At 72.6% G+C, this 110,659-nt stretch carries 102 protein-coding genes and 1 tRNA gene (2 of these 103 running past the window's edge); 51 read left to right on the top strand and 52 right to left on the bottom strand.

What is annotated here, in order from left to right; translation table 11 throughout:
- The 3 genes from rapZ to H4F90_RS08805 form a co-directional block, all read right to left on the bottom strand.
- Positions 1–34: the beginning of an RNase adapter RapZ gene (gene rapZ, locus H4F90_RS08795; protein WP_182663627.1), read on the bottom strand. 920 nt of this gene lie to the left of the window's left edge; the window shows 34 of its 954 coding nt (coding positions 1–34); the start codon lies at positions 32–34; its stop codon lies off the left edge, out of view.
- A gap of 61 nt (positions 35–95) precedes the next feature.
- Positions 96–1,841: a DNA repair protein RecN gene (gene recN, locus H4F90_RS08800; protein ID WP_182663629.1), complete on the bottom strand. Its 1,746-nt coding sequence runs from the start codon at positions 1,839–1,841 to the stop codon at positions 96–98.
- Between the two features lie 84 nt (positions 1,842–1,925).
- Positions 1,926–2,834, bottom strand: coding sequence for an NAD kinase (locus H4F90_RS08805; RefSeq protein WP_182663631.1), 909 nt, complete (start codon positions 2,832–2,834; stop codon positions 1,926–1,928).
- A 147-nt stretch (positions 2,835–2,981) separates the two neighbouring features.
- Between H4F90_RS08805 and hrcA the strand changes: the two genes are divergently transcribed.
- From hrcA to dut, 3 genes are all read left to right on the top strand, one after another.
- Positions 2,982–4,004 carry a heat-inducible transcriptional repressor HrcA gene (gene hrcA / locus H4F90_RS08810; protein ID WP_182663633.1) on the top strand — a complete coding sequence of 341 codons (1,023 nt, stop codon included), beginning with the start codon at positions 2,982–2,984 and terminating at the stop codon, positions 4,002–4,004.
- A 48-nt stretch (positions 4,005–4,052) separates the two neighbouring features.
- Positions 4,053–4,129: transfer RNA gene (locus tag H4F90_RS08815), tRNA-Ile, on the top strand.
- Positions 4,130–4,158: 29 nt separating this feature from the next.
- Entirely contained in the window at positions 4,159–4,635 is a 477-nt protein-coding gene (gene dut, locus H4F90_RS08820; RefSeq protein WP_182663635.1) for a dUTP diphosphatase, read from the top strand.
- Between the two features lie 43 nt (positions 4,636–4,678).
- Here the strand turns inward: dut and H4F90_RS08825 are convergent, their stop codons facing one another.
- The 6 genes from H4F90_RS08825 to H4F90_RS08850 all read right to left on the bottom strand — a co-directional run bounded on the left by H4F90_RS08825 (position 4,679) and on the right by H4F90_RS08850 (position 14,535).
- Positions 4,679–5,878 carry an ammonium transporter gene (locus H4F90_RS08825; RefSeq protein WP_182663637.1) on the bottom strand — a complete coding sequence of 400 codons (1,200 nt, stop codon included), beginning with the start codon at positions 5,876–5,878 and terminating at the stop codon, positions 4,679–4,681.
- A gap of 176 nt (positions 5,879–6,054) precedes the next feature.
- Entirely contained in the window at positions 6,055–9,216 is a 3,162-nt protein-coding gene (locus tag H4F90_RS08830) for an efflux RND transporter permease subunit (RefSeq protein WP_182663639.1), read from the bottom strand.
- Positions 9,216–10,394 (bottom strand): hypothetical protein, encoded by a 1,179-nt coding sequence (locus H4F90_RS08835; RefSeq protein WP_182663641.1) that lies wholly within the window; start codon positions 10,392–10,394, stop codon positions 9,216–9,218. The genes H4F90_RS08830 and H4F90_RS08835 overlap by 1 nt, the downstream gene beginning before the upstream one ends.
- Positions 10,391–11,842 (bottom strand): TolC family protein, encoded by a 1,452-nt coding sequence (locus tag H4F90_RS08840; protein WP_182663643.1) that lies wholly within the window; start codon positions 11,840–11,842, stop codon positions 10,391–10,393. Before H4F90_RS08840 ends, H4F90_RS08835 begins: the two co-directional genes overlap by 4 nt.
- 116 nt (positions 11,843–11,958) lie before the next feature.
- On the bottom strand, positions 11,959–13,002 hold the full coding sequence (locus H4F90_RS08845) for a M48 family metallopeptidase (RefSeq protein WP_235972119.1): 1,044 nt from the start codon (positions 13,000–13,002) through the stop codon (positions 11,959–11,961).
- Positions 13,003–13,008: 6 nt separating this feature from the next.
- Positions 13,009–14,535 carry an MFS transporter gene (locus tag H4F90_RS08850; RefSeq protein ID WP_182663645.1) on the bottom strand — a complete coding sequence of 509 codons (1,527 nt, stop codon included), beginning with the start codon at positions 14,533–14,535 and terminating at the stop codon, positions 13,009–13,011.
- An 86-nt stretch (positions 14,536–14,621) separates the two neighbouring features.
- On the opposite strand from H4F90_RS08850, the gene gstA reads away from it, so the two are divergent.
- The 15 genes from gstA to H4F90_RS08925 all read left to right on the top strand — a co-directional run bounded on the left by gstA (position 14,622) and on the right by H4F90_RS08925 (position 29,070).
- Positions 14,622–15,245, top strand: coding sequence for a glutathione transferase GstA (gstA, locus tag H4F90_RS08855; protein WP_182663647.1), 624 nt, complete (start codon positions 14,622–14,624; stop codon positions 15,243–15,245).
- A 72-nt stretch (positions 15,246–15,317) separates the two neighbouring features.
- Positions 15,318–17,291 carry a sensor domain-containing diguanylate cyclase gene (locus H4F90_RS08860; RefSeq protein ID WP_182663649.1) on the top strand — a complete coding sequence of 658 codons (1,974 nt, stop codon included), beginning with the start codon at positions 15,318–15,320 and terminating at the stop codon, positions 17,289–17,291.
- Positions 17,292–17,469: 178 nt separating this feature from the next.
- Positions 17,470–17,703 carry a TA system antitoxin ParD family protein gene (locus H4F90_RS08865; RefSeq protein ID WP_182663652.1) on the top strand — a complete coding sequence of 78 codons (234 nt, stop codon included), beginning with the start codon at positions 17,470–17,472 and terminating at the stop codon, positions 17,701–17,703.
- Positions 17,704–17,975: 272 nt separating this feature from the next.
- A complete protein-coding gene (locus H4F90_RS08870) occupies positions 17,976–18,140 on the top strand; it encodes a Flp family type IVb pilin (protein ID WP_182663654.1) in 165 nt (54 codons plus the stop codon).
- Positions 18,141–18,162: 22 nt separating this feature from the next.
- On the top strand, positions 18,163–18,609 hold the full coding sequence (locus tag H4F90_RS08875) for a prepilin peptidase (protein ID WP_182663656.1): 447 nt from the start codon (positions 18,163–18,165) through the stop codon (positions 18,607–18,609).
- 11 nt (positions 18,610–18,620) lie between these two features.
- Positions 18,621–19,136, top strand: a complete 516-nt coding sequence (locus H4F90_RS08880) for a TadE/TadG family type IV pilus assembly protein (RefSeq protein WP_182663657.1) — start codon at positions 18,621–18,623, stop codon at positions 19,134–19,136.
- Between the two features lie 39 nt (positions 19,137–19,175).
- A complete protein-coding gene (cpaB, locus tag H4F90_RS08885) occupies positions 19,176–20,174 on the top strand; it encodes a Flp pilus assembly protein CpaB (protein ID WP_182663659.1) in 999 nt (332 codons plus the stop codon).
- 61 nt (positions 20,175–20,235) lie between these two features.
- Positions 20,236–21,684, top strand: a complete 1,449-nt coding sequence (locus H4F90_RS08890) for a type II and III secretion system protein family protein (RefSeq protein WP_182663661.1) — start codon at positions 20,236–20,238, stop codon at positions 21,682–21,684.
- Positions 21,685–21,698: 14 nt separating this feature from the next.
- The gene (locus H4F90_RS08895; RefSeq protein ID WP_182663663.1) at positions 21,699–22,961 is read left to right on the top strand and encodes an AAA family ATPase; all 1,263 of its coding nucleotides are present in this window, start codon (positions 21,699–21,701) and stop codon (positions 22,959–22,961) included.
- An 11-nt stretch (positions 22,962–22,972) separates the two neighbouring features.
- Positions 22,973–24,289: a CpaF family protein gene (locus tag H4F90_RS08900; protein ID WP_182663665.1), complete on the top strand. Its 1,317-nt coding sequence runs from the start codon at positions 22,973–22,975 to the stop codon at positions 24,287–24,289.
- The gene (locus H4F90_RS08905; protein WP_182663666.1) at positions 24,273–25,238 is read left to right on the top strand and encodes a type II secretion system F family protein; all 966 of its coding nucleotides are present in this window, start codon (positions 24,273–24,275) and stop codon (positions 25,236–25,238) included. The genes H4F90_RS08900 and H4F90_RS08905 overlap by 17 nt, the downstream gene beginning before the upstream one ends.
- 1 nt (position 25,239) lies before the next feature.
- Positions 25,240–26,211, top strand: coding sequence for a type II secretion system F family protein (locus tag H4F90_RS08910; protein WP_182663669.1), 972 nt, complete (start codon positions 25,240–25,242; stop codon positions 26,209–26,211).
- Positions 26,212–26,214: 3 nt separating this feature from the next.
- Positions 26,215–27,051: a tetratricopeptide repeat protein gene (locus H4F90_RS08915; RefSeq protein WP_182663671.1), complete on the top strand. Its 837-nt coding sequence runs from the start codon at positions 26,215–26,217 to the stop codon at positions 27,049–27,051.
- Positions 27,048–27,398 (top strand): DUF3613 domain-containing protein, encoded by a 351-nt coding sequence (locus tag H4F90_RS08920; protein WP_182663673.1) that lies wholly within the window; start codon positions 27,048–27,050, stop codon positions 27,396–27,398. Before H4F90_RS08915 ends, H4F90_RS08920 begins: the two co-directional genes overlap by 4 nt.
- Before the next feature lies 1 nt (position 27,399).
- The gene (locus tag H4F90_RS08925; protein ID WP_182663675.1) at positions 27,400–29,070 is read left to right on the top strand and encodes a TadG family pilus assembly protein; all 1,671 of its coding nucleotides are present in this window, start codon (positions 27,400–27,402) and stop codon (positions 29,068–29,070) included.
- Positions 29,071–29,247: 177 nt separating this feature from the next.
- On the opposite strand, the gene H4F90_RS08930 is transcribed toward H4F90_RS08925, so the two are convergent.
- From H4F90_RS08930 to H4F90_RS08940, 3 genes are read right to left on the bottom strand one after another with little or no spacing between them, the layout of a single operon-like run.
- Complete coding sequence (locus H4F90_RS08930) at positions 29,248–30,345, bottom strand: VanZ family protein (protein ID WP_182663677.1); 1,098 nt, start codon at positions 30,343–30,345, stop codon at positions 29,248–29,250.
- A 10-nt stretch (positions 30,346–30,355) separates the two neighbouring features.
- Positions 30,356–30,784, bottom strand: a complete 429-nt coding sequence (locus H4F90_RS08935; RefSeq protein ID WP_182663679.1) for a CopD family protein — start codon at positions 30,782–30,784, stop codon at positions 30,356–30,358.
- Between the two features lie 57 nt (positions 30,785–30,841).
- A complete protein-coding gene (locus H4F90_RS08940; RefSeq protein WP_182663681.1) occupies positions 30,842–31,552 on the bottom strand; it encodes a hypothetical protein in 711 nt (236 codons plus the stop codon).
- Positions 31,553–32,028: 476 nt separating this feature from the next.
- Here H4F90_RS08940 and hemB point away from each other — a divergent pair, with 476 nt between their 5' ends.
- Both hemB and H4F90_RS08950 read left to right on the top strand, forming a co-directional pair.
- Positions 32,029–33,045 carry a porphobilinogen synthase gene (gene hemB, locus H4F90_RS08945; RefSeq protein WP_182663684.1) on the top strand — a complete coding sequence of 339 codons (1,017 nt, stop codon included), beginning with the start codon at positions 32,029–32,031 and terminating at the stop codon, positions 33,043–33,045.
- Between the two features lie 47 nt (positions 33,046–33,092).
- Entirely contained in the window at positions 33,093–34,217 is a 1,125-nt protein-coding gene (locus tag H4F90_RS08950; protein WP_182663686.1) for a magnesium transporter CorA family protein, read from the top strand.
- A gap of 21 nt (positions 34,218–34,238) precedes the next feature.
- On the opposite strand, the gene H4F90_RS08955 is transcribed toward H4F90_RS08950, so the two are convergent.
- From H4F90_RS08955 to tsaB, 3 genes are read right to left on the bottom strand one after another with little or no spacing between them, the layout of a single operon-like run.
- On the bottom strand, positions 34,239–35,141 hold the full coding sequence (locus H4F90_RS08955; RefSeq protein ID WP_328700870.1) for a uracil-DNA glycosylase: 903 nt from the start codon (positions 35,139–35,141) through the stop codon (positions 34,239–34,241).
- Complete coding sequence (gene rimI, locus H4F90_RS08960) at positions 35,134–35,634, bottom strand: ribosomal protein S18-alanine N-acetyltransferase (protein ID WP_182663688.1); 501 nt, start codon at positions 35,632–35,634, stop codon at positions 35,134–35,136. The genes H4F90_RS08955 and rimI overlap by 8 nt, the downstream gene beginning before the upstream one ends.
- A complete protein-coding gene (tsaB, locus tag H4F90_RS08965) occupies positions 35,631–36,386 on the bottom strand; it encodes a tRNA (adenosine(37)-N6)-threonylcarbamoyltransferase complex dimerization subunit type 1 TsaB (protein WP_182663690.1) in 756 nt (251 codons plus the stop codon). The genes rimI and tsaB overlap by 4 nt, the downstream gene beginning before the upstream one ends.
- Before the next feature lie 42 nt (positions 36,387–36,428).
- Here tsaB and H4F90_RS08970 point away from each other — a divergent pair, with 42 nt between their 5' ends.
- The gene (locus H4F90_RS08970) at positions 36,429–38,036 is read left to right on the top strand and encodes a D-alanyl-D-alanine carboxypeptidase/D-alanyl-D-alanine-endopeptidase (protein ID WP_182663692.1); all 1,608 of its coding nucleotides are present in this window, start codon (positions 36,429–36,431) and stop codon (positions 38,034–38,036) included.
- Positions 38,033–38,329, top strand: a complete 297-nt coding sequence (locus H4F90_RS08975) for a SemiSWEET family sugar transporter (protein WP_182663694.1) — start codon at positions 38,033–38,035, stop codon at positions 38,327–38,329. Before H4F90_RS08970 ends, H4F90_RS08975 begins: the two co-directional genes overlap by 4 nt.
- A gap of 23 nt (positions 38,330–38,352) precedes the next feature.
- On the opposite strand, the gene H4F90_RS08980 is transcribed toward H4F90_RS08975, so the two are convergent.
- The 6 genes from H4F90_RS08980 to sucC form a co-directional block, all read right to left on the bottom strand.
- A complete protein-coding gene (locus H4F90_RS08980; protein ID WP_182663696.1) occupies positions 38,353–39,012 on the bottom strand; it encodes an FHA domain-containing protein in 660 nt (219 codons plus the stop codon).
- A 74-nt stretch (positions 39,013–39,086) separates the two neighbouring features.
- Positions 39,087–39,884, bottom strand: a complete 798-nt coding sequence (locus H4F90_RS08985) for a PP2C family protein-serine/threonine phosphatase (RefSeq protein WP_328700871.1) — start codon at positions 39,882–39,884, stop codon at positions 39,087–39,089.
- Between the two features lie 29 nt (positions 39,885–39,913).
- Complete coding sequence (locus tag H4F90_RS08990) at positions 39,914–40,828, bottom strand: serine/threonine-protein kinase (protein WP_182663700.1); 915 nt, start codon at positions 40,826–40,828, stop codon at positions 39,914–39,916.
- A gap of 46 nt (positions 40,829–40,874) precedes the next feature.
- On the bottom strand, positions 40,875–41,591 hold the full coding sequence (locus H4F90_RS08995) for a TerC family protein (protein ID WP_182663702.1): 717 nt from the start codon (positions 41,589–41,591) through the stop codon (positions 40,875–40,877).
- A gap of 202 nt (positions 41,592–41,793) precedes the next feature.
- Positions 41,794–42,687, bottom strand: a complete 894-nt coding sequence (sucD, locus tag H4F90_RS09000) for a succinate--CoA ligase subunit alpha (protein WP_182663703.1) — start codon at positions 42,685–42,687, stop codon at positions 41,794–41,796.
- A 17-nt stretch (positions 42,688–42,704) separates the two neighbouring features.
- A complete protein-coding gene (sucC, locus tag H4F90_RS09005; protein WP_182663705.1) occupies positions 42,705–43,871 on the bottom strand; it encodes an ADP-forming succinate--CoA ligase subunit beta in 1,167 nt (388 codons plus the stop codon).
- A gap of 463 nt (positions 43,872–44,334) precedes the next feature.
- Here sucC and argC point away from each other — a divergent pair, with 463 nt between their 5' ends.
- Positions 44,335–45,276 carry an N-acetyl-gamma-glutamyl-phosphate reductase gene (argC, locus tag H4F90_RS09010; RefSeq protein WP_182663706.1) on the top strand — a complete coding sequence of 314 codons (942 nt, stop codon included), beginning with the start codon at positions 44,335–44,337 and terminating at the stop codon, positions 45,274–45,276.
- 54 nt (positions 45,277–45,330) lie between these two features.
- Here argC and H4F90_RS09015 read toward each other — a convergent pair whose 3' ends face one another.
- Together H4F90_RS09015 and recA are read right to left on the bottom strand one after the other, a co-directional pair.
- Positions 45,331–45,879: a regulatory protein RecX gene (locus tag H4F90_RS09015; RefSeq protein WP_182663708.1), complete on the bottom strand. Its 549-nt coding sequence runs from the start codon at positions 45,877–45,879 to the stop codon at positions 45,331–45,333.
- Between the two features lie 59 nt (positions 45,880–45,938).
- Positions 45,939–47,048 carry a recombinase RecA gene (recA, locus tag H4F90_RS09020; protein ID WP_235972120.1) on the bottom strand — a complete coding sequence of 370 codons (1,110 nt, stop codon included), beginning with the start codon at positions 47,046–47,048 and terminating at the stop codon, positions 45,939–45,941.
- Positions 47,049–47,193: 145 nt separating this feature from the next.
- Between recA and H4F90_RS09025 the strand changes: the two genes are divergently transcribed.
- Positions 47,194–47,865 carry a response regulator gene (locus tag H4F90_RS09025; protein ID WP_182663713.1) on the top strand — a complete coding sequence of 224 codons (672 nt, stop codon included), beginning with the start codon at positions 47,194–47,196 and terminating at the stop codon, positions 47,863–47,865.
- Positions 47,866–47,964: 99 nt separating this feature from the next.
- Here H4F90_RS09025 and H4F90_RS09030 read toward each other — a convergent pair whose 3' ends face one another.
- Entirely contained in the window at positions 47,965–48,561 is a 597-nt protein-coding gene (locus tag H4F90_RS09030; protein ID WP_182663715.1) for a PEP-CTERM sorting domain-containing protein, read from the bottom strand.
- 167 nt (positions 48,562–48,728) lie between these two features.
- On the opposite strand from H4F90_RS09030, the gene H4F90_RS09035 reads away from it, so the two are divergent.
- The gene (locus H4F90_RS09035; RefSeq protein ID WP_182663717.1) at positions 48,729–50,255 is read left to right on the top strand and encodes a sensor histidine kinase; all 1,527 of its coding nucleotides are present in this window, start codon (positions 48,729–48,731) and stop codon (positions 50,253–50,255) included.
- A gap of 34 nt (positions 50,256–50,289) precedes the next feature.
- On the opposite strand, the gene rodA is transcribed toward H4F90_RS09035, so the two are convergent.
- The 5 genes from rodA to H4F90_RS09060 form a co-directional block, all read right to left on the bottom strand.
- Positions 50,290–51,447, bottom strand: a complete 1,158-nt coding sequence (rodA, locus tag H4F90_RS09040; protein WP_182663719.1) for a rod shape-determining protein RodA — start codon at positions 51,445–51,447, stop codon at positions 50,290–50,292.
- Positions 51,444–53,639: a penicillin-binding protein 2 gene (gene mrdA / locus H4F90_RS09045; RefSeq protein WP_182663721.1), complete on the bottom strand. Its 2,196-nt coding sequence runs from the start codon at positions 53,637–53,639 to the stop codon at positions 51,444–51,446. The genes rodA and mrdA overlap by 4 nt, the downstream gene beginning before the upstream one ends.
- A gap of 16 nt (positions 53,640–53,655) precedes the next feature.
- Positions 53,656–54,177 carry a rod shape-determining protein MreD gene (mreD, locus tag H4F90_RS09050; protein ID WP_182663724.1) on the bottom strand — a complete coding sequence of 174 codons (522 nt, stop codon included), beginning with the start codon at positions 54,175–54,177 and terminating at the stop codon, positions 53,656–53,658.
- Positions 54,174–55,139 carry a rod shape-determining protein MreC gene (gene mreC / locus H4F90_RS09055; RefSeq protein ID WP_182663726.1) on the bottom strand — a complete coding sequence of 322 codons (966 nt, stop codon included), beginning with the start codon at positions 55,137–55,139 and terminating at the stop codon, positions 54,174–54,176. The genes mreD and mreC overlap by 4 nt, the downstream gene beginning before the upstream one ends.
- A gap of 63 nt (positions 55,140–55,202) precedes the next feature.
- Entirely contained in the window at positions 55,203–56,246 is a 1,044-nt protein-coding gene (locus H4F90_RS09060; RefSeq protein ID WP_182663728.1) for a rod shape-determining protein, read from the bottom strand.
- A gap of 342 nt (positions 56,247–56,588) precedes the next feature.
- Here H4F90_RS09060 and gatC point away from each other — a divergent pair, with 342 nt between their 5' ends.
- From gatC to gatB, 3 genes are read left to right on the top strand one after another with little or no spacing between them, the layout of a single operon-like run.
- Entirely contained in the window at positions 56,589–56,897 is a 309-nt protein-coding gene (gatC, locus tag H4F90_RS09065; RefSeq protein ID WP_182663730.1) for an Asp-tRNA(Asn)/Glu-tRNA(Gln) amidotransferase subunit GatC, read from the top strand.
- Between the two features lie 16 nt (positions 56,898–56,913).
- A complete protein-coding gene (gene gatA / locus H4F90_RS09070; protein ID WP_182663732.1) occupies positions 56,914–58,446 on the top strand; it encodes an Asp-tRNA(Asn)/Glu-tRNA(Gln) amidotransferase subunit GatA in 1,533 nt (510 codons plus the stop codon).
- Position 58,447: 1 nt separating this feature from the next.
- Entirely contained in the window at positions 58,448–59,938 is a 1,491-nt protein-coding gene (gene gatB / locus H4F90_RS09075; protein ID WP_182663734.1) for an Asp-tRNA(Asn)/Glu-tRNA(Gln) amidotransferase subunit GatB, read from the top strand.
- Positions 59,939–59,979: 41 nt separating this feature from the next.
- On the opposite strand, the gene pyrE is transcribed toward gatB, so the two are convergent.
- Positions 59,980–60,687 (bottom strand): orotate phosphoribosyltransferase, encoded by a 708-nt coding sequence (gene pyrE / locus H4F90_RS09080; RefSeq protein WP_182663736.1) that lies wholly within the window; start codon positions 60,685–60,687, stop codon positions 59,980–59,982.
- Here pyrE and H4F90_RS09085 point away from each other — a divergent pair.
- On the top strand, positions 60,675–61,529 hold the full coding sequence (locus H4F90_RS09085; protein WP_182663738.1) for an exodeoxyribonuclease III: 855 nt from the start codon (positions 60,675–60,677) through the stop codon (positions 61,527–61,529). The genes pyrE and H4F90_RS09085 overlap by 13 nt on opposite strands.
- A gap of 57 nt (positions 61,530–61,586) precedes the next feature.
- On the opposite strand, the gene H4F90_RS09090 is transcribed toward H4F90_RS09085, so the two are convergent.
- The 4 genes from H4F90_RS09090 to rsmD all read right to left on the bottom strand — a co-directional run bounded on the left by H4F90_RS09090 (position 61,587) and on the right by rsmD (position 65,279).
- The gene (locus H4F90_RS09090) at positions 61,587–63,527 is read right to left on the bottom strand and encodes a methyl-accepting chemotaxis protein (RefSeq protein WP_182663739.1); all 1,941 of its coding nucleotides are present in this window, start codon (positions 63,525–63,527) and stop codon (positions 61,587–61,589) included.
- A 139-nt stretch (positions 63,528–63,666) separates the two neighbouring features.
- Complete coding sequence (locus tag H4F90_RS09095; RefSeq protein ID WP_182663741.1) at positions 63,667–63,963, bottom strand: YfhL family 4Fe-4S dicluster ferredoxin; 297 nt, start codon at positions 63,961–63,963, stop codon at positions 63,667–63,669.
- Between the two features lie 130 nt (positions 63,964–64,093).
- On the bottom strand, positions 64,094–64,603 hold the full coding sequence (gene coaD, locus H4F90_RS09100; RefSeq protein ID WP_182663743.1) for a pantetheine-phosphate adenylyltransferase: 510 nt from the start codon (positions 64,601–64,603) through the stop codon (positions 64,094–64,096).
- 19 nt (positions 64,604–64,622) lie between these two features.
- Entirely contained in the window at positions 64,623–65,279 is a 657-nt protein-coding gene (gene rsmD / locus H4F90_RS09105) for a 16S rRNA (guanine(966)-N(2))-methyltransferase RsmD (RefSeq protein ID WP_407926177.1), read from the bottom strand.
- 67 nt (positions 65,280–65,346) lie between these two features.
- Here rsmD and ftsY point away from each other — a divergent pair, with 67 nt between their 5' ends.
- Complete coding sequence (ftsY, locus tag H4F90_RS09110) at positions 65,347–66,432, top strand: signal recognition particle-docking protein FtsY (protein WP_182663745.1); 1,086 nt, start codon at positions 65,347–65,349, stop codon at positions 66,430–66,432.
- A gap of 24 nt (positions 66,433–66,456) precedes the next feature.
- On the opposite strand, the gene H4F90_RS09115 is transcribed toward ftsY, so the two are convergent.
- Entirely contained in the window at positions 66,457–67,095 is a 639-nt protein-coding gene (locus H4F90_RS09115; RefSeq protein ID WP_182663747.1) for an RNA pyrophosphohydrolase, read from the bottom strand.
- Positions 67,096–67,243: 148 nt separating this feature from the next.
- Between H4F90_RS09115 and H4F90_RS09120 the strand changes: the two genes are divergently transcribed.
- Both H4F90_RS09120 and H4F90_RS09125 read left to right on the top strand, forming a co-directional pair.
- On the top strand, positions 67,244–69,001 hold the full coding sequence (locus H4F90_RS09120) for a proline--tRNA ligase (protein ID WP_182663749.1): 1,758 nt from the start codon (positions 67,244–67,246) through the stop codon (positions 68,999–69,001).
- A gap of 53 nt (positions 69,002–69,054) precedes the next feature.
- The gene (locus H4F90_RS09125) at positions 69,055–69,669 is read left to right on the top strand and encodes a transglycosylase SLT domain-containing protein (protein ID WP_235972133.1); all 615 of its coding nucleotides are present in this window, start codon (positions 69,055–69,057) and stop codon (positions 69,667–69,669) included.
- Positions 69,670–69,682: 13 nt separating this feature from the next.
- Here H4F90_RS09125 and H4F90_RS09130 read toward each other — a convergent pair whose 3' ends face one another.
- The 6 genes from H4F90_RS09130 to hemA form a co-directional block, all read right to left on the bottom strand.
- Positions 69,683–70,246, bottom strand: coding sequence for a UbiX family flavin prenyltransferase (locus tag H4F90_RS09130; RefSeq protein WP_182663752.1), 564 nt, complete (start codon positions 70,244–70,246; stop codon positions 69,683–69,685).
- 16 nt (positions 70,247–70,262) lie between these two features.
- The gene (gene grxD / locus H4F90_RS09135; RefSeq protein WP_182663754.1) at positions 70,263–70,574 is read right to left on the bottom strand and encodes a Grx4 family monothiol glutaredoxin; all 312 of its coding nucleotides are present in this window, start codon (positions 70,572–70,574) and stop codon (positions 70,263–70,265) included.
- A 75-nt stretch (positions 70,575–70,649) separates the two neighbouring features.
- The gene (locus H4F90_RS09140) at positions 70,650–71,267 is read right to left on the bottom strand and encodes a hypothetical protein (protein ID WP_182663756.1); all 618 of its coding nucleotides are present in this window, start codon (positions 71,265–71,267) and stop codon (positions 70,650–70,652) included.
- Between the two features lie 111 nt (positions 71,268–71,378).
- Positions 71,379–72,281, bottom strand: coding sequence for a HemK/PrmC family methyltransferase (locus H4F90_RS09145; protein WP_182663758.1), 903 nt, complete (start codon positions 72,279–72,281; stop codon positions 71,379–71,381).
- Positions 72,278–73,375: a peptide chain release factor 1 gene (gene prfA, locus H4F90_RS09150; protein WP_182663760.1), complete on the bottom strand. Its 1,098-nt coding sequence runs from the start codon at positions 73,373–73,375 to the stop codon at positions 72,278–72,280. Before prfA ends, H4F90_RS09145 begins: the two co-directional genes overlap by 4 nt.
- A gap of 206 nt (positions 73,376–73,581) precedes the next feature.
- Positions 73,582–74,892: a glutamyl-tRNA reductase gene (gene hemA / locus H4F90_RS09155; protein WP_182663762.1), complete on the bottom strand. Its 1,311-nt coding sequence runs from the start codon at positions 74,890–74,892 to the stop codon at positions 73,582–73,584.
- A gap of 173 nt (positions 74,893–75,065) precedes the next feature.
- Between hemA and H4F90_RS09160 the strand changes: the two genes are divergently transcribed.
- From H4F90_RS09160 to bioD, 5 genes are all read left to right on the top strand, one after another.
- Positions 75,066–75,344 carry a hypothetical protein gene (locus tag H4F90_RS09160; RefSeq protein WP_182663764.1) on the top strand — a complete coding sequence of 93 codons (279 nt, stop codon included), beginning with the start codon at positions 75,066–75,068 and terminating at the stop codon, positions 75,342–75,344.
- A 30-nt stretch (positions 75,345–75,374) separates the two neighbouring features.
- On the top strand, positions 75,375–76,019 hold the full coding sequence (gene queE / locus H4F90_RS09165) for a 7-carboxy-7-deazaguanine synthase (RefSeq protein WP_182663766.1): 645 nt from the start codon (positions 75,375–75,377) through the stop codon (positions 76,017–76,019).
- A gap of 85 nt (positions 76,020–76,104) precedes the next feature.
- Positions 76,105–76,476: a 6-pyruvoyl trahydropterin synthase family protein gene (locus H4F90_RS09170; protein WP_182663768.1), complete on the top strand. Its 372-nt coding sequence runs from the start codon at positions 76,105–76,107 to the stop codon at positions 76,474–76,476.
- Between the two features lie 26 nt (positions 76,477–76,502).
- A complete protein-coding gene (gene bioA / locus H4F90_RS09175; RefSeq protein ID WP_182663770.1) occupies positions 76,503–77,891 on the top strand; it encodes an adenosylmethionine--8-amino-7-oxononanoate transaminase in 1,389 nt (462 codons plus the stop codon).
- Between the two features lie 6 nt (positions 77,892–77,897).
- Positions 77,898–78,641 (top strand): dethiobiotin synthase, encoded by a 744-nt coding sequence (gene bioD / locus H4F90_RS09180; RefSeq protein WP_182663772.1) that lies wholly within the window; start codon positions 77,898–77,900, stop codon positions 78,639–78,641.
- A gap of 19 nt (positions 78,642–78,660) precedes the next feature.
- Here the strand turns inward: bioD and H4F90_RS09185 are convergent, their stop codons facing one another.
- The gene (locus H4F90_RS09185; RefSeq protein WP_182663774.1) at positions 78,661–81,360 is read right to left on the bottom strand and encodes a serine/threonine-protein kinase; all 2,700 of its coding nucleotides are present in this window, start codon (positions 81,358–81,360) and stop codon (positions 78,661–78,663) included.
- The gene (locus H4F90_RS09190; protein WP_182663776.1) at positions 81,357–81,914 is read right to left on the bottom strand and encodes an ECF-type sigma factor; all 558 of its coding nucleotides are present in this window, start codon (positions 81,912–81,914) and stop codon (positions 81,357–81,359) included. Before H4F90_RS09190 ends, H4F90_RS09185 begins: the two co-directional genes overlap by 4 nt.
- A 145-nt stretch (positions 81,915–82,059) precedes the next feature.
- Between H4F90_RS09190 and H4F90_RS09195 the strand changes: the two genes are divergently transcribed.
- The 5 genes from H4F90_RS09195 (at position 82,060) to H4F90_RS09215 (ending at position 86,487) form a co-directional block, all read left to right on the top strand.
- Positions 82,060–82,896, top strand: coding sequence for a ParA family protein (locus tag H4F90_RS09195; protein WP_182663779.1), 837 nt, complete (start codon positions 82,060–82,062; stop codon positions 82,894–82,896).
- Positions 82,897–82,931: 35 nt separating this feature from the next.
- The gene (locus H4F90_RS09200) at positions 82,932–83,138 is read left to right on the top strand and encodes a hypothetical protein (protein ID WP_182663780.1); all 207 of its coding nucleotides are present in this window, start codon (positions 82,932–82,934) and stop codon (positions 83,136–83,138) included.
- A 169-nt stretch (positions 83,139–83,307) separates the two neighbouring features.
- Entirely contained in the window at positions 83,308–84,039 is a 732-nt protein-coding gene (locus H4F90_RS09205) for a PEP-CTERM sorting domain-containing protein (RefSeq protein ID WP_182663782.1), read from the top strand.
- 128 nt (positions 84,040–84,167) lie between these two features.
- Positions 84,168–85,361, top strand: a complete 1,194-nt coding sequence (gene bioF / locus H4F90_RS09210) for an 8-amino-7-oxononanoate synthase (protein ID WP_182663784.1) — start codon at positions 84,168–84,170, stop codon at positions 85,359–85,361.
- A 13-nt stretch (positions 85,362–85,374) separates the two neighbouring features.
- Complete coding sequence (locus H4F90_RS09215; protein ID WP_182663785.1) at positions 85,375–86,487, top strand: alpha/beta hydrolase family protein; 1,113 nt, start codon at positions 85,375–85,377, stop codon at positions 86,485–86,487.
- Between the two features lie 20 nt (positions 86,488–86,507).
- Here H4F90_RS09215 and H4F90_RS09220 read toward each other — a convergent pair whose 3' ends face one another.
- Entirely contained in the window at positions 86,508–87,536 is a 1,029-nt protein-coding gene (locus tag H4F90_RS09220; protein ID WP_182663787.1) for a nuclease-related domain-containing protein, read from the bottom strand.
- Positions 87,537–87,696: 160 nt separating this feature from the next.
- Here H4F90_RS09220 and H4F90_RS09225 point away from each other — a divergent pair, with 160 nt between their 5' ends.
- Entirely contained in the window at positions 87,697–88,110 is a 414-nt protein-coding gene (locus H4F90_RS09225) for a hypothetical protein (RefSeq protein ID WP_182663789.1), read from the top strand.
- A gap of 31 nt (positions 88,111–88,141) precedes the next feature.
- Here H4F90_RS09225 and H4F90_RS09230 read toward each other — a convergent pair whose 3' ends face one another.
- The 7 genes from H4F90_RS09230 to H4F90_RS09260 form a co-directional block, all read right to left on the bottom strand.
- Entirely contained in the window at positions 88,142–89,737 is a 1,596-nt protein-coding gene (locus H4F90_RS09230; RefSeq protein WP_182663791.1) for a VWA domain-containing protein, read from the bottom strand.
- 32 nt (positions 89,738–89,769) lie between these two features.
- Complete coding sequence (locus tag H4F90_RS09235) at positions 89,770–91,275, bottom strand: AAA family ATPase (protein WP_182663793.1); 1,506 nt, start codon at positions 91,273–91,275, stop codon at positions 89,770–89,772.
- Positions 91,276–91,348: 73 nt separating this feature from the next.
- Positions 91,349–91,924, bottom strand: coding sequence for a YceI family protein (locus tag H4F90_RS09240; RefSeq protein ID WP_182663795.1), 576 nt, complete (start codon positions 91,922–91,924; stop codon positions 91,349–91,351).
- Between the two features lie 77 nt (positions 91,925–92,001).
- Positions 92,002–92,571, bottom strand: a complete 570-nt coding sequence (locus H4F90_RS09245) for a YceI family protein (RefSeq protein WP_182663798.1) — start codon at positions 92,569–92,571, stop codon at positions 92,002–92,004.
- Between the two features lie 92 nt (positions 92,572–92,663).
- Entirely contained in the window at positions 92,664–93,239 is a 576-nt protein-coding gene (locus H4F90_RS09250) for a cytochrome b (protein WP_182663800.1), read from the bottom strand.
- A gap of 121 nt (positions 93,240–93,360) precedes the next feature.
- On the bottom strand, positions 93,361–93,843 hold the full coding sequence (locus H4F90_RS09255) for a cyanophycin metabolism-associated DUF1854 family protein (protein WP_182663802.1): 483 nt from the start codon (positions 93,841–93,843) through the stop codon (positions 93,361–93,363).
- Positions 93,840–96,122 (bottom strand): cyanophycin metabolism-associated ABC transporter, encoded by a 2,283-nt coding sequence (locus H4F90_RS09260; protein WP_182663804.1) that lies wholly within the window; start codon positions 96,120–96,122, stop codon positions 93,840–93,842. The genes H4F90_RS09255 and H4F90_RS09260 overlap by 4 nt, the downstream gene beginning before the upstream one ends.
- A 189-nt stretch (positions 96,123–96,311) precedes the next feature.
- On the opposite strand from H4F90_RS09260, the gene H4F90_RS09265 reads away from it, so the two are divergent.
- The 7 genes from H4F90_RS09265 (at position 96,312) to H4F90_RS09295 (ending at position 109,158) form a co-directional block, all read left to right on the top strand.
- On the top strand, positions 96,312–98,534 hold the full coding sequence (locus H4F90_RS09265) for a cyanophycin synthetase (RefSeq protein WP_182663806.1): 2,223 nt from the start codon (positions 96,312–96,314) through the stop codon (positions 98,532–98,534).
- 99 nt (positions 98,535–98,633) lie between these two features.
- The gene (gene cphA, locus H4F90_RS09270; RefSeq protein WP_182663808.1) at positions 98,634–101,225 is read left to right on the top strand and encodes a cyanophycin synthetase; all 2,592 of its coding nucleotides are present in this window, start codon (positions 98,634–98,636) and stop codon (positions 101,223–101,225) included.
- Between the two features lie 32 nt (positions 101,226–101,257).
- A complete protein-coding gene (locus tag H4F90_RS09275; protein WP_182663810.1) occupies positions 101,258–101,635 on the top strand; it encodes a DUF2946 domain-containing protein in 378 nt (125 codons plus the stop codon).
- Between the two features lie 104 nt (positions 101,636–101,739).
- Complete coding sequence (locus tag H4F90_RS09280; RefSeq protein WP_182663812.1) at positions 101,740–102,324, top strand: YcnI family copper-binding membrane protein; 585 nt, start codon at positions 101,740–101,742, stop codon at positions 102,322–102,324.
- Between the two features lie 102 nt (positions 102,325–102,426).
- Positions 102,427–104,757, top strand: a complete 2,331-nt coding sequence (locus tag H4F90_RS09285; RefSeq protein WP_182663815.1) for a TonB-dependent receptor — start codon at positions 102,427–102,429, stop codon at positions 104,755–104,757.
- 71 nt (positions 104,758–104,828) lie between these two features.
- Entirely contained in the window at positions 104,829–106,865 is a 2,037-nt protein-coding gene (locus H4F90_RS09290) for a DUF1631 family protein (RefSeq protein ID WP_182663817.1), read from the top strand.
- A gap of 142 nt (positions 106,866–107,007) precedes the next feature.
- A complete protein-coding gene (locus H4F90_RS09295; RefSeq protein WP_328700876.1) occupies positions 107,008–109,158 on the top strand; it encodes a patatin-like phospholipase family protein in 2,151 nt (716 codons plus the stop codon).
- 10 nt (positions 109,159–109,168) lie between these two features.
- Here H4F90_RS09295 and yihA read toward each other — a convergent pair whose 3' ends face one another.
- Entirely contained in the window at positions 109,169–109,999 is an 831-nt protein-coding gene (gene yihA / locus H4F90_RS09300; RefSeq protein ID WP_182663821.1) for a ribosome biogenesis GTP-binding protein YihA/YsxC, read from the bottom strand.
- A 115-nt stretch (positions 110,000–110,114) separates the two neighbouring features.
- Here yihA and H4F90_RS09305 point away from each other — a divergent pair, with 115 nt between their 5' ends.
- On the top strand, positions 110,115–110,659 hold the 5' portion of the coding sequence (locus tag H4F90_RS09305) for a c-type cytochrome (RefSeq protein ID WP_182663823.1). The gene runs 70 nt beyond the window's last position; the window shows 545 of its 615 coding nt (coding positions 1–545); the start codon lies at positions 110,115–110,117; its stop codon lies off the right edge, out of view.

The following is a 110,659-nucleotide window of genomic DNA, read 5'->3' on the forward strand; positions in this document are numbered from 1 at the left end:
TCGGCGGCGGCGGGAAAGTCAGGGCATCCGGCATGCGGCGCAGCCTAACAAACCCGCGCCGGCCCCTGCGCACCGCAGGCTGTGCCCTGCGGCCCTCAGCGTGCGGTTTTGAGCGGCGTGACCGGGGCCGGCGGCCGACGGCTGGTCTCGGCGGCCAGCAGGCTGCGCGCATGGGCGCGGCTGGTGGCCGCCTCGCCACCGAGCATGCGGGCGAGCTCGTCCACCCGGGCGGCCTGATCCAGGGCCTCGACGGCGCTGTGCGTGCGGCCGGCCACGGTCTGCTTGCGCACCACGTAGTGATGGTTGGCGGAGGCCGCCACCTGCGGCAGGTGGGTGACGGCGAAGACCTGACGCTCGCGGCCCAGGCGGTGCATCAGCGCGCCCACGGCATCGGCCACCGCGCCGCCGACGCCCGCATCGATCTCGTCGAAGATCAGCGTGTCCACCCCCGGCAGCGGGTCGGTGCCCGGCCGCGGGCTGCTGCAGGTGCTGACGGCGATGGCCAGCGCGATGCGAGACAGCTCGCCGCCCGAGGCCACCCGGGCCAGCGCCCGCGGCGTCGCGCCGGCATGGCCGGCGACGCGGAACTCGATCAGGTCCTGGCCGTGGCGCTGCGGCTCGGGCAGCGGCTCGACCGCCACCTCGAACACGCTGCCGGCCATGCCGAGCTGCTGCAGGGCCGTGCTGACTTCACCGGCCAGGCGCGGCGCGGCCTTCAGCCGTGCGCGCCGCGCGGCCTCGGCCTGGTGGCGGTAGGCCGCCCAGGCCTGGTCGACCGCCGCCTCCAGGGCGGGGAGGTCGCTCTCGGCGTCGAGCCGTGCGCGCTCGGCCTGCCACTGCGCCAGCAGCGTCGGCAGGGCCTCGGGCGGCTGGCGGAAGCGCCGCGCCAGGGCCAGCCAGCTGCCCAGGCGCTCGTCGAGCTCGCCCAGGCGCTGCGGGTCCAGGCCTTCGCCATGCAGGCGATGGGCGAGCTCGCGGCTGCTGTCCTCGATCAGGGCCTGCACCTGGCGCAGGGTGTCGATCGGGCCGCTCAGGCTGTTGTCGTGCACCCAGACGGCTTCCAGCCGGTCCACGGCCGCGTCGACGCAGCCGGCCGCGCCCGGGCCTTCGGCGGCGTCCCCGCCGTTCAGCGCCGCCCCCGCGGCGGCCAGGGCATCGAGGATGGCCTGGGCATGGCTGAGGCGGCGGTGCTCGGCCTCCAGCTCGGCCCATTCACCGTCCGCGGGGTTCAGGCGCTCGACCTCGCCGATCTGCCAGACCAGGCGCTCGCGTTCGGTCTCGCGTTCGGCCTGGCGGCTGCGCGCGGCGTCCAGACGCTCGCGGGCCTGCTTCCAGGTGGCGTGGGCCGCGGCCAGTGCGCCGGTGTCCACGCCGGCCCGGCTGTCGAGCAGTGCGCGCACCGGCTCGGGGCGGGTCAGGCCCTGCCAGGCGTGCTGGCCGTGGATGTCGACCAGCCACTCGCCGAGCTCGCGCAGCTGGCTGACGGTGGCGGGCGCGCCATTGATCCAGGCGCGGCTCTTGCCCTGGCTGTCGACGGTGCGGCGCAGCAGCAGGCTGCCGCCGCCGAGGCCGTCGGGGTCGGCGGCGGAATCGAAGCCCCCGTCGGACAGCCAGCCGGCCAGGCCCTCGGGCGTGTCGAACTCGGCGGCGATCTCCGCCCGTGCCGCGCCCTCGCGCACGACACCGCTGTCGGCCCGCTGGCCCAGGGCCAGTTGCAGGGCATCGATCAGGATGGACTTGCCGGCCCCGGTCTCGCCGGTCAGCGCGGTGTAGCCCGGCCCGAACTCCAGTTCGAGGGCGGGCACGATGACGAAGTCACGCAGGCTCAGTCGGCGCAGCATGGCAAGGGGCTCGGTGGGGGCCGGATCGGAAGCGTGGATTGTGCGCAGGGGCTGCTGACCGTGTGGCGATGGGGCCCGCGGCCCTCAGTCGCCGCTGCCCGGGCCGCTGCTGCCTTCGTTCCAGCGCAGCTTGCGGCGCAGCGTGGCGTAGTAGCTCCAGCCGCGCGGATGCAGGAAGCGCACCCGGTGCGCGCTGCGCCGCACCAGGATGCGGTCGCCGTGCAGCAGGCTGGCCAGGCCCTGGTGGTCGAAATTCAGGCTGCAGTCGCGGCCGGCGACGATCTCGATCGCGACCTCGCCCGAATCCGGCAGCACGATCGGCCGGTTCGACAGCGAGTGTGGCGCGATCGGCACCAACACCCAGCCGGCGATGCCCGGATGCAGCAGCGGCCCGCCGGCCGAGAGCGCATAGGCCGTGGAGCCGGTCGGCGAGGCGATGATCAGGCCGTCGGCGCGGAAGTTGGCGACGAAATCGCCCTGCACCTCCACGCGCATCTCGACCATGCCGGAGATGCCGCCGCGGGTGACGACCACATCGTTGACGGCATGGCCCTCGAAGATGGTGCGGCGCAGGCTGCCGCCTTCATCGCGGGTCACGCAGCCGGCCAGCATGGTGCGCTGCTCTTCCTCGTAGTCGCCGGCGATCATCGGCGCCAGGGTCTCGCGCAGGGCTTCCAGCGGGATGTCGGTGATGAAGCCGAGCCGGCCCTGGTTGATGCCCACCAGCGGCACGTTCTGCGGTGCGAGCTGGCGGGCCACCGCCAGCATCGTGCCGTCGCCCCCGACGACCACGGCCAGGTCGCAGTGACGGCCGATCTGCTCGGGCGGCAGCACCGGGTGCTCGCCCAGTCCGGTGTTCAGCGCGGTGGCCTCGTCCAGCGAGACCTCCAGGCCCTGGCTCAGCAGGAAGTCGGCCACCTGGGCCAACACCCGGCGGCTGCCGGGGGCCTGGTACTTGCCCACGAGGGCCGCATGTTTGAAGCGCGCGGGCATGAGGAATGCAGGAGAGGGTGTCGAAAAATTACACCACAGCCCCCTGCGCCCGCCGGCCGCGGCAGCCTGGGGGGAACCCGCTGCCCGCACGGTCCCGGTGCGCCCCCCGGGGCCAGGGGTCAGGAGCGCCCTCCTAGAATCCGCGCCATGCTGGACGACCGCGCCAAGACCCTGCTGAAGACCCTGGTCGAGCGCTACATCGCCGACGGGCAGCCAGTCGGCTCGCGCACCCTGTCGCGGGCCTCGGGCCTGGAACTGAGCCCCGCGACCATCCGCAACGTGATGGCCGATCTGGAAGATCTCGGCCTGATCGCCAGCCCGCACACCAGCGCCGGCCGCGTGCCCACCGCCCGCGGCTACCGGCTCTTCGTCGACACCATGCTCACCGCGCGGCCGCTCGATGCCGCCCAGGTGCTGCCCCCCGAGGGGGCCGCGCCGCTGGCGCCGGACCAGCCGCAGCGCGTGATCGCCCATGCGGCGCAGATGCTGTCGAGCCTGTCGAGTTTCGTCGGCGTGATCACCGCACCGCGCAAGGCCGGCGTCTTCCACCACATCGAGTTCCTGCGCCTGGGCGAGCGGCGCGTGCTGGTCATCCTGGTCGCGCCGGACGGCGATGTGCAGAACCGCCTGATCGTCACGGCGCAGGACTTCACCGCCGCCCAGCTCATCGAGGCCACCAACTTCATCAACGCGCACTACGCCGGCCTGACGCTGGACGCGGTGCGCGAGAAGCTGCACACCGAGGTGGACGCCCTGCGCGGCGAGATCGCCCAGCTCATGCAGGCCGCCGTGCAGATGGGCAGCGCCGCCGCGGGCGAGCCGGCCGAGCAGCTCGTCGTCAGCGGCGAGCGCAATCTGCTGACCGTGCAGGACTTCTCCAGCGACCTCGGCAGCCTGCGCAAGATGTTCGAGCTCTTCGAGCAGAAGACCCAGCTCATGCGCCTGCTGGAGGTCTCCAGCCGCGCCGAGGGCGTGCGCATCTACATCGGCGGCGAGAGCCAGTTCGTGCCCTACGAGGAGCTGTCGGTCGTCTCCGCGCCCTACACGGTCGACGGCCAGGTCGTCGGCACCCTGGGCGTGATCGGCCCGACCCGCATGGCCTACGAGCGCATGATCCAGATCGTGGACATCACCTCGCGCCTGGTCGGCCAGGCGCTCAGCCAGAAATAGGGCGGGAGGCCGCCCCGGCGCCGCGCCACAATGTGCGGCTTGCCCTGGGGGCCGGAAGCTTAAGCGGTATAAGCAAGCGACTCATAATCGTTCGACAGTGGGTTCGAGTCCCACCCGGCCTACCACCCCTGGCCTTCTGTCGCGACCCGCCCCGATGTCCCTGCCCAACGAGATCGAGATCCGCGTGCTCGATGCACGTCTGAACGACTGGGGTCTGCCGCGCTACCAGACCGCGCTGGCGGCTGGTCTCGACCTGATCGCCTGCCTCGATGCCCCGCTGACGCTGGAGCCGCAGGCCCCGGCCGTGCTCATCCCCAGCGGCCTGGCCCTGCACATGAATGCCGAGGGCCTTTGCGCGATGGTGCTGCCCCGTTCCGGCCTGGGCCACAAGAAGGGCCTGGTGCTGGGCAATGGGGTGGGCCTGATCGATGCGGACTACACCGCCCAGCTCTACATCAGCGCCTGGAACCGCAACCCGGCCGGCAGCGGCTCCGCCCTCACCGTGCAGCCGGGCGAGCGCATCGCGCAGCTGGTCTTCGTGCCGGTGCTGCGGCCGGCGCTGCGGGTGGTCGAGCAGTTCAGCGCCGGCAGCGCGCGCGGCGCGGGCGGCTTCGGCTCGACGGGGGTCTGAGGCCCGCAGGCCGGACAGGCGGCGGGGCCGCCCGCGGCCGGTTTCAGCCTTCGCTCTCGGGCGTGGCGCGGATCTTGTGGATCGCCAGGTCGGCGCCGAGGTATTCCTCCTCCGCATCCAGCCGCAGACCGACCACGGCCTTGATCAGGCCGTAGACCAGGGTGCCGCCCAGCCCGGCGATCAGCACCCCGGCCAGCGTGCCGACCAGTTGTGCGCCGAAGCTCACCCCGCCCAGGCCGCCGAGCGCCGTGCTGCCGAACAGGCCGGCCGCCAGGCCGCCCCAGGCGCCGCACAGGCCGTGCAGCGGCCAGACGCCCAGCACGTCGTCGATCTTCAGCTTGTTCTGCGTGATGACGAACATCTTCACGAACAGCGCGCCGGCCACGCCGCCGGTGATCAGGGCGCCCAGCGGATGCATCAGGTCCGAGCCGGCGCAGACGGCGACCAGGCCGGCCAGCGGGCCGTTGTAGGCAAAGCCCGGGTCGTTGCGGCCCAGGGCCCAGGCGACGAGCGTGCCGCCGACCATGGCCATCAGCGAGTTCACCGCGACCAGGCCGCTGACCTTGTCGACGGTCTGCGCGCTCATCACATTGAAGCCGAACCAGCCGACGGTGAGGATCCAGGCGCCCAGGGCCAGGAAAGGGATGTTCGAGGGCGGGTGCGCGGCGCTGACCCGGCCGTCGCGGCCGTAGCGGCCGCTGCGCGCACCGAGCAGGATGACCGCCGGCAGGGCGATCCAGCCGCCGACCGCATGCACGACGACCGAGCCGGCGAAATCGTGGAAGGGCTGGCCGAACCCGGCCGTCAGCAGCTCCTGCAGGCCGAAGCGGCCGCCCCAGACCATGCCCTCGAACAGCGGGTAGATGCCGCCGACGATCGCGAAGGTCGCGGCCAGCTGCGGATTGAAGCGGGCCCGCTCGGCGATGCCGCCGGAGATGATGGCCGGGATGGCGGCCGCGAAGGTGAGCAGGAAGAAGAACTTCACCAGCTCGAAGCCGTTGCGCGCGCCCAGCTCGGCGGCCGGCACCAGGAAGCCCACGCCGTAGGCCACGCCGTAGCCGATGAAGAAGTACGCCAGGGTCGAGACGGCGAAGTCGACCAGGATCTTCACCAGCGCATTCACCTGGTTCTTGTGCCGGACGGTGCCGAGCTCCAGGAAGGCGAAGCCCGCATGCATCGCCAGCACCATGATGGCGCCAAGAAGGATGAACAGCGTGTCGCTGCCCGCTTTCAGTTCGTCCATGCCGACCTCGTCTGCACTTGATTGGTGTTGTGGGCGCCATTCGGGTGCGCCTTGTCTCGGCTCCGTGCGAGCGCGCGGCCTGGCTTGCAACTCGCGTTCCACATCGGTGCGATGCGCACTGTCAAAAGGCTGAAGCCGCCCCGTCCCGGTTCATTCCGGGGCCGGCATGGGGCGATTCAGGCGCGGGCTGCGGTCGCGGGGGCGCGGAAGCGCCCGAACTTCAGCAGCACCGTCGGCAGCACCAGCAGATTCAGCAGGGTGGAGCTGATCAGACCGCCGACGATCAGGGTGGCCATGGGGCCCTCGATCTCGCGCCCCGGCTCGGCGCTGCCCAGGGCGAGCGGGGCCAGGCCCAGGCCGGTGACCAGGGCGGTCATCAGGATCGAGGGCAGGCGCTCCTGCGCACCGCGCACTGCGGTGGCCAGGGTCCAGGGCAGACCGTCGACCTCCACCAGCTGCTGGTAGTGCGAGACCAGCATGATCGAGTTGCGCAGGGTGATGCCGAACAGCGTGACGAAGCCGACCACCGAGCCCAGGCTCAGCCAGCCGCCGCCGGCCAGCACCGCGGCCACCCCGCCGATCAGCGCGAAGGGCAGGTTGGCGAAGGTCAGGCCCAGGTTGCGCATCGAGCCGAAGGCCATGTAGAGCAGGGCGGCGACGCCCAGTCCCGCCAGCAGCGCGGCGCCCACCAGTTCGCGACGGGCTGCGCGCTGGGCCAGGGCGGCGCCGGTGACCTCGATGTGGTGCCCCGGGGCCAGCTGCACCTGGGTCGCAAGGTCCTCGCGCAGGCGCTCGACGAAGCGCTCGGGGTCGCGTCGCGGGTCGATGTTGGCGATCACCGTCTGCACCCGGCGGCCGCCTTCCCGCAGGATCTTGTAGCGGCCCTGGCCGAGGTCGACGTCGGCCACTTCACCCAGTCGCAGCAGGTGACCGTCGCCGGCGCGCAGCGGCAGCTGGCGGACTTCGCCCAGGTCGTCGCGGGCCTCGGGCGGCAGGGTCAGCACCAGCGGGGTGGGACGGCCACCGAAGCGGTCGCTGCCCGCGACTTCGCCCAGCGTCAGGCCGTCGTAGGCCATCTGCACCGCCTGCATCACTTCGCCGGCCGACAGGCCGTGGCGGGCCAGGGCCTCGGGTCGCAGGCGGATGCCCAGCTCCGGCGTGCCCGGCGGCGCGAGCTGCTGCACGTCGCGCACCCCGCGCTGGGTGGCCAGCACCGCCGCCACGGCCCGGCTGCCGCGGTCCAGCGCGTCCAGGGAGGGGCCGTAGAGCTGCACGACGACATCGGCCGGGTAGCCGCTGACGGTTTCGCCGATCCGCTCGGTCAGGAAGGTGTTCACGCCGAACTGCAGGCCGGGGAAGCCGGTGCTGCCGGCGGCGGCTTCGTCGCCGCGCTCGTCGTCACCATCGTCGCCCGACAGGGTGCGGCGGATGTCGGCCAGGATGCGCGCCTGCTCGGGGCCGGACTTCTGGCCGATCTCGACCTCGATCTCGCTGTAGTGCGGGCCGAAGGTGTCGGCCCCGTCCTGCGCGCGGCCGACCCACTGCGCGACCGACTCGACCCCGTCGATGGCGAGCAGCGCCTGGCTGACCTGCCTGCCCAGGCGCAGCGATTCGCCCAGCGAGGTGCCCGGGATCGCGGCCATGTGCACGATGTAGTGGCCCTCCTTGAGCGGTGGGATGAAGCGCCCGGCCAGCAGCGGCAGCGTGGCCAGGCCCAGCACCATCAGCAGGCCGGTGGCGCCGAGCACCAGCGCGGCATGGCCTTCCACGGCCAGCAGCAGGCGGCCGTAGCGCGGCTTGAGCCAGGCGACCAGCGGCGGGTCGGCCGCCGGCAGCGGCCGGCCGCCCAGCAGCAGCAGCGAGAGCGCCGGGGTCACCGTCAGGGCCACCGCCAGCGAGGCCAGGATGGCCGCGATGTAGGCCAGGCCCAGCGGCGCGAAGAGCTTGCCGGCCACGCCCGACAGCGTCAGCAGCGGCACGAAGACCAGGGCGACGATGAAGGTGGCGTAGACCACCGACGCCCGGACCTCCATCGACGCGTCGTAGACCACCTGCCAGAGCGGCCGGCCGTCGGGGGTGGCGCGGTGCTCGCGCAGGCGGCGGAAGATGTTCTCGCTGTCGATGATCGCGTCGTCGACCACCTCGCCCAGCGCGATCGCCAGCCCGCCGAGCACCATGATGTTCAGGCTCATGCCGGCCCCGGTCAGGGCGGTGATCGCCGCCATCAGCGACAGGGGGATCGCGACCACCGACACGATCGCGGTGCGCACGTTGTAGAGGAAGAGAAAGAGCACCGCGATCACCAGCGCCGAGCCGATCAGCACGTCGCGCTGCACATGCCCGACCGCGGTGGCGATGAAGCGGGCTGGGCGGAACAGGTCCCGGTGCAGCTCCGCGCCCTCGCTGCGCAGGGCCGGCTCGATGCCGGCCAGCGCGGCATCGAGGCGCTCGGTCAGCTGCCGCGTGTTGGCGCCGAGCTGGCCCTGGATCATCAGCAGCACGCCCGACTCGCCATTGATCAGCGCGCCGTTGAAGGGCGGGGCCCCGGCCTCGCGCACGCGGGCCACTTCGCGCACCCGCACCGGCACGCCGCCCTGGTGACCGATCACGGCCGATTCCAGCGCGGCGGCCGTCTCGCCCCCCAGCTGCAGGTTCAGCGGCACGCGCTGATTGGCCGTCTCGATGAAGCCGGCCGGCCGCGTGCCACCGGCCGCGCGCAGCGCCTCGGCCAGGTCGCCCAGGCTGAAGCCCAGCCGCGCCAGCTCGGCCGGATCCACCTGCACCTGCCACTGGCGCTGCAGGCCGCCGAAGACGTTCACATCGGCCACGCCGGACACGGCCAGCAGCTGCGGCCGCAGCACGCCGTCGACCAGGCTGCGCAGCGCGATGCCGTCCAGCGACTTCGAGCTGAGCCCGACCCCCAGCACCGTCGAGGCCGAGGACGTCAGCGGCGTGATGTGCGGCACCACGCCCTCCGGCAGGCCGCGGGCCTGGGCCAGACGCTCGGCCACCTGCTGGCGGTTGCGGTAGAGCTCGCTGCGCTCGTCGAAGATCAGCGTGACCACCGACAGCCCCGGGATGGACTGCGAACGCAGCGACCGCAGGCCGACCAGGCCCGAGACGGCCTGTTCGATCGGCTGCGAGACCCGCGTCTCGACCGCGCCGGTGCCCAGGCCCGGGGCCTCGGTCTGGATCACGACCTGGGCGGGCGCGAACTCGGGGAAGACGTCGAGCCGGGCCTCCCCGAGCTGGGCCAGCGCCAGGCCCAGCAGCGCCAGGGCAAGCGCAACCACCAGGCCCGCGCGGCGGACCGAAAAGCGGACGAGGGCGGCGATCATCAGTCCTCGTTCTCGTTCTTGAGCAGGGCCTTCTGCTCCTCCGACAGCAGCAGCTGAGCCCCCCGCACGACCACCTGCCGGCGGGCGTCGAAACCGGGCAGGAACCAGCGACCGTCGGCCCCGGATTCCCGCTCCGCGCCCGGCAGCGCCTGGCGCCGGAAGGCGTGCAGCGGGCCGGCTCCGGCGGAGGGGGCGGCTTCGTCGGCGGCCTCGGCCGAGGCCGCCGGGTCTTCGGCCAGCGCTTCGACGACATAGACCCAGGGCTGGCCGGCATGCCAGATCAGCGCGCTGGCCGGCACCCAGGCCCCGGCCACCGCGGCCCCGGCCCGCACCAGTCGCCCGCTGAGCTGCTGGTGGACCGACAGGCCGCGGCCCTCGGCCCGGAACAGCAGCGGCCGCAGGCCGGGGGGCGGCGTCCCCACCGCGGCCGCCGGCGCCGCGCCGAGCGCCTCGGCACGGCGCGTCGGGCGGGGCTGCTCGGGCGTGTCCAGTGATACCGGGCCGCGCAGCAGCAGGCTGGCGCCGGCCGGCAGCTCCGCGGCGGCCGGCCAGGCCGCGCGCAGCAGCACGTCGCGGCCGTCGAGCAGCCGCGCCACGGCCTGCGCGCCGGCCTGGCCTTCGGGGGCCACCAGCCAGGCGCCGACCTGGGGCCCCCAGGCCGCCCGCGCGCCTTCGACCGCCGCGCGCAGCGCCGCCTCGGCGGCCTCCAGCCGCAGGGCAGCACGGGCCTGCGCGGCCTGGGCCGCTTCCAGGGCGCGGGTCGAGACCTGCTGCTCGTCCTCGTGCAGGGCCTGCATCCGGGCCGCCTCGCGCTGGGCGGCCGCCTGCTCCAGCAGGGCCTCCGCGCGGGCAGCGCGCGCCTCCCGCCAGGCCTGGCGCGGGCCGAGCAGGCCTTGCGGGTCCAGCACCTGCAGCCGAAGCTCATGCGCGCGCTCCCGGTGGCCGGCCTGCGGCCGGGCCACTTGCAGGTCGACCTGACGCTGCGCGGTCTCGCTCAGCACCACCTGCGGCACGGCGGCGTCGGCATCGCGCAGGTGGTCGGCCGTCGGGATGGCCTCCTCCTCCGCTTCGGTGGCGAGCTGGTACTCGTCGCGGGCGAAATACACGCCCCCCCACAGCACCAGCACGAGCAGCAGGGTCTGGGCGATCAGCAGGCGCTGGGCGAGGCGTGGGCTCATGGGGTGGAGGGCAGGGCGGGGGCGGGTGCCGGCAGGCGTTCCAGGGGCAGCTGCAGCACGTCTTCCAGCGCAGCCCGGGCCTGGGCCTGCTGCTGGCGGGCGGCCAGCAGGCGGCCCCGGGCGTCGAGCTGCAGGACCTGGGCGTCGAGCAGGCTCAGACGGTCGAACTGGCCGGCGGCCAGGCCGGTCCGCACGCGGGCCAGGCTGCGCTCGGCCTGCGCAAGCTCGGTCTCGGCGGCGGTGCGGGCAGCGTCCCCGGCCTCGACCGCCAGCCGGGCCTGGGCCAGCTCGACCAGGGCCTCGGCCTGCAGGCGCAGGCAGGTCGCGGCTGCTTCCTCGCGCTCGGCGCGGGCGCGCGCCAGCGCGGGCAGGTTGCCGGCCGCCGGCGGTCCGGTGACCTTCAGGCCCAGGGTCCAGAGCCGGTCGCCCTGGTCCCAGCTCAGGCCGGGCGCGAAACTGAACTCGGGCCAGCGGCGGGCCAGCTCGACCCGTTGCCGGGCCTCGGCTGCGGCATGTCGGGCCAGTGCGGCACGCAGGTCCAGCCGGTTCAGCAGGGCGGCCGATTGCAGGGCCCCGCGCTCCAGCGCCGGGGGGGTGGGCAGCTGCTCGTCCAGGGGCAACCGCACCGCGAGTTCGGGGGTCAGGCCGGCCGCGGCCCCCAGCGCGAGGCGGGCCTGGGCTTCCGCGCTGCGGGCCGCCGCGCTGGCGGCCCGGGCTGCCGCCGCCTCGCGCTGCGCCAGGCGCAGGGCCGGCCCGTCGGCGGCGCCTTGGGCCTGCTGCCGGCGCAGGGCCTGTTCGCGGGCGCTCGCGAGCGTCAGGCGCTCGGCTTGCAGCGCGGCCTCGGCGCGCCGCGCCCACCAGTCGCGGTGGCGCTCGCGCAGGGTGCGGCGGATCTCCCAGGCGGTCTGGGCGAGGGCGAGTCCGGCTTCATCCACCTGGGCGCGCCGCGCTTCGGTTTCCGCGGCCCGGCGGGCTGCGCCGCTGCGGCCCAGCGGCAGGCTTTCGACGGCGATGCCCAGGCTCCAGGGCGAGTCGCTCGCGCCGCCGGTCTCGCTGTGCGAGGCCAGGTCCAGGGCCAGGCTGGGCCGGGGCCGCGCGACGGTCCGCACGGCTTCGGCGGCCGCCTGCCGCGCGCGGGCCTCGGCCAGCGCCGGCTGGCGGGTCAGGGCCAGCACCGTCAGCGCGGCAAGGTCCCACTGCGGCAGCGGCCAGCGCGCTGGGCTCAGCCCCTGAGCCTCAAGCAGATCGCGCAGGGCGGGGCTGTCCGGCTCCAGGGCCTGCCACTGCGCCTGCTGGGCGGCCAGATCCAGCGGTTCGGCCGGCTGCTGCGGGGCGGCGCAGGCCGCCAGCAGCAGCGCGACCAGGGCCACGATCCGGCCGGCCCGGGCACGGCGGGGCCGGTCCGGAGACGGTCGCGTGCGCAGGATCGGGGGCGGATTCGGGAGCATTTCCCCATCCTAGCGAGCGCCGTCCCCGTTTCCGGCCCGGGATTCGCCGGGTCGACAAGGGCCCGCGGCCCCGGTTCAGCGGGGCTTCAGCGCGGGTTCAGGCCGGGCGCGGCCGGTCAGCGGGCGCTGTCGCGCGCCGGGGCGGCCGGCTTGCTGGCGCTGGCGGCCATGGGCGCAAAGCGCTCGGTGGGCCGCGGTGCGCGGGCGTAGAGGCCCTCGACCTGGGGCAGGCTGCGGCGAATGTCCTCGATGCGGGTGCTGTGCGAGGGGTGGGTCGACAGGAACTGCGGTGGCGCGCCCTTGGAGGCCTGGCCCATCTTCTGCCACAGGCTGATGCCGGCCGCCGGGTCGTAGCCGGAACGGGCGGCCAGCTCCATGCCGATCAGGTCGGCCTCGGTCTCGTCCTCGCGGCCGAACTTCATGGTCAGCAGCTGGGTGCCGAGGTTGGCGGCTGCATCGCCGACCGCGCCCAGGCCGAGCAGCTGCGCGCCCAGCTTCAGGCCCAGGCTGGTCGCCGAGCTCTTGCCCATGCGTTCGCGCGCGTGTTCGCGCAGGGCGTGGGCGACCTCGTGGCCCATGATGGTCGCGACCTCGTCGTCGTCGAGCTGCAGCTGCTGCAGGATGCCGCTGTAGAAGGCGATCTTGCCGCCGGGCATGCAGAAGGCATTGATCTGGTTGGAGCCCAGCAGATTGACCTCCCAGCGCCAGTTCTTCGAGCGCGGGTTCCACTCGCCCGCGAAGGGCACGATGCGCTGGGCGATCGCGCGCAGGCGGCGCGACTGCGGGTGGTCCGGCCCGGCCAGCGCGTTCTTCTGCTTGGCCTGGGCCAGCATCTGCGCGTACTGCTGCGCGGCGGCGGTCTCGACTTCCTCGGCCGGCACCAGGCCAACGGCCCAGCTCTTCTTGCCCACGTCCACGCCTTCGCGTGCCCAGGCCGGCAGGGCCAGCGTCCCCCCGGCCACGGCCAGTGCGGCGGCATGGCGCCGCCGCGCAGGATTGCGCGGGGGCTGCGCCGCCTCGGCCGCCCGCAGCGCGCGGGCCGAGAAGCCGGCGTGGCCGCCGCCGAAGGCGTTCAGCGCGCCGAGGGCGGCACACCAGCCGCAGTGCGCGCGTTCGCCCATCGGGGCGGGGGACGAGGGGGGAAAGGCCGGGTCGCTCATGCCGTCTCAGACAGGGTCGTCGGCCGGGCGTTCCACCATGCGCTTGACTGCCGGCAGCAGCGCATAGGCCGGAAAGGCCAGCCAGAAGGTCAGGAAGAAGTAGGCCGGGTAGCCCATGGCTTCGGCGCCCAGGCCGCCGGCCCAGCCCGCCACCGCGCGGCTGAAGGCGAAGACGCTGGAGAGGATGGCGTATTCCGTGGTCGCCCGTGCCCGGCCGGTGATGCCCATCAGGAAGGCCAGGAAGGCGCCGGTGCCCAGGCCGCCGGTCAGGCTCTCCAGCGCGCTGGCGCTGTAGACCAGGGCCTGCGCCGCCAGATCGGGCGGCAGGGCCGGCTGGGCGGCGCTGCCGGCCGGCACCAGACTGGCGACCAGGGCGTAGCCCAGGTTCGACAGGGCCTGCCACAGGCCCAGCACCCAGAGCCCGCGGAACAGCCCGACGCGGTCCACGTACCAGCCGCCGATCAGGCCGCCGGCGATCGACAGGCCCAGGCCCAGGTTCACGCTGACCAGGCCGATCTGCGCACTGCTGAAGCCGGCATCCACCCAGTAGGGCTTGACCATGAAGCCCATGGCCGCATCGCCGAGCTTGAAGCTGAGGATGAAGAGCAGCACCGCCACCATGCCGGGCCGCGTCAGCAGGCCGATCCAGGCGCCGAAGGCCGGGCCCTGGGCCAGCGCCGCCGCGTCCGGATGGCGGGCGGCGCGCACCAGCAAGGTGGCGCCGGCCAGCATCAGACCGACCGGCAGCGCGCCGCGGAACCAGGCACTGCCGGCCACGGCGGTGATCGCATCCCAGCCCATCGCACGGGCCAGCGGGCCGAGCACCGGCCACAGCAGTCCGGCCAGCACCAGGCCCAGGGCCAGCAGCCAGCGCGGTTGCGCGCGCAGCCGCGCCAGCTCGCGGCGCAGGCCGCCGGTCTGGGGCGGCGGACCGGTGCGCGCGATCTCGCGCGGCGCGGCCAGGGCCATCAGCGCGTTCAGGCCGAAGACGGCCGCGCCGAGCAGCCAGGCCGCCGTCCAGCCCAGCGTGCCCGAGACGACCAGCAGGCCGCCGGCCATCAGCATGCCGGCGCGGTAGAAGCCGATCCGCAGGCCGTTGGCCAGGCCGTAGGTCTTGCGGTCGAGCATCTCGATGGTGTGGCCATCGGTCGCGATGTCGTTGGTGGCCGACAGCAGCGTGAACAGGCCGATCGCGATCCACACCCCGCCGGCCACGCCGCCGCCAGACTCGGCCCCGCCGAACAGGCCGAAGCCCAGCAGCACGGCCGCCATGCCGGCATGGGCCGCGGCGATCCAGCGGCGGTGGTGGCGGGTCCAGTCGATCAGCGGCGCCCAGAGGAACTTGATGGTCCAGGCCAGGCCCAGCAGCGAGAGCAGGCCGATCTCGGCCAGGTTCACGCCCTGCTGGCGGAAGTGGACCGGGAAGAGGTCGTAGAAGACGCCCAGCGGCAGGCCTTCGCCGAAATAGAGCAGCGCGACCCAGAACAGCTTGCGGCGGTGGGCCGGGCGGGGCACGGCGGCATCGGAAGGCATGCGACCGATTCTAGGAAGGGCGACACCGATTCCCGGCGCGCCCGCGCCTGAGGCAGGATGCGGCCTCGTTCTCTGGAGACCCTCTGATGAAGCTCTATTACGCCCCGGGCGCCTGCTCGCTGGCCCCGCATCTCATCGGCCTCGAGCTGGGCCTTGCGCTGGAACTGATCTACGCCAGCCCGCGCAGCAAGAAGCTCAAGGACGGCAGCGATTTCCTGGCGATCAACCCCAAGGGCCAGGTGCCGGTGCTCGAGCGCGACGACGGCGAACGCATCACCGAGGTCGCCGTCATCCTGCAGGTGCTGGCCGATCTTTCGCCGGCCGGCACGCTGCTGGCCCCGCCGGGCACGCTCGCGCGCCTCCGCGCGCTGGAGTGGTTGAACTTCACGGCGACCGAGCTGCACAAGAGCTACGGCCCCCTGTTCAAGCCCGGGGTCGATCCGGCCACCCAGGCTTTCGCGCGCGCCCAGCTGGCGGGCAAGCTGGCCTGGGTCGACGCCGAGATCGCCCGCCGCGACGCCGCCGGCCAGCCCTGGCTGCTGCCGCAGGGCTTCACCGTCGCCGATGCCTACCTCTACAACGTGCTGAGCTGGAATCCGATGGCCGGCGTCGACGACCAGCCCTTCCCGGCCCTGCGGGCCTACGTGGCCCGGGTGCAGGACCGCCCCGCTGTGCGCGCGGCCCGGCGTGCGGAAGGTCTCAAGGACTGAGCCCCGGGTGCCGCTGCGGGCGGCCGGGCTCGCGGATACTGGCTTCACACCCTGTCGCGGCCCCTGCAGTTCATGACGAGCGATCTCTCCCCCGGTCTCTGGATCGGCGCCTTCGGCGCCGGCTTCGGCCTGCTGGCCGGGGTGGGCGCCGGGCTCCTGGGACGGGCGCAGCGGCGCCGGCTCGGGGCGCTGCAGGCCGCGCAGGCCGAGGAACGGGCCCGGCTCGAGGCCCAGCGGGCCGAGGCCCTGCGCCGGCGCGACGAATTGCAGGCCTACGACGAGGTGCTGGCCCTGAACCCCCGGGTCGGCCACTTCCTCTGGAGCCTGGGGCCGGACCGGCTGGAGCTCTCGCCGCACTGGACGCCGATGATCGGCGGCGGGGCCGAGGACCGACCCGCCTCGATGGACGCGCTGCGTCTGCGCATCCACCCGGCCGACCTCGACGGTTTCGACGAGGCCCTCAATGCCCATCTGCAGCACCGCCAGCCGGTCTTCGACCGTGAGCTGCGCCTGCAACACGCGCTCGGCCACTGGCACTGGATGCACTGGCAGGGCAAGGCGGTCACCCCGCCCGGGGCCGAGGTGCCCGACCGCATCGTCGGCCACTTCTACGACCTGCATGCCCAGAAGCTGGCCGAGGAGACCCTGGCTTCCGACCGCCGACTGTTCGACAGCGGCCCGGTCATCGTGGCCAGCCTCGACGCGCAGCCGCCCTACCGGCTGCGCTCGGTCTCGGCCTCGGCGGCCGAGGCCCTGGGCCATCCGCGGGGCAGCAAGCTGGTGGGGCGCCGCCTCGACGAGCTGCTGCTGCCCGAAGACCTGCCGCCGGTGCTCGAGGACCTGGGCGCCGTGCTGGGGCAGCCCGGGGCCAGCTTCCAACGCGAGGTCAGGCTGCGCCTGGCCGACGGCGGCAGCCACTGGCACAGCCTGCATGCCGTCATCGCCGGCTCCGAGGGCCAGACCGTGCGGGCCTACCTGCTCGACGTGGAGCGGCTCAAGCAGGCCGAACGCGAGGCGGCCCGCCAGGCGGGCGAGCTGCAGGTCGCCGTCGAGCACCTCACGCTCAGCCAGGGCTATGCCGAGCGGCTGCGCGAACTCTCCGAGATGATCCAGTTCGCAGCCTCGGAAGCCGAAGCCCACGAGCTGCTCGCGGCCCGCGGGCCGCAGCTGCTGCCCGGCTGGTCGGCCGCCCTGATGCTCGGCGGCCTGGCCGGTCAGGTCGAGCGCCGCGCGGCCTGGGGCCCGGTGCCGGCCGCGGCCGTGCAGGGCAGCGCCGAATGCTGGGCGCTGCGCCTGAGCAAGCCGCATGCAGCCCTGCACGGTGCCGGCGCCTGTGCCCATGTCGAGGGCCGACCCGCGCACAGCCTCTGCCTGCCGATTCCCGGTCTGCAGGGCGGGGCGGGCGTGCTGCAGCTGACGTATGCCGACCCGCTGGACGCCGATCGCCTGCGCCAGGCCGAGGCCCGTGCCGCCGCCCTGGCCGAGACCCTGCGCCTGTCCTTGTCGAACCTGCAGCTGCGCCTGTCCCTGCAGGAGCAAGCCACCCGCGACTGGATGACCGGCCTCTACAACCGCCGGCATTTCGAGGAACTGCTGCCGCGCGAGCTCAACCGCGCGCTGCGCGCGGCCGAGCCCCTGGCGCTGGCCATGCTCGACATCGACCACTTCAAGACCTTCAACGACCGCTTCGGCCACGAGGCCGGCGACGAGGTGATCCGTTGCGTCGCCCGCCATCTGGCCGACTTCGGCCGGCCCTACGACAGCCGTTGCCGGGTCGGTGGCGAGGAGCTTTGCATCCTGATGCCGCGCATCGCGGCCGCGGAGGCCCGCAGCCGGCTGGAGGCGCTGCGCGGCCAGATCGCCGCCAGCCCCGTGCATCACGCCGGGCGCGAGCTGCCGCCGGTCACGGTCTCGATCGGCGTGGCCGAGGCGGCCGACGGCGGCGGCCCGGCCGAGCTGATGCGCCGTGCCGACCTGGCGCTCTACGCGGCCAAGCGTGGCGGCCGCGACCGCATCGTGGTCTGGACGCCGGAGCACGTCGGCTGAGCCTGGGTTCCGGGCCCCGCGAGTCAGGGGTTTGTCAGCTCGTTGCGCCCTGTGTGACGCTCGGGTACCTGGGGCTCCGGTATCGTCTCATAAGCAAATTGTTTCAAAGGTGGGCCCGGGCACCGCGGGATCCACCGTCCTCCCGACCTCACGCCGAGCGTTTTCCGATCCATCCGCCATGAGCTCAGCCCTTCCCAAGCACCGTGGGGTGCCGGTCCGCATCAGTGACGGGCTGTATGCCGACGCGAAAGCCCAGGCCCAGCGCGAGTTCCGCACGATCACCGGCCAGCTTGAATACTGGGCTCGCCTCGGCCAGTTCATCTGCGCCCACCCCGAAGTCTCGACCGCGGAGGCGCTGCGCCGTCTCGGCCTGTCCTGCGCACCCGCCGGCGACGACCCGACGGCCGGCTGAGGCCCCGCTGCGGGGCGCCGGTGCCCCAGGCGCGGGAGCGCCTACCCATTCAGCCTGGCGGCGGATTCACGACGTCACAAAGTCCGTCGGTAAGAGCCGCAGAAGGTGTGCAGTTTTTCGCTTTCCGCCCGGGGTGCAGCCCTTATGCTTTCCTCACAGGTTCGCGCTGGGCAACGGGTTTCATGGACCGCCGAGCCTCCAACGCCGAGGGCATTCCCCCCTCGGTCCTTCGCTGGGTTTCAGCGGTTCTCTTCTTGTTACGGAGTCACATCATGCAAAACTTCATCAAGCGTTTCATCAAGGACGAATCGGGCGCCACCGCCATTGAGTACGCGCTGATCGCCGCGCTGATCGCGGTCGGTCTGGTGGCCTCGCTGGACGGTGTCCGCACCGCGCTCGTCGCCACCTTCACCAGCGTCGTCAACGCGCTCACCTGAGCGACACGCCCCGGTCCGGGCCGTGGTCGAGGCGCTGGCATGCTGGCTCCTGGCCGCGGCCGTCTGGGACGCCGGCTGGCGCCGCCTGCCGAATGCGCTGATGCTTGTCGGTGCCTTCGCGGCGGCGTTTTCCATCCTGCCCTCGCCGGCCCTTGCCGGATGGGGCGGCCCGCGGGACCCGCTGCAGGCGCTTGCCTGGGCAGCCGGGGGCCTCGCGGTTTCGTTACCCTTCCATCTGCTCGGCCGCATGGGTGCCGGGGATGTGAAGATGCTGGCCGTGCTCGGCGCCTGGATCGGGCCGCTGCTGCTCCCGGTCTGGCTGATTGGCACCCTGAGCCAGGGCGTGCATGCCCTGATCCGCGTGCTGCGGCGTGCCCGGCCGCTCCCGGGTCGCGAGCGACTGCCTTTTGGAACCCATCTCGGCGCGGCCGGCCTGCTGGTGCTGGCGGCTCGGGCCTTGCAAGCATGACCTCCGAAGTGATGCCTCACCGCCTCCGCCGTCCCTCGCCCTCCGTCCGTGCCGCGGTGCGCGGTGTGGCGGCGCTGGAGTTTGCGCTGATCCTGCCGCTCTTCCTGACGATCCTGTTTGCCATCATCCACTTCGCGGTGCAGTTCGGGGCCCAGCAACTGATGACGCTGGCGGCTTCGGAGGGTGCGCGCGCCGCGCTGCAGTACCAGCCGGCCCCCGACGTGGCCACGGCACTCGGGCTGCGTCGCAACCGGGCCTGCACGAGCGCGATGGCCCTGGTCGGCACGATCCAGGCCCGCACCGGCAACAGCGTCAGCTGCACGACGGTGCTGACCGCCTGCGCGCACGATGCCGCACTGCAGTGCCTGCAGGTGCGATTGAGCTATCCCTATCGCAGCCGGCCGCTGATCCCGGCCCTGCCGTACATGAACAACCTGTCGCCGGTGACCATGCTGGGCCTGGCCACCGTGCAGCTCAATCCGCTTTCGCTGACCCGCGCGCCGCTGGCGCCGCGGCCGCTCGGCTGAGCTTGTCGCCTTCTTCTTGCCTCGACCCGGAGTCTCCCCATGAACGGAGTGATCAAGGCGCTTGCCATCGCGCTGATCGTCATCGCGATCGCGCTGGCCGCCTTTGCCTGGACGCTGTCGCGTCGCGCCGCCACGCCGGGTGTCGACGGCATGGCCGGCGCCAGCGCGCCCGCCGCCCCGACCTTCCCGGTGGTCGTGTTGACCCAATCGCTGGCCGCAGGGCAGGCGATCACCGCCGCCATGCTGCGCACCGAGCGCATCGGGTTTCCGATGGCCGGCGCGGTCAGCGAGCCCTCGGTCCTGGTCGGTCGCCGCCTGGCCGTGCCGCTGGCCGCGGGTTCGCCGGTCGTCGAGTCGCAGCTGATGTCCGGCCTGGCACTGAAGGTGGGCGAGGGCGAGCGCGCGATGGCCTTGCGGGTCGACGAGCAGATCGGCATCGGCCACCGCGTGCGGCCGGGGGATCTGGTGGATGTCTTCGTGACCGTGCGCCGTGACAGCCAGGAGCTGGTCGACAGCGAGGCCCGGCTGCTGCTGTCCAAGTTGCGCGTGCTGGCCTACGGCAGCGATTCGGTCGATGGGCCCCCGCCGGGCGCGACCGCGTCCAGCGAGCCGCCGCCGCCGGGCGTGCGGCCCGAGCCCGCGCGCACCGTGGTGCTGGCCGTCCCGGTCGACCAGGTCCCGCAGCTCGTGCTCGGCCAGCAGAGCGGCCTGCTCTCGCTGGCGCTTCGCCATCCCGACGACCCGACGCTGCCGACGGCCAAGCCGCTGATCGAGCCGGCCCCGGCCCTGGCGCTGGCCCCGGCCTCGGGCCCGCGCAGCGCCGCCGATCTCGCCCTGGCGGGCCTTTCCCTGTCCGGCCTGGCGGGCGAGCTGCCGATGGATCGCCGTCCCGAGGCCCGGCGTGGCGCGGCTGTGCCGGCCTTCCCGGCCGCGGCCCTGCCCGGTGCAGCCGGTGCCGCGCCGAAGCGCCGCGCGGCCGGCGACAGCGGCTCGGTCGAGGTGATCCGCGGCGGCCAGCGCGAGCAGGTGGCCTACTGAGCCCCCTGCCGCTCCATCGCCCGATTTCCGCATCCCCGAGACCCTTGCCGAGGACGGCCGCATGACCGCTCACGCTTCCTGTTTCCTGCCCGCCCGCCGCGCCGCCCCCTGGCGTCCGGCCCTGGGCCTGCTGCTCGGCAGCCTGCTGGCCGCGCAGGCCCTGGCGCAGACGGCCCCGACCCCTGCGCGTCGTCCGGGGGCCATCCGTCCGGCCCCCGAACCGGCCTTGCCCGAGCCGAGCACCCAGAGCCTGCAGCCGGGTCAGCAGCTGCTGCTGCCAGTCGGCGGCAAGCTGCTGCGGGTGTCGGTCGGACAGGAGACCGTGGCCGACGTGACCCCGCTGCGCGATGCCAAGCGTGGCGACAGCGTCCTGGTCCGCGCACGCGGCGTCGGCCGCACCGAGGTGCTGATCTGGCGCCAGGGTTCGGCTCAGCCGGTGAGCCACACGATCGAGGTCGCGGCGCGCCTCGGGGGCCTGGAGCTCAAGCCGGGTGAATCCGGTGCGGCCGTGCTCGAAGGCGGTGCCCCTTCGCTGATCGAGCATGCCCAGGGCCGCAGTGCGCTGCAGCGGGCGAGCGGTTCGAAGGACGCGCTCATCGATGCCTCGGTCGTGCACGCCACCCCGTCGACCGTGCAGGTCGACGTGAAGGTGGTCGAGTTCAGCCGCAGCGTGCTGAAGGAAGTCGGCCTGAACCTGTTCAGCAACCGCACCGGCTTCTCCTGGGGCGTGTTCAGCCCCTCCACGCTCGGCACGGTCACCCCGGGGCCGGCGCTCGGCAATGGCGTGACGAACGGCTCGGCCGCACGGGTCACCTTCACCGGCAGCCGGGCGCCCTTCACCGACGCCTTCAATCTGATCATCGGCCGCCGCGGCCTGGTGGCCAATCTGAGCCTGCTGGAGTCGAATGGCCTGGCCCGGGTGCTGGCCGAGCCCAGCCTGACCGCGCTCTCGGGCCAGAGCGCAAGCTTCCTGGCCGGCGGCGAGATCCCGGTGCCGGTGCCGCAGGGCCTGGGTTCGGTGGCCATCGAGTACAAGTCCTTCGGCATCGGCCTGCAGGTCTCGCCGACGGTGCTCAGCGACGACCGCATCGTGCTGAAGGTGGCCCCCGAAGCCAGCGACCTGGACTTCGGCAACGGCCTGCAGATCAACGGCGCGCTGGTGCCGGCCATCATCACCCGCCGGGCGGACACCACGGTGGAGCTGGGCGATGGCGAGAGCTTCGTGATCGGCGGCCTGGTCAACACGACGACCACCTCCAACGTCGAGAAGCTGCCCGTCCTGGGGGATCTGCCCATCCTCGGCAGCTTCTTCAAGAACACGCGCTACAGCAAGGACGAGCGCGAGCTGCTCATCATCGTCACGCCGCGCCTGGTGCGTCCGATCGCCCGCGGCGCCGACGTGCCGGGCCTGCCGGGCCAGTCCCGCAGCCGCGAGGACGGTGCGGCCTTCCGTCACCACCTGCTCGGCCCGGCCCTCAGCGGCGAGGTCGTGCCGGGCTTCTCGCGCTGAGCCGCGAACCCGCCATGAGCACCAACCCTCCCGTGGACGGCCCGCTGCCCGGGCTTTCGCTCGGCCTGCTGACCCTGGTCAGCGACAGCGAGGCCTCGACCCGCTGGCTGCGCGAGGCCCTGGGTGCCGCCGGCAGCCTGCGGGTCTGTGGCGTCGAGCCCGATCGACTGGCAGAGCGCCTGGGCACCGAGCGTGGCAGCCTGGTCGTGATCGACTTCAGCGAGCCGCAGCGCGTGCCGGCGGCCGAACTGGCCCAGCGGGCCGCACTGGCCCTGCCGCAGTCCGCGATCGTCGCCCTGGGCCGTGCGGCCGACGCTGCCGCCGCCCTGGCGGCGCTGCGCGCGGGTGTGCGCGAGTTCATCGACACCGAGGCCCCGCCGGCCGATGCCCTGGCCGTGCTGGCCCGCCTGGTCCAGGCGCCGGCCGCGCCCCGGGTCATCCAGGGCACGGTGGTGTCGCTGGTCGGGGCCCGGCCCGGGGTCGGCACCAGCACCCTGGCCGCGCACCTGGCCGTCATGCTGCAGGAGCATCTGAAGCGCGAGCAGCGCGGCGCGGCCCTGCTGGACCTGGGCATTCCGGTTGGCGACAGCCAGGTGCTGCTCGAGACCCGCGGCAGCTTCAGCTTCGCCGAAGCCGCGCGCAGCCAGCACCGCATCGACGCCACCTTCGTGCAGTCGGCCCTGCCGCGCCATGCGAGCGGCCTGGCCGTGCTCTCGCTGCCGGCCAATGTGGCCGAGCTGCGTGAGCTCTCGCATGCCTCGGCGGTGTCGGTCACGCAACGCCTGCGGTCCTTCGTCGACCTGCAGCTGATCGACCTGGGCGGTTTCGCCAACCAGGAGTTCATCGCCCAGGTCGCGGCCATCAGCGACCACTGCCTGATGGTCTGCGACCAGGGCGCGCCCTCGGTCATCTCGGCCCTGGAGCTCACCCGCACCCTGCGTGCGCGCGGCCTGCGCCCCCAGCTGGTGGTGACCAAGGCCGACGACAGCGTCGATCCCTCGCCGGCTCAGATCGCCGAGCGGCTGGAGCTGCCGCTGCTGATGGCCCTGCCCAACCGCTCGACGGCGCTGCTGCAGGCCATGAACACGGGCCGTCTGCTGAGCCAGGTTGCCCCGGGCGACCCCTATGTCAAGCTGGTCCGGCAGTTGCTCGCACGCCTGCTGCCCGAGGGCGAAGCTGCGGTGCCGGCCGCGTCGGCCCCGGGGTCCGGCCCGGCGGCCGGCCTGCGCCAGTGGATCGGCAGCCTCCGCAAGGGCGGCGGCCGCAGCGGGGCCTGAGGAACGCCAAGATGCACAGCAATTTCATTTCCTTCGCCGACGATGGGGGCAGCGCCTTCACCACGACGCGCGAGTTCATGGACATCAAGGCGCGGGCCTACGAGCATCTGCTCAGCCGCATCGAGGAGCTGGGCAGCGAGTTCACCCGCCTGTCGCGTCCGGCCGTGCAGCGCCTGGTCAGCACCGAGGTCGAGCGCTTCGTGCTCGGCAACAACCTGCCGCTGAACCAGGAAGAGCTGCGCACCGTCAGCGATTCGCTGACCAAGGAGCTGACCGGCTTCGGTCCGATCGAGGACCTGCTGCAGGATCCGGCGGTCGAGGACATCCTGATCAACGGCTGCAACTCGGTCTACGTCTCGCGCGGCGGCAAGCTGCAGAAGGTGGCCGTGCGCTTCGCCGACAACGCGCACCTGCTGCGCATCGTGCGCCGCATCCTGGCGCCGATCGGCCGGCGGCTCGACGAATCCAGTCCCATGGTCGATGCGCGCCTGGTCGACGGCGGCCGGATCAACGCGATCATCGAGCCGCTGTCGATCGACGGCCCGGTGGTCTCGATCCGGAAGTTCCGCAAGGACCCGCTCAAGCCCTCGGACCTGGTCGCGCTCGGCAGCTTCGACCAGCGCATGCACGACCTGCTCGAACAGGCGGTCAAGGCGCGCTGCAACATCCTGGTCAGCGGCGGCACCAGCTCGGGCAAGACCTCGCTGCTCAATGCCCTGGCCTCCTTCGCCACGCCCAGCGAGCGGGTGGTGACGATCGAGGACACCGCCGAGCTCTCGCTGAACCACCCGCATGTGGTGCGGCTGGAGACGCGGCCCGGCAGCTACGACGGCGGCGGCGCCGTCGGCCCGCGCGAGCTGCTGCGCAACACGCTGCGGATGCGGCCGGACCGCATCATCGTCGGCGAAGTGCGCGGCGCCGAGGTGCTGGAGATGCTGCAGGCCATGAACACCGGCCACGACGGCTCGATGGGCACCATCCACGCCAGCTCGCCGCGCGAATGCCTGTACCGCCTGGAGATGCTGGCCGGCTTCGGTGGCTACCAGGGCAGCGAGGCCAGCCTGCGGCGCCAGATCGCCAATGCGATCGACTTCATCATCCAGGTCGGCCGCCTGCCCGACGGCCGGCGCCGCGTGCTCTCGCTGACCGAGGTGACCGGGGTCGGCGACGCCATCATCGCCACCCAGGAGCTCTGCCGCCTCGACCCCGGCGAGGGCGCCGACACCGAGCGCTGGGTCTGGACCGGCATCCGCGCGCACTCGCCGCGCCTGTCCGCGGTGGCCGCTCCGCCGGCCTCGCCCAGCCTGGGGGATGCATTCGGTGTCTAGCCAGGTCCTTGTCCTCCTCGCCGCCGCCTTGCTGCTGCTGGCCCTCGGCCTGGGGCTGTGGGCCACCCACCGCCAGCGCGGCGAATCGCGCCGTGCCGCGCAGTTTCTCGATGCGCGGCTTGCGGCGGTCCGCCAGGCCGCCAGCGAGCCCGCAGCGTCGCCTGGCGAGCCCCCGCCGACCGGCGGCCCGCGCCGCGTGTCGCTCAGCGCGCGGGGCGGCAACCCCTGGTCGCGCATGCTGCATCGCGCCGGCCTGCGGCCGGGCCCGGCCGCCAGTCTCATGGTGCTCCTGCCGCCGCTGGGCCTGGGCCTGCTGGTCGGTCTGCAATCCACCCCCGCGGTCGGCCTGCTCGGCCTGGCCCTCGGCGCAGCCCTCGCCGCCCTGGTGCTGGGCCTGCGCATGCAGCGCCAGCACCAGGACATGACCCATGCCCTGCCGCCCTTCATCGACACCATGGTGCGGCTGCTGGCCGTGGGCCAGAGCATCCCGGCGGCCTTTCTGGCCGCGGTCGGCACGACGCGCGGCCCGCTGCGGGCCTGCCTGGATGCGGTCGCCCAGCGCGTGCGTGCCGGGGCCGACCTGGACCGCGCGCTCGAGCAGGCCGGCGAGGTCTATGGCTTCGCCCCGCTGATGCTGTTCGGCGCCGTGGTGAGGATGAGCATCCAGTACGGCGGGCGGGTCGACCAGGTGCTGGAGCGCGTGGCCGTCTTCATGCGCGACCGCGAGCAGGCGCAGCAGGAGCTGGTGGCCCTGTCCGCCGAGACCCGCCTGTCCGCCTGGATCCTTGCCCTGCTGCCGGCGGCGGTCGGCCTGAGCATCCTGTTCTTCAACGCGGCCTACCTGTCGGGCATGTGGGTGGATCCGACCGGCCAGACCTTGCTGATGGCCGCCTTCGGCCTGCAGCTCTTCGGCAGCTTCCTGATGTACCGCCTGGCCCGGCTGCGCTGACATGACTCCGAACCTCAGCCCCCTTCCCCTCGTGCTGCTGGCGGCGGCCCTTGCGCTGGTGCTGGCCGTGCTGCTGCTGGGGCTCGCCGTGCTGCAGCGCCGCCGTGCGCGCCAGCGCAGCCAGGAGCATCTGGAGCGGGCCGTCGCCTTGCGCCGCCAGGAGGCCAGCGACCTGCTCGACGACACCGACTTGTCCACCCTCGGGGCGCCGCCGCCCCAGCTGGCCTTCCTGCAGCCGCTCTTCACCCTGCTCGACCAGAGCCTCGGCCGCGCATTGGTTGCCCAGGAGGACCGCACCCTGCTCGATCAGGCGGGCTTCCATGCCCGTCACCACCGTGGCCTCTACCTGATCGCACGGCTGCTGACCCTGGGCCTTGCGACCCTCGGGGCGATGGTGCTGCTGCCGCAGCCCGAGGCCGCGATGCGCGTCCTGCTGCTGTGGCTGAGCGGTCTGGTGCTCGGGCTGATGCTGCCGAAGATCGTGCTGCGCGGCCTCGCGGCGCGCCGGCTGCAGCGGGCCCACGAGGAAACGCCGCTGCTGATCGATCTGCTCAAGCTGCTGCAGGGGACCGGCATCAGCCTGGACCAGACCCTGCAGATCATCGCCAGCGACTTCCGCCAGGTCCTGCCGGTGCTCGGGGCCGAGCTCGAGGCCGCCAACCGCCAGTTCGCCGCCGGCCGCAACCGCAACGACACGCTGCGCCGCCTGGCCCGCGTCTACCAGAGCGAGGACCTGGCCAATCTCGTGACCTTGCTCGGCCAGATCGATCGCCATGGCGGGGCGGTGCAGGAGCCGCTGCGCCAGTTCGGCGAGCGCATCCGCGAGAAGCGCCGCGCCGCGCTGCGCGAACACGTCGGCCGCCTCAACGTGAAGATGACGGGCGTGATGGTCGTGACCCTGCTGCCGGCCCTGCTGATCGTCGTCGCCGGCCCGGGCTTCCTGGCCATCGTGCGTTCCCTGACCCGGATCTGAGCCTTGCATCCCCCCCTTGCCTTTCCCCTGTCGCGGCGCCTGCTGGCCGGCCTGCTGCTGGCCGCCGCGCCGGTGCTGGCGGCGCCCGGCATCGGCCCCGGCACGGGGCGCAGCGACGGGGCCGAGCCCGGCGTGGACCGTCCGGCCACCGACCCGCGCAGCGCCTACCTGGCCGTGCTCGGCGAGCTGCGCGCCACCGGCCAGCACTACGCGGTGCTGGCGCATCTGCAGAGCTTCGAGGCCGAGTTCGGCGAGAGCCCCGACACCCTGATGCTGCGCGCCGACGCCCTGCGCGCGACGGGCCAGGGCGAGGCGGCCGGCCGGGTCTACACCCGCCTGCTGACCACGCCGCGTGCCGCGGCCGGACACCACGGCCTGGGCCTGCTGGCTGGCGCGCGCGGCGACATGACGCAGGCGGCCACCCTGCTGGGCCGGGCGGTCGCGCTGGAGCCGACCAATCCCGTGCTGCAAAGCGATCTCGGCTATGCGCTGATCGCCGGGCAGCGCCTGGGCGAGGCCCGCGGGCCCATCTTCACCGCCGCCCAGCTGGCGCCCAACGATCCGCGCATCCTGGCCAATCTCGCGCTGTACCACGCCAGCGTCGGAGACCGCACGGCCGCCGAATCCGTGCTGGCCCGGCCCGGCATCAGCGAGGCCTCGCGCCAGATCATCCGCGGCATGCTGGCTCCGCCGGCCGCACCCGCCCCGCGCAGTCCCGAGCCGCCGAGCGCCGAAGCCCTGAACCTGCAGTTCGACTACCGGCTGCCGCAGCCTCGCAAGCCGGTGGCGGCCACGCCGCCTTCCTCTGCCACCGTCCCGCCGCCTGGAGCCTCCCGATGAGCGCCCGAATCTCCCGTCCGTCCGCCCTGTTCCTCCGGCTGCCTGCAGCCCTGCTGCTCGGCCTGGTGGCCGCGTCCGCGCCGCATGCGCAGGACGCAGCCGCCGAGTCGGCCGTCGGCAGCAGCACCCGCGCTTGGCTGGAGCTGCAACGCAGCAATGCGCAGGCCGGCCGCAGCCATCCGGTGCCCGGCGAGGTGGCCGCGGCCATCTGGCAGCGGCATGTCGACAGCTTCCGCCTCTCGGCCAGCGTGGCCGGCTCGCCGCCGCCGAGCGCCGTCACCGGCGGCTCGGGTCGGTCCGGCAATGCCGCACGCGGCGAGACGTCCGGCAGCAGCGGGACCCGCTGACATGCCCCGCCCGGCCCTTCGACCCCGGCCGCGCCAGCGCGGTGCGGCCATGCTGATCGGCGTGGCCGCGCTCGGCCTGGCGATGGCGGCCCTGATGGTGCTGGACGTCGCCCATGTCTTCTCCCAGCGCCGCATCCTGCAGAAGGCGGCCGACGCCGCCGCACTGGCGGCGACCCAGTTCGTCGAGCCGACCTGCGCGACGGCCACGCCCACCGCCCGCTCGGTGGCCCAGCAGAACGGCCTGCCGAGCAGTGGTGCCACGACCACCGCGACCTGCGGCCGCTGGGACCCGCAGGCCGTGGCCGCACCGACCTACTTCAGCGCCGGTGCCGCGCCCTTCAACGCGGTGCGGGTGCGCTTGTCGCGTCCCGTGCCGTATTTCTTCGGACTGCTCGGCGGCAGCGCCGGCCGCACGGTGACCGCCGAAGCCACGGCGGCCATCACGCCGGTGACGACGCTGTCGATCGGTTCCGGCGTTGCGGCCCTGACGGACGCCAGCCCGCTGAACGCGCTGCTGTCGGGCCTCTTGCGCAGCAGCGTGAACCTCAGCCTGGCCAGCTACCAGGGCCTGGCCAGTGCGCGGGTGCGGCTGCTGGACCTGGTGCGGGCCGACCCGATCCGCCTGGGCACCGTCGACGAACTGCTCGCCAGCAACGTCACCCTGGGCAATCTGCTGCTGGCCTCGGCCAATGCCCTGGGGCCCAGCCAGGCCCTGGCCGTCAATGTGCTGAACAGCCTGGCCCTGCAGGCCCAGACACTGAACGTGCCGGTGGCGCAGCTGCTCAATGTGAGTGCACCGACCGATGCCGCCGCGGCCGAGGCGCGCATCAATGTGCTGGAGCTGCTGACCGTCGGCGCGCAGGTGGCCAACCGCAACAACTTCATCGCGCTGAACACCGGCCTGAACCTCGGTCCGCTGGCCAGCCTGAGCCTCGGCCTGCGCATCATCGAGCCGCCGCAGATCGCGGTGGGCGGGGTCGGCACCAGCGCCAAGACCGCGCAGACGCGGCTGCGCCTGAATCTCTCGCTGCTGAACCTGAACCTCGGCGTGGCCAGCACCGTGATCCAGCTGCCGCTGGCCCTGGAGGTGGCGCCGGCCCGGGCCACGGTGTCAGCCCTGCAGTGCGGCCGGACCTTTGCCGAGTCGCGGGTCCAGCTGGCCGCGCAGACGGGCCTGGCCAGCGTCTGTCTGAGCCGGACGGCCGCCGGGACGCTGAACTCGCCCGAGACCTGCGCCAGTAACGCCCAGCCGGCCACCCTCGCCAACATCAATGTGCTGGGCCTGGTCAATGTCGGACTGCTGGGCTACATCAACCTGCAGGCCATCAATCCCAGTGCGACGCCGCTGAGCTATGGCAGCGGCGCGGCCCAGCCGGTGACCGACGGCAGCTACCGCATCGGCACTTCGCTCGGCGGGGCGCTGGCCCATGCGCTGCGGCCCGGATCCCTGCAGCTGAGCCTCGACACCTCCGGTGTCCTGGGGCTCGTGGCCATCATCGTCAACCCGCTGCTTTCGACCCTGATCCCCCTGGTCGAAGGGCTGCTCAGCACCACCCTGGCGGCCATCACGCCGTTGCTCGACGGTGTCCTGGCCCTGCTGGGTCTCGACATCGGCTATGCCGACGTGAACCAGATCCGCCTGCAGTGCAACCAGGCCGAACTGGTCTACTGAGCCTGCGAAGCCCGCGCGGCCTCAGCCGCGCGCGAAGGGCGCGATGCCGATCCAGTCGGCATGGCGCCGGAAGGCGAACAGCGCCCAGGGCGCCTGTTGCCGGCGCCACCGTCGGCAGCGTCGGCAACAGGCGCCCTGGGCTGCGGACGAGGCTGGCGGGGGGCGACAGTCGCCGGCTCAGCGCCGCAGGGCGGCCAGGCGTCCGATCAGGCCGATCAGCGCGGCCCCCGGCCACAGCCAGCCCACCCACTGCGAGATGCCGTGAAAGCGGATGAAGCGCCCCTGCTCCCAGCCTTGCAGGCTGGCTTCCAGGTAGGGGTCGGCGGGCGCCAGATTGGCCAGCAGCAGGCCGGCCGCCAGCAGTGGCAGGCCGAGCTGCGCGACCCGCCGTGCCGGCAGGGGCACGAGCAGCAGGGCCAGTCCGGCCGTCAAGGCCAGGGCGGGGCCCACCGGATCCGTCCACCAGGCCAGGGCATGTTCGGGACCGAAGTTCAGCGCGGTCGACAGCGTCGTCGCGCCCAGCGCGATCCCCAGCGCGCCCGCCAGCAGCAGGGCGCGGCGCAGGCCGGGTGCGGTGATGGAGGCGGCGACCAGGCAAGGCGCCAGCGCACCCAGGCCGATCGCCAGCAGCTCGCCCAGCGGTCCCAGGCCGGGCAGCGCGCCCGGCCAGCGCTCGGCGGCGGGTGCCCAGCGGGTGTCGGCCAGGGCCTCCGAGGCCAGGGCCAGCAGGCGCGGCAGCACCTGGCCCGGCGCGAAGGGCAGGGCCGGCGGGTAGAGCAGGCCCAGCGGCCACAGCCACAGCAGGGCGAGGCCGAAGTCCGCACCGGGCAGAAACCATCGCCGACGCACGCTGGACCAGCGGCCCAGCGCCCCCAGCGCATGCAGCGACAGCGTGAAGATCGCCCCCAGCCCGGCACCGGCCGTGTTGCAGAGCCAGTCCAGCCGCGAGGGCACCCGCACGGGCAGGAGGTGCTGGGCCGACTCCAGGCCCTGGCTGAGCAGGGCGCCGGCCAGCACGGACCGCAGCAGCGCCCCTCCGCGGCCTTGCCCGCCGCGCAGCTGCGCGGTGGTCAGGAAGGCGCCGAGCGGTGCATAGCCCAGCACGTTGACCAGGGTGTCGAAGCCCGTCTGGTAGTGCGGCCAGGGCAGCTCGCCCAGCTGCAGCCAGCCTTCCCGCGGACTGGTCCAGCCACTGAAGGGGTGCAGGCTGGCGTAGACGATCAGGCCGGCGCAGACGGCGGCCAGGGTCCAGGCCGAGCTGCGCTCCACCGCCATCGCCTGCCGCTCAGAAGGGCTTGACGACGACCAGCACCACCGCCGCGATGAAGAGCAGCACCGAGACCTCGTTGAAGACCCGGAACCAGCGGTGGCTGCGTCGGTTGGCGAAGCCCTCGAAGTCGCGCAGCAGGCGCTTGCAGACGTGGTGGTAGCCGATGATGCCGACGACCAGCAGCAGCTTGGCATGCAGCCAGCCATTGCCCGGGCCGCGGCCGATGCCGAAGTGCAGCCACAGCAGCATGCCGAGCACCAGGGCCGGGATCATCAGCAGCCCCGCGAAGCGGTGCAGCTTGCGCGCCATCAGCAGCAGGCGCTCGCGCTCGGCATGGCTGTCGGCCGGCACCATCGCCAGGTTGACGAAGATGCGCGGCAGGTAGAAGAGGCCCGCAAACCAGCTGGCCACGAAGACGATGTGAAAGGCTTTGACCCAGAGCATGGGCTCATTATGCGAGCCGCCCCCGGCCGGCGCGGCCAGGCCGGGTATCCGCCGGGCTCAGCGCACGAAGAAGGACTGGCCTTGCGCGCCGCGCAGGATCATCGCGCCCGAGTCCGGCGAGGCCAGCATCGTGCCGGCGTCGCCCTGCAGCTCGACGCCGCGCGAGGTCGTGCGCCAGTGGCCGCCGCGGCCCAGGCCGGCGATCGGCTCGCCGCCGATGCCGAAGCTGCCGTCGCGTGCCAGCACCAGTTCGCCTGGCGTGCCGTTGGCGCCGCGGTAGAGGCCGATCACCGTCTCCGGATCGGCGGCCGGCTTGGCCGACGCGCCGGCCCGCTGCCAGAGGTAGCTGCCCGAGAGGATGCCCGCGCCCACCGCCACCAGCGGGTGCGCCGAGGCGGCCACCAGCAGGTTGTTCACCGAGGCCCCGCCCCAGAAGGCCGAGCTGGTCTGGTTGAAGCGCTGCTTCTTGTCGTCGGGCAGGGTGTCGGCGTACTGGATCAGGCCCAGCTTGAAGCCGATCAATGCGAGCAGGCCGATCGGCGTGGGGGTGACCAGCGGGTTGGTCTCGACCCCGCCCGCGCTGACGGCCAGGTGGGTGCTGAGGCTGTCGAGCACGGCGGCCTGGCGCGTGCTCAGGCCCGGCAGGGTCGTGCCGCCCGACGGGGCGGATTCCGGGGCGGGGGCGTCTTCGGCCCGCGCGGCCCCGCCGCACAGGCCCACAGTGAGGGCCAGCAGCAAGGGGCGCAGGAGGGGGAGGAGGGGGCGCATGCGAGGGGTCCGGGCTGGGTGGAAGGACCCCGGCGAACCGGCCTGCAGCCTGTCGGGCATCGCGGCCTTCGTCGGAGGAACCATGGCCTCCACGATAGGCAGCCGGCCTCGCGCGCACTCGCTTGAAAAGCGGCGCCTTCCCGGCCCGCTTCACCCCCGTGTCCAGCCCGTGTGCACAAGCGCACAGGCTGAGGCCTCGCGCCCGCCGCGCGCGCATCACGCGGGCAGAAAAAAGCCCCGGCAGGGCCGGGGCTGGAAAACCTGTTCGCTGTCACACGTTCAGGTTCCTGCTCAGGGAGGAAAGCAGGGGTGATCGCGCAAGCGCAAGCACCGTTACGTATCTTATCGGAAGCTGAAGCCGGGCTGTTCGGACGGCTTCTCCCCGGTCCCGGGGCCCGTGAAGCCCTCCGCGACAATGCGCACTTGGCCCGGCCTTGCCGGGCGCCGAACGGCCGCCCCGGCGCGGCCCTGCGACCGTGAGCACCTTCCTGCAACGCTTCCCCGCCACCCGCCCGCGCCGCCTGCGCCGCGACGCGGCCGTCCGCGCCATGGTGCGCGAGCACCGCCTGCACCCGAGCGACCTGATCCTGCCGGTCTTCGTGCTCGAAGGGGCGGGCCGCACGGAGGACGTGGCCTCCATGCCGGGCGTGCAGCGCCTGAGCCTGGACCGGCTGCTGCCCCTGGCCGAGCAGTGCGTCACGCTCGGCGTGCCGGCCATGGCCCTGTTCCCGGTGATCGACGATGCGCGCAAGTCCGACGACGGCCGCGAGGCCCTGAACCCCGAGGGCCTGGTGCCGCAGGTCGTGCGGACGCTGAAGGCGCGTTTCCCGCAGCTGGCGCTGATGACCGATGTCGCGCTCGACCCCTACACCGCCCACGGCCAGGACGGCCTGCTCGACCCCAGCGGCTACATCCTGAACGACGAGACGGTGGAGGTGCTGGTCGGCCAGGCCCTGGTGCAGGCCGAGGCCGGCGTCGACATGGTCGCGCCCAGCGACATGATGGACGGCCGCATCGGCGCCATCCGCGAGGCCCTGGAGGCCCACGGCCACATCCACACGCGGATCATGGCCTACAGCGCCAAGTACGCCAGCGCCTTCTATGGCCCCTTCCGCGACGCGGTGGGCAGCGCCGGCAAGCTGGGCAAGGCCGACAAGAAGGTCTACCAGATGGACCCGGGCAACAGCGACGAGGCGCTGCGCGAGGTGGCGCTGGACCTTGCCGAAGGCGCCGACATGGTCATGGTCAAGCCCGGCCTGCCCTACCTGGACATCGTGCGCCGCGTGAAGGACGAGTTCGGCGTGCCGACCTTCGCCTATCAGGTGAGTGGCGAGTACGCCATGCTCAAGGCCGCCGCCGCGAACGGCTGGCTGGCCCACGACGCCGTGATGATGGAAAGCCTGCTGGCATTCAGGCGCGCCGGGGCCGACGGCATCCTGAGCTACTTCGCGCTCGACGCCGCCCGCTGGCTGCGCGAGCACCCGCTGGATTGAGCGGTCCCGCGGTCCCCGCCCAGCCGGCCAGCGGCCACCCATCCGCGATGCGCATCTTCCACGTCAGCGAAGGCTTCCACGAGCTGCAGGTCCTGCCCGAGGGGCTGCCGACCAGCGGCTTCCTCTGGTTGGCCAGCGGCCGCCGCGCCTTCGAGGTCGGGCTGCCGGAAACCCAGGCTGCGCTCGCCCGATGGGGCGGCGGTGGCCTGGTCGATCTGCATGTCTCCGATCTGCTGAACCTGCAGCTGCCCTCGCAGTACGACTACACGAGCTGGTACGACTTGCTGGTCTTCCGCCGCCTCGCGGTCGGCAGCGGCACCAGCGCGCTCTTCCTCGACGAGCAGCACGGCACCGCCCAGACGGCGCGCCAGGCCCTGGCCTCGATCGACACCAGCCCGGTCGGCTTCGCCGTCTTCGACCGCGTGCTGATCACCGTGCACCCGACCGACTGCGCCGTGCGCGACTTCTTCATCGCCCGCCTGGCGCAGATGGCCGGCGGACCGCCGGTCAGCATCAGCGGCAGCGAGGCCCGGCCCGCGGCCGGCCGCCTGCCAGCCGGCCCGGCCGACCTGATGCTGCGCATCGTCAACCACATGGTCGACGGCTACCTCGACCTGCGCCGCCTGCTGACCCGCCAGCTCGGCTACCTGCAGGCCGAGCTGCTGAGCCCGCGCAGCCGCTTCGACAACTGGCAGGCCCTGCTCGACAGCCGCAACACCCTGCATGCGCTGGAGGACACCTGCGAAGACCAGCGCAGCGCCGTGCAGGAATGGATCGATGCGCTGGACGAATGGCCGGTCGAGCATGAACCCCAGGCCGCCCGCGAGCGCGAGCTGCTGCGGGTGCGCTCGCGCGACGTGCTCGAGCACATCGAGCGCGTGCTGGGCCATGTGCGACGGCTAGAGGGCTCGGTCGAGAGCGCCGTGCAGATGCACTTCTCGGCCCAGAGCAACCGGACGAACGACATCATGCGCACGCTGACGGTGCTGACCGCCGTCTTCATGCCCTTGAACCTGATCACCGGCTTCTTCGGCATGAACTTCGATTTCCTGCCCTTCATCCACAGCAGCACCGGCGTCTGGGCCACCACGGCGCTGATGGCCGGCACCGGCCTGGGCCTGCTGATCTACTTCCGCCGCAAGCGCTACCTCGGTCGCAGCGGCCAGCGCTGAAGCGCCGGCGGGGCCGGCGGCTCAGCCGCGGTCGGCGGCGCGCAGACGGTCGAGCGTGGCGCGGGCCAGGCAGAGGTCGTCCCAGGCCTTGGCCTTCTCCATCGGGCTGCGCAGCAGGTAGCTGGGGTGGTAGCTGACGATCGCCGGCCGGCCGAGCACCTGGTGCACCTGGCCGCGCAGGCGACCGAGCGGCGCGTCGCTGCCGAGCAGGCTCTGCACCGCATAGCGGCCCATCAGCAGCATCACGCGCGGCTGCACCAGGTCCAGCTGGCGCTGCAGGAAGGGCGCGCAGGCGGCCAGCTCCTCGGCGCTCGGATTGCGGTTGCCGGGCGGACGGCATTTCAGGGTGTTGGCGATGTAGGCCCCCTCGTGCTGCGGGGCCGCAGCCGGCGCCCCGCCGCGGCCGCGTCCCGCACGCGACACGCCGATCGCCGCCAGCATGCGGTCGAGCAGCTGGCCGGACTTGCCGACGAAGGGCAGGCCCTCGCGGTCCTCCTGCTCGCCCGGCGCCTCGCCGACGACCATCCAGTCGGCATCGCGCGGGCCGGCGTCCAGCACGGCCTGACGGCGCTGGGCGCACAGGCCGCAGGCCTGGCAGCCGGACACGGCGGTGGCCAGGGTCGGCCAGTCCATGCCCGCGACCGGCCCGGCGGGCAGGGCGCCCGGGCCGGCGGGCCGCAGGCCGGCGACGGCCGTGCCGCCGGCAGGCGCCGGGGCCGGAGCCTGGGCCTGGGCCGGAGCCGCATCCGTCGGCGCGGCGTCAGACCGCGGACGGAGCGCGGGGGCGGCGGGCGGCCGGGCCGGGGGCCGGGCGGCGGCGGGGGGCGGATCGATCCCGGGCGCCGGCTCGGCCGCGGCCGGCCGCGGGGCCGGCAGCTGCACGCCCAGCTCGGCCAGCATCGCGTGGCGGCGGGCGTCAAGCACGGGCGTCTCCGGCGGCGTCGAGCGGCAGGGCCATCACGATCGCATCCTCGCGCTGGCCTCGGCCGGCGGGGTAATAGCCCTTGCGCCGGCCCTGCTCGACAAAGCCGTAGCGGCGGTAGAGGCGCTGGGCGCCGGCATTCGAAGCACGCACTTCGAGCCAGAGCTTGGCGCAGCCCAGGCCGCGGCCCAGCACGCACAGCGCGTCCAGCAGGGTGCGACCATGGCCGCGGCCCTGGGCCTCGGGGTGGACGGTGAGGTTGAGCAGGTGCATCTCCTCGACCCCGACCATGCCGACCGAGTAGCCCAGCAGGCGCTCGTCCTCGACGGCGAACAACAGGGTGATGGGGTGGCCACTCAGCAGGGAATCCTGGAAATTGCCGCGGCTCCAGGGGAAGGCGTAGGCCTGCTGTTCGAGGGCCATCACGGCATCGAGGTCGCCAGCGCCCATGGGCCGCAGCCAGGTCGCGCCATGCTGGGCCGGCGGTCGGCTCATGCGGCGGATGCCGCCTGGGCGGCGCGGGCGGCCTCGCGCTCGGCCGTGGTCTGCGCGACCTTGTCGCGCCCATAGAGCGGCAGGGCCTGGGAGGCGTCCACGGCCTGGCCGGCCGCCCAGGCCGCGCCCGCCAGGTGCAGCAGCGCGGCACCGTCGAGGCGGGCCTGCGGCGCGGCGCGCGGGCCCGCGGCCAGGGCGCCCCAGGCTTCGGCGTGGACGTCCAGGCTGTTGCCGGCGATCCAGACCGGACCGTCGGCGGCGCAGCGGGCGGCCAGGGCCGCGGGGGCTTGCAGGCCGGGGGGCTCGACCGGGGTCCAGCCGCCGTCCGCGGCCCGGCGGTAGGCGGCGGCGTAGCACTCGTTCATGCGGGCATCGACGGCCACCCAGGCGGTCTCGCCCGGCGCCGGGCCCTGGCCGGCCGGCCAGGCCGCCACCGCCACGGCCAGCAGGCTGTCGAGGGCCAGCACCGGCTTGTCCAGGCCGAAGGCCAGGCCCTGGGCCACTGCGCAGGCGGTGCGCACGCCGGTGAAAGCCCCGGGGCCCCGGCCGAAGCCGATCGCGTCCAGGTCGGCGGCCGCAAGGCCGGCTTCGTCCAGCAGGCCCTGCAGCGCCGGCAGCAGCTGGGCGGACGCCTGGGCGCCGCCGGGCAGGGCCCGCTGGGCCGTGTGCGACCCTGCCTGCAGGGCCAGGTGCAGGGTGTCGGTGGCGGCATCGATCACGAGCAGCCGCGGCAGGGCATTCAGGGCGGGCATGGCCGTCCAGTTTAGGCGGCCGGCCTGTCTATGATCGGCCGCATGCCTGTGTCCGTCCTGCGCCTGTCGCGCATCCTGTCCGGCTGGCGGCTTGGCGAGCGTGGCCGGCTGCGGGCCCTGCTGCCCTTCCTGCTGCTGGCCGGGGGGGCGCTCGGGCCGGTCCGTGCAGCCCCGGCCGAGACGCTGCCCGGCGAGGTGCTTCAGGCCTTGCGCGCCGTCGGCCTGCCCCCCGACGCCCTGGCCGTCGAGGTGCGCCCGCTGGCCCGGGCCGACGCGGCTGCTCGCCTGGCCTGGCGCGAGACCGAAGCGCTGAACCCGGCTTCGCTGATGAAGCTGTTCACCACCGGCGTGGCGCTGGAGCAGCTGGGGCCGTCCTGGACCTGGCGCACGCCCGTCGCGCTCCACGGCCGGCTCGACGCCGAGGGCGTGCTGCACGGCGATCTGGTGATCCAGGGGCGCGGCGACCCCAGCCTCGTGCTGGAGCGCGTCTGGCTGCTGCTGCGCGAGCTGCGCGAACGCGGCCTGCGCGAGATCCGTGGCGACCTGCTGCTCGACCGCCGCGCCTTCGCGCTGCCCCCGCACGACCCCGCTGCCTTCGACGGCGAGGCCCTGCGGCCCTACAACGTCGGCCCCGACGCCCTGCTGCTGAACCAGCAGGTGCTGCGCCTGCGCCTGGTGCCCGAGCCCGAGGCCGGCCGCGTGCGGATCAGCCGCGAGCCGCCCGACGAGGCCGCGCCGGGCGCCGATTTCCTGCCCTTGGCCGCCCCCGGCACGCCCTGTGGCGACTGGCGTGCCGCGCTCACGCCGCGGCTGCAGCCCGGCCAGCCGCTGCGCCTGGCGGGGCGCTATCCGGCCGCCTGCGGCGAGCGCCTCTGGGCCTTCGCCGATCCCGAGCCCGCCCGCTATGCCGCCCGCCTGTTGCCCGCGCTGTGGGCCGAGCTGGGGGGCCGCCTGCAGGGCCGTGTGCGCGAGGCGCCGATGCCCGCCGGCGCGCGCCTGTGGTTCCATGCCGAATCGCCGCCCCTGGCCCATGTGGTGCGCGACATCAACAAGTTCAGCAACAACCCCATGGCCCGGCAGCTCGCGCTGACGCTGGCCCTGGAGGCGGGCCAGCCGCCCCGCGCGCCGATCGAAGGGCCCGAACCCGACCCCCTGGCCCTGCCGCCGCCGGCCACGCCCGAGGCCGCGCGACTGCTGATCGAGGCCTGGGTGCGCGAGCGCAGTGCGGGCGCCTGCCCGGCCGAGGCGCTACGGGTCGACAACGGCGCCGGCCTCTCGCGCGAGGGCCGCAGCACCATGCACTGCCTGGCCGGCTGGGTGGCTGCGCTCTGGTTCGGCCCGGCCATGCCGGAGCTGCTGGCCTCGCTGCCGGTGGCCGGGGTCGACGGCACCGCCCGCCGCCGCGATCGCGATTGGGGCCCGGCCCGCGGCCGGGCCTGGCTGAAGACCGGTTCGCTGCGCGACAGCCTGGGCCTGGCCGGCGTGGTGCAGGGCCGCTCGGGCCAGCGCTATGCCTTTGCCGCGCTGCTCAACCATGCGGACGCCGGCAAGGGTCGGCCGGTGCTCGATGCCCTGGTCCGCTGGACGGCCGAGGACGCCCCCGAGACCGCCGCCCGCCCGGCGGCCCCGTCGCGCGAGGCCGCGCGATGAGCAGCCCCGGCCCGCTGTGGGAGGCCGTCGGCCTGCTCGCGGCCACCCTGACCACCGCGGCCTTCGTGCCGCAGGTCTGGCTGAGCTGGCGCAGCGGCAACCTGGCCGGCGTGTCGATGGGCATGTATGCGGCCCTGGCCCTGGGCATCGCGCTGTGGCTGCTCTACGGCCTGGCGCTCGGCTCCTGGCCGCTGATCCTGGCCAATGCGGTCAGCCTGCTGCTGACCCTGGCCATGCTGGTGATGGCCTGGCGCTGGCGGCGCGCCCAGCGTGACGCGCCGACCGGGCCCTGAGCCACGCCGGGCGAGGGCCGCCCTCAGCCCTCCAGCAGGAACTGCATCTGGGTGCCCCCCAGCTCGATCAGGTCGCCGCTGCTGAGGTGGACCGGCTCGCCCCAGACGGCTTCGCCATTGACCTTCGGCCGGGCGGCGCCCTCGATGTGCGCGAGCAGGTAGCCGCCGGGTCGCTTGGTGATGGAGGCCACCTGCACCCCCGGCTTGCCCAGGGTGGTGACGACCTTGCTGAGCGCGACCTCGCGCCCGGCCGACGCACCGTTCAGCACCCGGATGCTGGCCTGCAGCACCCCGACGGCGGTGGCCTGCCCTGGCACGGTCAGTGCCGGCAGGCCTTCGCCGCTTCGGGTGTAGGGCTGGCCGCGCAGCGTGACGGTGGTCTCGTAGTCGATCGCCTCGGCCGCCAGAAAGCGCAGCCGGTACTTGCCGATCTCCACCACATCGCCATGGATCAGGACCTGGCGCCGGATGGCCTTGCCGTTGATGTAGGTGCCGTTGGTGGAGTTGAGGTCCTCGATGACGAAGCCCTCGCCGGTCTGCTGCAGCACCGCGTGCTCGCCGCTGACGGCGAGGTTGTCGATCACGATGTCGTTGTGCGGGCGTCGTCCCAGGCGGGTGCGGTCCTTGGTGAGCGCAACCTCCTTGATGACGAGCCCGTCGAGCGACACGATCAGCTTGTTCATGGACACAACCTTGTGATCCCGGGTCGTCGACGCTCCCTGTCGCCCGGGTGGACCCTGGTGGGGGGCTGATCCGCTCAGCCGCGCCGTCGCGACCACCACCGACGGGCCGGCACGGCCGGTCCGAGGGCGCGGATCAACACCAGGGAAATGTTATCGCGCCCACCCGCCTGGTTGGCGGCCTCGACCAGCGCCTGTGCAGTCGGCTGCAGCGGGGCGTCCGGGTCCAGCAGCCGGGACAGCCCGGCCTCGTCGAGCATGTCGCTCAGCCCGTCCGAGCAGAGCAGCAGCCCGTCGCCGGCCTGCAGCGGATGCCAGGCCAGTTCCGCTTGCACGCCGGGCTCGACGCCCAGGGCCCGGGTCACCAGATGGCGGTGAGCGGCTGCATGCGCCTGGGCCGCTGCGATCAAGCCGGCGTCGATCTGCTCTTGCAGCAGCGAGTGGTCGCGGCTGAGCTGCTGCAGGCCCCGGGGCCCCCAGCGGTAGGCCCGCGAATCGCCGATGTGCGCCAGCTGCACGCCCTGCGCCTGCAGCACCGCAAGCACCAGCGTGGTCCCCATGCCGGCCCAGGCCGGATGACGGCGCGCGGCATCGAGGATCTGCTGGTTGGTCTCGCCGATCGCGCTCTGCAGCCGCGGGCCGAGCGTGGCCGGCTCGGCCTGCCGGCCGGCGCCGGCCAGCCAGGGGGCCAGACGCTGCATCAGGCCGTCGACAGCGAGCTGGCTGGCCACTTCCCCGGCGTTGTAGCCGCCCATCCCGTCGGCCAGCACCACCAGGCCGGTGGCGGCGTCGACGCCGAGCGCGTCCTCGTTGTTCTGCCGCATGCGGCCGGTGTCGCTGGCGCTGGCGTAGTCGTAGCGGAGGGCGGACGTCACGGGGCGATTCGGCGGCGGGGCAAGCGGCATCATCGCTCGGGGGCGCGGCCCGGCTGCAGCCTCTCCAGCGCCTCGGCCACGGCCGCGGCGTGATCGGGGCGGTCGTCGGGCTGCGGCGCCAGGCAGTGGCGGACCAGCGTTTCCAGGGCCTGTGGGCACCCCGGCTGCGGAGAGCGCAGCCGGGGCGGCGGGCCGCCGGCCCGGGCGCGCAGGCGCTCCGGCAGCGGCAGGCCGGCATGCGGCAGCGCGCCGTCGAGCATCAGGAAGAGCAGGGCCCCGAGGCTGTAGAGGTCGCTGCGGGCATCGACCGGGGCCCCGGCCAGCAACTCCGGCGCCTGGGTGTCGAGGCTGCCGAGCGCGGTGCCGGTGCGGGTCGTGTCCGCGCCGTCGAGCCGCGCCAGGCCGAAATCAGCCAGCTTAAGCAGGTTGCGGGCCGGATCGATCAGCAGGTTGGCCGGTTTCAGATCGCGGTGCAGCACGCCATGCCGGTGGGCATGGTCCAGCGCGCGGGCGATGCGTGCGCCCAGGTGCAGCACCGTCGGCAGCGGCAGCGGCCGGCCCGGCGGCAGGGCCTTGCCCAGATCGCCCCCGGCGATGTCGTCCATTGCAAGGTAGTCGCTGCCGTCGGCTGCCCGGCCCGCCTCGTGCACACGCAGCAGATCCGGGTGCAGCAGGCGCGCCGCGATCGTGGCTTCCTGGAGGAAGCGACGCCTTCGGTCCGCGGCGTCCGGGCCCTCCGCAGGCCGCAGCCGCTTCAGGGCCACCCGGCGGCCGTCCCGGCTGTCGCGCGCGGCCAGCACCTCGGCACTGCCCCCTGCCCCGATCCAGCCGTCGATCCGGTAGGGCCCGAGCATCGCCGGCAGGCTGGCGGGGACCGGCCGCAGCCGACGCTCCGGGACGCGCAGGCCCTCCCAGGCCGGAGGCGGCACTGCGGGGACGGGCATGACGCCGGGGCGCCGCACAGGGCCCATGCGGGCGGGCCCGTTCCGGTCAGTGGGTGGCCGTCCTGCGGCCCAGCAGCTTGCCGATGCCCAGCACCAGCAGCGCCCCGGCGATGCCGGCCCCGTACTTCAGCGCGTCGCTTTCCTGAAGCTTCGGCATGGAGGCCATGACGTCGGGGTTGATCAGCGCGGGGTCGGTCACGGCCATGGTGCCGGCGATCCAGCCCAGCAGCATGCCGCCGACCGTGATGATCATCGGGAAGCGGTCCATCAGCTTGATGACCAGCTGCGAGCCCCAGACGATGATCGGAATGCTGACCAGCAGGCCGAAGATCACCAGCGGCATCTGGTGGTCGCCCGCGCTCTCGGCTGCACCGGCGATGGCGATCACGTTGTCGATGCTCATCACCAGGTCGGCGACGATCACCGTCTTCACCGCGGCCCAGAGCTTGTCGGAGGCCTGGATGTTGGCGTGCTCGTCCTCGTGCTCGGGCATCAGCAGCTTCACGCCGATCCAGACCAGCAGCACGGCGCCGACGATCTTCAGCAGCGGGATCTGCAGCAGGGTCAGCGCGAAGAAGATCAGGATCACGCGCAGGCCGATCGCGCCGGCCGTGCCCCACAGGATGCCCAGGCGGCGCTGGGCCGGCGGCAGCTTGCGGCAGGCCAGCGCGATGACCACCGCGTTGTCGCCACCGAGCAGGATGTCGATCATGATGATCTGCCCGACGGCAATCCAGAACTCGGGGGTCATCAGGGCTTCCATCGGAGATCCTCTCGGCGTGGTTTCGGGGCCTCCCGGTCCGCGGTGGCGGGCCGGGAAGGCAACAGCGCGGGAGTGTAGGGGCCTGCCGTGACCTGCCTGTGCGTAGAGATACGCATCGCGTCAGCCGGCGCCGCCGCAAGCAAAACGGGGCCCCGAAGGGCCCCGTTGCAGGGAGAGGCTGGGCGGCGCGGGCCGCCTCAGCTCACAGCTTGGCCTTGAGCAGGCGGGCCATTTCCGAGGGGTTGCGGGTCACGGTGAAGCCGCATTCCTCCATGATGGCCAGCTTGGCATCGGCGGTGTCGGCGCCGCCCGAGATCAGCGCGCCGGCATGGCCCATGCGCTTGCCCGGGGGGGCGGTGACGCCGGCGATGAAGCCGACCACCGGCTTCTTCATGTTCGCCTTGCACCAGCGCGCGGCTTCCGCCTCGTCCGGACCGCCGATCTCGCCGATCATGATCACCGCATCGGTGTCCGGATCGTCGTTGAAGGCCTGCATCACGTCGATGTGCTTGAGGCCGTTGATCGGGTCGCCGCCGATGCCGACCGCGCTCGACTGGCCCAGGCCCAGCTCGGTGAGCTGCGCGACGGCTTCATAGGTCAGCGTGCCGGAGCGGCTGACCACGCCGATGCGGCCCTTGCGGTGGATGTGGCCCGGCATGATGCCGATCTTGATTTCCTCGGGCGTGATCAGGCCCGGGCAGTTGGGGCCCAGCAGCAGGGTCTTCTTGCCGCCGGCGGCTTCCTTGGCCTTCATCTTGTTGCGCACGACCAGCATGTCCTTCACGGGAATGCCTTCGGTGATGCAGATGACCAGGTCCAGATCGGCCTCGACCGCTTCCCAGATCGCCGCGGCGGCGCCTGCCGGCGGCACGTAGATCACCGAGACGGTCGCGCCCTGGGCCTGGGCGGCTTCCTTGACGGTCGCGTAGATGGGGATGTCCGAGAACTTCTCGCCCGCCTTCTTCGGATTCACGCCGGCGACGAAGGCGTTCTTGCCGTTCGCGTAGGCCTGGCAGCCCAGGGTGTGGAACTGGCCGGTCTTGCCGGTGATGCCCTGGGTGATGACCCGGGTGTCCTTGTTGATCAGGATGCTCATGGTGGGGTCCTTCCGGGTCAGGCGGCAGCGGCGGCGGCGACGACCTTGGTGGCCGCGTCGGCCATGGTGTCGGCGCTGATGATCGGCAGGCCGGATTCGGCCAGGATCTTCTTGCCCAGGTCCTCGTTGGTGCCCTTCATGCGCACCACCAGCGGCACCGACAGGCCCACCGCGCGCGAGGCGGTGACCACGCCCTCGGCGATGGTGTCGCAGCGCATGATGCCGCCGAAGATGTTGACCAGGATGGCCTTCACGTCGGGGTTCTTCAGCATGATCTTGAAGGCCTCGGTGACCTTCTCGGCGGTCGCGCCGCCGCCCACGTCCAGGAAGTTCGCCGGCTCGCCGCCGAAGAGCTTGATGGTGTCCATGGTGGCCATGGCCAGGCCGGCGCCGTTGACCAGGCAGCCGATGTTGCCGTCGAGCTGGATGTAGGCCAGATCGAACTTGCTGGCCTCGATCTCCGCCGGGTCTTCCTCGTCGAGGTCGCGGTAGGCGACGATCTCCGGGTGACGGAACAGCGCGTTCGCGTCGAAGTTGAACTTCGCGTCGAGCGCGATCAGCTTGCCCTGGCTGTCGCAGTTCAGCGGATTGATCTCGACCAGCGAGGCGTCCGTCTCCATGTAGCAGCGGTACAGGTTCTGGAAGAGCTCGACCGCCTGGGCATGCGAACCCTCCGGCAGGCCGATCGCCGCGGCGATCTTCTTGGCCTGCGCGTCACCCAGACCGGTCAGCGGATCGATCACCTCGGTGATGATCTTCTCGGGCGTGCTGTGGGCGACTTCCTCGATGTCCATGCCGCCTTCGCTGGAGGCGATGAAGGCCACCTTCTGCGTCGCGCGGTCGGTGACCAGCGAGACGTAGTACTCCTTCTTGATGTCCGCGCCTTCCTCGATGTAGAGGCGGCGGACCTTCTGGCCTTCGGCTCCGGTCTGATGCGTGATCAGCTGCATGCCGAGGATCTGGCTGGCCAATTCCTTGACGCCGTCGAGGCTCTTGGTGACCTTCACGCCGCCGCCCTTGCCGCGGCCGCCGGCGTGGATCTGGGCCTTCACGACCCAGACCGGGCCGCCCAGCTGCTGCGCGGCCTCGACGGCCTCCTGCACGGTGAACGCGGGGATGCCGCGCGGGACCGGTACGCCGAACTGGCGCAGGATGTCCTTGCCTTGGTATTCGTGGATCTTCATCTGCGGAGCCTCTTCGAGGTCATGGGTGCTGCACCACGGGTGCGGGTGCAGCGGTCGGGAAGTCGATGGCCCGGCCGATCGGCGCCGGGTCTCGACCGGTCGCGTCCGAACCCTTCCGGCCCGAGGCGGTGGCAAAGCCACCACAGGGGGCGAGGACAGGGTCGAGGACGGCGTCGGGGGCGGTGGACATCGCGGGTGAGCGAAGAACCCCCGGGCGGACACGCGGTGCCGTCCATGGAGCACTTCACTCTATCATGGTGCGTTGCAGCATCTTCCGGTCCGAGGGCCGGTGGATGCGGCGTCTTGCGGGAGGGCCAGGACCCCGGCGGGCGGACGACGAGGCCGGATGTCTCGGCCCCGTCATCGGATCCGCGGAGAATTTCAAGCCCCCACGCTGACGCAGGCCTTGCCCCCGTGCCGCCGCTCGGCCCGATCCCCTCCTTCCCTGACGTCTCGCCCTGCCATGACCTCCCGACCCGCGCGCATCTTCATCGACGGTGAAGCCGGCACCACCGGCCTGGGCATCCGCGAACGCCTCCAGGGCCTGTCCGGCGTGGAGCTGGTGTCCATCGATCCGGCCCAGCGCAAGGATCCGCAAGCCAAGCAGGCCCTCATGGCCGGCGTCGACCTGGTCGTGCTGTGCCTGCACGACGATGCAGCCCGCGAGTCCGTCGCGCTTTGCGATGCGTTGCCGGGGGGCGGCCCGAAGATCGTCGATGCCAGCACCGCCCATCGCGTCGCACCGGGCTGGACCTACGGTTTCCCCGAGCTCTCGGCCGCGCAGGACGCTGCCGTGGCGTCGTCGCGCCGGGTTGCCAACCCCGGTTGCTACCCGACGGGTGCCATCGCATTGCTGCGGCCGCTCATCGAGGCCGGTCTGCTGGTGGCCGACCACCCGGTCGCCATCCACGCGGTCAGCGGCTACTCTGGCGGCGGTCGGGGGATGATCGAGGCCTACGAGGCGCCCGACAGCACCGCCCCGGCCTTCGAGCTCTACGGTCTCGCGCTGGAGCACAAGCACGTCGCCGAGATCATGGCCTACGGCGGGCTCGGCCGCCGGCCGATCTTCGTGCCCAGCGTCGGCCGATTCAAGCAGGGCATGTTGGTGCAGATCGCCTTGCACCTTGACCTGCTGCCGGGCCGACCCACCCCCGAGGTCCTGCAGGCGGCGCTGGCCTCGCATTACGCAGGCAGCGAGTGGGTTCAGGTGCTGTCGCCCGAGGCCCTGGCGGCCGAGGGGGCCAAGCTTGAGCCCGAAGCCCTGAACGACAGCAACCGGCTGGAACTGCGGGTCTATGGCAACGCCACCCGGGGGCATGCCCTGCTGGTGGCCCGACTGGACAACCTCGGCAAGGGGGCTTCGGGCGCGGCGGTGCAGAACCTGCGGCGCATGTTGGGCGTCTGAGGCCGGGCACCGGACCGGCGGTCGGACCGCAGTCTGCGGTCCATGCCCAGGGCTTCAGTCGTTGTCGCTGTCGCCGCGACCGTTCACCACCGCCCGCACGACCTCGGGCGGGAAGCCGCGGCCCGCCAGGAAGCGCATCTGGCGGGCCCTTTCGCCCGGATCGCTGCTGACTTCGCCGTAACGGCGCAACCACAGGGCCTGGGCATGACCCCGGTCGGCCGCGCGCAGCAGGGCCGCCTGGTCTTCGTCCGGCGCCAGCCCGTGGCGCGCGAGTTCCTGGCGGATGCGCGGGCTGCCGTGGCGGCCACTGCGGGCCTGGATGCGGCCTTCGACGAAGCGTCGGGCGTTCAGCAGGTCGAGGCCTTCCAGCCAGGCGATCAGCGGTTCGATCAAGGCCTGCGCAGCCGCTGTCTCCTCGGCGTCCTGCAGCTCCGGCCGTGACCCGCGCCGCAGGCTGGCCCGCAGCTTCTGGCGCATTTCCTCGGGGCTGTGCTCCCGCCGGGCCAGCAGGCTGAGGGCCCGGGCCTTGAGCCGGCGGAGCCGGTCGTCGGGGAGGGCGTCCGCCGCCGTCGGGGCACCGGCCGTTGGGGGGAGGCCGGCCATCAGCGCCTCGGCGGGGTCTGCGGACTCACGGGGCCGCATCCTGCCCTGCGGCGGGGCGCTCAGACGCCGTCTGCGGCGGTGGCGCCGGAGGCGCCGCCGCCCTTGCGGCCGCTTTTGGCCGGAGGCGGATTCGCCGGCCCGTCGACCCCGGGAAGCAGCGGGACGCCCAGCGACGCGCGCACCTTGTTCTCGATCTCGCGGGCCAGATCACGGTTCTCGCGCAGGAACTCGCGGGCGTTGTCCTTGCCCTGGCCGATCTTCTCGCCGTTGTAGGCATACCAGGCGCCGGACTTCTCGATGACCTTGGCGGTCACTCCCATGTCGATGATCTCGCCCTCGCGGCTGATGCCTTCGCCGTAGAGGATGTCGAAATCGGCGGTCTTGAAGGGCGGGCTGACCTTGTTCTTGACCACCTTGACCTTGGTCTCGCTGCCGATGACCTCGTCGCCGCGCTTGATGCTGCCGACGCGGCGGATGTCCAGTCGCACCGAGGCATAGAACTTCAGCGCATTGCCGCCGGTGGTCGTTTCCGGGCTGCCGAACATCACGCCGATCTTCATGCGGATCTGGTTGATGAAGATGACCATGCAGTTGGTCTTCTTGATCGTCGCCGTCAGCTTGCGCAGGGCCTGGCTCATCAGGCGGGCCTGCAGGCCGGGGAGGCTGTCGCCCATCTCGCCCTCGAGCTCGGCCTTGGGCGTGAGGGCAGCAACCGAGTCGATGACGATGAGATCCACCGAGCCCGAGCGCACCAGCGCGTCGACGATTTCGAGGGCCTGCTCGCCGGTATCCGGCTGGCTGATCAGCAGCTCCTGCAGGTTCACGCCGAGTTTCTGGGCGTACTGCGCGTCAAGCGCATGCTCCGCATCGATGAAGGCGCAGGTGCCCGCGGCCTTCTGCATCTCGGCGATGACCTGCAGCGTCAGCGTGGTCTTGCCCGAGGACTCCGGGCCGTAGATCTCGATCACCCGGCCGCGGGGCAGGCCGCCCACCCCCAGTGCGGTGTCCAGGCCCAGCGAGCCGGTCGAGACCACCTGGATGTCTTCCACCGCCTCGCCCGCACCGAGACGCATGATCGTCCCCTTGCCGAACTGCTTTTCGATCTGGGCCAGCGCGGCTTGAAGGGCCTTGGTTTTTTCGGGGTTCACGGTGGGGTTCGGGGTGTCCATGACAGTCTCCATGCATCGCAGGCGGTGGACCCGGATTATCCCGAAGGCTGTTTGTTTGTACAGCTTTTTCGGGGGGAGGCCGCACACGGCTCCCTACAATGACGGCACAACAGCGAAAACAGGACCGCAGTCCAGGAGACGGGCCATGAGGATACTCATCGCAGAGGACGATCAGGTGCTGGCCGACGGCCTGCTCCGCACGCTCAGGCAGGGGGGCTATGCGGTCGACCAGGTCAGTTCGGGTTCCCAGGCCGACGCGGCCCTCGCGGGTCAGGATTTCGACCTGCTGATCCTTGACCTGGGCCTGCCGAAGATGCATGGCCTGGAGGTGCTGCGCAAGCTGCGTTCGCGCGGCAACAGCCTTCCGGTGCTGATCCTGACGGCGGCCGACAGCGTCGAGCAGCGCGTGAAGGGGCTGGATCTCGGCGCCGACGACTACATGGCCAAGCCCTTCGCCCTGGCCGAGCTGGAGGCGCGGGTCCGCGCCTTGACCCGTCGCGGTCTGGGCACCGCGTCGAGCTTGATCAAGCATGGTCCGCTCAGCTTCGATGCAACGGGCCGGGTGGCCTATCTGAACGAGCAGATGATCGAGCTGTCGGCCCGCGAGCTGAGCTTGCTCGAGGTCTTGCTGCAGCGCGCCGGCCGCCTGGTCAGCAAGGACCAGCTGATCGAGAAGCTCTGTGAATGGGGCGAGGAGGTCAGCAGCAACGCGATCGAGGTCTACATCCACCGCCTGCGCAAGAAGATCGAGCAGGGCCCGGTTCGCATCGCGACGGTGCGGGGCCTGGGCTACTGTCTCGAAAAAATCAGTAATTGAGGCCCGAGGACAAGGAGCTACTGGACTTCCATCGAAAAAAAGCCCGCTTGCGCGGGCTTTTGTGCATCAGACGTTGCAGCCGTGAACGGCTACTTGTCCTCAGGCGCGAGTTTGGCGGCGGCGTGCCACGGCACCCACAACACCCAGGCCGGCCAGCATGAGGGCCACGGTGCGAGGTTCCGGCACGGCGGCAACTTGCACGCTGTACAGCTTGGCGCCGTTCAGGAAATCTTCCGACGAGTTCGTCAGGCTGACGTCAAACGAACCGGTGCTGCCGGCCAGGAAGAAGATTTCCACGGTTTGCTTCGGATCGAACGTTGCGAACGTCTTGCTGAAGCTGGTCGTGCCCAGTTCGAAGGTCACGGTGTCCGTGTTCGCGCCAGTGCGAGCGCCGCCGATCTCGAACGTCGCCTTGTACAGCTGGCCGCCGGTCAGGTTCACGGAGCGGGTCAGTTCGCCCGGGTCGTTGCCGATGAGGTCAACGAAGTTGCCTTCGGTGGTGACACCGAAGTTGATGCCACTGGCCGGAAGCAGGTCGACATTGCCGCCCACGACCGTCCACGGGCCAAAGCTGCTCTTGTTCAGGCCGGTGGTGTACGAATCAAAGTCGTCGAAGAAGACGACTTGGGCTTGGGCCGCGGTGGCAGCACCCAGACTCAGACCAGCGACAGCGATCAGTTTCTTAAGGGAATTCATGGAGCTCTCCGTCATCATGATGGGCGTGCGGCCCGTATGACACGCACAGCCCTAGTGTCGGCGATTCGACAGAGGCTATGAGGGTGAACCCCTTGAACGGGTGGGCGCTATGGGCACCCTGGAGACACCCCGGCTGGGGGGGTGAAGCGGGCGGCTATCCTGCCCGCATGGCGTCACACCTGCGCGAGCAGCGCTCCCTGTTCGGCGAGATCCTGGACTGGATGCTCGCCCCCCTGCTGCTGCTGTGGCCGATGAGCGTCGCGCTGACCTGGCTGGTCGCGCAGGACATCGCACACCATCCCTACGACCGCGCGCTGGGCGAAACGGCAAGGGCGCTGGCGCAGCAGCTGCAGGTGCTTCCGGGGGGGCGCCAGGGGCAGCCGCGGCTGCGCTTCGAGCTGCCCCCGGCGGCGGTCGAGATCCTGCGCTCCGATGCGGCGGACGAGCTGCACTTCCAGGTGCTGGGCAGCCATGGCGAACTGCTCGGCGGCGTGCGCGACCTGCATGTTCCCCTGGAGGAGGAGGGCCGTGCACCGCTGGGCGAGCTGCGCTTCCGCGACGATCTGCTGCATGGCGAGCCGGTCCGCGTCGCCTTCCTGTGGGTGGCCCCGACCGAGGCCGGGGCGACGACCCCGGCGCTCGTTCAGGTGGCGGAGACGCTCGGCAAGCGCTCGCGCCTGGCCAACGAGATCATCAAGGGCGTGATCCTGCCGCAGTTCGTGATCCTGCCCGTCGCGGTCCTGCTGGTGTGGTTCGCGCTGGCGCGCGGCATCGCGCCGCTCAACGAACTGCAGCGCCGCATTCGTCGCCGGGAGGCCGACGATCTCAGCCCCATCGACGAGCGGGCGGCCCCGGAGGAGGTCGCGCCCCTGGTGCAGGCGATCAACGACCTGCTGGCCCGGCTGGACCGCTCGCTCACCACCCAGAAGCGATTCCTGGCCGATGCCGCGCACCAGCTCAAGACCCCGCTGGCGGGCCTGCGCACCCAGGCCGAACTGGTTCAGCGCGACATCGATCGCGGGGAGACCGATCCCGACATGCTCAAGCGTTCGCTGCAGCAGATCGCGCGCTCCAGCCAGCGCGCGGCCCACATGGTGAACCAGCTGCTGGCCATGGCCCGTGCCGAGCAAAGGCAGCAACTGCTGCCGCGGGAGGCGGTCGATCTGGTCCAGCTCTCGACCGAGGTCACCCGCGATTTCGTGCCCCAGGCCCTGGAGCGCAGGATCGACCTCGGCTTCGAGCCGCCGCCGGTCGACCGCCCGGCCCGGGTGCTGGCCCATCCGCTCTTGCTCGGCGAGCTGATCCGCAACCTGGTCGACAACGCCCTGCGCTACACGCCGGCCGGGGGCACGGTCACCGTGCGTGTCGTGGCCGAGCCGGACGAGGTGCTGCTGCAGGTCGAGGACTCCGGGCCCGGCATCGCACCGGCCGAGCGTGAGCTGGTCTTCCAGCCCTTCTACCGATCCCTCGGCACCGAGGTGGATGGTTCCGGCCTGGGCCTGGCCATCGTGGCCGAGATCGCGCGTCAGCACGAGGGCCACCTGAGCCTCGACGCCCTGCATGCCGAGCCGCTGCCCGAGGGGCTGAGCCCCGGACTGCGGGTCACGCTTGCGCTGCCCTGCCTGGTGCCGGAAGCCGGACCGGCCGAACCCCCGGCCATCGATCCGGACGACGCCAGCGAGGTGCATCCCTGAGCTGCGGCCGGTCGCAGCGCAAGGTTTCCGCGCCTCAGCGCTGCATCAGGCCGCGGCTGCGCGCGATCGACATCAGCATGCCCAGGCCCAGGCCCAGGGTGACCATGGCCGTGCCGCCGTAGCTGATGAAGGGCAGCGGGATGCCGACCACCGGCAGGATGCCGCTGACCATGCCTATGTTGACCATCGCGTAGGTGAAGAAGCCCAGGGTGATCGCGCCGGCCAGCAGGCGCGAGAACAGCATGGGCGCCTCGGCCGCGATCACCAGGCCGCGCAGGATCAGGAAGCTGAAGCAGCCCAGCAGCATGAGCCCGCCGAGGAAGCCGAACTCCTCCCCCACGGCGGCGAAGATGAAGTCGGTCGTGCGCTCGGGAATGAACTCCAGATGGGTCTGGGTGCCGTTCATGAAGCCCTTGCCGCCGAGCCCGCCGGAGCCGATGGCGATCATGCCCTGCAGGATGTGGAAGCCCTTGCCCAGGGGATCGCGCGTCGGGTCGAGCAGCGTGCAGACACGCTGCTTCTGGTAGTCGTGCAGCACCACCCAGTCCATGCCCGGTTCGCAGAGCGTGTCGCCCAGGACGATCAGGGCGACCACGCCGATCGAGCCGGCGAGCACCACGGGAAGGATCAGCTTCCAGCTCAGGCCGGCGAAGAACATCACGTAGAGCCCGCCGGCCAGGACCAGCAAGGAGGTGCCGAGGTCGGGCTGCTTCATGATCAGCCCGACCGGCACGGCCAGCAGCAGCCCGGCGACGAGGAAGTCCAGCGCCCGGAGCTGCCCTTCGCGGCGCTGGAACCACCAGGCCAGCATCAAGGGCATCGCGATCTTCATGATCTCGCTGGGCTGGGCCACGATCAGGCCCAGGTCCAGCCAGCGTGTCGCCCCCTTGCGGGTGATGCCGAAGAGCGCGACGCCGACCAGCAGCACCACGCCCAGCGCGTAGATCGGCAGCGCCAGCCGCATCAGCTGCTGCGGCGGCACCTGGGCGATCAGGAACATCACCGTGGCGGCCAGCAGCATGTTGCGGCCGTGGTCGACGAAGCGCGTGCCGTGGTCGTAGCCCGCCGAATACATCACCACCAGGCCCATGGCCGCGAGCATCAGCACGGCCAGCAGCAGCAGGCCGTCGAAGCCGCTGAAGAAGGGCCGCAGGCGGTGCAGCAAGGAGGGCTGTTCGATGATCGTGCTCATCGGCGCGGCGCGCTGGCAGGCGCGGTCGGGAAGGGGCCGGGCGCCGCGGGGCGCGATGCCGGCAGGGGCGCACGGGCAGGGCTTGAGGCTGCGGCGGAGGCCGGCGGGGCAACGGGCGGGACTGCGGGCACGGCATCGACCGCGCTGGCGCCGGCGGGCGAAGGCCCTGCCGTGGCGCTGGCTGCCGGGGCCTCGGCCGTGGGGCCGCCGGCCACTGATTGCTCCGGGGCCGGCCCCAGGGCGGGCAGGGGCACCTCGGCCGCCTGGCGCGGCGTGCCGATCGGCGCGGCCACCCGGCCTTCGCGGACCAGGGCCAGGTCGTCCTCGCTCGGGTACTGCCCGGTCAGCAGGTAGTCCAGGACGCGCCGCGCGATCGGAGCCGCAGCCTCGGCGCCGAAGCCGGCGTTCTCGACGATCACCGCCAGCGCGACCTGCGGGGCCTCGACGGGGGCGAAGGCGGTGTAGAGCGAGTGGTCACGCAGGTACTCGTCGATGCGCGCCTTGTTGTACTTCTCGTTCTGGCGGATGCCCACGGCCTGGGCCGTGCCGGTCTTGCCGCCGCTGGTGTAGGTCGCGCCCGCGAAGACCCGGGTGGCCGTGCCTTCCAGCGTGACGCCCTGCAGGCCGCGCAGCACGGCGGCGACATGCTCGGTGCGCAGGGGCAGCGCGGGCAGTTCGGTGCCCGGGACGCTGACCCGGCGGTGGTGCACCGGGTCCTCGATCTCGCGGACGATGCGCGGCTCGTGGCGCTGGCCCCCCGAGACCAGGGTCGACATGGCGTAGGCCAGCTGCAGCATCGTGAAGTTGTTGTAGCCCTGGCCGATGCCCAGCGAGATCGTTTCGCCCGCGTACCAGCGCTGGTGCTCGGGGCGCTTGTAGGTCGCGCGCTTCCAGGCCGTCGAGGGCAGCACGCCGGTGACCTCGCCCTGCAGGTCGATGCCGGTCTTGCGGCCGAAGCCGAAGGGTTCCAGCTGGGCGTGCATCAGGTCCACGCCCATGTCGTTGGCCAGCTGGTAGTAGTAGACGTTGCTGGACTTGACGATGGATCGGTAGAGGTCCACGGCGCCCAGGCCATGGTCGCCGTGGCTGCGGAAGACGTGGTTGCCGAACACGAAGGAGCCGTTGTCCATCGTGATCTGGCCGGGGGTGCGCTTGCCGGTATTGAGCGCCGCCATGGCCATGAAGGGCTTGAAGGTCGAGCCGGGCGGGTAGGTGCCGCGCAGCGCACGGTTGAGCAGGGGCTTGTCGATGCTTTCGTTGAGCGCCTTCCAGTTCTCGACATCGATGCCGTCGACGAAAAGATTGGGGTCGAAGGTCGGCTTGCTGACGAAGGCCAGCACCTCGCCATTGCGCGGATCGATGGCCACCAGCGCGCCGCGCCGCTCGCCGAACATCTGCTCGACCAGGGCCTGCAGCTTGATGTCGATCGACAGGCGGATCGTCTGACCCGGGGTGGGTGGGCTGGCGGACAGGCGCCGCACCGGCCGGCCGCTGGCGCTGGTCTCGACCTGCTCGAAGCCGGTCAGGCCGTGCAGCTCGCGCTCGTAGCGCTGCTCGACGCCGAGCTTGCCGATGTACTCCGTGCCCTGGTAGTTGGCCGCGTCCTCGCTGTCCTCGATGGCGGCCTGTTCATTGCGGTTGATGCGGCCGATGTAGCCCAGCACATGGCTGGCCAGCTCGCCGTAGGGGTAGTGGCGGAACAGCCGCGCCTTGATGTCGACGCCCGGGAAACGGAAGCGCTGCGCGGTGAAGCGTGCAACCTCCTCGTCGCTGAGCTTGCTGCGGATCGGCAGCGACTCGAAGCGCTTGCCGTCGGCCATCAGCCGCTTGAATCGGCGGCGGTGGACGGGCGTGATCTCGACCAGCTCGGCCAGCGCGTCGATCGTCGCTTCCAGATCCTTGATCTTGTTCGGCGTGATCTCCAGCGTGTGCGCCGCGTAGTTGTTCGCCAGCACCACGCCGTTGCGGTCGACGATCAGGCCCCGGTTGGGCACGATCGGCAGCACCGAGATGCGGTTGGCCTCGGCCTGGGTCGCCAGGTCCTCGTGGCGCACCACCTGCAGCCAGTGCAGGCGCAGGCCGAGCAGGCTGAAGCCGAACAGCACGGCCAGCCCGGCCACCACCACCCGGCGATGAAAGCGCCGCAACTCGCCCTGGGTGTCGCGCAGCTCGATGGGGTGGCGCGTGCTCATCGACGCAGACGGGGGCTCACAGCGGGCGGTTCTCGTCCGGGTCCGGGGCCCGGCGCTGCGGCGCGAGCAGCAGGTGCACGACCAGCGGCCAGAGCGCGGCCTCGATCAGCGGTGCGGCCATCAGCGACCAGCCGGGGAAGCTGCCGCCGGCCACCATCCGAACCAGCAGCGCCATGCCCTGGGCCGCCGCGAACAGCGGCAGCACGTGCAGGGCCTGCGTCGGCGTCGAGAACCACAGCAGGCGGCGGTGAATGGTGATCGCGAAGAAGCTCAGCAGCGAATAGGCCAGTGCGTGCTGGCCGAGCAGCGCGGTCTGGTGCACATCGGTCAGCAGCCCGAAGACGAAGGCCCAGCCCATGCCCACCCGCCGCGGCTGATGGACGTTCCAGAAGACCAGCACCAGGGCCAGCATGTCCGGCCGCATCGGCTCGCGGCCGAGCGGCAGCATGTTCAGCAGCAGGGCCACCCCGAGCGAGAAGCCGATGAACCAGGGCTTGGCCGGCAGCAGCAGCTGGTCGGCGGCGCGCGGCATGATCATCGCGACGCTCCCGAGGCCGCGGCCCGCGGCGGGCTTGCGGCCGGAGCGTCCTCGGCCGTGGGGCAGGCGGCCTCCTCGGCCGATCCGGGCCGCGGCAGCGGCTTGCGGACCGGGGCGATCACCAGCACGTGGCGGACCGCGTCGGGTTGCGTGACCGGCGCCAGCGTGACCTTCGCAAAGGTCGAGCCGGCCCGCCGGTCCACCGACGCGATGCGGGCCACCGGCAATCCCGCGGGATAGATCCCGTCGATGCCGGAGGTCTGCAGCAGGTCACCCGCCTGCACGTCGGCATTGGCCGGCATGAAGCGCAGCTCCATCCCGCCGCCGGTGGTGGCCGTGGACGGATCGCCGAAGGCTGCCGCGCGGGACTTCGTCCGCTGGTTCAGCACCGGGATGGCGGCATCCCGGTCGGTCAGCAGCGTGACCTCCGACATCAGCGGCAGGACGCGCGTCACCTGGCCGACCACTCCTTCGGCATCCAGCACCGGCGAGGCCGCCTGGACCCCGTGCAGCCGGCCGCGGTCGATCATGAGCTTGCGGGAGAAGGGATCGGTCGCCTCGTACATCACCTCGGCCGCCACGCTGTGGATGCTCAGGGCCTCGCGCAGCTCCAGCAGGCGGCGCAGGTGGGCGTTCTCCTCGGCCAGTTCGTCCATGCGGGCCTGGCGCTCGGCCTGGCGCAGCAGCGTGGCCTGGGCCTGGCGCTCGCGGGCCTCCGCGCTGTCCAGGCCGTCGAGGCGTTCGGCCAGCTCTTCCCAAAGATGGACCGGCACCACCAGGCCGCTCTGGAAGGGGTGCAGCACGGTCGCCAAGGTGTCGCGCAGCGGGCCCGTCACCTTGAAGCGGGTGTCGGCCACCATCAGGAAGAAGGACAGGGCTGCGAAGAAAAGCAGCTGGGACAGGCCCGAGGGCCCTTGCTTGAAGAAGGGCGGCGGGCTGCGGTCCAGGGTGCCCAGCGGCATGGCGTTGGCGCTCGCGGTGGCCGGCCGCACGGCGCGCAGCCGGCAGCCGGAAGGGCGGCGGCTTTACTCCGAGGTGAAGATGGCGCCGAGGCGCTCCATGCGCTCCAGGGCCATGCCGCAGCCGCGCACCACGCAGGTCAGCGGATCCTCGGCCACCAGCACCGGCAGGCCGGTTTCCTCGGCCAGCAGGCGGTCCAGGTCGCGCAGCAGCGCGCCACCGCCGGTCAGCATCATGCCGCGCTCGGCGATGTCCGCGCCCAGCTCGGGCGGGGTCTGTTCGAGCGCGTTCTTGACCGAGCTGACGATGTTGTTCAGCGGATCGGTCAGGGCTTCGAGGATCTCGTTGCTGCTGATCGTGAAGGAGCGCGGCACGCCCTCGCTGAGGTTGCGGCCCTTGACCTCCATCTCCTTCACCTCGGAGCCGGGGAAGGCGCTGCCGATGGTCTTCTTGATGGACTCGGCCGTCGGTTCGCCAATCAGCATGCCGTAGTTGCGGCGGATGTAGTTGATGATCGATTCATCGAACTTGTCGCCGCCGACCCGCACGCTGCCCTTGTAGACCATGCCGCCGAGGCTGATGACACCGACTTCCGTCGTGCCGCCGCCGATGTCGACGACCATCGAGCCCGAGGCTTCCGACACCGGCAGGCCGGCGCCGATCGCGGCGGCCATGGGTTCCTCGATCAGGTAGACCTCGCTCGCGCCGGCGCCGAGGGCCGATTCGCGGATCGCGCGGCGCTCGACCTGGGTGGAGCCGCAGGGCACGCAGATGATGATCCGCGGGCTGGGCTTGAGCACCGAGCGCGGGTGAACCATCTTGATGAACTGCTTGAGCATCTGCTCGGTGACCGTGAAGTCGGCGATCACGCCGTCCTTCATCGGCCGGATGGCCTCGATGTTGCCCGGCACCTTGCCGAGCATCGCCTTGGCTTCCTTGCCGACGGCCTGGATGGTCTTCTTGCCGCTCGGGCCGCCTTCCTGGCGGATCGCGACGACGGAGGGCTCGTCAAGGACGATGCCCTTGCCCCGCACGTAGATCAGCGTGTTCGCGGTGCCGAGGTCGATCGCCAGATCGGTGGAGAGGTAACGGCGCAGGGATCCGTACATGGGGGAAGCGGGTCGTGGCAGCAGGCGGCGGACGCAAGCGGCGGCGCATCGGCGGCGGGGCCGGCGGCACGAGGCCTGGAGCCAGGGGGGGAACCGGACGCGGAGGTGGGGGCGGAACGGAAGGGGATGCCCGGCGCCTGGACGGGCCGGCGGGTGTTGCAGCCCTGGGGATTCCACCCTGGCGCCATCGCCCAGACCGGCTCCGGAAGGACCGGGGGTCAGCGGCGGATAATACCCGACGCCTCTCCCTCCGCGACCTCCGCCGCAGCCTGCGGACCGTGAAGGCGGGCCGGTCCCGAGCGCCTCGGGCCCGGCGCGACCCCGGCGCAACCCCCCGAGACCATGGCCCTGACCTCCCACGACGTGCAGCGCATCGCGATGCTCGCCCGGCTCGAACTGAGCCCGGCCGAATCCGACACCCTGCTGACCCAGCTCAACGGCTTCTTCGACATCGTCGAGCGCATGCGCGCCGTCGACACCACCGGCGTCGAGCCCCTCCACACCCCGCTGTCGGCCGTGCAGGACGTGGCCCTGCGCCTGCGCGAAGACGCCGTCAGCGTGCCGCGTTCCGAGGACGCCCGCACGGCCAACCAGCGCAGCGCCCCGGCGGTGGACGGGGGGCTCTTCCTCGTGCCCCGCGTGATCGAGTGAGGCAGGGCCCGAGACCATGAGCGAACTCCACACCCTGGGCCTGGCGGCGATCGCCGAAGGCCTGGCCGCCCGGCGCTTCTCCAGCCTGGAACTGGGCGAAGCCCTGCGGGCGCGCGCCCGGGCGCACGCCGACCTGAACGCCTTTCTGCCGCTTGACGAGGCCGCCGAGACCGAGGCTTTCCATGCCGCCGCCCGGGCCAGCGATGCGCGCCGCGCCGCCGGCCAGGCCCTGGGCCCGCTCGACGGCGTGCCGCTGGCGCACAAGGACGTCTTCGTCACCACCGATTTCCCGACCACCGCAGCCTCCCGGATGCTGGTGGGTGCGCAAGGCCCCTACCGCTCGCCCTTCGATGCCACCGTGGTCGCGCAGCTCAAGGCCGCCGGCGCGGTCAGCCTGGGCAAGCTGAACTGCGACGAGTTCGCCATGGGCGGCGCCAACGAGCATTCCGCCTTCGGCGCGGCGAAGAACCCCTGGGACGCGACGCGCATCCCGGGGGGCTCCTCCGGCGGCTCGGCCGTCGCCGTGGCGGCACGCCTGCTGCCGGCGGCCACCGGCACCGACACCGGCGGTTCGGTGCGCCAGCCCGCCGCGCTCTGCGGCGTGACCGGCCTCAAGCCCACCTACGGCCGCTGCTCGCGCCACGGCATGATCGCCTTCGCCTCCAGCCTGGACCAGGCCGGCGTGCTGGCCCGCAGCGCGGCCGACTGCGCGCTGCTGATCGACGCCATGGCCGGCTTCGACCCGCTGGACGCGACCAGTGCCGAGTTCGCCGGCGCCGAGCCCAACCGACCCGGCCTGATCGGCGCCCAGCTGGCGGCCCGCCGCGCCGCGGCGACCGACCCCGCCCGTCCGCTGGCCGGCCTGCGCATCGGCCTGCCGCGCGAGTTCTTCGGCGAAGGCCTGGCCGACACGGTGCGCGCGGCCGTGCAGCAGGGCCTGGAGCAGCTGCGCGCGCTCGGCGCCACGCTGGTGGACGTCAGCCTGCCGCGCACCGAGCTGGCCATCCCCGTCTACTACATCATCGCGCCGGCCGAGGCCAGCTCCAACCTGAGCCGCTACGACGGCGTGCGCTACGGCCACCGCGCGGAGGGTGCCAAGGACCTGCTGGAGCTCTACCGCAAGAGCCGCAGCGAGGGCTTCGGGGCCGAGGTCAAGCGCCGCATCATGATCGGCACCTATGTGCTGAGCCATGGCTACTACGACGCCTACTACCTTCAGGCGCAGAAGCTGCGCCGCATGATCGCCGACGACTTCCAGGCCGCCTTCCAGGCCTGCGACCTCATCGCCGGCCCGGTCACCCCCACCGTGGCCCGCCCCCTGGGCGCCGGCAGCGACCCGGTGGCCGAGTACCTCGCCGACATCTTCACCCTGCCCGCCAGCCTGGCCGGCCTGCCGGGCATGAGCGTGCCCACGGGCTTCGGCGAGGGCGGCCTGCCGGTCGGCCTGCAGCTGATCGGCAATGTCTGGCAGGAGGCCACCCTGCTGCACGCCGCCGAGGCCTTCCAGCAGGCCAGCGACTTCCACCTCCGCACGCCGGAGGGCTATTGAGATGCATGCCCCCCTGATCCGCGGTTACGAAGTCGTCATCGGCCTGGAAACCCACGCCCAGCTCTCCACCACGTCCAAGATCTTCTCCGGCGCGCCCACCGCCTTCGGGGCCGCGCCCAACACCCAGGCTGCACCGGTGGACCTGGCCCTGCCCGGCACCCTGCCGGTGATGAACCGCGGCGCGGTCGAGCGCGCGATCCAGTTCGGCCTGGCCGTGGGGGCGACGGTGGCGCCGCGGTCCATCTTCGCGCGCAAGAACTACTTCTACCCCGACCTGCCCAAGGGCTACCAGATCAGCCAGTACGAGAACCCGGTCGTGCAGGGCGGGGCGATCGACTTCCTGCTCGACGGCCAGGCCCGCAGCGTGCGGCTGACCCGCGCCCACCTGGAAGAGGACGCCGGCAAGTCCGTGCACGGCGCGGTGGAAGGCGCCAGCGGCATCGACCTGAACCGCGCCGGCACGCCGCTGCTGGAGATCGTCTCCGAGCCCGAGATGCGCTCGGCCGCCGAGGCCGTGGCCTATGCCAAGGCCCTGCACACCCTGGTGGTGTGGCTGGGTCTCTGCGACGGCAACATGCAGGAAGGCAGCTTCCGCTGCGATGCCAATGTGTCGATCCGCCGTCCCGGTGCGCCCTTCGGCACGCGGCGCGAGATCAAGAACCTCAACAGCTTCCGCTTCCTGCAGCTGGCCATCGAGGCCGAGGTGCAGTGGCAGATCGAGCGCCTGGAGGACGGCCTGCCCATCCAGCAGGCCACCGTGCTCTTCGACCCGGACGCCAACGGCGGCCGCGGCGAGACCCGCAGCATGCGGACCAAGGAAGACGCGCACGACTACCGCTACTTCCCCGACCCCGACCTGCCGCCCCTGGTGATCGCGCCCGAGTGGGTCGAGCGCGTGAAGGCCGCCATGCCCGAGCTGCCCGGCGTGATGGCCGCGCGCTTCCAGCGCGAGGACGGCCTGCCGGCCTACGACGCGGCCATGGTCACGCAGAGCCTGCCCTTCGCCCGCTACTACGAAGCCGCGCGGGACGCCTGCAAGGCCCTGGCGGCCGGCCGCGATGCGACCGGCGTGCCCAAGCTGGTGGCCAACTGGCTGATGGGCGAGCTCAGCAAGCGCCTGAACACCGAGGAGCGCGGCATCGAGGCCAGCCCGGTGAGCCCGGCCCAGCTGGCCGCGCTGATCGCCCGCATCGCCGACGGCACGATCTCCAACAACGCCGGCAAGCAGGTCTTCGACGCCCTGTGGGGCGGCGAGGGCGCCGAGGTGGATGCGCTCATCGAGGCCAAGGGCCTCAAGCAGATGAGCGACACGGGCGAGCTGGAGGCCATCCTCGACGCCGTGCTGGCCGCGAACGCCAAGTCGGTGGAGGAATTCCGCGCCGGCAAGGACAAGGCCTTCAACGCCCTGGTCGGCCAGGCCATGAAGGCCACCAAGGGCAAGGCCAATCCCGGCCTGGTCAACGAGCTGCTGAAGAAGAAGCTCGCCGGCTGAGCCTGAGGGGTCGGGCCGCCCCTCGGGCGGCCCGCAGCCGCTCAGACGCCGTAGCGCTCGCGGTAGGCCAGCACCCGCGGGCGGTGCTCGGCCAGGGCCGGGTCGGCACTGGCCTGCAGGTAGTCGAGCAGGTCGGCCAGGGTCGCGATCGGCTGCACCACCAGGCCATGGCGGGCCTGCACCTCCTGCACGGCCGAGTGCGAGGTGTCCTGCACGCTGCCATCGGCGGCCGGGGCCGTGCCGCGCTCCTGGCGGTCCAGCGCGATCGCCACGCCGACCGGCGTCGCGCCCGCGGCCGTGATCATCGCGATCGACTCGCGCACCGAGGTGCCGGCCGAGATCACGTCGTCGATGATCAGCACCCGACCCTGCATCGGCGCACCCACCAGGGTGCCGCCCTCGCCATGGTCCTTGGCTTCCTTGCGGTTGTAGGCAAAGGGCTTGTTGTGACCCAGGCGCGCCAGCTCGATCGACACCGCCGCGGCCAGGGTGATGCCCTTGTAGGCCGGGCCGAAGATCATGTCGAAGCCCAGGCCCGAGGCCGCCAGACGCCGTGCATAGAATGAAGCGAGCCGCCCCAGCTTGAGGCCGTCGTCGAACAGGCCGGCGTTGAAGAAGTAGGGGCTCAGGCGGCCGGCCTTGGTCTTGAACTCCCCGAAGCGAAGCACGCCGGCCTCGACGGCGAAGGCCACGAAATCCTGGGCCAGCGTGTCGCCGGTCGAGGTCTGGGGAAGGGATGCATCGGACATGGGGGCTCGGCGTGCGGCTGGTTTCTTTGAATCTTAATGGCGTGCGTTCGGCCGCCTCCAAGGGCTGGATGGATTGGGCCGCGGCCACCGCGCCCGATCTGATGGGCGTGCAGGAGCTCAAGGCCCAGGCGCCCGACCTCGCCGGCCGCTTCGAGACCGTGGCCGGCCTGCAGGGCCACTTCCACTGCGCCGAAAAGAAGGGCTATTCGGGCGTCGGCCTCTACAGCCGCGTCGCGCCCAGCGAGGTGCGCATCGGCCTGGGGGCCGCCGACCCCTCGGGCGAATTCGATGCCGAGGGCCGCTGGGTCGAGCTGCGCTTCGACGGCGCGGGCCAGGCCCATGGTTTCGGCAAGCTCAGCATCATCAGCTGCTACTTCCCCAGCGGATCCAGCAGCGAGGAACGCCAGCAGGCCAAGTTCCGCTTCCTCGACCGCATGGCGCCGCTGCTGCGCGCGCTGGCTGCCGAGCGCGAGTTCATCCTGGTCGGCGATGTGAACATCGCCCACCGCGAGATTGACCTGAAGAACTGGAAGGGCAACCTGAAGAACAGCGGCTTCCTGCCCGAGGAACGTGCCTGGATGGATGCCCTGCTGCGCCCCGCGACCGAAGGCGGCGGCGGCCTGGTCGACGTGCACCGCATGCTGCGGCCCGAGGATGGCGGCGAGGCCTACACCTGGTGGAGCAACCGCGGCCAGGCCTGGGCCAAGAACGTGGGCTGGCGCATCGACTACCAGCTCGCCACCCCGCGGGTGGCGGCCACCGCGCAGGCCGTCAGCGTCTACAAGGCCCAGCGCTTCTCCGACCATGCGCCGCTGACGGTGGACTACGGCTTCACGCTGTGAGCCGGGAGGCAGGGGGCCGCGCCGCGGCCGCCTGCCGGGGCGTTGCGGGGAGCGGCCTCAGCTGCGGGCGCCGGCCCATCCCGGTGCCAGCACGAAGCGCGCGGCGGCCTCCGACAGGCGCACGGCCTGCTGGCGCAGGCTTTCCGCCGCCGCGGCGCTTTCTTCGACGAGGGCGGCGTTCTGCTGGGTCGACTGGTCGAGCAGGGCCACGGCGGTGTTGACCTGCTCGATGCCGCGGCTCTGCTCCTCGTTGGCGGTGCTCATCTCGTGCATCAGGTCGGCGACCTGCTGCACCTGGGCGACCACCGAGGCCATGGTGGCCCCGGCCTGGCCGACCAGCTCGCTGCCGGAGGCGACCTTGCCGGTGGCGTCGGCGATCAGGCCGCGGATCTCGCGTGCGGCCTGCGCGCTGCGCTGGGCCAGGGTGCGGACTTCGCCGGCCACCACCGCGAAGCCCCGGCCCTGCTCGCCGGCCCGCGCGGCTTCCACCGCGGCGTTGAGCGCGAGGATGTTGGTCTGGAAGGCCAGGCCATCGATGACGCCGGTGATCTCGCCGATGCGGCTGCTGCTGCCGCGGATGTCTTCCATCGTCTGAACCACCTGCTGCACGACGGCGCCGCCCTCGCGGGCCACGCCGGAGGCGGTGCTGGCCAGCTCGCGGGCATGGCGGGCATGGTCGGCATGCGAGCGCACGCTGCCGTTCATCTGCTCCATCGAGGCCGCGGTTTCCTGCAGGCTGCTGGCCTGCTGCTCGGTGCGGGCCGAGAGGTCCTGGTTGCCCGCAGCGATCTGGGTCGAGGCGGTCTGCACCGCGTCGACGCCCTGGCGCACTTCGGCGATCACCGCGCCGACATGGTCCATCACGGCATCGAGAGCCCGGGCGATCTGGCCCAGTTCGTCGCGGCTGCTCAGGCCGATGCGGCGGCTGAGGTCGCCGCGCGCCATGGCCGCGGCGGCATCAAGCGTGCGCTGCACTGCGGAGGCCGTCTGCCGCGTCACCGTCCAGACGAGCAGGCTGCCGAGCAGCAGCATGGCGCCGGCCAGGCCGAGCACGGTCCACACGCCGCGGTTGGCGCTGTCGACCCGCTGGCGCAGGATGTCGTCCAGCGTGGCCAGCGTGGTGTCGATCAGCGCGAACTGGCTGTCGATGGCCTGGGTGCTGCGCTGGAAGAAGCTGTCGGGGTCGAGCTGCGGCGCATCGCTCTGGGCCAGCGTGCGGTCGAGCAGGCCCAGGGTGGCGCTGAGGCGGGCCGCCGCCGCCTCGCGGGCCGGCTTGAGGGCCTCGCCGACGGCGGTGTCGGCCCGGGCGGCCTTGTCGAGCGCGATGTCGGCATCGTGGGCCCGGCTGCGCAGCAGGCCTTCGGCCACCAGCAGGCGGCTGCGGACCTCGGGTTCGAGCTTGCCGCGCAGCAGCGCAGCGGTGCCCTGGGCGCGCACCTGGCCCAGCGCTTCGCTGAGCTGGGGCAGGTGACCGAGGCCGCCCAGGATCATGTAGTAGCTGGCGGCTTCCGGGTCGAGTGCCATGGTCGAGTCGTCGACCACGCCGTCCAGCAGCTGCAGGGCGTCGGCAATCAGCGCGGTGTGGCGCGGGAAGCTGTCCGCCGGGCTCAGGCGCCGCGCGGCCACCTCCGCGCTCAGGGCCTGCCACGCGCGCCGCTGGGCCTGCAGGGCCTCGGCCCGCGCGGGGTAGATCGCCAGGCGGTCCTGCCAGGTGGCCAGGGCCTGCAGCAGTTCGGTGTTCACCACGCTGCGGCGGCGTTCGAAGTCGCCTTCGCCGCTCAGTGCGGCCTGCGTCAGGCCCCGGTGCTGCTGGGCCAGGCGGATCACCGCCAGCGCCGCACGTGCCGGGGCCAGTCCGTCCGCCTCGGCCTGGGCCGCATCACGCAGGGCCAGGGCCTGGCGCAGGCCGGCCACCGTCGGGATGCCGGCCATGACCAGGGCCAGGATGCCGAGCAGCAGAAACTTCTGCCCGATCTTCAGGTTCTGCAGGAATTGCATCGGAGCTCCGCCAACACCCGGGCGCGGCGCACGCCCCTGCGTGGCCCTCCTGCCCGGACATCAAGGATGCGCGTCCTGGCGCGCCGCGCATCGCCGGAACAGCAGGCGGGCGCGGGCGTTGTTCCGGCGCCGTGGCGGCTCAGTTCGCGCTGGGGGCGGGCCCGGGTGTGACGGGCTGCTCGGTCTCGGCCGGTGCGCACAGCACGCGGAACTTGTGCCAGAGCTGCTCCCGGCTCTCGACATGGGCCGGGTTCACCGGAATGCAGGCCACCGGGCACAGGGCCACGCACTGCGGCTCGTCGAAGTGGCCGACGCATTCGGTGCAGCGCTTCGGGTCGATCACATAGACCTCGGGGCCCATGGAGATCGCCTGGTTCGGGCACTCGGGCTCGCAGACGTCGCAGTTGATGCACTCGTCCGTGATCATCAAAGCCATGTCGAGCTCCTGCGGGGACGGACGAGCCCGCCCTCGGCCTGCAGGCCGAGGGCGCGCGCCGCGGGGCCCGGCATGCCGGGCCTGGATCCGCGGCGCGTGTCCGTGATCCTCAGCGCCATGGTCGGGCTCCTCAGGCTTGGGCCGGCTTGTCGCCGACCTTCTCGTGCAGCCGGGCCAGCACGCTGGGGGCGACGAACTTGGAGACGTCGCCGCCGAGCAGCGCAATCTCGCGGACGAAGGTGCCGCTGATGAACTGGTACTGGTCGCTGGGCGTGAGGAACAGGGTCTCGACCTCGGGCATCAGCTGGCGGTTCATGCCGGCCATCTGGAACTCGTACTCGAAGTCGCTGACCGCGCGCAGGCCGCGCAGCACGACCTTGCCGCCATGCTCGACCACGAAGTCGCGCAGCAGGCCGCGGAAGGCGATGACCTCGACATTCGGCAGGGTGGACGCGACCTCGCGCGCCATCTCCAGGCGCTCGGCGATCGAGAACATCGTGCGCTTGTGGTGGCCGGCGGCCACGGCCAGGATCAGGCGTTCGAACAGCCGGCTGCCGCGCCGCATCAGGTCCTCGTGGCCGAGGGTGATGGGGTCGAAGGTGCCGGGGTAGATGGCCGTCAGGCGGGTGCTGGAGGTCATGGCGTGACCGCTGCGAAGGTCATGCGGGCAGTGTAGGGCCCGGGCCCCCGGGCTCCACGGCCTGTAGCAGATGGGCATGGACGGCCCCGGCCCGCAGCTGACGGTGCAGGCGCAGGCCGAGCGCGGCCAGCTCGGCGTCGGGCCAGGCGCGCTCCGATTCCAGATAGATCCAGCCCTGCGGCGCCAGCAGCGGCCGCGCCAGCGCCAGGGCGGCGCGGTCCAGGCCCTGGTGGAAGGGAGGGTCGAGCAGCACGAGTTCGCGGCTGGCCGGCGCGGCCGTGCGCATCCACGCGCAGGCGTCGGCCGCCTCGATGCGCAGCGGGTTGCCGGGGCTGGGGTCGAGCAGGCGGGCGCTGGCCTGCAGGCCGCGCACGAGGCGCGGGTCCTGTTCCAGCAGCCGCACCTCGGCGGCGCCGCGCGAGGCGGCCTCGAAACCGAGTGCACCACTGCCGGCGAAGGCGTCGAGCACACGCCAGCCGTCCAGGGTCTGGCCCAGCCAGTTGAAGAGGGTTTCGCGCACGCGGTCGGGGGTCGGCCGCAGGCCGGGCGCATCGGGCACCGGCAGCTTGCGGCGCTTCCAGCGGCCGCCGATCAGGCGCAGCTCGCCCGGGCCGCGGCGCGCGGCGGGCGCCGCGGGGCGGGAGGGGGCAGGGGGGCGGGCCTTCACGGCGGCGATTCTAGGAAGGCGGACGCCGCGGGCCGACCCGTCCGGTCCAGGTCAGGGCGGCGGGTATCCTCAGCGGATGTTCAGTTTCTTTCGCAAGAAGACGCCGGTGCCGGCCGATCCCCCGGCTGCCGCGAGCCCGCCCCCGCTGTCGCCCCCGGCCGTCGCGGCGCCTCCCTCGCCGGCGCCCGTGCCTGCGCCTGTCGCCGCACCCGCGCCGCGTGCCTCCTGGCTCGCCCGGCTCAGCGCCGGCCTGAAGAAGACCGGCAGCTCCATCGCCCAGGTCTTCACCGGCACGCAGATCGACGAGACGCTCTACGAGGAGCTGGAGGCGGCGCTGCTGATGGCCGATGCCGGCGTCGGGGCCACGCGCCATTTGCTGGAGGACCTGCGCCGCCGCGTGAAGGCGGCCAAGGCCACCGACCCGGCGGCCGTGAAGGGCCTGCTGATCGAGGCCATCACCGAGCTGCTGCAGCCGCTGGAGCGTCCGCTGCAGCTGGGGGCCGTCGAACCCACCGTGCTGATGGTGGCGGGCGTGAACGGCGCCGGCAAGACGACGACCATCGGCAAGCTCACCCGCCATCTGGCCGATGGCGGCCACAAGGTGCTGCTGGCCGCGGCCGACACCTTCCGCGCTGCGGCCCGCGAGCAGCTCGCCGTCTGGGCCGACCGGGCCGGTGCCGCGCCGCAGACCGACAAGCTGGTCGAGATCGTCAGCCAGGAAAGCGGCGATCCGGCTGCGGTCTGCTTCGATGCGGTCAAGGCCGGCCAGGCCCGCGGCTGCGCGGCGGTGATTGCCGACACCGCCGGCCGCCTGCCGACCCAGCTGCACCTGATGGAGGAGCTGAAGAAGATCCAGCGCACCCTGGGCAAGGCCATGGACGGCGCGCCGCACGAGGTGCTGCTGGTGATCGACGGCAACACCGGCCAGAACGCGCTGAGCCAGGTGCAGGCCTTCGACGCCGCGCTGGGCCTGACAGGCCTGGTGGTGACCAAGCTCGACGGCACGGCCAAGGGCGGCGTGCTGGCGGCCATCGCCCTGTGGGCCCGGCAGCGGGCGGCCGGGCCGGTGCCGGTCTACTTCATCGGCGTGGGCGAGAAGCTGGAGGACCTGGAACGCTTCCAGGCCCGCGAGTTTGCCGAGGCCCTGCTGCAGGGGCGCTGAGCCCCGAGCCTCAGCGGCCCGGTTTCAGTGCTGCCGGCTGCCGAGGGTGCCAGGGCCGGCCATCGGGGGCGGCTCGGCATCCGGGGGCAGCTCGCCCAGGTAGCCTTCGCCGGCGGGCAGGGCGCCGTTCTCGTCGAGCCGCCGCGGCTGGCGCAGGCCGCCGCGCAGGAAGCGCGTGCCGCTGCCCTGCGGGCGCGGCAGGTAGCGCGCCAGCTCGGTCAGCGCCAGCTGGTAGACGTCGCGCTTGAACTCGATCACGACCTCCAGCGGCACCCAGTAGTCGTTCCAGCGCCAGGCGTCGAACTCGGGGTGGCTGGTCGCGCGCAGGTTCATGTCGCTGTCGCGGCCGGTCAGCTGCAGCAGGAACCAGATCTGCTTCTGGCCCTTGTAGTGGCCGCGGGCATCGCGCCGGATGAAGTGGTCCGGCACCTCGTAGCGCAGCCAGTCGCGCGTGCGGCCGACGATGCGGACATGCTCGGGGTGCAAGCCCACCTCTTCGTGCAGCTCGCGGAACATGGCCTGTTCAGGCGTCTCGCCGTGCTTGATGCCGCCTTGAGGAAATTGCCAGGAGTGCGTGCGGATCCGCTTCCCCCAGAAGACCTGGTTGCGCTGGTTCAGCAGGACGATGCCGACGTTGGGCCGGAAGCCTTCACGGTCGAGCATAATGAAACCTCGATAACGGATTGATTTCATTATTGCAGCGGGCCCGAGCGATGCCAATCGCCGACGGCCTGCCGGCCCCGCGCAAGGCGGGGTCGGTCTCCCAGGGCAGGGTCACCCGCCGGTCCGCGGCAAGCAGCACCCGCCCCCCATGAAAGCCAGCCAGTTCTTCATCGCGACCCTCAAGGAAGCGCCGGCCGATGCCGAGGTCGTCAGCCACCAGCTGATGATGCGTGCCGGCATGATCAAGCGCCTGGGCGCCGGCATCTACAATTACATGCCCATGGGCCTGCGGGTGATCCGCAAGGTCGAGGCCATCCTCCGCGAGGAGATGGTCCGAGCCGGCGCGGTCGAGCTGCTGATGCCGGTGGTCCAGCCCGCCGAGCTGTGGCAGGAGACCGGCCGCTTCGAGAAGATGGGCCCCGAGCTGATGCGCGTGAAGGATCGCCACGAGCGCGACTTCATCATCCAGCCGACCAGCGAAGAGGTGGTGACCGACATCGCCCGCCAGGAGCTGCGCAGTTACAAGCAGCTGCCGAAGAACTTCTTCCACATCCAGACCAAGTTCCGTGACGAGCGCCGCCCGCGCTTCGGCGTGATGCGCGGCCGCGAGTTCACGATGAAGGACGCCTACTCCTTCGACCGCGACGCCGAGGCCGCCGGCCGCAGCTACGAGCAGATGTTCGCGGCCTACCTGAAGATCTTCGACCGCCTGGGCCTGCAGTACCGCGCGGTGGCGGCCGACACCGGCGCCATCGGGGGCGACCGCTCGCACGAGTTCCAGGTCATCGCCGAGACCGGCGAGGACGCGATCGTCTACTGCCCCACCAGCGACTATGCGGCCAACATCGAGCTGGCCGAGGCCCTGCCCCTGGGCCCCGAGCGCGCCGCGCCCGCCGAGGCCCTGGCCCAGGTCGCCACGCCCTCGACCAGCAGCTGCGCCGACGTGGCCGCGCTGCTCGGCCTGCCCATCGAGCGCACGGTCAAGAGCCTGGTGCTGGCCAGCGACACGCTGGACGAGACCGGCCACCCCGTGAAGACCCAGCTCTGGCTGCTGCTGGTCCGCGGCGACCACGAACTCAACGAGGTCAAGGCGGGCAAGGTCGAGCTGCCCGACGGCAGTGGTCTGAAGGCCGGCTTCCGCTTCGCCACCGCCGCCGAGATCGAGGCCGCCTTCGGCAGCAAGCCGGGCTCCCTCGGCCCGGTGGGCGTGAAGGGCGTGAAGGTCGTCGCCGACCGCACGGTCGCGCGGATGAGCGATTTCGTCTGCGGCGCCAACGTGCCCGAGGCCCATCTGCGCGGCGTGAACTGGGGCCGCGACCTGCCCGAGCCCGATGCGGTGGCCGACCTGCGCAATGTCGTCGCCGGCGACCCCTCGCCGGACGGCAAGGGCGTGCTGGCCATCCAGCGCGGCATCGAGGTGGGGCATGTCTTCTACCTCGGCACCAAGTACTCGAAGGCGATGAACGCCACCTTCCTCGACGAGACCGGCAAGCCCAGGCTCTTCGAGATGGGCTGCTACGGCATCGGCGTGACCCGCATCCTCGGTGCTGCGATCGAGCAGAACCACGACGGCCGCGGCATCGTCTGGCCGGCCTCCATCGCCCCCTTCCAGGTGGCCGTCTGCCCCATCGGTTACGACCGCTCCGAAGCCGTCAAGGCGGCGGCCGACGCCCTGCATGCCGAGCTGCTGGCGGCCGGTGTCGATGCCATCCTCGACGACCGCGGCGAGCGCCCTGGCGCCATGTTCGCCGACTGGGAGCTGATCGGCGTGCCGCAGCGCGTCGTGCTGTCGGACCGCGGCCTCAAGGAAGGCCAGGTCGAGCTGCAGGGGCGCCGCGAGGCCGCGGCCACGAGCTGCCCCGTGGCCGAGGCGGCCGCGCAGCTCCGCGCAAGGCTCGTCGCGTGAGCCTGCGGGCGCACCCTCCGGCCCCCGGCCGGCGGGGCGCCCTGGGCACTTCGCTGCGCTGCGCCGCCGTCTGGCTCGGCGTCTCGCTGCTGGCCCCCCGGCCGGCCCGGGCTGGCCGCCAGGTCGAGGAGCCGCTGGCCGATGCCGTGCGCACCGCGCTCAGCGCCGCCATCCACCGCGCAGCCCCGCCGCGGCTGACCTTCGACAGCCCGCAGGCGCACAGCGCCCACCAGCGCTGGCGGGCGCGGGTCGGCCCGCGCCTGCAGCGCCGCATGCCGGAGGCCGCGCTGCGCGAGGCTTTCCTCGACACCCTCTGGTACGAGAGCGCGCGTGCCGGGCTCGAGCCTGCGCTGGTGCTGGGCCTGATCGAGGTCGAGAGCGGCTTCCGCAAGTACGCGATCAGCAGCGCCGGGGCACGCGGCCTGATGCAGGTCATGCCCTTCTGGGTGCGCCTGATCGGCGACGGCGATGCCGCCCGGCTCTTCCACCTGCAGACCAATCTGCGCTTCGGCTGCGTGATCCTGCGCCACTACCTGGACACCGAGCGCGGCAACCTCTTCCTGGCCCTGGGCCGCTACAACGGCAGCCGCGGCCAGGCGGCCTATCCGAACGCGGTGCTTGCCGCACGCAAGCGCTGGGACCTGCCGGCCGACGCGCCGGCAGGCTGAGCCGACGCCCGGCTCAGAGCCCGGTCCAGGCCTGGGGCTTCGCGCCCTGCAGTTGCAGCAGGGCCAGCACCCGTTCCACCGTTTCGTCGACCAGTTCGTCGATCGAGGCCGGCTTCAGGTAGAAGGCCGGCAGCGGCGGGAAGACGATGCCGCCCATCTCCGTGACAGCCGTCATGTTGCGCAGATGGGCCAGGTTGAAGGGCGTCTCGCGCACCATCAGCAGCAGGCGGCGGCGCTCCTTGAGCGTGACGTCGGCGGCGCGGGTCAGCAGGTTGTCGCCCAGGCCGTGGGCGATGGCCGCCAGCGTCTTCATCGAGCAGGGCGCCACGACCATGGCCGCCGTCGCGAAGCTGCCGCTGGCGATGCAGGCCCCGACATCGCCGGGCGCATGCGCCTGGTCGGCCAGGGCTTCCAGGCCCTTGCGGTCCAGGCCCAGCTCGTGGTGCGCGTTCAGCACGCCGGCCGGCGTGGCGACCAGATGGGTCTCGACGCCCAGTGCGCGCGCCCGGCCGAGCAGCCGGGTGGCGTAGACCGCGCCGGTGGCGCCGGTCAGGCCGACGACGAGGCGAGGGCGCATCGGCCGGACCGGTGGATCAGGCCGCCAGCAGCTGCTGCAGCTCGCCAGCCTGGTACATCTCCATCATGATGTCCGAGCCCCCGACGAATTCGCCCTTGATGTAGAGCTGGGGGATGGTCGGCCACTGTGCGTAGTCCTTGATGCCCTGGCGGATGGATTCATCCTCCAGCACGTTGACGGTGTGCAGGTCGGTCACGCCGCAGGCCTTCAGCACCTGCACCGCGCGGCCGGAGAAGCCGCACATCGGGAACCGGGCGCTGCCCTTCATGAACAGCACGACACGGTGCGACTTGACGAGTTGGTCGATGGTCTGGAGAACGTCGCTCATGGGGCTTCCCGCTGCAAGAAAAAACGCAAGGCCACGAGTATCGCCGCCCGTCCCCGCGCCCTGCTCGCGCCGGCTTCAGAAGGCGTAGGACACGCCGAGCTGCAGCACCGGGTTCAGGCGCAGCTCGCGGATCAGCTCGGCCGGGCTGGGCGAGCGCAGCGGGGCGTCGCCCAGGCGCAGGCCCGGCGGGCGGGTCATCAGGCCGAGGTCGGCCTGGAAGCCCCAGCCGGCCGCGCGCGATGCCAGGCTGTAGCCGAGGCCGAGGTAGCCGGCTCCGGCCGACGGCAGATCCTCGCGGTCCGGGCCCGGCCAGGCGGACCGCGCAGTCGCCCGACCCACCCCCGCCGGGCCCGGGGTGCGCAGGCCGCGCCAGGCCGCCTCGGCATCGCCCAGCAGCAGGCCGCCGCTCAGGCGCAGGCCCCCGGCCTGGCCATCCAGGTCGTGATCGGCCATCAGTCCCAGGCCGCGCCCGCGTCTCAGGCTGGGCTCCAGCGTGTCCGCGCCCGCCAGGCCAAGGCGGATGGACCAGCGCGGGCCTTCTTCCCCGGCCTCGGCGAGCCGTGCCGGGACCGGACCGGGCCAGCGTAGACCACCGTCCGGCTGGGCTTGTACGCGGCCGCCCGGCAGTGCGGCCACCAGGGCCGCAGCCACCGCGAGGGCTGGGGGATGGAGCCGCGGTCGAGAGGAACGCATGGTGACCTCCTGGCGTGCACCGGGTCCGGAAGGCGGCCCCTGGGCATCGATGCTACGTCTCGCCCTGCGACGCCGGGGCCTGGAAAACGCCCGGGCTGTGTCGGGCGGTCCTCAGGTCCGGCAGCCGCCCGTGCAGCGCCGGTGCCCGGCCAGGTCGAGGCGGTGCTGCACCTGCTGGAAGCCGGCGGTCCGAAGCAGCGCGGCCACGGCCTCGGCCTGGTCCCAGCCATGTTCGAAGAGCAGCCAGCCGCCGGGCTGCAGGTGGGCGGCGGCGCCGGCGGTGATCTGCCGGATCGCGTCCAGGCCGTCGGGGCCGGAGCTCAGGGCCATCGCGGGCTCGTGCCGCAGCGCGGCCAGGTGGGGATCGCCCTCGGCGATGTAGGGCGGGTTGCTCAGCACCAGCTCGAAGCGCTCGCCGGCCAGTGGCGCCCACCAGCTGCCGAGGCGGGCCTCGAAGCGCGGGTGGGCGGGGGGCGGGGTGGGCCCTGAGGGGGCGGCGGCTTCGGGGCCGCTCGGCCCCCCGGCATCCCGGTCCAGGCCCAGGTGGCGGGCGTTGGCCGCGGCCACGGCCAGGGCGGCGGCGCTGGCGTCCACCGCCACCAGGCGGGCGGCCGGCCGGGCGACGGCCACGGCCAGGGCGATGGCGCCGCTGCCGGTGCCGAGGTCGGCCACCCGCCAGGGGGCCCCGGGCGGCACCAGGTCCAAGGCCCAGTCGACCAGGGTTTCGGTGTCGGGCCGCGGCACCAGCACGGCAGGGCCGACGGCCAGTTCGAGGCCATGGAAATCCTTCGTGCCGAGCAGGTAGGCCAGCGGCTCGCCGGCCGCGCGCCGTGCGAGCTGCGCGGCCCAGGCCGGCGCAGCGGCGCCGAGCGGGGCCTCGTCGTGCGCCATCAGCCAGCTTCGCGGGCGCTGCAAGAGGGCGCCGAGCAGGGCCAGCGCGTCCAGGCGCTCGACGCCCGCCGCACGGGCCGCGGCCAGGGCCTGGCCGACGGTGGTCCCGGTGGGCGGGCTCATGCCACGGCCTCGGCCAGTGCGGCGAGCTGGGCGGCTTCGCGCGCGGCGATCAGCGCGTCGCTCACCGGCGCCAGGTCGCCATCGAGGATGGCGCCCAGCTGGTAGAGCGTGAGGTGGATGCGGTGATCCGTGAGCCGGCCCTGCGGCACGTTGTAGGTGCGGATGCGGTCGCTGCGCTCGCCGCTGCCGATGAGCGCGCGGCGGGTGGCGGCCTCCCGCGCCTCGCGTTCGAGCTTGTCCTTGTCGCGCAGCCGCGCAGCCAGCACGGCCAGGGCCCGGGCCTTGTTGCGGTGCTGGCTGCGGTCGTCCTGGCATTCGGCGACCAGGCCGGTCGGCAGGTGGGTCACGCGCACGGCCGAGTCGGTCTTGTTGATGTGCTGGCCGCCGGCGCCGCTGGCGCGGAAGGTGTCGATGCGCAGCTCGGCCGGGTTCAGGGTGAGGGCCTCGGCCTCGTCGGGCTCGGCCAGCACCGCCACCGTGCAGGCGCTGGTGTGGATGCGGCCCTGCGATTCGGTGGCCGGCACGCGCTGCACGCGGTGGCCGCCGGACTCGAAGCGCATCCGGCCGTAGACGCCTTCGCCCGCCAGGCGGACGATGACCTCCTTGTAGCCGCCCAGCTCGCTGGCACTGGCCGACAGGATCTCGGCCTGCCAGCCCTGGCGCTCGGCATGGCGCAGGTACATGCGCAGCAGGTCGCCGGCGAACAGGGCCGATTCGTCGCCGCCGGTGCCGGCGCGGATCTCCAGGTAGGCGTCGCGTGCATCGTCCGGATCGCGCGGCAGCATCAGGCGCTCCAGCTCGGCTTCCAGGCGCGCCAGCTCGGCCTCGGCGGCCGCGATCTCCTCCTCGGCCATCGCGCGCATGGCCTCGTCCTCGCCGGCCTCGCGGCGCAGGGCCTCGGCGGCGGCGCGGTCGGCGCTGCGCCGGGCATGGCGTTGGGCGCGCTCGACCTGGCCCTGCAGCTCGGTGTGCTCGCGGCTCAGGCGGCGGAAGGCCGCGGCGTCGCGCATCAGCGCGGGGTCGGCGAGCAGGCGGTCCAGGTCGGCCAGGCGTTCGGCCTGGCGCTGCAGGTGCTGGCGCAGCGAGGGTTTCATGGGAACCGGCGACGGAGGAGGCGGGGGCGTCGGGAGGCCCTGCGGGGCGGTGGACAGGGCCGGGCGAGGCCAGGGGCGGGGCACAGCGGGGGAGGGCGGGGCACCCCGCCGGCACCCGGGCGGCGGGGCGGCCCGGGTCGGCGGCCGGCGGTGCAGGCGGGGCCCGGGCGGATCCCCGCGCGCGCCGGGCCGGCCGCGACGCGGCGCTAGGCCCCGTCGCCCTCGGCCGGCTCGCTGCCGCGCGGGCCGCGCAGGAAGAGCCGCGAGACGGTGCCCACCATCTCCTGCCGCTGCACCGGGTCGGCACCATGCAGCTCGGCCATCGTGCCGTGCAGCAGCTTCTGCGTGAGGCCGCGGCTCAGGGCCTCGAGCACGGCCTCGACCGGCTCGCCGCGGGCCAGCAGGCGGCGGGCACGGGCGATCTCGGCCTCGCGCCAGACATCGGTCTGCGCATGCAGGGCGCGGATCAGCGGCGGCACGGTGGCGCGCTGGTCCAGCCAGTGCACGAAGCTCTGCACGCCGGTCTCGATGATGGCCTCGGCCTGGGCCACGGCGGCCTGGCGCTTCTCGCCGGCGCTCTGCACGATGGCCGAGAGGTCGTCGACGGTGTAGAGGTAGACGTCGTCCAGCCGCGCCACCTCGGGCTCGATGTCGCGTGGCACCGCCAGGTCGACCATGAAGACCGGCCGGTGGCGGCGCAGCTTCAGCGCCCGCTCGACCGCGCCCAGGCCGATCAGCGGCAGGCTGCTGGCCGTGCAGGAGACGACGATGTCGAATTCGTGCAGCCGGGCGGGCAGGTCGGCCAGCCGCAGGGCCTCGGCGCCGAAGCGCAGCGCCAGCTTCTCGCCGCGTTCCAGCGTGCGGTTGGCGATGGCCAGGCGCGCCGGCTGGCGCGCGGCGAAGTGGGTGGCGGCCAGCTCGATCATCTCGCCGGCCCCGACGAAGAGCACCCGCGTCTGCTGCAGGTCCTCGAAGAGCTGGGCCGCCAGGCGCACCGCGGCGGCAGCCATGCTGATCGAGTGCGCGCCGATCTCGGTGGCCGTGCGCACCTCCTTGGCCACCGCGAAGCTGCGCTGGAAGAGCTGGTGCAGCGTGCTGCCCAGCGTGCCAGCGCTGTCGGCTTCGCGCACGGCCTGCTTCATCTGGCCGAGGATCTGCGGCTCGCCCAGCACCATGGAATCGAGCCCGCTGGCCACGCGGAAGGCATGCCGTGCGGCCGCATCGCCCTGCAGCAGGTAGCTGTGCGGGCGCAGCGCCTCGCCCTGGATGCCGCCCACGCTGGCGAGCCAGTCCAGGGCCGGCCGGACCAGCGCCGGCTCTGCTGAGCAGTACAGCTCGGTGCGGTTGCAGGTCGAGAGCAGCGCGGCTTCGGCCGGGCGGGCATCGCGCTTTTCGCTGCCCAGACGCTCGCGGAAGGCCTGCAGCGTCGGGCCCAGTTGATCGAGCGTGAACGCGAAACGGCCGCGCAGGTCGACCGGCGCGGTGGTGTGGTTCAGGCCCAGGGCAAAGACGCTCACGGGGCGGATTCTAGAATTTGATCGTGCCTCGGATGGGCATGCTGCGGGCGCCCCTGCATCCGCCCCCCGCGCAGCGACCCGTGCCACCGCCCCGGGCCGCGCGCAGGCCGCCGCCCCCCGGCATCGTGCCCCGCCCCTGTCGTCCCCCCCCTGCCGCCCCTGCCCCCTTCGCGATGAGCCCCGGCCTGGCCCTGCTCCACCTCCTCAACCTGCTGTTGCCCGGTCTGCTGCTGGGGGCGCTGACTGCCGCGGCGGCCAAGCTGATCTGGCGCCGCGAGCTGGCCGACCGGCCCTGGCGCCGCCTGGCCGCCTGGAGCGGTGCCGCCGCCGCCGCGGCCACCGTGCTCGGCCTGGTCCTGCTCGGCCGCGACGGCAGCATGGCGGCCCATGCCGCCAGCGTGGCCGCGGCCGCGCTGGCCCTCTACGCTGCCGGTTTTCGCGCCGGTCGCTGAACCCGCGCAAGCCTGCTGAAGGACCGGCCCGTGGCCTACACCGTCAAGGAAACTTTCTACACCCTGCAGGGCGAGGGCACGCATGCGGGCCGGCCGGCTGTCTTCTGCCGCTTCGCCGGCTGCAACCTCTGGAGCGGCCGCGAGGCCGACCGCGCCGAGGCCGTCTGCCGCTTCTGCGACACCGACTTCGTCGGCCACGATGGCCTGGGCGGCGGCAAGTTCGCCGATGCGGCCGCGCTGGCCGCGCATGTCGCCGGCTTCTGGCCGGCCGCGCCCGGCGGCCACCGTTTCTGCGTGCTGACCGGTGGCGAGCCGCTGCTGCAGGTGGACGGACCGCTGATCGAGGCCCTGCATGCCCAAGGCTTCGAGATCGCGGTGGAGACCAATGGCACGCTCGCCGCGCCGCCCGGCATCGACTGGCTCTGCGTCAGCCCCAAGGCCGGTGCCCCGCTGCTGCAGCAGGCCGGCGACGAGCTGAAGGTCGTCGTGCCCCAGCCCGGCCTGGACCTGGCCGCGCTGGAGGCCCTGCCCTTCGCCAGCCGCCGCGTGCAGCCCATGGACAGCGCCGACCCGGCCGCCCGCCGCGCCGCCGCGGACTGGGCGCTGCGCTGGTGCCTGGAGCATCCGGCCTGGTCGCTCAGCGTGCAGACCCACAAGGTGCTGGGCATCCGCTGAGACGCCGCCAGCCCGGTGCCGGCAGCGGCCGGCCGCCTGCCGGACAATCCGCGCCTCGCCGGCGCCTGCCGGCCGCCCCGTCCCCATGTTCGAACTCAGCCAGTCCTTCTACTTCGAGTCCGCCCACACCCTGCGGCGCCGTGTCGGCGATGCCGCCGAGGAGGCCGGCAGCCGCCGCATCCACGGCCACACCTACCAGGCCGAGGTGGTGCTGGCCGGCACGCCGGATGCCGAGAGCGGCATGCTGGTGGACCTGGCCATCGTGCGGGCCGCGGTCGCCCGCCTGCGCGAGCGCCTGGACCACCACCTGCTCGACGAAGTGCCCGGCCTGGGTCTGCCGACGCTGGAGCGGCTCTGCGTCTTCATCTTCGATGCGCTGAAGGCCGAGCTGCCGCAGGCGGTGGAAGTCAGCGTCTGGCGCGAGCGCAGCGGCGACCGCTGCACCTACCGGCCTTGAGCGTCCGTCCCGGACCCCCCGCGTCCATGGACCTGGCCGAGCGCAGCCGCCGCGCCGTCTGGCACCCCTGCACGCAGATGCAGCGGCACGAGGCCGAGCCCCTGCTTGCGATTGCCCGCGCCGAGGGGCCCTGGCTGATCGACGAACAGGGCGGCCGGCATCTGGATGCGATCAGCTCCTGGTGGACCAATCTCTTCGGCCACGGCCACCCGCGCATGGTCGAGGCGCTGAGCGCCCAGCTGCGAACCCTGGACCACGTGATGCTGGCCGGCCTGACCCACGGCCCGGTCGTCGAGCTGTCCGAGCGCCTGGGCGCGGCCACCGGCCTGGGCCATGCCTTCTATGCGAGCGACGGTTCCTCGGCCACCGAGATCGCGCTGAAGATGAGCGCCCATGCCTGGGCGAACGCCGGCCAGCCGGGCAAGCAGCGCTTCGCCGGACTGGCCGGCGGCTACCACGGCGAGACCGTGGGCGCGCTGGCCGTCACCGACATCCCGCTCTTCCGCGCTGCCTACGCGCCGCTGATCCGCCTGGCCGCCACTCTGCCCAGCCCGGACGCACGCGGCGCGCAGGCCGGCGAGGACGCGCGCGCCGTGGCCCTGCGCGTGGCCGCCGAGATCGACGCCTGGCTGGCCGCGAACGCGCACACCACCGCGGCCCTCATCCTGGAGCCGCTGATCCAGTGCGCCGGCGGCTTCGCCATGCACGACGCCGAATTCCTGCGCCGCGTGCGCGCCAGCTGCACGCGGCACCAGGTGCATCTGGTGCTCGACGAGATCGCGGTCGGCTTCGGCCGCACCGGCACGCTGTTCGCGCACCAGCAGGCGGCGACCCCGGACCAAGCCCTGCGGCCGGACTTCCTCTGCCTCTCCAAGGGCCTGACCGGCGGCGTGCTGCCCCTGTCGGCCGTGCTGACCACCGACGCCGTCTACGCCGCCTTCTACGACCGGGAGCCCGCGCGCGGCTTCCTGCACAGCCACAGCTACACCGGCAACCCCCTGGCCTGCCGCGCCGCGCTGACGGTGCTGGACCTGTTCGAGCAGGACGATGTGCTGGCCCGCAATGCCGCCACCGCCGCGGCGCTGGACGCCGCGCTGGCACCCCTGCACACCCACCCGGCCCTGCGCCATGCGCGCCGCCTGGGCATGGTCTGGGCCTGGGACCTGGCGCCCGAATGGGCCGCCGCGCTCGCGCATGAGCCGGGCGGCTTCGCCGGCGCCTTCCACCGCGCGGCGCGCGCCCGCGGCCTGCTGCTGCGGCCCATCGGCCCCACGCTCTACCTGATGCCGCCCTATGGGCTGGGCGCGGCCGAGATCGCCCACCTGGCCGAGGGCACGCTGGCCGCGCTGGAGGCCACGCTGGCCGGTGCGCGCGCGCCCGACCCCCGGGCGGCCCCGCATGCCCCGCTGCCCTGAAACGGCATGAACGAAACCGCCTCGCTGCCCCTGCGCGCCGCGCCGCCGCCCTTCGCCTGCTTCGTCACCGGCACCGACACCGGCGTCGGCAAGAGCCGTTTCAGCGTCGCCCTGCTGCAGGCCCTGCACCAGGCCGGCCATGCGCGGGTGGTTGGCATGAAACCGGTGGCCGCCGGGGCCGAGCGGCAGGCCGATGGGTCCTGGCTGAACGAGGACGTGGCCGCGCTGCGCGCGGCCTCCACCCTGGCCGTGCCGGCCGCGCTGGACAACCCGGTGGTGCTGCCGATGCCGGCCTCGCCGCATGCCGCGGCGGCGGCCGCGGGCGTGAGCATCACGCTGCCGCCGATCGTCGACGCCTGCCGCGCTCTGCAGGCCCAGGCCGATGCCGTGGTGGTGGAAGGTGCCGGGGGCCTGCGCGTGCCGCTGTCCGACACCCTCGACGGCGGCGACCTGGCCCAGGCCCTGGGCCTGCCGGTGATCCTGGTCGTCGGACTGCGCCTGGGCTGCCTCAACCACGCCCTGCTGACGGCCGAGGCCCTGGCCGCCCGCGGCCTGCACCTGGCGGGCTGGGTCGCCAATGTCATCGAGCCCGGCATGCTGGCCGCCGCGGCCAATGTCGAGCACCTCCAGGCCCGCCTGCCGGCGCCGCTGCTGGCCCACTGGCCCTGGGCGCCGGGCACGCCGCCGCCCGCGCCGGACGTGCGGCCGCTGCTGCAGTCGGGGGCGGGGTGGCCACGCCCCTCGGCCTGAGCGCTGCACGCCCGCCGGCTCAGGGCGCTGCGGCGGGGCCTGGCGGCTGCGGGGGCGTGGCCAGCAGGTCGAGATCGTCCGGGTGGCGCCAGGGCGAGGCCTGCAAGGCCTGACGCAGCACCGCCGCCTCGGCCGTTCGCCCCAGGCCCATGAGCGCCCGCAGCCGGACCGCGATCAATGCGGGGTTGCCGGCGCGCGCACCGTCCTCCGCCAGGCGCAGGCCGTCGGCCCAGGCCTGGCGAGCGTCCTCGGCCCGGCCTTGCAGGGTGCAGGCACGGCCCAGGGCGGCGGCGGCCTCGGCCGCCATGCGCTGGTGCGAGGCGAAGAGCCGCTGGCGGTCCGGCGTATCGCGGGGCAGGCCGTCCAGGAAGTCGCGCACCGCCTGCCGGCCGGCGGGACGCTCGGGGTGCAGCAGCAGGCGCTCGGTCCGCAGCAGGCCGGGCAGCAGGCGTCGCCATTCCACGTCCTGCGGGTCGGTGGCGCCCTGGCCGCGCGCCAGGATGGCCTCGACCTCGTCGAGCCGCGCTTCGGCCGGGCCGGGGGCGCCGTTCAGGCGCAGCAGCCGCGCGTCATGGATCAGGGCAACGGCGAGTTGCCAAGTGTTGTAGAGGCTCGCGGTCTCGGCGGCAATCAGGCTGCGCAGCCGTGCGATGCCGCGATCCAGCGCGTCGCGGGCCGCGGGCAGCTCGCCCAGCTCGCTCAGGTACTGCGCGGCGATGGCATCGGCGCTGGCTTCGAGGTAGCCGATGCGCAGGTCACGCTCGGCCTGCGGCTGCCGCCGGCTCAGTTCGGGGATGCTGCGGGCCAGGGCCAGCGCGCCGCGGAGGTCGCCGCTGGCGGCCCGGGCGCGGCTGAACCAGCCCCGGCTGTGGGCGACGTAAAGCCACTGCTGGGGCAGGTCCTCGGCCAGCTTCAGCAGCATCTGTTGGGCCTCCTCGTGCGAAGCCAGCGCCGCGGGCAGTGCGTGCTGCTCCATCAGCACGATGCTGCGGTTGGCCAGCGAGCTGACCGCCGCATCGCGCAGGCCCAGGTGGTCCGGATGCAGCTTCAAGCCGTCCTGGGCGAGCCGCAGCGCCTGCTCGATGGTGGCCGCCCAGCGGGCCAGGTCGCCACGCTGCGAGGCCAGCCAGCCCAGACGGTCGATGCTGAAACTGTGGGCCGCCACGCGCTCCGGCGCTTCGGGGGCGTGCTCGAGCAGCATGCCGGTCGTCTCGGCGGCCGCACGGCGGCTGCGCTCGGCCTCGTCGAGCCGGCCCCGGTCCTCGGCCAGGTCGCCGAGCATCTGCAGCACGGTGGCCTGGCGCAGCAGGTCCTCGTCACGCTGGCGACGCGTCGGCTGGTTGGCGTAGTAGGCCAGCACCTTGCTGCCCACGGCATCGAGCACGTCGAGCCGGCCGACGCCTTCCAGCCGCTCCCGCAGGTCGCCCAGCATGAACTCCAGCAGGCTCTCGGCCTGCTGGCGCTGGCGGTCGGCCTCTTCGGCCTGGCGCAGGGCCAGGCCGGCGCTGGCGATGAGCAGCAGGCTGGCGACGCTGCCGGCCAGCACCGCCCAGCGGTTGCGCTGCACGAATTTGTGCAGGCGGTAGGCCGCGCGGTCGGGGCGGGCGCGCACCGGCTCCAGGTTCATCCAGCGACGCAGGTCGTCGGCGAACTCGGCAGCGCTTGCATAACGTTCGGCCGGGGCCTTCTTCAAGGCCTTGGCGACGACGGTTTCCAGGTCGCCACGCAGCAGTCGCGCGCGCCGGGCCGCGGCCACCCCGCCCTGGCGCAGCACGGTGTCGGACAGGCGCCGCGGCGTGTGCTCGACCACCGCGCGCAGCCGGTCCAGGGTCGTGGCGGTGGGCGCAGGCGTCGGGTGCTCGCCGCTCAGCAGGGTGTAGAGCAGCACGCCGAGCGCGTAGACGTCGGTGGCGGTGGTGACTTCGCCGCCCTGCAGCTGCTCCGGCGCCGCGTACTGCGGGGTGAAGGCGCTGCCGGCCTCGCGTGTCAGCTCGGTGGCCTGCGCGGGGGTCTCGGCATCGGCCATCAGCTTGCCGATGCCGAAGTCCAGCAGCTTCACCTGCCCCTGCGCACTGACGAGGATGTTCGAGGGCTTGAGATCGCGGTGCAGGATCAGACGGCTGTGCGCATGGGCCACCGCACTGAGCACGTCGAGGAACAGCCGCAGCCGTGCCGGCAGGTCGAGCCCGAGCTGCTCGCAGTGCTGGTCGATCGGCCGCCCCTCGACGTGGTCGAGCACCAGATAGGGCTGGCCGTCCGGACCGACGCCTGCGTCGATCAGCCGCGCGATGTGGGGATGGTCCAGCCGGGCCAGCAGCTGACCCTCGCGGGCGAAGCGCTCGGCCTCGCCGCGGCTGCGCAGGCCGGTGCGCAGGCGCTTGATCGCGACGCGGCCCTCGTAGCGGCCATCGGTGCGGCGGGCCTGCCAGACGCTGCCCATGCCGCCTTCGCCCAGTGCGTGCTCGAGTGTGTAGGCGCCCAGGATCTGGCCGGGCTGCGGGCCGCTGCCGCCGAGGGCCGGGCGTTCGAGGAAGCCGTCGGCCTCCAGCCTGGCCAGCGCGTCCAGCATGCCGAGGAGCTCCTCGGCCAGCGCAGCCTCGCCCCGCTGTCGCAGCACGTCCAGGTGGGCGGCCTGCGCGGCCGGATCGAGGTCCAGCAGCGGGTCGAGCTGCGCCGAGAGCTCGGCCCAGCGCGCGGGATCCGGGCGGGGCGGGTTCAAGCGCGCAGCGACATCGCGAGGAAGAGCCGTGCCTTCTGCCAGTCGCGCTGCACGGTGCGCTCGGTCACCCCGAGGCCGGCGGCGACCTCGGCCTCGGTCAGGCCGCCGAAATAGCGCAGCTCGACGACCTGGGCCTGGCGCGGGTCGAGCGCAGCCAGGCTGTCCAGGGCCTCGTGCACGCGCAGCAGTTCCTCGTCCTCGGCCCGCAGCTGATCGGCAAGCTGGGTGTCGAGGGGCAGATGCTCGACATCCCCGCCGCGGCGTTGCGTGGCCCGGCTGCGGACCAGGTCGACGACCACGCTGCGCATGGCCCGGGCCGCGTAGGCAAAGAACTGCTTGCGATCGCTGAACTCGGGCGTGCCCTGGGCCTGCACGCGCAGGAAGGATTCGTGCACCAGGGCCGTGGTGTTCAACAGCGTCATGGCCCCCGCGTCGCGCACCCGGTGGCGGGCGAGCTGGCGCAGTTCGGCGTAGAGCTGGGCGTAGAGCCGCTCGGCGGCGGCGGGGTCGCCTTCGCGCGCTTCGCGAAGCAGCAGGGTGAGGTCGGCGGCCATGGGAGGGACAACGTCCGGGGCGTGGCCCTGGACGCAACAGTCTAGCGGCCCCCTACTTTGGGGGTGGCTGTCGGTTTCCCTCCCAGGATCCCGTTTGAGTGATCGAGGGCAGCCGCCGGCTGTCCGCCTTCAAGGAGCAGGCGCCATGGACAAAGTCATGCAGGCCGACCGGATCGCCTTGTATCGCCGGCTGGGGCTGGGTGAGGCCGGCCTCGTCGGCCGGCCGTTCACGGCCCGGCTCGATCCGCCGCATCCCGCCGCCCCGGCCGCGGATGGCGAGCGCGTGCCCCGCGTGCTGCTCCACAGCCTGCAGGGGGGCGTGGGTTCGAGCACGCTGGCCGTCGGCCTGGCCTGCCAGTTCGCCCGCGCCGGCCTGCAGTCCCGCCTGCTGGACCTGGGGCGGCAGAACCAGGTCAGCTTCTACTTCCAGGAGATCGAGGCCTTGCCGAATGCGGAGGCCGCCTGGCTCGACGGTCGACGCTTCGGTCGCCGGCTCGGCGTGATGTGCCCCCCCGCCGGCCGCGAGATCGACCTCGATGAACAGGCCCGGCAATGCATGGACCTGTTCGGCGACCCCAGCGACCGCAGCTTCCTGGTGGCCGACCTGCCGGCAGCCGGCCACGCCCGCTGGCCTGCGCTGCTCGGGCAGGTCGATCTGGCCGTGCTGCCCCTGCGGCCCGATCTGTTCGCCCTGCAGGCGGCCGACCGCTTGCTGCGCGCGGTGGAGGCGGCGGGGGCGCCCGCGCTCTTCGTGCTCAACGGCTTCGATCCCGGGCTGCGTGCGCACCGCAGCGTGCGGCAGGCCCTGGCGGAGATGCTGGGCCCCCGTCTGCTCGACCCCTGCCTGCCGCACGACACCGGGCTGGCCGACCGGCACATGGCCTGCGAGCCGCTGGAGGCCGATCTCTACCGCAGTCCGGGTTTCCAGGCGCTCTACGCCCGCTGTGCGCTGGCGGCGATGCGGCGCCTGGCCCATTCCTGAATCCGCAGGGGCCGCAGCAGCCCTGGCACCATGGCATGCAAACCACCTTCCACGCCCTCATCCTGACCCTTCTGCTGGTCGCTGCACCGTCTTCCCGCCGCGCGGAGCCGGCCGCCCCGCCGACGCATGCCAGCGCGGCTGAAGGGCCCTCCTCGCCCGAAGAGGGCGGCGAATCGATCGGCTTCCTGCTGCTCGGCCTCCTAGCTGTGGGCGCTCGCGGGTTGTTCAGGTCGCGGTCCTGAGGCGCGAATCCGACAGCCCCCCGGAACCGGGGGTGCTCTGCCTCCATCCGCGGGCCTTGACCGTAACCAGCTGTGTAAAAGTAAAGATTACTGTCGAGTCGCAGTGCTGTTTTGATCGGAAAGCACGCCTCGACCTTCCACACATCACACCACCTCACCGAGCCTGCCCATGACACATGTCCGTTTGTTTTTGGTCGCTTTGCTGGGACTTTCGGCCTTCACCTCGGCTCAGGCCGCCACCACCACGTACAGCAGCCGCACCGCTCTTGAGGCCGCGGCCGGCGTCGTCACCCTGCAGGACTTCAACAGCTACACCAGCGACATCGACTTCCGCAGCAGTGCCTACGACTTCGGCGACTTCTCGGTCCGGGGGGTGGGCGACGGGCAGCAGGCCGACAGCGGCGCCCCCCGCAACTACCTCGACGCGCCGGCCTTCACCCCGGTCAACATCCTGGGCACGCTGCCGGTCTTCAACACCACGCACCTGAACCTGCTGGTCAAGTCGCCGTTTCCGCTCACGACCACGTCCAAGGTCGTGTTCGAGTTCGATTCGCCGCTGGTGGCCTTCGGCGCGAACCTGGCGGGCATCAACTCCCTGCTTGGCTCGGGGGTGAAGATCCAGATCGACGGCGTGGATGTCTCGTCCCAGCCGCCCTCGACCGCCGGCCAGCCCAGCGACATCCAGTTCTTCGGCTTCACCTCGACCACGGCCTTCTCGAAGGTCGAGTTCCTGAGTGACGGCAACCTGCTCGTGCCCCATGTGCCTTTCCTGCTCGACAACCTGGTCTACGCCAAGGCGGCGGTGCTGAGCCCCGTGCCCGAGCCCGGGACCTACGCCCTGATGCTGGGGGGCGTGGGTCTCCTGGTGGCCCTGCGTCGCCGCGGCGTCCGCCGCGCCTGAGACGGCAGCCCGCCCAAGGCCGCGTCGCGTCCTCGGACGGCCGCGGCCGTCCGCCCCGCCCCGCCTCGGCGGGGCTTTTTCATGGTCGGCTCGACAATGAGGGCTTTGCCGACCAGGTCGCCGCCCCCATGCCCACCCCCGACGCTGCGCTCGCCCCCGAGCTGGACGACTGGATCGCCCAGGGCCTGCAGCGCCGCCGCCGGGCGGTGCGGCCGGTGCCCGGATCAGGCGGCGTGCGCCTGGCGGTCGACGGCATCGAGCGTCTGGCCTTCTGCAGCAACGACTACCTCGGCCTGGCCCTGCATCCCGCACTGGTGGCTGCTGCACAGGCGGCCACCGCCCGCTTCGGGGCAGGCGCGACGGCCTCGCCCATGGTCTGCGGCCACAGCGAGGAGCAGGCCGCGCTGGAAGACGAGCTGGCCGCCTTCCTCGGCCGGCCACGCGCGCTCTATTTCTATGCCGGCTATGCGGCCAATCTCGGCGCGCTGCCGGCTCTCGTCGGGCGTGGCGACCTGATCGTCTCCGACCGCCTGAACCATGCCTGCCTGATCGACGGCGCGCGGCTTTCCGGCGCCACCGTGCGGCGCGTGCCGCATGCCGACCTGGCGGCGGTGGAGGCCGCACTGGCCGCAGGGAGCAGTGCGCGGCGGCGGCTGGTGGTCGTCGACGCGGTCTTCAGCATGGATGGTGACCTGGCCGATCTGCCCGCCCTGCTGGCCCTGTGCGAGGCGCATGACGCCTGGCTCTACATCGACGATGCGCATGGCCTGGGCGTGCTCGGCCCGCGCGGCCAGGGCAGCGTGGCGCACTGGGGCCTGGACGGTGTGCCCGGCCTGGAGCGGCTCATCCACATGGCCACCCTGGGCAAGGCCGCGGGCGGGGCGGGCGGCGTGATCGCCGGCAGCGAGACCGTGATCGAGTGGCTGCTGCAGCGCTCGCGCACCTACATGTTCGCCACCGCCGCGCCGCCGGCCACCTGCGCCGCACTGCGCGTGGCCCTGCGCCTGATCGCCGACGAGCCGCAGCGCCGCACCCAGCTGGCCCGGCTGCGCGAGCGCCTGCGCGCCGGTTTGCGGGGCCTGCCCTGGCCGCTGGCGCCATCGGAAACGGCCATCCAGCCCCTCATCGTCGGCGACAGCACCGCCGCCCTGGCCCTGTCGGCCGCGCTGGAGGCGCGGGGCCTCTGGGTGCCGGCCATCCGTCCGCCGACCGTGCCCGAGGGCAGCGCGCGGCTGCGCATCACCCTCAGCGCCGCCCATGGCCTGGACGATGTCGACCGCCTGACCGGCGCGCTGCAGGCCCTGGCCGCCGCCCAGGGCTGAACCGGATCCCGGCATGGACGCCCTTCGCCGCCGCCTGAGCCTGGCCCTGCCGCTGGCCGCATGGGGCCGGCCTGCCGCCGCAGAGGCCATCGATCCGATACCCGCCGACCCCGGCGGCCCCGGCCCTTGGGCCCCTGGCCGCGTCGATCTGGACGGGCTGGCCGAACCCGCAACAGGCGGTCGCCCGCTGGCCCTGGCCCTGCACCAGCCGCTGGATGCGCCGCCCGGCTTGCGGCCGCTGCTGCTCGTCTCCCACGGTGCGGGCGGCGACCGCGACAGCCACCGTGCGCAGGCCGAACACCTGGCCTCGCATGGCTTCGTCGTCGCCTGCGTCGAGCACCCGGCCAGCGGCCCGGCCCGACTGCGCCAGGGCGGCCGCCTGCGGGCCAATCTGGCCGCCATGACGCGCGACGCCGAGGAGGTGCTCGGCCGGCCGCGGGACCTGCGCCTCGTGCTGGACCGCCTGCTTGCTGGCACCCTGGGCGTGCCCGGCGCCGCGCCGCGCATCGACCCGACGCGGATCGCCGCGCTCGGCCACAGCTTCGGCGCGGCCACCGTGCTGATGCTGGCCGGCGCGCGGGTCGCGCTCGACGGCCTGCAGCCCCCGCCCCCCGGCGCGCCGGGGCTCGGTCCGGATGCCTTCGAGCCGCGGCTGCGCGCGGTGATCGCCCTGTCGCCGCAGGCCGAGGCGCCGCCCTTCTTCCGTCCCGGCAGCTTCGCCAGCCTGCGCTGCCCGGTGCTGGGCCTGAGCGGCAGCCGCGACGCCAGCCAGGGCGGGAGCGGCCCCGAGGATCGCCGCGCTGCCTTCGCGCGCTGGCCCGCCGCGGGCGGCCGCCACGGCCTGGTCTGGATCGAAGGCGCGGCCCACCTCGACTTCGCCGATGACGATGCCCTGCCGGCCCCGCCACGCCGCCATCTGCGCCGCGAGGCCGGGCGCCCGCCGAGCGCGCCCGGTCCCCTCGCCCGCGGCCGCGACGCCGTGCAGCCCCTGGTCCGCGCGGCCAGCCTGCTCTACCTGCGCGAGCAACTCTTCGCCGATGCCGAAGCCCGGACCCGCCTCAGCGCCTCCGGCCTGGCGCCCTGGCTGGGCGGCACGGCGCGCGGGGTCGAGGTGCAGCGGCGCTGAGCCGAACGATGCCTGTGCGGTCAGAGCTGCAGGTTCTCCGGCCAGAGGAAGTAGGGGCCGAAGCGGCTCTTCTCGATATGGCAAGCGCCCGCCGCAAGTGCTTTGGGCGTCAGCACGTCCCGATCCCCCTCCGGCCGCAAGTAACCCGCCGCGCGCAGGAGTTTCAGGGTCTCCGTCAATCCGCCGCGTACGCCCAGGCGATTGGCCAGGCGCGAGGTCGACAGGCGGCCCTTGTGCGGGTCGTCCTCGGCCGGCGGGTCTGCGGGATGGGCGGCCTCAACGGGTGCCGGGGGCTCCCCCCGTGGCGGCCTGACCTCCAGGCCGAACTTCGACGCCCAGTCGATGCGGATGGGCCGGTGGTGCGAGGCCAATCGCTCGGCCAGTTCCCGCAGCGTGTCGCTGCCGATCAGCTTGGACAGGCTGCTGACCGCGCCGCCGAAGCCGATCTGTTCCGCGTCGCGCTGGATGTGCTGCCAGACCTGATCCGCCTTGACGATGCCCTGGAACGCCGTCGGGACGGGCTTCGGGCGTTGGATCCGGGCCCCCTTGCTGACCACGACCAGGGAGAGGAAGCTGGGCCGCAGCGTCAACCCCAGGCGCGTCGGCAAGGGGAAGGACGGGCTGTTCATCAGCGCTTCCAGCACATCGATGTGCTTTTCGTTCTGCGCGAGCGGCGAGGGCACACCACGCGGCCGGCCGTTGAAAAAGGCCGTGAACTCGCCTTGGGCGTTCACGGCCACGCCCTCGCTGAAGTGCTTGGACTCGCAGACCCAGCAGTCCAGGAAACGGTTGATCAGCAGGTGGTCGATCTGCGCGACACGGCCCGCGTGTTCCAGCCGCAGGTCGTGCAGCACCGCCCAGTTCTTGCTGTCACGCAGATGGAAATCGAGCTCGTACGCGGTCTCGGCTTCGCCCCGCAGCCCGGCCCGCAGCATGCGGATCTCGAGTTCGATCTGGCTCCGCTGGCGTTCGCTGGCTTGCGGGTGCGCCAGCAGGTGCTGAAGTGTCGACAGATCCGCCTGTCGATCATTGGCTGATTTGATGTGCATGTCCCTTCCCTTGCGCCGTGTCCCGGGTCAGCGCATCTCGGAGAGGGTAGCCAGCCCGGGCGCTTCAGGGCACCAAGGCTTTCACGGGAAAGCCCGCAGCCTGCGGCCGCGGGGTGCCGTTTCTAAACTTGGGCATGTTTCCCAACATTGGATGCCGCCCATGCTGCTGCGCTTGCTGACCGCTGCCGCCTTGATGACCAGCCTGGCGCCCGCCCGGGCTGCGTCTCCCATGCCCTACAAGACCGTGTCCGAGGCCCTCGCCGCGCTTTCGGCCAAGGACGGTGCGATCAAGACCGAGGCCGATGGCTGGATCACCGTGACCGAACCGCTGGAAGGTCTGCAGTGGAGCTTCGTGCCCGGCAGCCACGGGGCCTATCCCAGCCTCGTCCGCCGCAGCATCGTGCGTCCGCCGGGCGAGCCGGCACGCGTCGAGATGGCGACGATCTGCGAGGCGCCGGCCAGCGCCTGCGCGGCACTGGCGCAGGAGTTCGAGGCGCAGAACAGCCGTTTCGAGCAGTACGTGCGCAGCCGTGCCCGCAAGCCGCCGCCCGGCGGCGCGCCCGCGGCCCCCTGAGGCTGCCCCGGTCCGGGGCAGCCTCAGCGATTCAGCCGCGTGGCGGCGGGCGGGTGGGCGAGCCCGGCTCGTCCGCCCCGCCCTGGGCGGCCAGCCCGCGCCTGGCGCGTTCGCTGAGCGCATTCGGAAAGTACAGCGCGGTCAGGCTCTTGCTGTGCACCGGCGAGTGGCCGCCGGCTTGGGCGGCCGGGTCGGGATGGTGACGGCGCCAGTCGCGCACCCAGTGCAGTTCGTCGCAGAGTTCGAGCAGGCCCAGCGTCTCGCGGTCGCCGACGAGCAGGCCGCAGACTTTCAGGCCCAGCGCGGCCCGCGCCTGGTCCAGGGCGTCGAGCGTGGCGGCGGTGCAACCGAACTCGCCGTCGCTCACCACCAGCAGGTCGGCCTGCTGCCAGCCTTCGGCCTGCACGCGCTGCAGGGCGGTGCGGATGGGCTGGGCCAGGTCGGTGCCGCCGTCGAAGGACTGGCCGATGAAGTCCAGCAGTGCGTCCAGGCCCTGGGCGTCGAAGCCCAGGCGGTGCTCCAGCACCTCGCCCGCGCCGCCGAAGGCCAGCACATGGCAGCCGCGGCCTTCGCGGCGGGCTACCCGGGCGGCTTCCAGCACGACGGCCTTGGCCACGCGCTCGGGCGCGCCGCGCATCGAGCCCGAGGTGTCGACGCAGACCAGCATGGGCCCGCGCGCGGCCGGTGGCGCGGCCGCCCGCGCGGCGGCGGCGACCCACTGCTCGGGCGCGCCGGGCCGCGGCTCGGGCCAGACGGCGGCTTCGTCCCAGACCATCAGCCGCGATTCCGCCAGCCGCGCCCGCCACAGGCGGTGCAGCAGCGGATGGCCGAACTGCGCGGCCTCGGCCGGCAGCATGCGGGCCAGGTCGCGCCCGGGGCGCACGCCGGTGATCTCGCCCGGGGCCCCGGGCAGGCGGGTGTCGACCGCCGCGCCGCGCCGCCGCCGGGGCGATTCGGCCTGAGGCTGGGGCTGCGGCGGGCTGCTGTCCGGACGCTGCCGGCCGAGGCGGGCGATCAGCGCGGCGAGCTCGGTCTGGCGCCGCATCAGGGCCATCAGGTCGCGCGCCTCGTGCAGTTCGCGGCGGCGGAGCTGGCCGGCCAGGCCGTCCCATTCGAGCTCGCCGAGTTCACCCAGATCCTTCAGCAGGCCGAGCAGGTCGGCCAGGTCGGCGCCCAGGGTGTCCCACTCGGCGCGGAAGGCCGCGACCATCGCGGCGATGGCCTCGTCGCGTGGCTGGTCGGCTGGCCGGTCGATCAGGGTGTCGAGATGCCAGAGCGCGGTGCGCAGCACCTGCTCGGCCACCGCCGGCAGGGCGCGGGCGGCCTCGGGCAGACCGAGCGTGCCGAAGGCCTCGCGCAGCGGCGCCACCGCCTCGGCATCGCCGAGCAGGGCCTCGGCCGGCGGCAGTTCGCCCGCCAGCAGGGCCGCGCGCCAGGCGGGCAGCTCGGCCAGGCGCGGCGCGGGCCGGCCGCTGGAATTGACCAGGGCCGGCAACCACAGCTCGCGCGGCAGCGCGGCCACGTCCGACCAGGGCCGGTCGGCGAAGCCGGGCGCCGCCGGAGGGGCCTCGGCGCCGGCTGCGGGCGCAGGCGCTTCAGGGCGGGCGTTCGGGGGCAGGGCGCTCATGCCGGCATGCGCGGGAGGCGCTTCACGCCCCTTCAGGCGCGGGCCGGCGTGCCCGGCCGCTGGCTGAGGCCGGCGACGGCGGCCTGCACGGCATCGCGTGGCGCGGGCCGGGCGGCCGGGCCCTCGGCGGCTGCGCCGGGCTCGTCGGCCCACGGGGGCGCCTCGGGCGCCTCCCCGATCAGTTTCGGATCGATCGGCAGGGCGGCAAAGCCCGCCCGGCAGGCCGCAAGCCGCGCCTGCAAGCCCGCCACCGCCGCCGCGCTGGCCGCCTGCGCGGCGTGCAGACGGGCGGCCAGCATGGGGGGCAGCCAGGGACTGCTGGCCAGCTCGGCCTCCAGCCGGGCGGCGCGGGCCTGCAACGGGGCCTGTTCGGCCTCGGCCTGGGCGATGAGGGCATCGAGCTGTGCCAGCCGGGCCTGCACGTGCACGGGGCTCCAGCGGCGGCGGGACTTGGCTTCCAGCGCCGCGGCGCGGAGGCGCAGGCCGCCCGCGTCGGCATGGTCCAGCCCTTCGCCGCCCAGGTTGCGGGCCAGGGCCATCTTGCCGGCCTGGCCGGCGTCGTCACCGGCCTCGGCCGGCGCGCTTTCTTCGATGCGGAGCTGGGCCTCGAAGGCCTGCACCGCACGGTCGAAGGCCCGGGTGTCGACCGGCTGCGCGCCGAGCAGCTCGGCCTCGACCCAGGCCTGCAGCTCGGCCACCTGGGCCGGCGTGCCGCCCAGGCAGTGCGGCAGCAGCCAGAGGTCCAGCGTCTGCACGGCCTGACGGCCGCTGCTGGCCGCCGCGGTGCGCAGCAGGCCGGCGGTCTGGCGCCAGCGGCGGTCGGACACGGCGATCTGCCGCGCCGTGCAGCGCGCCCGCGCCGCTTGCAGTGCGGCCAGCACCTCGGCCGGCAGCGTCACCCTGCGGGCGGCGGCTGCCAGCGCGTCGCGTTCGGTGACGGTGATGGGCGGGGCTTCGGCCGCCGGCGCGACCTCGCCGAGTTCGAGCAGCGCGGCGAAGCTGGCATCGCCGATCGGCGCGACCGGCACCCGCACCAGGAAGCGGTCGTGGAAGGCCTGCAGGGCCTCGTCCTCCGGCACCTCGTTGCTGGCCGCGACCACGCAGACCAGCGGCACCGGTGCCCGGTGGCTGCCGTTGTCGAAGACGCGCTCGTTGAGCAGGGTCAGCAGGGCATTCAGGATCGCCGAGTTGGCCTTGAAGACTTCGTCCAGGAAGGCCAGGCCGGCGGTCGGCAGGTAGCCGTCGACCAGGCGCTCGTAGCGGTCGGCCTCCAGGGCCTTGAGCGAGAGCGGGCCGAACAGCTCCTCGGGCACCGAGAAGCGGGTCAGCAGGCGTTCGAAGTAGCGCGCACCGTCGAAGGCGGTGTGCAGGCGCCGGGCCAGTGCGCTCTTGGCGGTGCCGGGCGGGCCGATCAGCAGCACATGCTCGCCGGCCAGGGCGGCCAGCAGGGCCAGTCGCACGGCCTCGCTGCGTTCGAGCAGGCCGGCTTCGAGGGCGGCCAGCCGCGGGGCCAGCAAGGCAGAGAAGGGCGCAGTCATACCCGGATTGTGGCGGCCGCCTCCCGGCGGCTCGCCTGCGGGGCCATGGCCCGGGGGCGTCGGCCCCCGTCCCTCACTGCTTGACCGCTTCGACCTGGATGATCAGCTTGATGCTGTCCGGGATGCCCGGCAGGCCGTAGACCATGCCCCACTGGCTGCGCTGGATGGTGGTCTCGAAGTCGCCGCCGCAGACCTCGCGCTTGAGCATGGGGTTGGGGTAGCAGTTGAAGCGCTGGCCCTTGACGGTGACCGGCAGGGTCTTGCCCAGCAGGGTGAGCTGGCCGCTCACCTCGGTGACCTTGTCGCCGTCGAAGACGAATTTGTCGGAGACGAAGCGCGCGGTCGGGAAGGCCTCGCTGTTGAAGAAGTCCTTGCCGCGCAGGTGCTTGTCGAAGGGCGCGGTGCCGGTGCTGATCGAGCCGGTCTCGATCGTGACGTCGAGCGTGCCGGTCTTGGCGGCCCGGTCGATCGTCACCGTGCCTTCCTTCTTGTCGAAGCGGCCGCGGTTGGTCGAGGTGCCGAAGTGCAGGGCCTCGAAGGTGACGAAGGTGTGGCTGCCCTCGATCGCGTAGCTGACGGGTTCGGCCTGGGCGGCGGTGCCGGCCAGGGCGAGCAGGGCGGCGGCGGCCAGGGTGCGGGAAAAGCGCATGGAAGGTCCTTGGGTCGGGGGGAGGGAAGGGGAAGGAAGCCGAAAGGGCTGTGGGCGGTGGCGCCACCGGCGCTTGCTCAGAGCGCCGGCACCCCACGCAGCGCGAACTTGAAGCGCACCTGCACTTCGTCGGCCACGAGCGAGGTGTCGCCCCACTCGCCACTGCCGATCTGGAAGGCCAGGCGCTTGATCGCGAATTGCCCGCTGGCGGTGCTCAGGCCACCGGCCTGGCTGAGCGTGACCGGCACGGTCAGCGCCTGGGCCTTGCCCTTGAGGCTGAGCTGGCCGGCCACCTCGAAGCGGCCGCCGCCCAGGGCCTTGATGGCGCTGGACGTGAAGCGGGCCTGCGGGAACTTGCCGATGTCGAACCATTCGGGCTTGCGCAGCTCGGCGTCGGTTTCCGGAACGCCCAGCGTCGCGCTGCCCAGGTCCACGCTGAAGGCGATGCGGCCGCTGGCCGGCTGGCGCGGGTCGAAGGCGATCTGCGCGTCGAAGCGCTTGAACACGCCCTCGACGGGCACGCCCATCTGCTTGCTGACGAACTGCAGCTGGCTCTGGGCGGCTTCCAGGGTGGCCGCCGGCGGGGTCTGGGCCTGCACGGCAGCCGACAAGGCCAGGGCGGGCAGCAGGAAGAGGATTCGGTTCATGGCGAGGGGAAGGTCAGGTGAGCCCGCGGCGTGCCGCGGCGCGGGAAGGCAGGTCGGAGCGGCGGACCGCCTCGGGGTTCCGGGCCGCTGGCTTAGCCCCGGCCCAGGCCCATGCGGTTCAGCAGGCCGTCACGGTCGATGAACTGGTGCTTCAGCGCGGCGCCGACGTGTACGGCCACCAGGCCCAGCAGGCCGTAGGCCGCGAGCCGGTGCAGGGGCTTGAGCGCGGCAGCCAGGGGTTCGCTGACCGGCACCCAGTCCGGCAGCGGCAGCACGCCGAACCACACGATGGGAAAGCCCTTGGCCGAGCTGTAGGCCCAGCCTGTCAGCGGCACCAGGAAGAACAGCAGGTACATCAGCCCATGGGTGGCGTGGTGCGCACGCTGCTGCCAGCCCGGCATCCGGCGGACGATGACTGCCGGCAGCGGCGGCGGACGGTGCCCCAGGCGCCACAAGAGGCGCAACAGCGAAAGCGCCAGGATCGTCATCCCGGCCCACTTGTGCCAGTTGTAGAGCTTGAGCTGGGTCGGCGAGAACTTCAGCTCGGTCATGTAGAGCCCGACCGCCGCGCTGCCCAGGATGGCCGCGGCCAGCAGCCAGTGCAGCGCGATGGCGGTGGGCGTGTAGCGCGCCAGGGGCTGGGTCGTGGCGGCAGGCGAGACGTTCATGGGCGGTCGGCATCCGTGAGGGCAGGCCCCCACTGTAGGCAGGCCCCTCCCCCGCCGGGCGCTGCCGGCTTGTCGGCAGCGTGCAAAGCGGCTGAAGGCCGGCCCGGACGCAGGCTCCGCTTCAGAGAAAGCGGTCGAGCAGCCGGCGCGAGCCCCGGTCCAGCCGGCGCGGCTGGGGAATGCGGAAGCACAGGCCGTGGCTGTCGGTGATCAGCAGGCTGCCATCGGGCAGGCGGCGGATGTCTTCCTCGCCCTTGAGCACCAGGCTGCTGGGGCCGCGGTCGGTCTCGACCGTCCAGGTGCTGGGGGTGGAGAAGCTGGAGACGGCGAGCAGCCGGGTCAGCTCGGGGCGGAACTCGCGTTCGCGCAACTCGGCCTCGATCAGGGCGCGCGGGCCCTCGGGCAGTGCCGCCAGGCGCTCGATCCAGGCGGCTTCGTGACCGTCGGGGCCGACCAGGGACAGGCCCTCGTCCGGCGCGGTCAGCGGGAAGGCCCGCACCGGCACCACGGGGCAGGCCTCGCCCTCCCCGGCGGGCTGCAGCACCAGGCGGCCGAAGGGGTCGCGATGCAGGTCGAGCCCGGGCGGCGTTTCGGCAGGGTTCATGCGCGGATCTCCTGGGCGCTGTCGAGGCCGGCTTCCTCCCGCCGGGCCTGGGCTTCGTGCAGGCGCCAGTAGGCACCGCCCCGGGCGATCAGCTCGGCATGCGGGCCGACTTCGACGATCTCGCCGCGGTCCATCACCACGATGCGATCGGCCTTGCGCAGCGTCGACAGGCGGTGGGCGATGGCCAGGGTGGTGCGGCCCTGCACGAGGTTGTCCAGGGCCTTCTGGATTTCCTTCTCGGTCTCGGTGTCGACCGCCGAGGTGGCCTCGTCGAGGATCAGGATCTTCGGGTCGATCAGCAGGGCACGGGCGATGGAGATGCGCTGGCGCTCGCCCCCCGAGAGGCCCTGGCCGCGCTCGCCGACGATGCTGTCGTAGCCCTGCGGCAGGCGCAGGATGAAGTCATGCGCATGGGCGGCACGGGCCGCGGCGACGATCTCGGCGCGCGTGGCCTCCGGCCGGCCGTAGGCGATGTTCTCGGCCACCGTGCCGAAGAAGAGGAAGGGCTCCTGCAGCACCAGGCCGATCTGGCTGCGGTAGTCGGCCAGGCGGTGCTGGCGGATGTCGGTGCCGTCCAGCTCGATCGCGCCTTCGCTCACGTCGTAGAAGCGGCAGATCAGGTTGACCAGGGTGCTCTTGCCCGAGCCGCTGTGGCCGACCAGGCCGATCATCTCGCCGGGGCGGATGTCCAGGTCCAGGCTGCGGATCACCCGCCGCGCGCCGTAGCGGAAGCCCAGGCCGCGCAGCGTCAGCCGGCCCTGCACCGGGTGGGCGAGGGGCTTGGGCTCGGCCGGATCGGGCACGTTCGAGACATGGTCGAGGATGTCGAAGATGCGCTTGGCGCCCGACGCCGCCTTCTGCGTGACCGAGACGATGCGGCTCATCGAATCCAGCCGCGCGTAGAAGCGGCCGATGTAGGCGATGAAGGCGGTCAGCACGCCGACGGTGATCGCGTCGCCGGCCACCAGCCAGATGCCGCAGGCCCAGACGATCAGCAGGCCGACTTCGGTCATCAGGCCGACGCTCGGCGAGAACAGGCTCCAGGTCTTGTTCAGCTTGTCGTTGACGGCCAGGTTGTGGGCGTTGGCCGCGTGGAAGCGCTGGGCTTCGCGGCCTTCCTGCGCGAAGGCCTTGACCACGCGGATGCCGGGGATGGTGTCGGCCAGCACATTGGTGACCTCGCCCCAGACGCGGTCGATGCGCTCGAAGCCGGTCCGAAGCCGCTCCCGCACGCGATGGATCAGCCAGGCGATGGCCGGCAGCGGCAGCAGCGTCACCAGGGCCAGGCCGGGGTGGATGGACAGCAGGATGCTGGCGGTCATCAGCATCATCAGCACGTCGGTCGCGAAATCGAGGGCGTGCAGCGAGAGGAAGACGTTGATGCGGTCGGTCTCCGAGCCGATGCGGGCCATCAGGTCGCCGGTGCGCTTGCCGCCGAAGTATTCGAGGCTGAGCGTCAGCAGGTGCTCGAAGGTGGTCGTGCGCAGGTCGGCGCCGATGCGCTCGGACACCAGGGCCAGCACATAGGTGCGCGCCCAGCCCAGGCCCCAGGCCGCCAGGGCGCTGAGCAGCAGACCGCCAAGCAGCAGGGCGACCTGCACCGGGTCGATGGCCTGGCCGTTCTGGTGCGGGATCAGCACCTCGTCCATCAGCGGAATGGTCAGGTAGGGCGGGATGAGCGTGGCCGCGGTCGAGGCCAGGGTCAGGCCGAAGCCCAGGGCGAGCTGCCGGCGGTAAGGCCGGGCGAAACGGCCCAGGCGCAGCAGCACCCAGGTGGAGGCGGGCGGGGCCTCCTCGTCCTCGGTGCCGTGGCCGCAGGCCGGGCAGTCTTCGCGGCCGGCCGGCAGGGCGGCCCCGCAGGCGGGGCAGGGCGCGGCGTCGTCGGCCGGGGCGGCGGCATGGCGGGTCTCGAAGGCCTGCAGGAAGGCCTGGGCCTGCGGCAGCCGGCCCAGGGTCAGGCGCCAGCGGGCGCGCAGGCCCTGCGGCCCGAACAGGCTCAGGCTGGCCAGGCCGGCGAGCTCGCCGAGTTCGAGGCGGTCCTCCGGCCCCAGGGGCAGGGCTTGCGTTTCGCTGTCGGGGGGCTGAACGATGAGCTGGGCCGGTCGCCCGCCCGCCGCAGGCAGCAGGCGAAGCACGAGGTTCGTAAAGCGGCCCGCGGCATCGACGTCAACCGTCAGGCTGGCGCTGCCGTTATCCCCCGCATCGAGCTGCGCCGGCAACGCTGCCCACCCGGGCAGGTTCGGCGCCTCGGAGGCCAATCTCGAATGATGATCATGCATGGTGTTGAGGGGGGCTCGCCGGGCCCGGCGAGCGTTCCGGCGCCGATCCGGAGGGCGGCGGATTCTCGCCGAAGCGGCCCCTGGGACCCCGCCACAACGCGCGGCCCCCTGGCTGCGATGACCGCCGGCGGCGCCGCGACAATCGGCGGCCCTGCCGCCACCTCGGGCGGCGCCCCTGGTGGATCGAGCATGACCCCGTCCTTTGAACTCAAGATCCTCAAGGTCAGGCACCTGCGCGGCCCGAACGTCTGGACCTACCGTGCCTGCCTGGAAGCCTGGCTGGACCTGGGGGTGCTGGAGGATTGGCCGTCCAACCGCATTCCTGGGTTCACCGCGCGGCTGACGGCCCTGCTGCCGGCCCTGGTCGAGCACCATTGCGGCGTCGGCGAGCGCGGCGGCTTCCTGCAGCGCCTCGAAGAAGGCACCTGGGCCGGCCACATCCTCGAGCACGTGGTGATCGAGCTGCTGAACCTGGCGGGCATGCCGACCGGCTTCGGCCAGACGCGCAGCACCTCGCAGCCTGGCATCTACCGCATGGTTTTCCGGGCCCGCGAGGAGCAAGTGGCGCGCGTCGCCCTGGCCCAGGGTCATGCCCTGCTGCACGCGGCCCTGAACGACCTGCCCTTCGACGTGAGCCCGGCGGTCGCCGCGGTGCGTCAGAAGATCGACGAGCGCTACCTCGGCCCCTCGACGGCGGCCATCGTCGACGCCGCCAACGAGCGTCGCATTCCGCACATCCGCCTGAACGAGGGCAACCTCGTGCAGCTCGGCCATGGCGCGCGCCAGCGCCGCATCTGGACGGCCGAGACCGATCAGACCAGCGCGATTGCCGAAGGCATCGCCAGCGACAAGGACCTCACCAAGCGCCTGCTCGCCGCCTGCGGCGTGCCGGTGCCCGAGGGGGAGGTGGCCGAAAGCCCGGCCGAAGCCTGGTCGATCGCGCAGGACATCGGCGGCCCGGTCGTCGTCAAGCCCTCCGACGCCAACCATGGCCGCGGCGTGTCGATCGAGCTGAGCGCCCAGGCCGACATCGAGGCCGCCTGGGGCGTGGCGGATGCCGAGGGCAGCGAGGTCCTGGTCGAGCGCTTCATCCCTGGCGACGAGCACCGCCTGCTGGTCGTCGGCGACCGCGTGGTCGCCGCCGCCCGCGGCGAGCGCGTCTTCATCACCGGCGACGGTCGCTCCACCGTGCGTCAGCTGATCGACAGCCAGGTCAACACCGACCCGCGCCGCGGCGAGACCGAGGACCTGCTGCTCGAAACCCTGATCCTCGAACGCGAGCCGGCCACCCGCCTGTTGCTGGCCCGCCAGGGCCTGGACGGCGAGTCGGTGCCCGAGGCCGGTCGCCGCGTGCTCGTGCAGCGCAACGGCAACCTCGCGGTCGACTGCACCGACGAGGTCCATCCCGACGTGGCCGAGCAGGTGGCCCTGGCTGCCCGCGTGGTCGGCCTGGACATCGCCGGCATCGACCTGGTCTGCGAGGACATCGGCCAGCCGCTGCAGGCCCAGGGCGGCGCGATCGTCGAAGTCAATGCCGGCCCCGGCCTGCTGATGCACCTGAAGCCGGCCGTCGGCGCGCCGCAGCCGGTCGGCCAGGCGATCGTCGAGCACCTGTTCGGCGAAGCCGAGGACGGCAAGGCTGCCGGCCGCGTGCCCATCGTTGGCGTGGCCGGCTCGCGCGACAGCAGCACCATCGCCCGTCTCGTGGCCTGGCTGCTGCACCTGGGCGGCAAGCATGTCGGCCTGGCCTGCCGCGAGGGCCTGTACCTGAACCGCCGCTGCATCGAGCCGGTCGACGCGACCCGCTGGGATGCCGCACAGCGCCTGCTGATGAACCGCCGCGTCGAGGCTGCCGTGTTCGAGAACGATGCCGCCGCCATCCTGCGCGACGGCCTGCCCTACGACCGCTGCTGCGTCGGCATCGTCACCGACCTTGGCGGTGCCGAGGCCCTGGCGGAGCACGACATCCGCGAGAGCGAGCAGATGCTGCGCGTGCTGCGCACCCAGGTCGACGTCGTGCTGTCCGAGGGCACCGCGGTGCTGAATGCCGAGGACGAGCGCGTGGCCGGCCTGGCGCCGCTGTGCGATGGCGAGGTGCTGCTCTATGCCGCGGCCGACCCGCGCGAGGCCGAATCCGCGGAAGCGTCGCCGGCCGCCGCCCGCCTGGCCGCGCACCGCGCCGCCGGAGGGCGCATCGTCTTCCGCCGCGGCGACCGCGTCGTGCTGGCCCGCGGCAGCCAGGAAACGCCCTTGCCGGCCTCGACCCGCCTGCCGGCCGGCCTGGCCGGTGCGCCGCAGGCCGACCCGCTGCTCGCGGCCGTCGGGGCCGCATGGGCCTACGGCATCTCGCCGGACCTGATCGCCGCCGGCGTGCAGACCTTCGACCCGCATCCGCGCCCGTCGACCCACTGAAGGCACGCCCGTCCGGGCGGTGCGCGACGGGTCTCCCGAAAGACCGCCGCGCCGCCCCTTCGCCCGGCTCCGCCGGGCCTCCCAGCCCCCACCCATCCCATGGAAGTCTCCCGCATCCGGGCCCTGCGCGGCCCGAACCTGTGGAGCCGTCAGACGGCGATCGAGGCCGTCGTCCACTGCAGCCCGGACGAGCGCGATCTCGCCGCCCGGCCCGGCCTGGAAACCCGCGTCCGCGCGCTCTACCCCGGCATCGGCCCGCTGCGCCCCCGCGCCGGTCTGGCCGAGGCGGTGCCGCTGGCCCAGGTGCTCGAAGCCGCCGCACTGCAGCTTCAGGCCCAGGCCGGCTGCCCCGTCAGCTTCAGCCGCACGACGGCCACCGTCGAGGCCGGCACCTACCAGGTCGTGGTCGAGTATTCGGAGGAGGCCGTCGGCCGCGCCGCCCTGGCCGAGGCCGAGGCCCTGGTGCAGGCCGCGCTGCAGGCCGAGGGTCGCTTCGACCCCGAGGCGGCGATCGCCCGCCTGCGCGAGCTGGACGAGGACGAGCGCCTGGGCCCGAGCACGGGTGCCATCGTCGACGCCGCCCGTGCGCGGGGCATTCCCGTGCGCCGCCTGACGCGCGGCAGCCTGGTGCAGATGGGCTGGGGGTCCAAGGCCCGCCGCATCCAGGCCGCGGAAGTCGACCAGACCGGCGCGGTGGCCGAGTCCATCGCCCAGGACAAGGATCTGACCAAGTCCCTGCTGCGCGCGGCCGGTGTGCCGGTGCCGCTGGGCCGGCCGGTGGCCGACCGCGAGGATGGCTGGACGGCCGCGCTGGAGATCGGCCTGCCGGTCGTCGTCAAGCCGCAGGACGGCAACCAGGGCAAGGGCGTGACGGTCAACATCCAGACCCGCGCGCACTTCGAGCAGGCCTACGACGCGGCCGCCCAGTACGGCGACGTGATGGTCGAGCGCTTCCTGCCCGGCCATGACTTCCGCCTGCTGGTCGTGGGCGACCAGGTGCTGGCCGCCGCCCGCCGTGACCCGCCGCAGGTCCTGGGCGATGGCGTGCACACGGTGGCCGAGCTGGTCGAGCAGGTCAATGCCGACCCGCGTCGTGGCGAGGGCCATGCCACCTCGCTGACCAAGATCCGCCTCGATGCGATCGCGCTGGCCCGTCTGCAGGTGCAGGGCCTGACGCCTGCCTCGGTGCCCGAGCGCGGCCAGCGCGTCGTGCTGCGCAACAACGCCAACCTCAGCACCGGCGGCAGCGCGACCGACGTGACCGACGATGTCCACCCCGAGGTCGCCGCCCGCGCGGTCGATGCGGCGCAGATGGTCGGGCTCGACATCTGTGGCGTCGACATCGTCTGCGAGACCGTGCTGCGGCCGCTGGAAGAGCAGGGCGGCGGCATCGTCGAGGTCAATGCCGCGCCCGGCCTGCGCATGCACCTCAGCCCCTCCTACGGCAAGCCGCGCCAGCTCGGCCCGGCCATGGTCGAGCTGACGTTCCCGCACGGCGAGGACGGCCGCATTCCGGTCGTCGCCGTCACCGGCACCAATGGCAAGACCACCGTGACCCGCCTGGTGGCCCACCTCTTTGCCAGCGCCGGCCTGCGCGTCGGCATGACGAACACCGACGGCGTCTACGTGAACGGCCGCACCATCGACCGCGGCGACTGCAGCGGCCCGAAGAGCGCACGCAATGTGCTGGCCCATCCCGACGTCGATGCCGCGGTCTTCGAGACCGCCCGGGGCGGCGTGCTGCGCGAGGGCCTGGGCTTCGACCGCTGCCAGGTGGCCGTCGTCACCAACATCGGCAGCGGCGACCACCTCGGCCTGAACTACATCACCACGGTCGAGGACCTGGCCGTCCTCAAGCGCGTGATCGTCCAGAACGTCGCTCCGGGTGGCTGGGGCGTGCTGAACGCGGCCGATCCGAACGTCGCCCTGATGGCCGAGGTCTGCCCCGGCAGCATCATCTTCTTCGCCGCCGACCGGCAGCTGCCGGTGATGGCCCAGCACCGTGCCCAGGGCCGGCGCGTGGTCTATGTCGAGGGCGATGCCATCGTCGCGGCCGAGGGGTCCTGGCGCGAGCGCCTGCTGCTGCGCGAGCTGCCGATCACCCGCAACGGCAGCATTCCCTTCCAGGTCGAAAACGTGATGGCCGCCGTCGCCGCCGGCTGGGGCGCGGGCCTGAGCTGGGATGCGATCCGCCGCGGCCTGGCCAGCTTCGTCAACGACGCCGACAACGCCCCCGGCCGCTTCAACCTGATGGAGATCGGCGGGGCCACCGTGATTGCCGACTACGGCCACAACCCCGATGCGATGCGCGCCCTGGTGGCCGCCGTCGAGGCCCTGCCGAAGACGCCCGGCCAGCGACGCAGCGTGGTGATCAGCGGCGCGGGCGACCGCCGCGACCAGGACATCCGCGAGCAGACCGAGATCCTCGGCGGCGCCTTCGACACCGTCGTGCTCTACCAGGATGCCTGCCAGCGCGGCCGCGCCGACGGCGAGGTGCTGGGCCTGCTGCGCGAGGGCCTGCGCGGTGCCGCCCGCACCCGCGAGGTGCTGGAGATCCATGGCGAGTTCGTGGCCATCGACGCCGCGCTGGCGGCCCTGCAGCCGGGCGACCTCTGCCTGGTGCTGATCGACCAGGTGGACGCGGCCCTGAACCACCTGCGCCTGCGCGCGGGCCTGGCCGTCACCGTCTGAGCAGGCGCCCTCGCGCCGCCATAATCCGCGGCGTGAAACATGAAGCCAGTCTGAAGCGATGGGTGGCAGCCGGCCTTGCGGCCGTGCTGCTGCTGGTCAGCTGCGCTTCGCTGCTGGGGCAGTGGCTGCGGCCGGCCGATGCCGCGCCCTGGACCCAGGTCTGCTCGGCCCTGACGCCGTTGGCAGGCCTGTCGGGCGGGCCGAGCCAGCCCGAAGGCGTGCCCTCGCATGCCCACTGTCCCTGGTGCCATCTGGGGCACAGCCTGGCGGGCTTTCCGCCGGCGCCGCGTCTCCTGGTTGCGGCGTTGCCGCGGCTGGCCCTGGCGCCGCCGCGCTTCCTGCAGGCGGCCCGCACCGCGCCGGTCTGGCGCAGCCCACAACCGCGCGGCCCGCCGGCCCTCCTCGTCTGACGCTCGAAAGAGGCCGGGTCGCCAGGACCCGGTGAGTTGTCCCCGGTCGGGGCCGCGCCAGTCGCGGGGCCCGGCGGGGGCACTGCGCCCACGAGGTTTCCCCCATGCTGCAAGCTTCTTTCCGGGCCCGGCGCGCGCTGCGTCCGGCCCTCGGGCTGCTGGCCGTGCTGGCCGCCGTCCAGGCCCCGCCCGTGCGGGCCCATGTCACCCTGGCCGAACCCGAAGCCCTCGCCGGCAGCGGCTACCGCGCCGTGTTCAAGGTCGGCCACGGCTGCGAGGGCTCGGCCATCCGCGAGCTGATCGTCCACGTGCCCGAGGGGGTGCGGGGTGCCAAGCCCATGCCCAAGCCGGGCTGGACGCTGACCGTGGAGAAGGAACCGCTCGCCGAGCCCTACAGCTGGCACGGCCGCACCGTCCGCGAAGACGTGCGCCGCATCCGCTGGAGCGGCGGGCCCCTCGATGACGCGCACTACGACGAGTTCGTGGCGGTCGTCCGCCTGCCCGAGGTCCCGGGTCGCCTGTACTGGCGGGTGACCCAGCGCTGCCTGCTTGGCGAGATCGACTGGGCCGAGGTGCCGGCGCCCGGCCAGGACCGCCGGGCGCTGAAGGCCCCGGCCGCCTGGCTGGACCTGCGCCCGGCCCCGGCATCCGCCCCGGCCGCTGCGTCCGCGACCGTCCACGCCCACTGAGCTGCCGCACGTGCCGCAGGCCGCAGCGGCCTGTGCCCCGTGCCGCCACATGTTGTTTGCGGCCGGCCGGGCCCTGCCCGAGCCGGCGCCGAAGGAATTGCCATGTCCCTTGCCCACCGCGTCCCGTCGCCCGCCCGACCCGTCCTGCGCCCGCTGGCGCGCACCCTGCTGGGCCTCGGCCTGGCCAGCTTGGCCACCGGCCCCGCCTGGGCCGAGGCCCAGGCCCAGGCCTCCGCCGGCGAAACCCAGCTCGAGCGCGTCCGCGTGACGGCCGACCGCCCGACCAGCCTGCCCATCGAGATCCCGACGACCACGGAAGGCGTCAGCCGTGACCTCATCGAGCAGCGCATCAATGCCACCGACTCGTCGGATGCCCTGAAGTACCTGCCGAGCCTGACCGTGCGCAAGCGCAACATCGGCGACTACGACCATGCCGTGCTGGCCTCGCGGGCCTCGGGCACCGGCAACAGTGCGCGTTCCCTGGTCTATGCCGACGGCATCCTGCTGTCGAACCTGCTGGGCAACGGCGCCGAGTTCACGCCGCGCTGGGGCCTGGTCACGCCCGAGGAGATCGAGCGCGTCGACGTGCTCTACGGCCCCTTCTCGGCGGCCTATCCCGGCAACTCGGCCGGCGCGATCGTCGACTACGTGACGCGCATGCCCGAGCGTTTCGAGGCCCATGCGAAGCTCAAGGGCTTCTTCCAGGACTACAAGCTCTACGGCACGAATGAGCGCTACCGCGGCGGCCAGGGCAGCCTGTCGCTCGGCGACCGGGCCGGCAGGTTCTCGTGGTGGCTGGCGCTGGACCGCCTGGACAACGAGGGCCAGCCGCTGGTCATCGCACGCGGCCTGGTGCCGTCCGCCACCAGCGGCGCCGGCACGCCGGTCCGCGGGGGCGTGCCCGACCGCGACCACTTCGGCCGTCCGGTCATCAACTACGGCACGACCACCCAGACCGAGACCCGCCAGGACCATGCCAAGCTCAAGCTGGCCTACGACCTGACGCCGACCCTGCGCGCCAGCTACAGCCTGGCCTGGTGGCAGAACGAGGCCGAGCGCCATGCCGACAGCTTCCTGCGCAATGCGGCCGGCCAGCCGGTGTTCAGCGGGACGGTCAACATCGACGGCCGCAGCTATGCGCTCGGCAACACCACCTTCAGCGAGAGCCGCGGTCGCTTCGAACACCTTGCGCATGGCTTCTCGCTCAAGAGCCACACCCGCGGCACCTGGGACTGGGAGGCCACCGCCAGCCTCTACGACTACGCGACCGACAAGGTGTCCAGCAGCACCACCGCCCTGCCTGCGGCCCTGCAGGGCGGGGCGGGGCGCCTGGTCGATCAGGGCGGCACCGGCTGGATGACGCTGGCGGCCAAGGGCATCTGGCGGCCCGAGGGTCTGCAGGGGCCGCATCTCGTCGAGTTCGGCCTGCAGCGCGACACCTTCCGACTGCGTCGCCGCGAGTTCACGACCAGCGACTGGACCCGCGATGCCGCCGCCACGGCCAGCGCCCGCTTCGAGGGCGAGACCGAGCTGACCAGCCTCTGGGCCCAGGACACCTGGCGTTTCGCGCCGGGCTGGCGCACCGTGCTCGGCGGCCGCTTCGAGAACTGGCAGGCCCGGGACGGGCTGCGCCAGGCAGGCAGCACCACGGTGCGCTATGGCGAGCGGGACGAGAACAGCTTCTCGCCGAAGGCCGCCATCGCCTGGACCTACAGCGAGGACTGGACCTTCAAGGCCTCGGTCGGCCGCGCCGTGCGCAACCCGACCGTCAACGAGCTCTTCCAGGGCGGGGTTAACACGAGCACCGGTCTGCCCACCAACAACGACCCCAATCTGAAGCCCGAAAAGTCGGTTACCACCGAGCTGAGCGCCGAGCGCCTGCTCGACCATGGCCTGCTGCGCGCCACCCTGTTTGCCGAGCGCAGCCGCGACGCGCTGTACAGCCAGGTCAACGCCAGCGGCGTGAACACGGTGCAGAACGTCGGCCGCATCGACACCGTCGGCGTCGAGCTGGCCGCCCAGGCCCGCCGCGTGCTTGTGCCCGGCCTGGACCTGCTGGGTTCGCTGACCTACGCCGATTCGGAAATCAAGGAGAACGAGGCCTTCCCGGCCAGCGTCGGCAAGCGCCAGCCGCGCGTGCCCGATTGGCGGGCCAGCCTGCTGGCCAGCTATGCCTTCACCGAAAGGCTGCAGGGCAGCTTCGGGGCGCGATTCAGCGGCAAGCAGTTCGGCCAGCTCGACAACAGTGATACCAACGGTTTCAGCTACCAGGGCTTCTCGCGCTACTTCGTGACCGATGTCCGCGTTCAATACCGCATCGATCGTCAGTGGCGTGCGAGCTTTGGCATCGACAATCTCAACAACGAAAAGTACTGGGCCTTCCACCCCTATCCGCAGCGCACCTTCCACGCCGAGCTCCGCTTCGACCTGTGACGGAACGGGGCGGCGCTTCCCACGTGAGGCAATAATCGAGCAGCCAGAGGCTGACGGGCCTGGCTTTTCACATGACTGCCGAAGCTCCCGACTGCTCGAACAACTTGCACCTGATCGTGCTGCCCGCCCTGCCGGGCTGGATAGAGTCGCTGAGCCGCGGCGTGATCCAGACGCTTCCCCGCCTTGCGCAGGACGGAGTTCCGGTGGCCACTTGCGTCGAGCTGGAGGCCGTGGTCCGTCGTCATGAGGCGCTCTGGGCGGCCGAGGCCGCTCGAGCTCTGCTTGAATGGCCCGAGCGCCCGATGCGTTACCTGCCTCGACCTGCCCTGCGGCTGCTGCACGATGAGGCCGAAGTCGAGATCTCTGCTGCGCTCATGCGGCTGGCCGAGGCCATCGAGCACCAGCAGGGGACCAGACTCAAACGCCTTCGTCATCTGCTCGCCGGGCCGCACAGCGGCAGAGATCCAAGCTGGGATCCAGTGCAGCCTGAGGGTTTGCTTGGGGTCCTGTGGCGCTCGAGCGCTGTGCTGGACCTGCCAGCGGGGTCGCGCTATGCGCTGCTGCAAGCGGCCGCGGGTTCGCTGATCGAGCTTGTCGGGACGGCTCTTGCTTTTCTGGAGCGAGAGTTGTCGTCCACGCTGTCAACCGATCCCAATATGCCCTGGCCGCAGGCAGCAGCAGACCGACTGCGATGGGCCCTGCCCGGCGGAGCCCCACCTTCCGGCGTGCCTCTGCACCGGGCGGGTACCCTCGACAGCCTGCGTCTGCGCATCCAGCCTCAGGGCGAGGTCGTGGGACCCGTCATTGCGCGATCCCTCCGGGAACTTGACCAGATGCTTCGTCGCGTTGTCGACGTGCCGGATCGTTCCTTCGGACCTCAGGACGCGGGTCGAGTTTCCAACCGGGTGCTGGCCCGTCTGCCCGAGATTCACGCCTTCGCTCGTCACGAGACCGATCGCCAGATCGTCGAGATGATCGCCCGGCTCTTCGAGGTGATCTGCAACGATGCCCAGTTGCCGCTGCCCGTGCGTCATTCAATCGAGCAATTGCAGCTGCCGGTGCTGCGTATCGCCCTAGCTGAGCCACGTCTGCTCGACAGCGATCGCCATCCGGCCTGGTTGCTGATCGACTGTATTGGGCGGCACACGATCGGATTCACGCTTGCCGACGACCCGCGCCTGCATCGGGCGGTCGAGGGCATTGATCATGTCTGTACTCGGCTGGCGGCCCATGAGCGTGCCGATGCCCGAGCTTTCCAGGCAGCCCTGGACGCACTGACGCGTATCTTTCGCGCCGAGCTGGCCCTGGAACTCGAAAGCCGGTGCGCCGATCGACAGCGACTGCGCCGAGAGCAGAAACTGGAGCGCATCCAGGCCCGGCAGCGCCGCCGCACCTTGGCTCGTTTGATCGAAGTCCAGCAGACCGAGGGAGTACGGGTTGATCCTTTGCTGCGCAACTTTCTGTTCGCTGCGCTGCCGCGTGCCATCGCGCAGCTGACCCTTGACGAAACCGAACAAAGTTTGCGCTTGCATGCGCTACAGGCGGCCCTCGACCCATTGATCGACCGCATCAAGGGCGCATCCACCGCCAAGAAGGCCGATCAGTTGCAGCGGGACCTCCCGATCCTGCTCGAGGTGCTGCGACAGGGCTGTGTCGAAGCCGGCGTGTCAGAGTCGCAGCGCGAAGCTGTATTCGAGAGCATCCGGCGGTCTCCGCCGCGTCTGGAGGGGCTGGCAGCGGAGCCTGCTGACCCTCCCCCGGGTGGAGCCTCCGTCGATCCGCCCCTGGCCTCATTCTTCGACCTCGGTCACCCGCTGGATGAGCCCCATCCCAAGGCTGCAAGTCGTGCCCCGCGTGGTTGGCTGCAAACGCTCCAGCCAGGAGACTGGTGTCGCCTGCCGGTTGAAGGCCGCTGGCGTGTCATGCGCTTGGTCGAGGCGGGGGACGCAGGCGAGCCCTGGCTGTTCAGCGAGGCCTTGCTGGACCGCTGCCATGCCTTCACTCGGCGGGCCCTGGACCGCATGATCCGCGCCGGACTGGCCGGACCCTACGAGCGTCGCAGCCTGCTCGAGCGTGCGGTGGATGGACTGCTTGACGAGTCCGACTAGCCGATTGCGGGCCTGCGTCGCCGTCCTGGCTGGGCTCCTGACAACCCAGCACAGTCTGCATGGGCGTGCAGCGTCCGCCGCCCCGGCTGTCGCGGCAGAGCCGGTTGCCTGGGTTGCGACGTCCCGTCCCGCGCGCCCGCGCGTGGCCCTGGTGCTCTCCGGCGGCGGCGCACGCGGCCTGGCCCACATCGGCGTGCTGAAGGTGCTGGAGCGGGCCCGGGTGCCGGTCGATCTGATCGTCGGCACCTCGATGGGCGCGATCATCGGCGGGCTCTACGCCAGTGGCATGGAGGCCTCGGTCATCGAGGCCGAGATCCGCCGCCTCGACTGGGAGGGCCTGTTCGCCAGCCGGGTCGCACGGCCGGAGCTGCCGATGCGCCAGAAGGAGGACGACTTCGCCGTGACCCCGGCGCTGGAGGTCGGCCTGCGCGACGGCGAGTTCCGGGTGCCGCTGGGCACCGTCTCGACCCGCGGCCTGGAATCCCTGCTGCGCCGCTACACCCTGCCCGTGGCCGAGCTGCGTGATTTCGACCGCCTGCCGATTGCCTTCCGCGCAGTGGCCACCGACATGGAGACCGGCCGCCCCGAGATCCTGGCCCATGGCGACCTGGCCCTGGCGATGCGGTCGAGCATGAGCGTGCCGGGGGTGTTCGCGCCGACCGAGGTGGCCGGCCGGCTGCTGGGCGATGGCGGCCTGGTCGACAACCTGCCGGTGGCCGTGGCCCGCAGCCTGGGGGCCGAGCGGATCATCGCCGTCAACATCGGCACCCCGTTGCAGCCGCGCGAGTCGCTCGACACCCTGCTCGGGGTGACGGCGCAGATGATCAACATCCTCACCGAGCAGAACGTGCAGCGCAGCCTGGCGCTGCTGGATCCACGGCGCGACCTGCTGATCGCCCCCGATCTGGGGCGGCTGACGGCCGCGGATTTCCAGGAGGCGCGGGCCTTCGTCGCCCTCGGCGAGGAGCAGGCCGCGCAGCAATTCGACGCGCTGCGCCCGCTGGCCCTGCCCGAGGCCGATTACGCCGCCTGGCGCCAGGCCCGGGGCGATCGCGATCTGCCGCGCACTGCGCTGGCCCGGGTCGGTTTCAGCGGCTCCGAGCAGACCCGGCCCGAGCGCTATGCCGGACTGCTGGAAAGCCAGGCCGGCCAGGGCTTTGACGTGGCGGCCGCCGAGCGCGATGTGCGCCGCCTGGCGGCGGCTGGCGACTACACCCGGGTGGACTACCAGCTGCTGCGCGGCGCCGATGGCGACAGCCTGATCTTCACCGTCGAGGAGAAGGCCTGGGGCCCGGACTACTTCCGCGTCGGCCTGGACTTCCGCACCGATTTCAGCGGCCGCGGTGGCTTCAACGTGAAGCTGCTGCACCATCGCCCCTGGCTGGACGAGGCCGGCCTGAGCTGGCGCAATCTCGTGCAGATCGGCACCCAGCCGGCCTGGTCCAGCGAGTTGTTGCGCCCCCTGGGCGAGCAGAGTTCGCCGCTGAGCGGCTGGTTTGCCGCCCTGGGCGGCGAGCTCGGCCGGGAGGAGGTGCTGACCTACGACGGCCCGGAAGGCGAAGAGACCGGCCGCATCCGCCGCACCCGCAGCCGCCTGGGGCTGGACCTCGGTCAGCCGCTCGGCAGCCTGGGCGAGCTCCGGCTGGGGGCCTACAGCGAGCGCTGGCGCGACCGCGTCGTCGTCGCCAGCGATGCCTTCGACGGCCTGCGCGGCGGCATCACCCGGCGCGAGCAGGGCCTGAGGCTGCGCCTGGCCTTCGACCGGCTGGATTTCGCGAGCTTCCCGCAAGCCGGCTGGCGGGCCCGCGTCGAGCTGGCCGGCGGCCGCCTGGAAGACCAGGCCCGCACCGACCGCAGCCAGCCCTTCACCCGTGTCGAGGCCGAGGCCACCCAGGCCTGGACGCTGGACAACCGCCATGTGCTGGCCCTGTCGGGACGCCTGCTCGCCAGCGGCCACGGGCGCAACAGCGGCCAGGGACTGGATGCGCTGGGCGGTTTCCAGCAACTCTCGGGCTACAAGCCGAGGCAGATCGATGGCAACCAGATCCTCTTCGGCCGGGCGGTCTACTACGCGCGCCTGAGCCCGCCGGCGCTGACGCGCGGCCTGTTTGCCGGCGCCTCGGCCGAACTGGGCAACGCCTGGCGCGAGCGCGGCGACATTCGCCTCGGCGAGCTGCGCAGCGGCTTCTCGATCTTCCTGGGCGCCGACACCGGCTTGGGGCCGCTCTACCTCGGGCTGGTGCATGCGCCGCGCGGCGACACCGGCCTGGTGCTGCAGCTCGGCGCGCCCTGAGCGCGGCCGCTCAGGGCTGCGGCACGGCGGGGTCGGTGGGCGGCAGGGGGGGCGTTGCGGGGTCGGCTGCGTCGGTCGGTGCGGCGTCCGCGCGGGCGGTCCCAGCCTCCGCGGCAAGCTCCGCGGCGGGGGCCACGGCCGCCGTCCAGCGGGCCCGGCAATCGTCCGCCCATTCGCGCAGGCTTGCGGCGAGGTCGTCCACACCGATGCGTTTCAGCGCGGAGAACAGCAGCAGGCCGACGTCCGCATCCTCGGTCACATGGTCGGCCAGGGCCTCCTGGGCCGCGGCCAGCGCGCGGGTGGATTCGGCGCGGTTGAGCTTGTCCGTCTTGGTCAGCACGACCATCAGCTTGACCTCGCCGACTGCGATGCGTGGCCGCACGAAGTCCAGCAGGCGCTGGTCGAGGTCGGTCAGGCCCAGGCGCGGATCGACCAGCAGCACCACCCCGGCCAGGTTGCGACGCTGCGCCAGGTAGTCGGCCATCACCTGCTGCCAGCGCAGCTTGGCCTGGCGCTCGACGGCCGCGTAGCCGTAGCCGGGCAGGTCGGCGAACAGGGCCTCGGGCGCGTCCTTGGGGCCGACCGAAAACAGGTTGATGTGCTGGGTGCGGCCGGGCGTCTTCGATGCGAAGGCCAGGCGGCGCTGCTGGGCCAGGGTGTTGATCGCCGTGGACTTCCCCGCGTTGCTGCGGCCCACGAAGGCAATCTCCGGCAGCAGGCTGGTCGGCAGCTGGTCCAGGCGGGCCGCGGTGGTCAGAAATCGCGCGGTGTGCGTCCACGCCAGGGCCGTGCGAAGGCCGTTCGCCGGGGGGGATGCAACAGGTGTCAGGGGCTCGGTCATCCGGCATTGTAAAATCGAGTGTTTTCCCGAGTCGCTCCCATCATGGCCCATGGTGGGGCGGGGCGGCTCGGTGTCGCGGTTTCCCCGTTCTTCCTGTCCACTCCAGCCTCCACCCATGAAGTCCGTCCTGACCCTGCTGCTGGCGGCCGCCCTGGCTGCGCCCGCCCTTGCCGAGACCCCCCAGGCGCCGGTCAAGGCCGACCTGAAGAAGGGCGAGGCCATCGCCCAGACCTGCGTGGCCTGCCACGCCGCCGACGGGGGACGCGGCGCCCCCGCCTATCCCATCCTGCAGGGCCAGCACCCGGAATACCTGGTGCGCCAGCTCCAGGGCTTCAAGTCGGGCCAGCGTGCCAATGCCGTCATGCAGGGCTTTGCCTCGGCCCTGAGCGACGAGGACATGCGCAATGTCGCGGCCTTCTACGCCAGCAAGTCGGCCAAGCCCGGCGCGGCCAAGAAGAAGGGCACCGTGGCCCTGGGCGAGTCCATCTACCGCGGTGGCCTCCCGGCCAAGTCGGTCCCGGCCTGCGCGGGCTGCCACAGCCCGAGCGGCGCCGGCATCCCCTCGGTCTATCCGCGTCTGGCGGGTCAGCATGGCGACTACACCGGCGCCCAGCTGCTGGCCTTCCGCGAGGGCGTCCGCAAGAACAACGCGCAGATGAG

Source organism: Aquariibacter albus (assembly GCF_014145335.1).
GTDB classification, from domain to species: domain Bacteria; phylum Pseudomonadota; class Gammaproteobacteria; order Burkholderiales; family Burkholderiaceae_C; genus Aquariibacter; species Aquariibacter albus.

Excerpts from the sequence above, each read along its gene's own strand:
- H4F90_RS09250 (WP_182663800.1), bottom strand. The coding sequence starts at position 93,239 with ATGAACGTCTCGCCTGCCGCCACGACCCAGCCCCTGGCGCGCTACACG.
- sucC (WP_182663705.1), bottom strand. The coding sequence starts at position 43,871 with ATGAAGATCCACGAATACCAAGGCAAGGACATCCTGCGCCAGTTCGGC.
- H4F90_RS09205 (WP_182663782.1), top strand. The coding sequence starts at position 83,308 with ATGACACATGTCCGTTTGTTTTTGGTCGCTTTGCTGGGACTTTCGGCC.
- sucD (WP_182663703.1), bottom strand. The coding sequence starts at position 42,687 with ATGAGCATCCTGATCAACAAGGACACCCGGGTCATCACCCAGGGCATC.
- dut (WP_182663635.1), top strand. The coding sequence starts at position 4,159 with ATGTCCCTGCCCAACGAGATCGAGATCCGCGTGCTCGATGCACGTCTG.
- rimI (WP_182663688.1), bottom strand. The coding sequence starts at position 35,634 with ATGAGCCGACCGCCGGCCCAGCATGGCGCGACCTGGCTGCGGCCCATG.
- tsaB (WP_182663690.1), bottom strand. The coding sequence starts at position 36,386 with ATGCCCGCCCTGAATGCCCTGCCGCGGCTGCTCGTGATCGATGCCGCC.
- hrcA (WP_182663633.1), top strand. The coding sequence starts at position 2,982 with ATGCTGGACGACCGCGCCAAGACCCTGCTGAAGACCCTGGTCGAGCGC.
- H4F90_RS08880 (WP_182663657.1), top strand. The coding sequence starts at position 18,621 with ATGCCTCACCGCCTCCGCCGTCCCTCGCCCTCCGTCCGTGCCGCGGTG.
- H4F90_RS08900 (WP_182663665.1), top strand. The coding sequence starts at position 22,973 with ATGCACAGCAATTTCATTTCCTTCGCCGACGATGGGGGCAGCGCCTTC.
- H4F90_RS09195 (WP_182663779.1), top strand. The coding sequence starts at position 82,060 with ATGGACAAAGTCATGCAGGCCGACCGGATCGCCTTGTATCGCCGGCTG.
- H4F90_RS09115 (WP_182663747.1), bottom strand. The coding sequence starts at position 67,095 with ATGCTCGACCGTGAAGGCTTCCGGCCCAACGTCGGCATCGTCCTGCTG.
- H4F90_RS08980 (WP_182663696.1), bottom strand. The coding sequence starts at position 39,012 with ATGAACAAGCTGATCGTGTCGCTCGACGGGCTCGTCATCAAGGAGGTT.
- H4F90_RS08975 (WP_182663694.1), top strand. The coding sequence starts at position 38,033 with ATGAGCAGCCCCGGCCCGCTGTGGGAGGCCGTCGGCCTGCTCGCGGCC.
- H4F90_RS09190 (WP_182663776.1), bottom strand. The coding sequence starts at position 81,914 with ATGGCCGCCGACCTCACCCTGCTGCTTCGCGAAGCGCGCGAAGGCGAC.
- H4F90_RS09245 (WP_182663798.1), bottom strand. The coding sequence starts at position 92,571 with ATGAACCGAATCCTCTTCCTGCTGCCCGCCCTGGCCTTGTCGGCTGCC.
- H4F90_RS08825 (WP_182663637.1), bottom strand. The coding sequence starts at position 5,878 with ATGGACGAACTGAAAGCGGGCAGCGACACGCTGTTCATCCTTCTTGGC.
- H4F90_RS09160 (WP_182663764.1), top strand. The coding sequence starts at position 75,066 with ATGAGCCCCGGCCTGGCCCTGCTCCACCTCCTCAACCTGCTGTTGCCC.
- H4F90_RS09120 (WP_182663749.1), top strand. The coding sequence starts at position 67,244 with ATGAAAGCCAGCCAGTTCTTCATCGCGACCCTCAAGGAAGCGCCGGCC.
- gstA (WP_182663647.1), top strand. The coding sequence starts at position 14,622 with ATGAAGCTCTATTACGCCCCGGGCGCCTGCTCGCTGGCCCCGCATCTC.
- rodA (WP_182663719.1), bottom strand. The coding sequence starts at position 51,447 with ATGAGCACGATCATCGAACAGCCCTCCTTGCTGCACCGCCTGCGGCCC.
- H4F90_RS09085 (WP_182663738.1), top strand. The coding sequence starts at position 60,675 with ATGCATCGGACATGGGGGCTCGGCGTGCGGCTGGTTTCTTTGAATCTT.
- mreD (WP_182663724.1), bottom strand. The coding sequence starts at position 54,177 with ATGATCATGCCGCGCGCCGCCGACCAGCTGCTGCTGCCGGCCAAGCCC.
- H4F90_RS08995 (WP_182663702.1), bottom strand. The coding sequence starts at position 41,591 with ATGGAAGCCCTGATGACCCCCGAGTTCTGGATTGCCGTCGGGCAGATC.
- H4F90_RS09215 (WP_182663785.1), top strand. The coding sequence starts at position 85,375 with ATGGACGCCCTTCGCCGCCGCCTGAGCCTGGCCCTGCCGCTGGCCGCA.
- H4F90_RS09255 (WP_182663802.1), bottom strand. The coding sequence starts at position 93,843 with ATGAACCCTGCCGAAACGCCGCCCGGGCTCGACCTGCATCGCGACCCC.
- H4F90_RS09090 (WP_182663739.1), bottom strand. The coding sequence starts at position 63,527 with ATGCAATTCCTGCAGAACCTGAAGATCGGGCAGAAGTTTCTGCTGCTC.
- H4F90_RS09140 (WP_182663756.1), bottom strand. The coding sequence starts at position 71,267 with ATGCGTTCCTCTCGACCGCGGCTCCATCCCCCAGCCCTCGCGGTGGCT.
- H4F90_RS08930 (WP_182663677.1), bottom strand. The coding sequence starts at position 30,345 with ATGGCGGTGGAGCGCAGCTCGGCCTGGACCCTGGCCGCCGTCTGCGCC.
- H4F90_RS09025 (WP_182663713.1), top strand. The coding sequence starts at position 47,194 with ATGAGGATACTCATCGCAGAGGACGATCAGGTGCTGGCCGACGGCCTG.
- H4F90_RS08950 (WP_182663686.1), top strand. The coding sequence starts at position 33,093 with ATGCGCATCTTCCACGTCAGCGAAGGCTTCCACGAGCTGCAGGTCCTG.
- H4F90_RS08805 (WP_182663631.1), bottom strand. The coding sequence starts at position 2,834 with ATGCCCGCGCGCTTCAAACATGCGGCCCTCGTGGGCAAGTACCAGGCC.
- H4F90_RS09015 (WP_182663708.1), bottom strand. The coding sequence starts at position 45,879 with ATGGCCGGCCTCCCCCCAACGGCCGGTGCCCCGACGGCGGCGGACGCC.
- H4F90_RS09265 (WP_182663806.1), top strand. The coding sequence starts at position 96,312 with ATGACCCCGTCCTTTGAACTCAAGATCCTCAAGGTCAGGCACCTGCGC.
- H4F90_RS09240 (WP_182663795.1), bottom strand. The coding sequence starts at position 91,924 with ATGCGCTTTTCCCGCACCCTGGCCGCCGCCGCCCTGCTCGCCCTGGCC.
- H4F90_RS09035 (WP_182663717.1), top strand. The coding sequence starts at position 48,729 with ATGGCGTCACACCTGCGCGAGCAGCGCTCCCTGTTCGGCGAGATCCTG.
- H4F90_RS08840 (WP_182663643.1), bottom strand. The coding sequence starts at position 11,842 with ATGCTCCCGAATCCGCCCCCGATCCTGCGCACGCGACCGTCTCCGGAC.
- H4F90_RS08835 (WP_182663641.1), bottom strand. The coding sequence starts at position 10,394 with ATGAGCCCACGCCTCGCCCAGCGCCTGCTGATCGCCCAGACCCTGCTG.
- bioD (WP_182663772.1), top strand. The coding sequence starts at position 77,898 with ATGAACGAAACCGCCTCGCTGCCCCTGCGCGCCGCGCCGCCGCCCTTC.
- H4F90_RS09060 (WP_182663728.1), bottom strand. The coding sequence starts at position 56,246 with ATGTACGGATCCCTGCGCCGTTACCTCTCCACCGATCTGGCGATCGAC.
- H4F90_RS08925 (WP_182663675.1), top strand. The coding sequence starts at position 27,400 with ATGCCCCGCCCGGCCCTTCGACCCCGGCCGCGCCAGCGCGGTGCGGCC.
- recA (WP_235972120.1), bottom strand. The coding sequence starts at position 47,048 with ATGGACACCCCGAACCCCACCGTGAACCCCGAAAAAACCAAGGCCCTT.
- H4F90_RS09030 (WP_182663715.1), bottom strand. The coding sequence starts at position 48,561 with ATGAATTCCCTTAAGAAACTGATCGCTGTCGCTGGTCTGAGTCTGGGT.
- H4F90_RS08970 (WP_182663692.1), top strand. The coding sequence starts at position 36,429 with ATGCCTGTGTCCGTCCTGCGCCTGTCGCGCATCCTGTCCGGCTGGCGG.
- H4F90_RS08865 (WP_182663652.1), top strand. The coding sequence starts at position 17,470 with ATGAGCTCAGCCCTTCCCAAGCACCGTGGGGTGCCGGTCCGCATCAGT.
- H4F90_RS09290 (WP_182663817.1), top strand. The coding sequence starts at position 104,829 with ATGACTGCCGAAGCTCCCGACTGCTCGAACAACTTGCACCTGATCGTG.
- H4F90_RS09285 (WP_182663815.1), top strand. The coding sequence starts at position 102,427 with ATGTCCCTTGCCCACCGCGTCCCGTCGCCCGCCCGACCCGTCCTGCGC.
- cphA (WP_182663808.1), top strand. The coding sequence starts at position 98,634 with ATGGAAGTCTCCCGCATCCGGGCCCTGCGCGGCCCGAACCTGTGGAGC.
- bioF (WP_182663784.1), top strand. The coding sequence starts at position 84,168 with ATGCCCACCCCCGACGCTGCGCTCGCCCCCGAGCTGGACGACTGGATC.
- H4F90_RS08990 (WP_182663700.1), bottom strand. The coding sequence starts at position 40,828 with ATGCCCGTCCCCGCAGTGCCGCCTCCGGCCTGGGAGGGCCTGCGCGTC.
- gatA (WP_182663732.1), top strand. The coding sequence starts at position 56,914 with ATGAGCGAACTCCACACCCTGGGCCTGGCGGCGATCGCCGAAGGCCTG.
- H4F90_RS08920 (WP_182663673.1), top strand. The coding sequence starts at position 27,048 with ATGAGCGCCCGAATCTCCCGTCCGTCCGCCCTGTTCCTCCGGCTGCCT.
- H4F90_RS09145 (WP_182663758.1), bottom strand. The coding sequence starts at position 72,281 with ATGAGCCCGCCCACCGGGACCACCGTCGGCCAGGCCCTGGCCGCGGCC.
- coaD (WP_182663743.1), bottom strand. The coding sequence starts at position 64,603 with ATGACCTCCAGCACCCGCCTGACGGCCATCTACCCCGGCACCTTCGAC.
- H4F90_RS08890 (WP_182663661.1), top strand. The coding sequence starts at position 20,236 with ATGACCGCTCACGCTTCCTGTTTCCTGCCCGCCCGCCGCGCCGCCCCC.
- H4F90_RS08895 (WP_182663663.1), top strand. The coding sequence starts at position 21,699 with ATGAGCACCAACCCTCCCGTGGACGGCCCGCTGCCCGGGCTTTCGCTC.
- H4F90_RS09130 (WP_182663752.1), bottom strand. The coding sequence starts at position 70,246 with ATGCGCCCTCGCCTCGTCGTCGGCCTGACCGGCGCCACCGGCGCGGTC.
- H4F90_RS09235 (WP_182663793.1), bottom strand. The coding sequence starts at position 91,275 with ATGACTGCGCCCTTCTCTGCCTTGCTGGCCCCGCGGCTGGCCGCCCTC.
- recN (WP_182663629.1), bottom strand. The coding sequence starts at position 1,841 with ATGCTGCGCCGACTGAGCCTGCGTGACTTCGTCATCGTGCCCGCCCTC.
- grxD (WP_182663754.1), bottom strand. The coding sequence starts at position 70,574 with ATGAGCGACGTTCTCCAGACCATCGACCAACTCGTCAAGTCGCACCGT.
- argC (WP_182663706.1), top strand. The coding sequence starts at position 44,335 with ATGACCTCCCGACCCGCGCGCATCTTCATCGACGGTGAAGCCGGCACC.
- mreC (WP_182663726.1), bottom strand. The coding sequence starts at position 55,139 with ATGCCGCTGGGCACCCTGGACCGCAGCCCGCCGCCCTTCTTCAAGCAA.
- mrdA (WP_182663721.1), bottom strand. The coding sequence starts at position 53,639 with ATGAGCACGCGCCACCCCATCGAGCTGCGCGACACCCAGGGCGAGTTG.
- H4F90_RS08940 (WP_182663681.1), bottom strand. The coding sequence starts at position 31,552 with ATGCGCCCCCTCCTCCCCCTCCTGCGCCCCTTGCTGCTGGCCCTCACT.
- H4F90_RS08845 (WP_235972119.1), bottom strand. The coding sequence starts at position 13,002 with ATGAGCGACCCGGCCTTTCCCCCCTCGTCCCCCGCCCCGATGGGCGAA.
- H4F90_RS09170 (WP_182663768.1), top strand. The coding sequence starts at position 76,105 with ATGTTCGAACTCAGCCAGTCCTTCTACTTCGAGTCCGCCCACACCCTG.
- H4F90_RS08860 (WP_182663649.1), top strand. The coding sequence starts at position 15,318 with ATGACGAGCGATCTCTCCCCCGGTCTCTGGATCGGCGCCTTCGGCGCC.
- bioA (WP_182663770.1), top strand. The coding sequence starts at position 76,503 with ATGGACCTGGCCGAGCGCAGCCGCCGCGCCGTCTGGCACCCCTGCACG.
- H4F90_RS08870 (WP_182663654.1), top strand. The coding sequence starts at position 17,976 with ATGCAAAACTTCATCAAGCGTTTCATCAAGGACGAATCGGGCGCCACC.
- pyrE (WP_182663736.1), bottom strand. The coding sequence starts at position 60,687 with ATGTCCGATGCATCCCTTCCCCAGACCTCGACCGGCGACACGCTGGCC.
- H4F90_RS08905 (WP_182663666.1), top strand. The coding sequence starts at position 24,273 with ATGCATTCGGTGTCTAGCCAGGTCCTTGTCCTCCTCGCCGCCGCCTTG.
- H4F90_RS08850 (WP_182663645.1), bottom strand. The coding sequence starts at position 14,535 with ATGCCTTCCGATGCCGCCGTGCCCCGCCCGGCCCACCGCCGCAAGCTG.
- H4F90_RS09230 (WP_182663791.1), bottom strand. The coding sequence starts at position 89,737 with ATGAGCGCCCTGCCCCCGAACGCCCGCCCTGAAGCGCCTGCGCCCGCA.
- prfA (WP_182663760.1), bottom strand. The coding sequence starts at position 73,375 with ATGAAACCCTCGCTGCGCCAGCACCTGCAGCGCCAGGCCGAACGCCTG.
- H4F90_RS08910 (WP_182663669.1), top strand. The coding sequence starts at position 25,240 with ATGACTCCGAACCTCAGCCCCCTTCCCCTCGTGCTGCTGGCGGCGGCC.
- ftsY (WP_182663745.1), top strand. The coding sequence starts at position 65,347 with ATGTTCAGTTTCTTTCGCAAGAAGACGCCGGTGCCGGCCGATCCCCCG.
- H4F90_RS09200 (WP_182663780.1), top strand. The coding sequence starts at position 82,932 with ATGCAAACCACCTTCCACGCCCTCATCCTGACCCTTCTGCTGGTCGCT.
- gatC (WP_182663730.1), top strand. The coding sequence starts at position 56,589 with ATGGCCCTGACCTCCCACGACGTGCAGCGCATCGCGATGCTCGCCCGG.
- yihA (WP_182663821.1), bottom strand. The coding sequence starts at position 109,999 with ATGACCGAGCCCCTGACACCTGTTGCATCCCCCCCGGCGAACGGCCTT.
- H4F90_RS09220 (WP_182663787.1), bottom strand. The coding sequence starts at position 87,536 with ATGCACATCAAATCAGCCAATGATCGACAGGCGGATCTGTCGACACTT.
- cpaB (WP_182663659.1), top strand. The coding sequence starts at position 19,176 with ATGAACGGAGTGATCAAGGCGCTTGCCATCGCGCTGATCGTCATCGCG.
- H4F90_RS09280 (WP_182663812.1), top strand. The coding sequence starts at position 101,740 with ATGCTGCAAGCTTCTTTCCGGGCCCGGCGCGCGCTGCGTCCGGCCCTC.
- H4F90_RS09260 (WP_182663804.1), bottom strand. The coding sequence starts at position 96,122 with ATGCATGATCATCATTCGAGATTGGCCTCCGAGGCGCCGAACCTGCCC.
- gatB (WP_182663734.1), top strand. The coding sequence starts at position 58,448 with ATGCATGCCCCCCTGATCCGCGGTTACGAAGTCGTCATCGGCCTGGAA.
- H4F90_RS08830 (WP_182663639.1), bottom strand. The coding sequence starts at position 9,216 with ATGATCGCCGCCCTCGTCCGCTTTTCGGTCCGCCGCGCGGGCCTGGTG.
- H4F90_RS09095 (WP_182663741.1), bottom strand. The coding sequence starts at position 63,963 with ATGGCTTTGATGATCACGGACGAGTGCATCAACTGCGACGTCTGCGAG.
- H4F90_RS09225 (WP_182663789.1), top strand. The coding sequence starts at position 87,697 with ATGCTGCTGCGCTTGCTGACCGCTGCCGCCTTGATGACCAGCCTGGCG.
- H4F90_RS08935 (WP_182663679.1), bottom strand. The coding sequence starts at position 30,784 with ATGCTCTGGGTCAAAGCCTTTCACATCGTCTTCGTGGCCAGCTGGTTT.